We start from the raw sequence: 113608 nt of genomic DNA, 5'->3' as shown, positions 1-113608 counted from the left end.
CCACAAAGCCGCTGTTTCCGGTGATGGCCATCTCCCCCAGGGCAACGGCTATTCCGCCCCTGCTCACGTCGTGAACCGCTCTGACGAGGCCCTTCTTTATCGCCGTCAGGATTCCCTCGGCGTTGGCCTTCTCGGCCTCAAGGTCTACACGCGGGGCAAAGCCACCCTCGATGCCGAGCCTCGCGAACAGCTCCGAGCCGCCGAGTTCGGCCTTCGTTACCCCAACGACGCCTATGAGCAGTCCGCTGCTGAGCCCCATCTCAGGAATTTCCTCAAGCTTGACCTTTCCGAGGCCGGCAACGACAGGGGTCGGCTTTATCGGCCTGTCAACGACCTCGTTGTAGAAGCTGACGTTGCCGCTGACGTAGGCCAAGCCAAAGGCTTTAGCCGCATCCGCCAGACCCCTGACGGTCTCGGCGAAGCTCCAGTACACTTCGGGCCTCTCGGGCGAGGCGAAGTTGAGGTTGTCCACCAAGGCGAGAGGTTTAGCTCCAACACTCACCAGGTTTCTGACGACCTCTGCAACAGCGCCCATCGCCCCTTGGTAGGGGTTGAGGTAGCTGTGGCCGGGGTTTCCGTCGGCAACGAAGGCCAGGCCATACTCGTCGTTGAGCTTCAGAACGGCGGCATCTCTTCCGGGCTTAAGGACGGTCCTCCCCTGAACCTCGTGGTCGTACTGCTGCCAAATCCAGCGCTTGCTCATCACGTTGGGGCTCCCCCAGACGAGGTCGAAGGCCTTCTCAAAGGAAACGTCAGGGGTTTCGACATCCATTTCCAAGCTGTAGGGCCTCATCTCCCACTCTATTGTCGGAACGTCCGTGAGGAGTTCGATGGGTAGATCTGCAGCCTTCTCACCCATCCAGTATATCACAAAGCGCGGCTCCTCGATGACCTCCCCCACCACTGTCCATTCGAGGCCGTACTTCTCGAAGACCTTTCCGAGGGCATCAACGTCGGCTTCGCTAACCGCGAAGAGCATCCTCTCCTGGCTCTCGGAGATCATGACCTCGGCAACGCTCATCCCCGGCTCGCGGAGAGGAACGCGGTCAGCGTGGATTACCGTGCCGAGGTCCTTCTTGCCAGCCATCTCCGAGGCGGCGCAGGTGAGACCGCCGCCCCCGAGGTCTTTTAGAGCTTTAACTTTGCCGGTGTATACAGCTTCAAGAGTTGCCTCTATGAGGAGCTTTTCCGTGAAAGGGTCGGGAATCTGAACGGCAGAGCGGTCTTCCTCGGTGTCCTCACCAAGCTCCTCGCTCGCAAAGGTGACACCGTGAATGCCATCCCTTCCGGTTCTGTTGCCGACTAGGACGAGCTTCAGACCGGCTTCAGTTACGTAGCTGTGGACGAGATGTTCCGGCCTCATTATCCCGATGCAGGCGACGTTGACGAGGGTGTATTTATCGAGGCTCTCGTCAAACTCTGTCTCTCCACCAACGGTCGGGACGCCTATCCTGTTGCCGTAGTCGGCTATGCCCTTGACGACGTACTCGAAGAGGTAGCGGTTCCGCTCCTTCTCCAATGGCCCGAAGCGTATCGGGTCGAGGAGTGCTATTGGTCTTGCCCCCATGCAGAGGATGTCCCTCACTATTCCGCCGACACCTGTTGCCGCTCCGCCATAGGGCTCGACCGCGCTCGGATGGTTGTGGCTCTCGATTCCAACGACTACCCAGGTCTCGTCGTCAAACCTGATTATTCCAGCGTCCTCACCGGGGCCCAAAACCACGTGCTCGTTGCTTGTGGGCAAAAGCTTGAGCCACTTTCTGCTGGACTTGTATGAAGCGTGCTCGCTCCACATGACCTCAAGCATCGCCCACTCAAGTTCGTTCGGCTCCCTGCCGAGCCTTTCACGGATGAGCGTCTCCTCGTGCGGGAACATTTCCTCACCTCCTCGCCCACTCTACCATGCTCCTGAAGAGCCTCAGGCCGTCCTCACCGCCAAGAAATCTGTCGCTTGCCCTCTCCGGATGGGGCATCGTTCCGAGGACGTTGCTCCTCTCGTTGGCTATCGCCGCTATGTTGAGAACCGAGCCGTTGGGGTTGGCCTCCCCCGTGATGTTGCCCTTTTCGTCACTGTACTGGAAGACGATTCTGACCTTTGACGGGTCGTCTACGTAGTAGTTGCCCTCCGCGTGGGCTATTGGCATCCTTATGACCTCTCCCGGCTCGTAGAGAGAAGTGAATGGCGTCTCTACATCGGCAATCCTCAGGTGCACCCACCTGCAGAGAAAGCGCGGAATCCTGTTCGGCCTCAGTGCTCCCGGAAGGAGACCCGCCTCCGTCAGAACCTGAAAGCCGTTGCATATCCCGAGGACGGGTCTCCCCTCGCGGGCGAACTCCCTGACTTCCTCCATTATCTCCTGTCCCGCCGCTATCGCTCCAGCGCGAAGATAATCGGCGTAGCTGAAGCCGCCAGGCAAAACCACGCCATCGAAGTCCTTGAGGCTCGTTTTGTACCAGACACGCTCGGCCTCGGCACCGGCCTTTCTTATGGCCCTCTCGGTCTCGAAGTCGCAGTTGGTTCCCGGAAACACCACCACCGCAAAGCGAACCATCTCAGCTCACCGGTTCTACCCTGTACTCCCAGCTGTGGATCAGCGGGTTAGCGAGGAGCTTTTTGCACATCTCCTCCACTTCCCGCTCGGGCTCTTCGCTCTCCAGCTCGAATTCGAAGTACTTGGGAACGCGCAGGTTTTCTACCGCGTAGCCGAGGTTCCTGAGGGCGTTTCCTATGACCCTTCCTTCAGGGTCATTGAGGCCTTCCTTGAGGCGAACGACGACAGTAACCTTCCACCTCATTTCAACCACCTCACGTGACTACCTTCTCAAGCTCGTCGAGCTCTACGGCCCGTTTTATCTCAAGGGCAACTCTCCTTCCGGTGCTCATCGGCTTTCTCCAGAGGGCGTTTCCGTAGGGATGGCCCATCGCCATGTGGATGTTGGTTCCACCGCCGGTTCTCGGGGCGACGTCGTAGATGTAGAAGTTGAGATCCTTGTCAACGGCCGTCTGGAGGGTGAAGGGCCCGATTATTCCCGGCGGATAGTACTCCTGAGTCGCTTTTACATAGCGCTCGGCCATGTCGAAGACCTTCTCCAGAAGTGATTCACGGAGCGTTGAAGCCGCGTGGCCGGTGACGGTGTATTCAGGCTCGAACTGGTGCTCCGGCAAAGTTAACTGCTGGTGAGCGGGAAGCCTCACGTGGCCGTCCAAGCTCGTCTCAAAGCGCCAGTCGATTCCCAAAAGCTCAATCTCCCCATCTATCGGCGAGTAGAAGAAGTCGAAGTTGAAGACCGGGCCGATTATGTAGCGCTCGATTCTGGCCCTGGCGAGGTCTTCCTCGGTGATTACGCCGAGCTTGATGAGCTTCTCAGCCTTCTCGCGGAACTCATTGTAGCTTGCAGCAGTGAAGAAGCCGCGCTCAAGCCTCTTCTTCGCGTGCGGGAGCTTGACGATGACGAGGCCTACCTCATCTATCCCCTCAGGCTCAACAGGCTCAGGATAAGGCAGGCCGGCCCTCTCAAGCAGCCAGTAGTAACTCTTCTCCTCGCTCCTCTCCTCGCTCCGCAGCAGGTTCCTGCTCCCGAAGAGCGGAACTTTGAACTCGTTCTCAACCCTGTCGATGCCGGTGTATACAACAAAGGAGCGGTTCGGGACGAAGATGACGTTCCTCTTCACCAGCTCGTCCTGGATGTCTATTATCCGCCTGAACTTCTCCAGAACAATGACCTCGTCAATGAAGCCCTTGGTTAGGCCGTCGCGCGTTTTTCTCAGCTTGAAGTACTCGGCGTAGGTCCTGTGCCTGCCCATCTGGGCAACGACGAGAACCGGAAGGCCTTCCTCCTTTGCCCCGTCGGCTATGTCCAGGGCTGAATGGCTCCCGATGACTCCGACGGTTATCTTTTCGGGGTCGTATCTTTCAAGTACCCCCAAAATTTCCTCACGGCTTATCATCTCAACCACCTCAACAGGCATTGGGCTCAAACTCCTTCCCAAACCCCTTCATGATGCGTACCCGTTTCTCGACGCTCTCCCTAGTGCCGACGTCCCGCCTGTAGAAGAGCTCGCCCCTCACATGGCCGATGGCATTCTGGGCCATTTTCTCGGCCTCTTCAAGCGTTTCAGAGATTCCAACGACTGCTATGGCACGTGAGCCAAGGAGCGTGAAGCTCTCATCGATCGAGGCATAGTAGAGCCTTGCCCCGGCTTCGGCTATGGCCCCTTCGTTCACTTCGACCTTCACTCCCCTCACGGGGCTGACTGGATAGCCCTTTGGTGCGAGATACTTGACGACGGTGGCTTTGTTTTCGAACTCCGCTCCTTTCAGGTTGCCATCCACGATTCCCTCGGTTATCTCAAGCAGGCTCGTCTTGAGGAGCGGGAGGACGTTCATTGCCTCTGGGTCGCCGAAGCGGGCGTTGTACTCGATTATAACCGGGCCATCTCTGGAGAGCATGAACTGGCCATAGAGGATTCCCTTGTAGGGTGTTCCGTTCTTCCGCATGGCTTCAACGGTCGCCTTGAGTGTTTCAAGGGCCTTCTTGTAGTCCTCACGTGTGACAAAAGGGAGCAGGTGGTTCCCGCATGAGTAAGAGCCCATCCCTCCGGTTATCGGGCCCTTATCGTCCTCGTAGGCGTGGGGATAATCCTGGGCGAGGGGCATTGGAATGACCCTCTTCCCGTCGGTAAAGACCTGGAAGGTGAACTCGACACCGTCGGTTCTTTCCTCAATGAGAACCCTTCCCTCCTTCCTGATAAGCTCCTCGGCGTAGGCCTTGGCCTCGTCGTTGTCCCTCAGCTGGTAGCCGACGACCTTAACTCCCTTACCGCCTGTCAGGCCAAGAGGCTTCACAACGACGGGCTTTCCGAAGTCGTCTATCCACGAGCGCATCTCAGAAACGTCATCAAAGACGTGGAAGAGCTTCCTGCCGGGGATCTCGTACCTCGCCATGAGGGAGCGGGCGAAGGCCTTGTTGGTCTCGAGCTGTGCAGCTTCCCTAGTCGGCCCCACCGCAGGAATACCCTTCTCCTCGAAGACGTTTACGATTCCCTTCTCCAGGGGTGACTCAGGTCCTATGAACGCGATGTCAATTCCCCACTTCTCTGCAAACTCAAGAACTTTGGGAACATCGGTTTCCTTCGCGAGGCCATATTCCTTCGCCAGCCTTGCCAGCCCGGGATTTTTGTGCTTTGAAACGACATAGAGCTCAGCTCCGGCTCTAACGAGAGCTTTTCCTATAGCGTGCTCCCTGCCACCTCCTCCAACTAGCAGAATCCTCATGAGTTTCACCATTTATTTGTCAAAAACTTCAGTTTTTAAGCTTTGTTTTTACATTAAAATGGCAAAATTTATAAAGTGCCGCAGACAATTTCTTTCGGTGAAGCCCATGAAGGTGCTCGTGGTTATGGGAAGCAAGAGCGACTCCCATATTGCGGAGAAGGTGACCTCGGTTCTCGACGAGTTCGGAGTTTCCTATGACGTTGAAGTCGCCTCGGCCCACAGGAACCCGAAGAAGGTCGAGGAGCTTGCAAAGAAGGATTACGATGTGTTTATAGCCATTGCAGGTCTAAGTGCAGCTTTGCCCGGCGTGATAGCGGCCCACACACTTAAGCCCGTTATCGGCGTTCCCGTCTCAGCAAAGCTCGACGGCCTCGACGCCCTCCTCAGCATTGCCCAGCTACCCCCCGGAGTGCCCGTAGCCACAGTGGGCATAGACAACGGAAAGAACGCGGCGCTACTGGCGATCGAGATTTTGGCACTCCAGAACGATGAACTCAGGAAGAAGCTCGCGGAGTACAGAGAAAAGATGCGGGCATGAGCCCGCATCGTTAACGTGGGCTTATTCCACCCGCCCCATTATTTAATGGAAACTACTTATTCTAGCTCACACAATGGAACACTTTAACCGTTTTAAAGGTTTCCTTCTTTCATCGAACTGTTACAAAGTGTTAATCAACAGAATGCATCCTCTTCTCATAATCTTGAGAGTGCCAGCTGGAACTTCTGGTTCTTAGTTCGACAGAGTGTGCCACAATCTCGGCCCTCCTCTTGGCCTCCCCAACACTCCTATCCCACGCCAGCGCAACACCAAGCCTTCTCCCGGGATATGCTTCTGGCTTGCCGAAGAGCCTCACCGTCGCGTTCGGGACGCTCAAGGCCTTCACCAAACCGCGGAACCTTGGCGAGTATCCGGAGACGTTCGCCTTTATGACATGGGTTGCAGCTGGCGTAAGCAGCGGGAAGAGTCTGTAACCATCAGCCCACTTGCCTGGGACGGGAAGTCCAAGAACCGCCCTCAGATGCAGTCCGAACTCTGAAAAGCCGGTCGGGTGGGAGGCAAGCGTTACCATTCCAGTATCATGTGGCCTTGGAGATACCTCGTTGGCCCATACCCTGTCGCCCTTAACGAACATCTCCACACCAAAGAGCCCCAGTCCGCCGAGAACATCAGTGATGCGCTTCGCTATGCGGTAAACTTCGCGCTCGGCCTTCTCGCTTATCTCAGCGGGCTGCCAGCTGGCGTGGTAGTCGCCGTCTATCTGGTAGTGGCCGACCGGTTTGGGGAAGGTGGTAACTATTTCACCGTTCTCGTCAAAGTGCCTCACAGCCAGCTCGGTTATCTCGACGTCAAAGTCTATGTGCTCCTCGACTATGATTTTCTCCGCGCTGCCGCGGGCCTTTTTCTTGGCCTCCTCCCAGGCCTTCGGGACGTCCTCTGGGCCTTTCACAAAGTAGGAGCCCTTTCCAGAGGAGCTCATTATGGCCTTGGTGTGGCAGGGGTAGCCTATCTCCTCGCAGGCATCGTATAGCTCGTCGAGAGTCGTGGCGTAGGCGTAGCGTGACGTCGGAACTTTAGCCTCTTTCGCGAGAGTTTCCCTCGTCCTCTCGCGGTGCATCGCTATCCACGTCGCCTTTGCATTCGGGACAACGAAGTAGCCATCCTTCTCAAGCTCGAAGAGGGCGTCGAGGTTTATGGCCTCTATCTCCGGAATTATCGCGTCAGGCTTCTCCCTCTCCACAACATTCCACAGGAAGTCCGCGTTCTTCATGTCGCCGACGTAGGAGCGGTGAGCGACCTGCATGGCCGGGGCGTTGGCGTAGCGGTCAACGGCGATAACTTCCACACCGAGCCTCTGGGCCTCGATGGCTATCTCCTTCCCGAGCTCGCCGCTCCCGAGGAGGAGTATCTTTTGAGCGGAGTCCGTCATAGCGGTTCCAAGCTCGTCACGGAGCTTAATCATGGGCACCACCTCAAAGTTTGACGTTAAAATGTCAAAATTTGCAAGTATTTAAGCCTTTTTAAGCAAGAAAATGGCAAATCTTTTAAGCTCCTCCACGAACCAGCCAGTGGTGGTACTCATGCTGACCTATGCCCAGGCGGGAGTCGATGATGAAAAGACCTCAAAGGCCCTGAAGGGAATAATCTCGCTTGCAAAGGCGACCTTCGAGTCCAGGCGGGGAAAACTCGGCGAACCGAGCGGGATTGGCCACTACGCGGCGCTGATGGACTTCGGAAGCTTTTACCTGACCATGACCACGGACGGAGTTGGCACAAAGGTGCTCGTTGCTGAGGCCGTTGGAAAGTTCGACACCATAGGAATAGACATGATAGCGATGAACGTGAACGACCTGCTATGCGTCGGTGCAGAGCCCGTTGCACTGGTCGATTACCTGGCCGTTAAGGAGCCGGACGAGGGAGTCTTCAGCGAGATAGCGAAGGGCCTCTATGAGGGGGCAAAGCAAGCGGGAATAGCCATAGTGGGCGGCGAAACGGCTGTAATGCCTGACTTGATAAACGGCTTCGATTTAGCCGGAACCGCCATCGGTGTCGTCGAGAAAGACGGAGTAATAACGGGCGAGAAGATAAAGCCCGGAGACGTGGTCCTTGGAGTTTCCAGCTCAGGGATACATTCAAACGGCCTAACCCTTGCCAGAAAGCTCCTCATCCCGAAGTACGGGCTCGACTACGAGTACGAGGGCAGAAAGCTCTGGGAGTGGCTCCTGGAGCCGACGAGGATTTATGTGAAGCCAATCCTCGAGCTTCTGGAGAGCGTTGAGGTGCACGGTCTGGCCCACATAACAGGCGGAGGGCTTCTCAACTTAAAGCGCCTGACGGATTATGGCTTCTCCCTCGAGATGCCTCCTGTTGACGGTATCTTCAGGCTCATCCACGAGAACGGCGTACCGCTGGAGGAGATGTTCCGTGTATTCAACATGGGCGTTGGGATGGTGGCGGTCGTGCCCCGGGAAGAGAGGGACGAGGCCATTGAAGTCCTCAACCGTTGCTTCGAGAGCTTCGATCTCGGGGTCGTCACGGAGGGGCCCGGCGTAAGGGTGGAGAACTACGGAGTAACGCTTTAAACTCCAGTCCCAACTTTTTCCGGTGATCCAATGGAACTGACCGTCAAAAGAAAGGCCTTTCTTGAGGAACTCCCAGAGGTCGTCGCAGGAGCAGTTGAGGAATATGGGCTAAGACTAAAGAGGATAGAGATAAAAGAGGATAAGAAGGGCTGCTACACGGTTCTCATAACCTATGAGAGCGAACTGCCCGTAAGGCGCTCGTAGAGCTCCTCGTAAGCTTTAACGAGGTCGCCCTTATCAAACCTGAAGACGTCCTTGTCGAGACTCCTCCCGGTTTCGGCGTCCCAGAAGCGGCAGGTGTCAGGGCTTATCTCATCCCCAAGGACTATCTCTCCACGCTCGTTCTTCCCGAACTCAAGCTTGAAGTCTACCAGGATGATGCCTTTCTCTTTGAAGTACTCCCTCAGGATTTCGTTCACCCTCAGGGCTATACGTTCCATCTCCCTTATCTCCTCCTCGCTTATCCCCAGAACCCTCGCGTGGTATCGGTTTATCATCGGGTCGTGGAGGGTGTCGTCCTTGTAGTAAAGCTCCACTATCGGCTCTCGGAGCTCGGTGCCCTCCTCAAGGGGGAGACGCTTTTTCAGGCTTCCGGCAACGACGTTCCTGACGACTACCTCCACCGGGTACATCCTCAGCTTCTCGACTATTAGCCTGTTGTCACCCGCGACTCCGATGAAGTGGGTCTTTATCTCGTTCCTCTCAAGCACTTTGAAGAGGTAGGCGCTTATCTGGGCGTTCAGCCAGCCCTTTCCCCTGAACCGGGCCTTCTTACCCCCGTCGAAGGCGGTAGCATCGTCCTTAAACTCCATAACAACCTTTCCATCGTCGAGGGGGATGATCCTTTTAGCCTTGCCTTCGTATACTTCCATAGGCTTCACCATTTTTCTGTAAAATTTGTAGCCATTTAAAGATTATTTTGACATTTTAATGGCAAAACCTGGGCAAAGTTTTTAAGCAAGCATAATTAAATTCTCACCGCCAAACTACTATCTGATTAACATATTTAAGTTAATCTACGGCGGGATTCGTTATGAGGGAGAAGTGCGGTATCTTCGCGGCGGTGACGGAAAACGCGGCAAAGAAAGCATACTATGCCCTTATTTCCCTCCAGCACCGCGGCCAGGAGAGCGCGGGAATAAGCGCTTGGAGGCACAGGATTAAAACAGTGGCCGGGCGGGGCCTCGTCTCAGAGGTCTTCAGGAACGGCGAGCTGGCAAAGCTGAGGTCGAACCTTGCGATAGCCCACGTCCGCTACTCCACTTCCGGCTCCCTCACAGAGACTCAGCCGCTCGAGGTCTCCTGCTGCGGGAAGAGGCTTGCTTTGGCTCACAACGGTACCCTCACGAATTTTCTTCCCCTGAGGAGGCACTACGAGAGACTTGGTGTTAGGTTCAGTCATTCTATAGATTCCGAGCTCCTTGGCGTTTCCTTCCTCTGGCACCTGCAAGAGACGGGGGATGAGTTTGAGGCCATGCGGGAAGTTTTCAATGAGGTCAAAGGCGCCTATTCAGTCGCGTTCCTCTTTGACGGCAAAATACTCGTCGCAAGAGACCCCGTCGGCTTCAGACCGCTGAGCTACGGCATTGGGGAAGGCCACTACTTTGCCTCCGAAGATTCGGCCCTGAGACTCTTCGTTAACGAGTCCAATGAGGGAAAAATAAGGGACGTGAAGCCCGGGGAAGTTTTTCTGGTAGATGGGGACGGTGTTGAGAGTAGAGTCCTGGCAAAGGAAACACACCGCCACTGCGTCTTCGAGTACATCTACTTCGCCCGGCCGGACAGCACCATAGACGGAGTGAACGTCTATACGGCGAGGGTCAGAATGGGCCATGAACTTGCAAAGGAAAGCCCTGCCGATGGAGACGTCGTCATAGCGGTTCCCGACTCCGGAAGGGCAGCCGCTCTGGGCTTTTCCCAGGAAAGCGGCATCCCATACTCCGAGGGGCTCATAAAGAACCGCTACATCGGAAGGACGTTCATAACCCCGGGCCAGTTCTACCGCGAGCTGAAGGTCAAGCTCAAGCTCTCACCGGTCAGGGACGTTATAGAGGGAAGGAGGGTCGTCCTCGTGGACGACTCGATAGTGAGGGGAACCACGATGAGACGGATTGTCTCGATGCTGAAAAAAGCGGGAGCGGAGGAGGTGCACGTTCGCATAGCTTCCCCGCCGATAAGATACCCCTGCTACATGGGCGTGGACATACCAACGAGGCACGAGCTGATAGCGGCCTTCGGGAGCGTGGACAGGGTCAGGGCGAGCATAGGGGCCGATAGCCTGGCGTACCTCAGCGTCGAGGGGCTGAAGAAAGCAGTTGGGAGGAGAGACCTCTGCACCGCCTGTCTCACGGGTGAGTATCCAGAGTGGGCTTTCCGCTTCTGAGCTTCCTCAACCTCGCGGCGGAAAACTTGAGCTCCGGCGTTCCTGCTTTGTTCAGGGCAGGGCTTGTTATTTTGTTTGCCTTGAAGTGGAAGGAAACCGCAACTACCCCGGAGGGAATCCTGCCGAGCTTAGCTTTCATTCTAATCTTCCCGCGCTTCGTCTCAATCTCGACCCAGTCACCGTCATGGATTCCGAGCCTCTTCGCGTCGTCTTCGTTTATTAGCACCTTAGGTTCTCCCATCAGCCTGACGAGCGAGGGGCTCCTGAGCGTCATCTCACCCGTGTTGTAGTGGCTTATCAACCTCACCGTCGTTAGGACGAAGGGGTAATCCCCGTCCGGCTTCTCCCAGGGCTGCACCTGCTCCACCGCTATGAGCCGGGCCCTACCGTCCGGGGTCGCGAACTCCCAGGTGTGGAGCCTCTTCCTCGGAAGGAATATTCCGTCCGAGTTCTTTAGCTCCTCAACGGTCCTCTCCTCCAGCGAGGGGAAGAGCCGGAAGTACTCCGCGGTTATCTCCTCAACGGCCCTATAATCGAAGCCCGGCAGGCCAAGGGCTTTTCCGAGCATCGTCAGTATCTCCCAGTCGGGCTTTGAGTCCGCATAGGGCTCGCAGACCTTGTGGCTCCACTGGATTCTTCTCTCACTGTTCATGTAACTCCCGCTCTTCTCGCAGAAGGCACTGGCGGGAAGAATGTAATGGGCGTATTTTGCCGTCCTCGTCATGAAGACATCCTGGACGACGAGGAGGTCGAGCTTCCTGAGGGTTTTTCTGACCCTCATGAAGTTAGCCTCGCTCACCGCTGGATTCTCGCCGACGATGTAGAGCGCTTTAACATCGCCCTCCTCTATGGCGTCCCACAGCTCCGTCAGGTAGAGGCCCCTCTCAACTGGCAGGTCATCGACACCCCACAGCGAGGCGACCCTCTTTCTGAACTTTTCGTCCGTCAGCGGGACGTAGCCCGGCAGGAACTCACTGAGAGCGCCCATGTAGGCCGCTCCCTGAACGTTGTTCTGGCCGCGCATTGGATAGAGACCACCCTTCTCGCCGATGTAGCCGAGGAGGAGTGCTATGTCTATGACCGCCAGGACGTTCTCGACCCCCGAGACGTGCTGGGTCAGGCCCATGCCCCACATTATTGCACCGCTTCCGGCCAGGGCGAAGACTCTTGCGACTTCCCTGATGAGCTCCGAGGGGACTCCCGTAACTTTTTCAGCATACTCAGGGGTGTACTTTCTTACGGCCATCCTTACCTCGGAGAAGCCCGTCGTCCGCGTCCTTATGAACTCGTCATCGTAGAGCTCCTCCCTGATTATCACATGCATTATGGCGTTGGCGAGGGCTATATCAGTCCCAGGCCTTATCACGAGCCGGTAATCGGCGAAGGCCATCGTCCTGGTTTCCCTGACGTCAACGACGATAACCTTTGCCCCCTTTCTCTTCGCCCGCAGGATGTAGTCCATAACCACCGGGTGCGTCTCTGCCGGGTTGTAGCCCCAGATGAGTATCGCGTTGAAGCTCTCCAGGTCTTCGTAGGGGTTCGTCTGCGCCCCCGCGCCGACCGTCATCTTGAGGGCGTGGACACTCGCCTCGTGGCAGAGACGGGCGCAGTTGTCTATGTTGTTGGTGCCGAAGAGGCGCGCTATCTTCTGGAGGAGGTAGTTCTCCTCGTTGCTCACCTTGGATGATGCCATAAAGGCAACGGCATCGGCCCCGTACAGCTCACGGATTTCGAGGAGCTTGCCCGCTATCTCCTCGATGGCCTGCCCCCAGCTTATCGGCCTCATCTTAGAGCCCTCACGCTTCAGGGGGCGTTTAAGCCTGTCCCCAGAAAGAACGAACTCCGTCGCATGAAGCCCCTTGGGACAGAGCTTACCCCTGTTCGGCTCGCCTCGGTGGGGTTTAACCCGCATCGTCCTGGGATCAACGAGAAGCTTGCAGCCAAAGCCGCAGTAGGGGCACACGACGGTCTTGGGATCCTCCACACTACCACCTGTAAACATCTAAGCAGCAAAAATAAAAAGCTTTTTGCCAAAAATTGATGAAAAAATGTTCAGATTATATTGCCTTCTCCAGGAAGTACTCGTGAACCCTCGTGTCGTCCGTCAGCTCCGGGTGGAACTCAAGGCCGATGATGTTGTCCTGCTCAACGCCAACTATTCTGTCTCCGAGCCACGCTACCGGCTTCACCCTGTCGCTGAGGAGCTCGACTATCCTCGGGGCGCGGATGAAGACGCCGGGGAAGGGGTCGTCGCTGAAGGCCAACTTTACAGGTGCTTCAAAGCTGTCCACCTGCCTTCCGTATGCGTTCCTGTTGGTTTTCACATCGAGCAGCTCAAGGAACTTCTGCTCGGGCGTGGCACCTATTACCTCCTTTGAGAGCATTATCAGGCCGGCGCATGTACCCATTATGGGCAGGCCTTCCTCACCGAGCTTTTTCAGGGGCTCGAAGAGGCCGTTCCTCACCACGAGCCTTGAGATGGTCGTGCTCTCGCCGCCGGGGATTATTATGGCGGAAATGCCTTCGAGGTGGTTTGGTTTTCTGAGCCAGATTACCTCCCCTGAAACTCCAAGGTTTTCTAGGGCCCTTTTAGCCGCCTCGATGTGTTCGCTCACATCGCCCTGGAGGCCGATGACGCCAACTCTGACCATAGTATCACCCCAAAAGCGAAAAAATGGCTCAGACGCCCCTCTTTTCGAGGCGAACCTCAAGCTCCTCTATGGCCTTCCCGCGCATCGGCTCGCCGATCTCCCTGCTTATCTCAATGAGAACCTCCGGCTCGTCCCAGTGGTTGACGGCTTCAACTATAGCGCGGGCCATCTTCGGTGGGTTGGAGCTCTTGAAGATTCCGGAGCCGACAAATACTCCATCCATACCCATCTGCATCATTAAAGCGGCATCCGCGGGGGTAGCTACGCCTCCAGCCGCGAAGTTCACAACCGGAAGCCTTCCGAGCTTCTTTATTTCCAGGAGAATCTTGTAAAGGCCGTCAACTATCTCGCGGTAGGTGTAGTGGCCGTAGATCGGCTCGTTCTCGAGAACCTGCCTCGGGAGGCCGCTTATCTCCCTCACTTCGAGGGCCAGCCTCAGGTAGGGCTCGGCGAACTTTTCGGCAACGGCATAAACCTGCTCATCGGTCATCCTCTGGAGGAGTCTTATGTTGTCGGCCACGAGGCGGACGTGCCTGACCGCCTCCACGATGTTCCCAGTCCCGGCCTCGCCCTTCGTCCTTATCATGGCCGAGCCCTCCCATATCCTCCTTACAGCTTCGCCGAGGTTCCTCGCACCGCAGACGAAGGGCACATTGAACTCACGCTTGTCTATGTGGAAGAACGGGTCTGAAGGAGTCAGAACCTCGCTTTCGTCTATCATGTCAACGCCCAGGGCCTCGAGAATCCTCGCCTCTGCGACGTGGCCAATCCTGACCTTTGCCATCACCGGAATCGTAACCGCGTCCATTATCTCCCTTATCTTCTCCACCGGGGCCATCCTCGCTACTCCGCCGGCCTTCCTTATGTCCGCAGGAACTTTGTGGAGGGCCATTACCGAGACCGCGCCGGCCTCCTCGGCTATCCTCGCCTGCTCGGCGTTGGTGACATCCATTATGACCCCGCCCTTCACCATCTTGGCAAAGCCCCTCTTCAGCCTCTCGGTTCCCTTTCTTTCAATAACCTCAAGCTTCCCCATGGGCACCACCTTTTCAAGTTTTGACTTGCAATTAATATCAAGAAAAAACTTGAATATAAGCCTTGCCGCGGAAAAGCCGCACCAGCCCCCAAGGAACTTCAGGAAAAATAATGCAGAACAGAAAAGCCTTCGTTCAGGCCTTTCCAATTATCTCTAGGCTCACATCGAAGTTCCTGACCGAGTGCGTGAGGTAACCGAGGCTTATGACGTCTATGTCGAGTTTAGCGTATTCCGTGATGTTCTCGGGCGTTATTCCTCCGCTAACCTCGATCTTCACCCTATCGCGGAGGCCCTCGCGCCTCAGTGCCTCAACTGTCTCAGCTATTTCTCTGGGTGTCATATTGTCGAGCATCACCACGTCCGCCCCGGCCCTGGCGGCTTTGAGTGCATCCTCTAAGGTTTCGACCTCCACCTCGACAACCTTGTAAATGCTGAACTCCTTGGCGCGCCGTATGGCATCCTTCAGCGGAACCAGAGCGAGATGGTTGTCCTTTATGAGTATTGCGTCGCTGAGAGAGAAGCGGTGGGGCTCCCCGCCGCCGATGAGTATCGCCCTCTTGTCCAGCGGCTTGAGGAGGGTCTTTCTGGTTCCGGCAATGCGAACCTTCGGGTTCATGGCTTTGACCCTCTCTGTTAGCCTCTTAACTTCGGTCGCTATGCCGCTCATCCTGCCCATTATATTCAGGGCAGTCCTCTCGACGAGGAGAATCAAGCGGGCGTTACCCTCAAGCTCGAGGATAACGTCTCCTTTTTTGACATCCTCCCCGTCCCTCTTTTTGACTTCTGCCTTAACACCGAAGTGCTCGAAGAGCGCCTTCGCCTCTTCCACGCCGGCTATAATACCGTTTTGCTTAGCTATGATGACGGCCTTGACCTTCATGCCGGCTGGAATGACCGCCTCGCTCGTGACGTCGCCGAAGGGGGCATCCTCGTGGATGAACTTGAGGAGATACTCAATTGGCACCATGCTTTCACCTCCATCCAGAACTGGAAACTGGGCTTTATTTCGCTTTCCATAACCTTTACCAATATATCCCTCGAACCCCACGCAAGGAACATATTATATATTTGTGTGGAAGGATCACTTAATAGGAGGATGTTGCAAGGGAGGTGACGATGGTGGTAGTTCCTGCTTTGGAGCTGTCTGGGGCAATGGACACTGCGGGGGATGCTTCGCTCCGGATGAATCTGCATCCCAGAACTTCGCGTACCGCATGCCCTGAGGGGTGAAAAAATTGAGAAATGCCGTAAAAGTGGTGTTTATCCTGCTCCTGATTTCCTTTTTCATAGGAGGCTCACTTTTGTATCTCTGGAAAGATTCGGATGGAAATTCCAGCAGTTTTACCGGCAGTCTTAACATCACCAGAGTCTGGGATGGCCAGGGCGACCTTGTGGGGATCGGTGACGGTAAGCTCGTGCTCCTGTCCCGCTCAGGCCACCTCGAAATCCTCAGACTTGAAAACTGGGAGCCGGTGTATTCGGCTGAAGACGTCGAGGATGCCGGGTTGTTCTCCGGGGTGCTGGCTTTTAGGAAGGGAGGGAGCCTCTACTACACAGGGCTTGACACCATAGAACCCCACCGCCTTGAAGCCCCCATTGAAAACCCATCTCTCGGATTCAGGCTCGGGAACTTAACGTTCCTCATAACGAGAAATCCCGCCATTATACACTCCGGAGTTCGCGTTCCGGGCAACATAACGATCCACGTCTGCGGCGGAACCTGCGGGGCTTTTCTCTTCGAGGACGGGGAAGGACGGCCGTTCATACTGCGCACTGAGGAGGGATTTGTGATAGGTGTGGCGTCCATGGAACCTTTCTACCATGGTAAGGTTGTCTTTCTCAGCCTCTCCGGGGAGCCGGTGGCCGAGCGCACATTTAGCGTGGGAGTTCGGGCTGTGGGAACAGGGAATGGGACCGTTTTCATGAGTACGGGAGGTGTGGAGAGAAGCGGCACGGCGATATGGAGCGGAAAGATCCATGCACTGGATGAAAGGGGGCGTCTTCTGTGGAACGCTTCCATTGAAAACTACACCACCTGCGGCTACGCGCCCTCCGGGGCGTTTCTGTTAGCCGACGGAAACATCTACACCGTGGATTACAGGGGTTTGGTTCACGTGTTTAACAAAAGGGGAGAACATCTGAGGACAATTGAAACGCCAGCTTCCGAAACCCTGCAATGTGGGGACCTGATCAAGAATGTAGTGTCCGATGGGGACGACTCAATGCTGGCATGGGCGTACTTTGATGTGTCCAGCGCTATGGAGGAGAGGAGTGGGCTGTGCGTCTACACCATCTGGGGAGCGGTGGCGTGCAGGACGCTCACCTTAAGGCCGAACGCAATAGCCGTCCGGGGAAACTATGTGATTCTGTCGCTAAGCTCCGCGGAGGGTAAAGAAAAGGTGGAAGTGTTCCAGGTGGGCGGTATCAGCTGAGCTTCAGCATCCTCTCTATTGCCCTCCTCGCCTTCGCGGCTATCTCCTCTGGAACTTCCACCTCGTACTTCATATCCCTGAGCGACTCGTATATGTGCTGGAGCGTTATCGCCTTCATCCCTATGCAGACGGCGTCCTCTTTGGCCGGGTGGAACTTGATATCGGGGTAGAGCTTCTGGAGGCGGTAGACCATTTCGTGCTCGGTGAAGACGACCCACTCGTTCCACTCCTTTGCCCTTCTTATCATCCCGCCGGTGGAAACTATGATGTCCGCCTTTTCCTGCACCTCGGGCTCGCATTCCGGGTGAACCATCAGCTTGGCGTTGGGGTAGAGCTTCCTGGCGCGCTCGACGTCCTCAAGGGTGAACTGCCTGTGGACGTAGCAGTGACCGTACTCGGGGACGGGGATAACCTTCTTGCCCGTCTGCTTCGCCACGTAGCTGGCGAGGTTCCTGTCCGGGCCGAATATTATGACCTCAGAGTCGAGCTTTGAAACGATTTTGACCGCGTTGGCCGAGGTGACGGTGACGTCGGCGTAGGCCTTAGTCTCGGCCGTTGTGTTGACGTAGAGAACCACCGGGGCGTCGGGGTAGAGCCTCTTGGTCTCGATTATGTGCTCCTGCTTCAGCATGTTGGCCATCGCGCAGGTAGCCCTTTTCGCCGGCAGGAGGACGGTCTTCTCCGGATTGAGTATCTTGGCGGTCTCAGCCATGAAGTCGACGCCGGCAAAGACTATGACGTCCGCCTCAACGTTCACCGCCTTCCTCGCCAGCTCGAGGCTGTCGCCGAGGAAGTCGGCTATATCCTGGATTTCAGGCAGCTGATAGTTGTGGGCCATGATTATAGCGTTGCGCTCCTCCTTCAGGCGGAGTATCTCCTCAACGAGTTCCCCAAAACTTCCCATTTTGAACACCGTAAAGAAGAGACGGGAGGAAGTTAAAAATTTGTCTCAACCCTTAAGGAATCTGTCGAAGGAACCTGAGGTCACCGCAAGGGTAAGGACTTTCCACGTGACCGGACACAGCCTCACGATATCCGCCCACGGCTTGTCCGGAGTTATTTCTACCCCCTTACGGAGGGCGATCAGCTTGCCCCAGGTATTGACTGCAGCTTTCACATGGGTGTTCAGCTCTTCCACATGTATCCCCTGCCCAAGTTTCCCTGAAATCCTGTCCCATAGGTCGAGGAGCTCCGCTTCAACAGGCTCACCCTTTGAAAGCCTGTTAATAAGTTCTCCGAACTCGGGGTCTATTCCAAGGTTTTCAGACAGGTGTATCATCCTTGCCTTTCTCAGTTCTATCGAATCGCGGTCAAAAATTATGTAATCGTCTTTCCCGACGTGATCAATATACATGCACTCCATGCACTCATTGGAGGAATGCGGTACTAGACTTTCGGAGCGTATGGACTCGGCTATCCTGTCAAGGGCTATTAGGACTATGGGGGAGCGAACAAGGTAGCTCCCTGTGGGATCCGGCTCTCCAAAGAGTACGTAGTCGTTATCACTGAGTTTCGCCCAGTAAACGAAGTCTATCTCAATGCCCAGTTCGTATGCATCTATGGAAAAGAAAACATCATGAACACTCTTAACTTCACCGTCGAGTTCTATCTCCACCTCAAAGGGGGGTATCTATGCTGTGCATCTTCACGACGTCCCGCTTATCGTCCACTATAGTGATACCATCCTGTGCCTCGCGGAGCGCCTTGTGGTAGCTTTGAAGCCTTTTGAAGTGGCGGTTTACTTTGATATCCTCATGGAATTCGCCCGACACGCGGATTATCTTTCTGGTAGCCTTTGCACCGGGCTCGGGGGGTTCAGTCAGAATAAGGAACTCTTCCAGGAACTCTCTCAGTGCCATGAGCCTTGGATGCATTCTCTCTTCTGAATCCTGTGAAAGCCCTCCAAAGTGGTTGAGCCCGATAGGAGGGATGTCCCGATATGGAAACGCCACCCACCACTTCCCCCTGAGCCACAGCAGGGGTATAACACCGCCAGCGACCCATCTAAGGGGCCTGTTCCTTAGGCCAAGGCGCAGGTTTCTGGGCTTTTCTTTGGAGGCAACCATATCCATGAACGTCTTGTAGAACTCCCGAATCTCGCGGTAACCCTCAGGATTCCTGTGGAGGAAATAATCCTTGATGAACTGTCTTCCCCTGTTGTTGTATATCCCTATGCCCTGCGGAGGTACCTCGACCTTTAAAGTCCACTCACCGGCACCGGGAGAGGCTATTTCAAGGGAGGTGAAAAGGAGCATCGAGCTAAAGGCCCATTTGGGCCAGAAGTACATGTTGTTGGTGTGGGCAACGTTCGCTACCGCAGGAATAGACGTGTCCAAGAATGAGTCCCGTATTATCCTGAGATATGCCTCCCTGTGGGGAACCCCCCTCATGAAAGCCCACTCAAACCTCCCCGACCTTAGGGCAGAGTAATAAACCCTATAAAAAGCGGGCTGCATGACTCTCCCCACTATACTCGAGCTCTGGAGAAAGCTGGTCATGCTTTCCCCGACCACGTCAACAACTCTGTCCCCAAACCTTTCAAGAACTTTCTCAAACAGAAATCTGGCAACCTCGTACCCCACAAGGGACAGTCCCCCAATCTGGAGCACGTCTACCATCAGGTCACCCCCCAACACCGCAGCTGCCCTCAAAAAACAGTGGCCGTTCAAACTCCTTCCTCATAGCCGGAAAGTCCTCCCTGTAGTGAGCGCCCCTGCTCTCCTCCCTCGCTAAGGCACACTCCATGACGCCCCCGGCGAGGAGTTTGAGCCTCGGGTCTGATTCGATCCCTTCAAGCTTCCTGAGGCCGGCCTTCAGGCTTTTGGAAGTTCTCACTATACCCGCGTGCTCCCAGAGGAGTTCTCTGATAGAACCAACATCGCCAAGCCCCTCGAATGTGCAGGGAACGTCCGGGGCTTCACCAGCCCTCGGCCTCTCCCTCGCTATCGTTCTGGCCACTTCCAGACCCGAAACAATGCACTCAAGGAGCGAGTTGCTGGCCAGTCTGTTCGCCCCGTGGAAGCCGTTGGAGGCGGCCTCACCTACCGCGTAGAGGCCCTTGATGGCCGTTCTGTACCAGAGGTCAACGGCTATCCCGCCTATCGTGTAGTGCGCTATTGGCGAGACGGGAATCAAGTCCTTCGACGGGTCGATGCCGTCCTTGACCAGAAAAGCGTATATCTGGGGGAAGCGCCTCTTGAAGTCCTCTATCGAGGTGGCGTCGAGGTAGACCCTCTTTCCAGCGAGCATCTGCCTGTATATCGCCCTCGCAACGATGTCCCTGGTGGAGAGCTCGTTGACGAAGCGTTCGCCGTCTTCAGTTACTAGCTTTGCCCCCGCACCGCGGACGGCCTCGCTGATGAGTTTAACCCCTGATTTGCCCATGTAGCCGGTCGGGTGGAACTGTATGAACTCCAGGTCTCTGGCCGGGGCGCCCTTCATAACCGCGTCCCCGATGAGAAGGCCAGTGGTTAGAGGGGAGCCCGCAGTGTATTTGAAGAGCCCCGCAAAACCCCCCGTTGCTATCACAGTCGCGTCAAACTTCAGGAGCTCCCCCTCGAGAAAGATGCCGTAGGCTTTCCTCTCCTTCACGGCGAGCTCTTCAGCGAAGCCCTCAACGAAGTTAACCCCCGCCTCTTTAGCAGCTATGTAGAGAACCTCCATCATGTGCTTTCCGGTCTCGTTCCTTATCGTGAAAACGCGGTGGAAGGAGTGACCGCCCTCGGTCTCGTTGGTCTCGAACTCGATGCCGATTGAGGTCAAAAAATCGTAGGCCTCGCTGGCTTTGCTCAGGACGTTCCAGACAACCTCCTCGTCGTTGAGGTATTTACCTGCCCTAACCGTGTCGATGAAGTGGGCTTTGATGGAGTCGCCCTCCAGGATAGGCAGGGCTATCCCCGCCTGGGCGAGGTATGAGTTAGTGTTTTTGAACCCCTCCCCGATGACAGTGACGTCAAAGCCGCGCCTCGCGAGTGCCAGAGCCGCGGTTAAACCTGCCGCACCGTCGCCGATTATTCCAACCGATGTCATCTCACCACCTGAAGAAAAGAGGAGGGAAAGCTTAAACGCTTTTTCATTTCCCAACCGGATAGTTGGGAGCCTCGTTCGTTATCAGGATGTCGTGTGGGTGGCTCTCCCTGACGCCGGCGTTCGTGATTATCACGAACTCACCCTTCTCCTTGAGCTCTTCGATGTTTGCTGCACCGACGTAGCCCATTCCAGAGCGAAGCCCACCGACAAGCTGGTAGAGGACGTCGCTCACGCTCCCCTTGTAGGGGACAACTCCCTCAACTCCCTCCGGTACGAACTTCCTAGTCTTCATGTGCCCCTTCTGGTAGTAGCGCTCCGCTCCGCCTTTCATCATCGCCCCAAGGGAGCCCATGCCGCGGTACTGCTTGTACTTCTTTCCGTTTATGACGACCTCCTTGCCCGGAGCTTCTCTGGTTCCCGCCAAAAGGGAGCCCAGCATTACGGCGTCCGCTCCAGCGGCCAGTGCCTTCACTATGTCCCCGGAGTAGCGTATTCCGCCGTCGGCGATGACGTGAATACCGTACTCCTGGGCCCTGTCTGCGACGAGGGCAACGGCGGTCAGCTGGGGAACGCCGACACCCGCAACTATTCTGGTTGTGCATATGCTCCCCGGGCCGATTCCGACCTTGACCGCGTCCGCAAAGGTGAGGTCGTCAACGGCCTTTGGGTTTGCTATGTTTCCGACTATCATCTCCGCATCGATGGCGTTCCTTATATCCTTCATTGCTTTAATCGCCTTGAGGTTGTGGGCGTGGGCGGTGTCGACCACTATGACGTCCGCTCCGGCCCTGTCGAGGGCCTTGGCACGCTCGATGTCAAAGGGCCCGACAGCGGCGGCGACTATTAGATCTCCGTTCTCATCGCGGACGGCGTTGCGGTACTTCCTCCTCATCATCAGGTCGCTCATAGTTATTATTCCCACAAGCTTGCCCTCTGCGTTCACAACGGGGAGGCGGGCTATTCTGTTGGTTACCATTATGTCGAGGGCCTTCTCAACGGAAATGTCCTCACCCGCTGTTATCACCTCGCCGGTCATCACGTCCCTCACGAGGTTGCCCTCTTTGGCCGCTATGTCCTTCTTGGTGATTATGCCGACTATCCTGCCGTTCTCATCGATGACGGGAAGGCCGTCTATGTTGTTCCTCTCCATGAGGAAGAGGGCGTACTCGAGGGTCTCGTCGGGGCCAATCGTTATGACGTCCTCCACTATGAAGCGCTCCGCGCGCTTGACCTTTCTGACCATCTCGGCCTGCTCCTCAATGCTCATGTTCCTGTGGATGACGCCCAGTCCTCCTTCCCTCGCCATCGCGACGGCCATCTCCCACTCGGTTACCGTGTCCATAGCGGCGCTGAGGATCGGTATGTTGAGCTTTATATTCGGGGTTATCTGGGTGGAGACGTCAACGTCCTTAGGTTCGACCTCGGTTGCCTGCGGTATCAGAAGAACGTCGTCGAAGGTGTATCCCTTAATTGCATTGACAAGTTTATGTTCAAATTTTCCCATTTTTGTCTGACCTCCACGTCCTTTTTAACATGAACTTGGCATGGGTTTTTAAGGGTTTCCCGGAAAGAACCCGGAACTTTTTTCGGAGCGGTCGCAAAAACTTCGAACTTCCGGGTGTGTTCATCCGAATTTTACAAACGTAAAGCTTTTAAAGGAGGGGTGTGTCCCCCCTGCGGTGATGCCCATGAACCTTGCAAAGGCACTCGCCCACCTGGCTCCCATAGCCATAGTGGTGGCACTCCTCATAATCGCCTGACGATAATCCATCATTCGGTTTCATTGTTTGACGCTCATTCAAAATTTTGCCCCCTTCTTTTCTTATCCTAACAAAATGACGGAGAAACGCAAAAAAAATTAAAATAGCCCAACGCACCCCTTAACCGTGGTGATACCCATGGAGGCTGTTGTCAGGTTAGACGTAAGGGGGGAGGGCCAAACCCTCCGCTGAGAAGAAGGTCGGAAAGGGCTTTGGTTTTGATGAGTTGCTGTATGAAATCCTGAAGGAAGGTCTCTTCTGGGCGGCCCTCGGTCGGCCGTCGGAGGTCATGCCGTTTCTGAGGGGCAAGCTCTTGGGCAACGGCGTCAGCATGGAGGATAGGCGCAGGGAGTACATCGAGTACCTGCTCGACGATCTTGAGAGGTTCTATGAACGGGTCTCGTGGAGTGGGGAAATTGAAAAGCGCCACTGGAAGGCACTGAAATCCTTCCACAGGGACATAGTCTCAGTGATTTCCTCTAGGAGGGCTTAGCTTTTTAACCCCCTCTTCCCTACCCCTTCCTGGGATGATGAGGGAAGTTTCGTCCGAGCGGTGAGGAAACTCGCATGGGCTGACCACCCTCAACCTTTTAAACGGCTCTTCTCTTCGCTCATCGGGAGGAAAAATGGAGGAAAAACTGGAGAAGTTCATCTCTCACCTCAAGGTACTCGTGGAGCTTGAGAGGAAGGCAGAGATAGAGGCGATGCGCCTAGAGATGAAAAGACTAAGCGGACGCGAGAGGGAGAAGGTTGGGAGGGCCGTTCTCGGCCTCAACGGGAAGGTCGTCGGAGAGGAGCTGGGCTACTTCCTGGTGAAATACGGCCGCGATAGAGAAATAAAGACCGAGATAAGCGTCGGTGATTTGGTGGTGGTCAGCAGGAGAGACCCGCTGAAGAGCGACCTGGTTGGAACGGTCGTGGAGAAGGGGAAGCGGTTCATAACGGTCGCCCTTGAAACCGTCCCCGAGTGGGCTCTGAAGGGAATCCGCATCGACCTCTACGCCAACGACATCACCTTCAAGCGCTGGCTGGAGAACCTGAACAATCTGAGGGAGAGCGGGAGAAAGGCGCTGGAGCTCTACCTAGGCCTTAGGGAACCCGGGGAGAGTGAACCCGTCGAGTTCGAGCCCTTCGATAGAAGCCTCAACGCGAGCCAGAGGAGGGCGATCGCAAGGGCTCTCGGCAGTCCAGACTTCTTCCTGATTCACGGCCCGTTCGGGACGGGCAAGACGAGAACTTTGGCCGAGCTGATAATGCAGGAAGTTGAACGCGGAAACAGGGTTCTGGCGACGGCAGAGAGCAACGTCGCGGTGGACAACCTGGTTGAGAGGCTTGTGGACTCGGGTTTGAAGGTAGTCCGCGTTGGACATCCAAGCAGGGTCTCAAAGGCCCTCCACGAGACGACCCTGGCTTATCTAATTACACAGCACGAGCTTTACGGCGAGCTGAGGGAGCTGAGGGTCATAGGCCAGAACCTCAAGGAGAAGAGGGATACCTTCACGAAGCCGGCCCCGAAGTACAGGAGAGGTCTGAGCGACCGCGAAATACTCAGGCTCGCCTCAAAGGGCATCGGCGTCAGGGGCGTTCCAGCGAGGCTGATCCGCGAGATGGCCGAGTGGATAAAGATTAACCAGCAGGTCCAGAAGACCTTCGACGATGCCAGGAAGCTCGAGGAGAGGATAGCCAGGGAGATAATCCGCGACGCCGATGTGGTTCTCACCACCAACTCCTCCGCTGGCCTTGATGTCGTTGATTATGGGGACTACGATGTTGCAGTGATAGACGAAGCGACGCAGGCGACCATCCCAAGCGTCCTCATTCCGATAAATCGAGCGGGGCGCTTCGTTTTGGCTGGGGACCACAGGCAGCTCCCGCCGACGATACTGAGCGAGAAGGCTAAGGGACTGTCAAGGACGCTCTTCGAGGGCCTTATCGAGCGTTATCCAGAAAAGAGTGAGATGCTCACCGTCCAGTACAGGATGAACAAAAGGCTGATGGAGTTTCCAAGCGGGGAGTTCTACGGTGGCAGGATAGAGGCCCACGAGAGCGTGAGGAACATAACACTCTCCGACCTCGGAGTTTCGGAGCCGTCTTTTGGGGGGCCCTGGGACGCGGTGCTGAAGCCGGAAAACGTGCTGGTCTTCATAGACACATCAAAGAGAGAAGACCGCTTCGAGAGGCAGCGCTATGGAAGCGAGAGCAGGGAGAACCCATTGGAGGCAGGACTCGTTAAGGAGACGGTTGAGAGGCTCCTCAAGATGGGCGTTAAGCCGGAGTGGATAGGTGTGATAACCCCCTACGACGACCAGCGTGATTTGATAAGCTCCCTCCTTCCCGAGGAGGTCGAGGTCAAGACGGTGGACGGCTACCAGGGCAGGGAGAAGGAGGTAATAGTGCTCTCCTTCGTCCGCTCCAACAGAAGGGGAGAGCTCGGCTTCCTGAAGGATTTGAGGCGTTTGAACGTCTCGCTGACGAGGGCGAAGAGGAAGCTGATTTTGATAGGCGACTCATCGACTCTAAGTGCCCACCCGACCTACAAACGGCTGGTGGAGTTCGTGGGTGAGAAAGGAACAGTGGTTGATACAAGAAAATTAACAGGAATCCCACCGGAGATGACCCCAGAGAGCATAAGAAGAATTCCCGGAATTTCAAGGACTGAGGAATCAACGGACGTTCCGGATGGCGTAGAGGAAGTTAGAAAACGAGACAGAAAGAGGACACGCTCAATTTACAGGGATACACCCAGCAATCATTTTTAAACCGGTGCCCTCGAAACTTGTTGCGGGGGTATGCGGATCAAATTGTTAGCCAGAGGTGATACCATGTTCCTCTACACCAAGAACTTCGACGAGCAGAAGGAGAAAGCCATGGCCGGCCTGAGAAAGGCCTTAGCCGAGGGCAAGGTGGACGGGGACATAATCCCCCTGCTCGATAAAATCAACTCGCTTGAGAACTACTTTACCACCTCCTCATGCTCGGGCAGGATTTCGGTCATGGAGATGCCGGACTTCGGCGACAAGGTCAATTCCGTCTGGCTCGGCAAGTGGCACAGGGAAGTTTCCGTCGAGGAAGTCCTTGAAGCTATCAAAAAGCACTCCAACGGTCAGCTCTGGTTTCTCGTAAGGAGCCCTATCCTGCACGTCGGCGCGAGGACGATGGAGGACGCGGTTAAACTGCTAAACCTCGCGATAGGGCTGGGCTTCAAGTACAGCAACATTAAAAGCGTTAGCCACAAGAAGCTCCTCGTCGAGATTCGCTCCACCGAGAGAATGGACGTCCCCCTTGGCGCAGATGGCGAGTTATGGGTGAGCGAGGACTACATCGAGAGAATAACAGCCATCGCCAACGACCAGCTGAGGAGGTTTAAAGGGAAGCTGAAGAAACTGGAGGAAGAAATGAAAGGCATTTAATTGGAAGCTACGGAATCATATTCAGATACGCCCACCTCAGTAGGAATAATAAAAATATTACTCCCAAGAACTTTACAAGATTCCTGTTGTCTTTTCCAAGTTCACTAGGGGAATCCGCAAACAGATAAGTCATTAGCGTAACTGAGACCAATAACAGGCCAAGTAACAGGTACGAAGTAAGGAGATCTAAGGAGTTAAGCCTCTTTTCAATTAGAGTTAATCCAGAAAATAATAACAAACCCAAAAGTCCCCAAAATGTTTTCATGTTTTTCACCCCCTAGTTTTTCTTCTAATCCATAACCTGAGAGGAAGCGTTAGAAAGCTCACAATTAGAGGAAACATCACCACAGTCACGAGGGGAAAATTTGAGTTTGAGTCCATCCACCACCACCCGTATAAAAAGAACAAAAAGACAAATATTGGGAATGTTCGCAGAAGTTCCTCTTGGAGAATCTTCTCCACTTTTTTCACCCCCTACTAACATAAAAAGTTTTAAAGTTAAAAGCCTAGTGCACACTTAACTGCACATACTGCCGTACCCAAACCTAAACATGCAGCACATGCGGCCACTCTCAACAGCATGGCAACGAGGAAAACCCCGAAAGCAGTCTTCCTCCACTTCATGGCCACCACCTGACCAGTTAGTCGGGAAAAACAGACAATCGTCATATATAAATTTTCCTTTTATAAGTTGGATTTAATAACGTTTTTTTTTCCGCAGGATTTTCAATTTCCAACCGTATCAAAACGACGAGGATGAAAAGAAAGAAGCCAGAGTAAAAGAGCGAACAAAAGAACACAAAAGAGCGCCAATGCCGTTCCCGATCAAAAGCAAAGAAACATCCATAGGAGCATCATACAGGATGGAATCTAAAGTTTGAACAACTCCCAGAGGATGAAGAGCATGGCCACTGCTAGTGAAAGCAGAACAATCGAGAGAATTCTCCTTCCAACTCTGCGCGGAAGATACACTCCCAGAAAGCCAAACAGGGTGTTTATGAGCGAGAGAGCCAGGAACTTTCCGGCGTTTCCAACCACGGCGTTGAACATGTCCAGGATTTCCTTCGGGTAGTTCTGGGTTGCAAAATAACCGGAGACGACCCATATGGCAGGAATCGCGAGAGTTGAGGCAAGGGAGGTTTTACCGATGAACTCAAAGGCATCCTCAGCCCTATCATCTCCAAGGAAGTAAAAGGGGAGAGCCAGAATCCAAACCACCATAGTGGAAGCAATTGGATAAACCATCACTAAAAGAAAAACCATGCCAGCAAACGCCGTGATGACGAGTGAAACATCCTGAAACTCAAGAAGGGCAACGCTGAGAAACCCCCAGAAAACGAGGTGATAGGCTATGCAGTACTGCACATCGTGCTTCAGGTAGCCACTGTACCACGGCTCATCCCAGTGCTCCTCAAGAATCTCGAAAAGCCTTTTGATGTCCCTCTTGCTGTACCCGTGCTTCTCAAGTATTCGGGCGAGAAAGAAGACCGTTGAAACGAACGTGAGGATTGAGAGAAAAACCATCTCAAGAACCCATTCGCGAGTAACTCCACCGTGCTTTATCCAGATGAAGGCGAAGAGTGGAACGCCAAGAACCAGCGGGTAAACAACCATCTCGATGAGGATTTTTCTCCCCACAGCGACCACCGGGACTTTTTTGATAAATCCGAACTACAGTGAGTGCAGTTGGATAAAAACCTTTATCAGTATGAGAACAAGAGCGAGGGCAATCAGCAGGAGCGTTAAGAGGCCAAGCCTTCTCCTCCGAGGAAGGATAAAAATTCCGATAAGGCCGTACAGAGCGTTCAGAGCAGATAGCAACAGGAGGTTCTTATATAGGTCCCTGTTCATGTAAAATTTCAAAAGAGGGCGTATTATTACAATTTCTGAGGCCCCAAGATGCGTGGCTATCAAACTTAAAAAGATCAGAAAGCCTCCAGAAACCAGGGAAACCAGCAGGATTTCCTTGAAGATATACGAAAGCCGTTTCCCGGTTAGAATCTCGTAGAGCAGGAAGGGTACTTCCATAATCGGTATCAGCATGGAGACCATCAACGGAAGGGCGACCACTACAAAGATTACAGCAAAGCTAACGGTAAAAATTATTCCTTTTTTAGGCCCTAATTCAAGAACCCAGGTGCTGAAGGCACCCCAAAGTGCAACAATTGTGAAGATTTCCCTCATTGAACCGCCAATGATTTTTGGATCGGCTTCATCAAGGACTCTGGGCAGCTCTCTAAGCCCAACTTGGGAATAACCAGCTTTTCTCAACAATCTTTTAACAAACAGGATGACGAGGGCCAGCGTGATGAAGAAAGAAACTATCGTCGTGATCAACCAGGAAGCGTTGAAATTCTCCCTCCCAACGTCACCAAATGGACGGATGTAGCCCAAACTCCACATAATCACCCACATCGCCAGAGGAGCAAGGACGGCCTCCACCAACAAACGCCTCGCCGATTTCATTTTAGATCCCCTCTTGCCTCAAAGTCGTAGATTGTAAAAAATTTAACAAAGATTAATTAAAGTACATGGTCCTCGATATATGGCAATATGGCATCACAGAGTTGGGGACAAAATATAGGAGCTAAAACTGCCCCACAAGCATCTGCACAAACGCTTCCCAATATTCCACATCTACTCGCACAAAGTCTCTTTAGTATCACTGAACATCCAGCAGAGCAGCTTCCTCCTTTTGCAATGCTAGACCAGAAGTCCTCACCGCACATAGAGGCACAGAGACCCGAACATATAAAGCTTCCCGCGAAGCATATAATCGAGAGCACTCCTCCACTACTCCCTGCTGCGGCTATACAGGCAAGGGTAAAAAGTCCAGTACATGACAAGTCGCAGAGGTGAACGCACGCTGAGTAATCATCGATGACTATAGTATACCCCAACTTTGCTTTTCCATTGTACTCAGGAAGCTTAAGCCTCACCAAGTGCGATAAGTGCCTTAACTCGTAAGCACTCCTGCCCCAAATCCAGCTCGTCTCGTCACCCCTGCGAAGCTTCATAAGAATCTTGTTCAGAGTCCAGTAGTAATCCGAAAGCGTGAGATTACCAAGTACCAGTACAGTATCCCCAACAGGAACTGCCTTGTTCTTATCATCAAGAGCGATGTTCATTCCAGTAACAAAAGCTGTGTACTTTCCAGTCTTTGGGTCAGTTAAGATTTTAGTGATTAGCGTAAAATTATACTGACTCCTCTCGGCTCTATAAACAAGGTTGTATATGGTGTAGTTAAAGGTGGCATTGTAAGCAGTAACCTTGACGAACAACAACTGTTCATGATCCCTTGTCATGTTGTACAGAGTGGTTATCGAAACATTAACGTGAGCGCTCGTATTAAAAGCACCACAAGAACTGGCGTTCTGGCAAGCGCAGGGAGAATGCGTCAAATTAGTGAAGTTTAATGTTGCATTCACCCACGTGACGTTCATCTGAAGCTTACCATTCTCATCGTACCAAGCAACGACTGCCCTCCTAAAGGTTATGCTGGCGTTGTTAGTGCTCATTGCCATGGCCTGTGGAGCGGCAATCAACTGCATGCTCAGCACCATAAAGACCAGAAACACGCCGAACGTCGCCTTTCTCCAGTTCATGGCCACCACCTGACCAGTTGGTCAAGGAGAGCAGACAATCGCCATATATAAATTTTCCTTTTATAAGTTGGATTAAACAACGTTTTTCTTTTTTGTTATGGTTTACAATTTTCAACTGTATCAAAAAGACGAGAACGAGACGAAAGAAGGGCGAGTAAAAGAGCGAACAAAAGAACACAAGTAATCAATAATGACAACTTTTGAGCTTTTCCAGACAATTTTTGTGATTCGACTCATAAAAAATTAGTACGGCATCTATTACTATCATTTTCTATCCTCCCCAATATACCGTTCTCATAGACGGCCTCAATTTCCTCATCTGTTCCACCACGAAACACTTTGGCGTTTGGTCTACAAAAACTTACCCCCTTAAGTCCCCTAAACCTGACCTGGAAAAGAAGGCCAGCAAAAACTCAAGAAGGCCGTTACGTAAAAACTCTCCCGATCACTGGTTCCTCCTCCCTGCGGAGATGTCCCAAAATAATAAAGCATCAAAGCTGAAGGGGCAGTTTTACGTAGTCCAAAACGCTTCCCCTGGCCTTCCTTATCTCGACATGCTCGACGAGATCCTTGAACTGGCCCCCCGCGAGGCCGTCCGCTATTATCGCGCTCCCCCGGGCGGCTTCCTTAGCCCTGCCCTCAAGACCCCTCTGCTTGACGACGGGAAGTCCAAAGCACTCCTCGAAGAGATCTTCCACGTCCTTTCTGAGCTCGTCTATGCGCATCAGCCTGCCGGAGAGAATTATCTCCTTAGCGTTGCCCACAACGGCCAGCTCGCTCGCAACGGCCTTTAAGAAGCCGTCCTTCATGGCCTCCCAAGCCTTTGCGAACGGTTCTTCGTCGAGCCTCTTGGCAAACTCCTCCGGCGGGAGTATCTCGTTGGCGGCTATTACCGTAGCTCCGCCCCAGAAGAGGTGCCACTTCTTGACCCCTCCCATAAGGTAGGCAACCTCGCCGTCGAGGGCACCGCTGTTCACGTAGGCCGGACCGGGGAAAATGGTTCCGCCGATGCCATCAACGATTTTTCCACCTTTAACCGCTCCGGCGTAGTTGTAGCCGAAACCCACCTCAAGGAGGACGAATGAAACTTCACTGTACTCGATTCCAAGCCTCTTCGCCTGGTCGTAGATACCGAGCACTGTTATCGCCATCTTGTCGGCCGTTCCCATGTCAACCTTGTTGTACTTTCTCCACTCCGGCACCGTCGGGAGGTGGATGACGCCAGGGATGAACCAGACGTTCATGCCCTTCTCAGCCATCTCGCTTACCATCTTCTGTAACCCGATGAGGACGGGGATTTCCTTCATCTCCTCCTCTCTCACGAGCGTCATCTCGAAGCGGTCCCTATCTGTCAGCTCGCTTATGTGCTTCAGCGGGACTCCGTAGCCTGAGGGCCCGATTATAAGATCGGCATTGAAGTCCTCAATGGCCTTGACAATCTTTTCAGGTGCCTCTGCGACCACTTCACTCGGGAAGGTGAGGTCAAGCTTTATCCTCCCGTCTTCAAGCCCTATAACGTCGAAGCTCTTCGTTCCGGGATCGACGCCTATGACCCTCATGGAAAACACCCTTGAGGTTTATCTCCAGTTGAGAATGGAAGGTTCTTTAAAAAGGCTTGCCATCAGGGGAGCCCAGCCAAAAGGGGGAGAACAGAAAAGGTAGGAGAGCTAAAGCTCAAAGCCTTCAGTCGAGGTCGCTGCCGAAGTCGTCGCCACCCTTGTCTCCCTTGTCCTTCTCAAGCTTGCTGGCGGCGATGACGTCGTCGATCCTGAGGATCATTATCGCAGCCTCGCTGGCGCTCTTGATAGCCTGCTTGGTGACTCTGAGCGGTGCGATGACGCCGCGCTCCATCATGTCGGCCGGCTCACCCTCGAAGACGTCGACACCGATGGTGGCGCCCTTCTCCTTGTGCGCTGCTATGACCTTAACGAGGGTCTCGACCGGGTCGAGACCGGCGTTCTCGGCGAGGGTCCTCGGGATGACCTTGAGAGCCTCAGCGAAGGCCTCGATGGCGAGCTGCTCCTTGCCACCGACCTCCTTGGCGAACTCGTCGAGCCTGATGGCGAGCTCGATCTCCGGGGCACCGCCGGCGGCGAGTATCTTGCCGTCCTCGACGATGTCCTTGACGACCTTGACAGCATCTTCGAGCGCCCTCTCGACCTCGTCGACGACGTGCTCGGTACCGCCCCTGATGAGGATGGTGACGGCCTTCGGGTTCCTGCAGCCCTCAACGAATATCATGTTCTCGCCGGCGACCTTCCTCTGCTCGACGAGCTCGGCCTCACCGAGGTCCTCGCTGGTGAGGTCGCGGACGTTGGTGACGATCTTGGCTCCGGTGGCCTTGGCGAGCTTCTCCATGTCGCTCTTCTTGACACGCCTGACTGCCAGAATGCCGTACTTGGCGAGGTAGTGCTGGGCAAGGTCGTCAATACCCTTCTGGACGAAGACGACGTTGGCTCCGACCTCCTTGATCTTCTCGACCATCTCGCGGAGCATCTTCTCCTCCTGCTCAAGGAAGGCCTGGAGCTGCTCCGGGCTGGTGATCCTTATCTCGGCGTCAGTCTCGGTCTCCTTGACCTCGAGGGCCTCGTTGATGAGCGCTATCTTGGCGTTCTCAACCCTCTTCGGCATTCCCGGGTGGACGACTTCCTTGTCAATGACGACGCCCTTGATGAGCTGGGTCTCGTGGACACTCGCGCCCTCCTTCTTCTCGAACTTGATGTTGTCGAGGTCGACCTTGTAGCCATCACCGACCTTCTCGGCGACCTGCTTGACGGCCTCGACTGCTATCTCGGCGAGGTACTCCCTCTCCTCCTCGGCGGCCTTGCCAGTGATGGAGGTGATCGCGGCCTTCTTGAGGGTCTCCTTGTCGTCAACGTCGACGTCCCTGGCTATTTCATCGAGGATCTTCTGGGCCTTCTCGGCGGCGAGGGCGTAACCCTTGATGACTATGCTCGGGTGGATGTTCTGGTCGAGGAGCTCCTCAGCCTTCCTGAGAAGCTCGCCAGCGATAACAACGGCAGTGGTGGTTCCATCACCAGCCTCCTTGTCCTGGGTCTTAGCAACCTCAACCATCATCTTAGCAGCAGGGTGCTGGATGTCCATCTCGTCGAGGATGGTGGCACCGTCGTTGGTGATGACGATGTCGCCGAGGCTGTCGACGAGCATCTTGTCCATACCCTTCGGGCCGAGGGTGGTCCTTATGGTCTCGGCGACGATCCTAGCGGCGAGGATGTTGAGCCTCTGGGCGTCCCTTCCGACGTACCTCTGGGTTCCCTCAGGCAGAATAACGACCGGCTGTCCGGCGAGCTGGGCCATCTCCCCTCACCCCCTCCGTTTTCTTCTTTTAGGGGCGGATGAGTTTTAGTTACAATTGGTGTTTCCGGTTTATCGTTCCTTTGGACTATTTATAAATTTTGCGGTTAAGGATGGCCGGGGATCCGCAGGGTCAGGGCAGCATAGAAAAGGAAAGAAGAGATCAGGCCTCCTGCAGGATTGCAACAACGTCTCCGAGGTCTATTATGCCGTTGCCGTCCATGTCAATGGCCTTCTCAGTGTCATCGTCCACAGTGGCACCGAGGAACAGCCTGAGAACCAGGTAGGCGTCCTTGGCGTCCACCTTGTGGTCTCCGTTCAGGTCGCCCTCAACGGTGCTGGTGCCCGCAAAGGCGACGTTTATGGTGCCGACGCCGTAGACCATCAGTTCGGCGATGAGCCTTCCGGTCTGGGTGTGGTGGTGGAAGCCGACGAACTTGCTGGCGCCTGGGCCGTAGGCGAAAAGGGGCACCGGCTCGCCGGTGTGCTTGTGGGACGCGAACCTGACTCCGAGCCTCTCAGCGAGCACCTCACCGATACCGTTGGAGAGGCCGTACTTCGGATCCTCCTCCGCGCGCTTCTGGATGTAGGCCACCTCGTCGTCGCTCAGCTCGATGCCGGTGTACTTCTTGACGACCTCCTTTATGTCGCCGCCGTTCTTGATCTCGGCCGCCATAGTGCCGGTGCTGGCCTTTATGTTCAGGATTCCCTGGACGTCAACGACTTTTCCGTAGTTGGTGCCCACGGCAAGGCCGCCCGTCTCGTGGTCCGCGGTGACCACAACGAGTGTGTCGCCCCTCTGCCTGGCGTACTCAAGGACGTATCCCACCACGTCGTCGAGCTCATTGGTCTCCGCCAGAGCCGCCGCTATGTCGTTGCCGTGGCTGGCGTGGTCTATCCTTCCGGCCTCTATCATGAGGAAGAAGCCGTTGGGGTTCTTCTCAAGGAGCTCGATTGCCTTCTTAGTCATGTCGAGGAGCCCAACATCATCCTCAGTCCTGTCGAGGACGTACGGTATGTGGCTTGAGGAGAAGAGGCCGAGGACGTGGTCACCGCTGGCGGATTCGAGGCCGGCCCTGTCAAAGACGACCTGGTAGCCGTAGTCCTTTGCGAGGCTCAGCGTCTCATCGTCGAAGTACTTTTTGCCCCCTCCGAAGAGGACGTTGATCCTGTTCTCAATGAGCTGCCGGGCTATCTCGGCCTCCATGTCCCTGTCCTCAACGTGGGCCCCGAATGCGGCGGGGGTGGCGTGGGTTATCCTGGTCGTGGTGACGAGCCCTGTGGACTTACCCAGGGCCTTGGCAAGCTCAAGAACTGTGGTGAGCGTGTAGGTTTTCCCGCCCTCCGTGACCGTTGAGATCATGCCGTTGTATGTCATGATGCCTGTGGCGAGGGCGGTTGCAGAGGCTGCGGAATCGGTAACTTCTCCTGATCTGGAGTACGTCATCTCAACGCCGCTGTACGGCATCTTCTCAATGTTCAGCGGGCCGTAGACGAGCCTCGTGAGCTGGAGCTGGGCGAAGCCCATGCCGTCCCCGATTATGAGGATGACGTTTTTAACGCCGTTGGGCGCTGCGACGCTGCTTCCTGCCGCCGGGGCCATGGCCGTCCCTGCCTGGGAAAATACCAGTACGCTAACAAGCAGTGCCAGACCCAGAATCTTCTTCACGTCCATGGCCACCACCTTCCGCACGGCCCCCCATACGGGGGGTGGGAGTGTGGGCATTATCTCCAAACCTATATTAAAGCATTTCGATTTTCAAACCGCAACGATAGTAAAGATAGCAAGTCCAAACTGCAGTTACTCCAAGGGTTCGGTTAGCGGACGGAAGGCCAGGGGCCACCATACCTTTTTAACCCGTTCAACGAACCGGAATCAGGTGATGAAAAATGGCCGACGTTAAAGCCCAGTGGGAGAAAGCCCTGAGCGAGAAGGACTGCGAGAGGTTACTTGAGCTCTTTGACGATTACATTGAGACCATTGAAGATGAGGAGACGCTGAGGGAGGAGCTGAAGAAGCTTGAGGAAGTCGTCATCGAGTGCGGGGACCCCTACGATTTAGCGCATGAGATAGCTCACGTCTACGCTCACCTCGACGACGCCGAGAGCGGCATTGAGCTCTACAAGAGGATAGCCGAGAGGAAAGAGGAAGATCCGGAGGAGTACGCGACGGCGCTCTACTACCTGGCCGATGCTTACGAGCACTTCGGCATGCCGGAGAAGGCGATAGAGACCTACGAGGAGCTGCTCAAGCTTGAGGAGGAAGTCCTCAAGAACGAGAGGGAGATAGCGCTGACGCTGGCGAACATGGCGGTGAACCTCGACGAGATCGGCGAGACAGAGAAGGCCATAGAGCTCATGGAGCGCGCGAGGGATATATTCGAGAGGCTCAACGACGAGAAGAACCACCTCATAAGCCTCCTCGACCTAGCGCACTTCAGGTACGAGGCTGGGGACTACGATACGGCCGAGGGACTTATAAAGGAGGTTCTCAGGAACCCGAGGGAGAACGAGATAGAGATAAACGCCAAGCTGGTGGAGGCCGAGATCTGGGCTGGCAGAGAGGAGTACGGAAAGGCCTTCAAGGCCCTCCGCGACGCGCTCCTTAAGGCCGTTGACACGGGCGACGAGATTTTTGGCCTCGTCTTTGACACGCTCGTTGACTTCATCGAGGGACTGTTCAACGAGGGCGAGTACGGAACGGTTGCCGAGAACATGGAGGCCTTTGCCGAGGTCTTCGAGGACGACACGGCGGATTTCTTCAGAGCCATAGGCGAGCTCGCCCGCTGGAAGGAGGGCGACGAGGAAGCAAAGAAGAGGTTCGACGAGCTTTACGCCAAGATTCAGAACGAGGATCTGAAAGCAATCCTCGACGAGTGGAAGAAGCCAAAGCTGAGCCTGAGTTTGGGGCTTTAGGCTTCCATTTTTCTATTCAACGCCTTCGTATAGCGCTCTATTTCCAGGAGACTTTTTCTGATAACATTCTCCCCAGCGTTCCATATTTCGATCCCGACGACGTTTCCTTCCTCATCGTACTCGAACCACACGTCTTCGTCAACTTCGTCGGTGTCTGCCACCGGGCCCTCTCTGATCAGAATATAGAGGATATCAGCCTTTGGGTCATACCTAACCTTCATACCTCAACCCACCCCAGAGATGACAATCTTCTTTCAAATTTTATCAAGGATCTTACTTTTTCTCTCCTGGAAGTCTGCCCTTCAGAGTTGAAAGAGGATCAGGATGACAGTATAGAGAAAAGGAACGAGGATTCAGATCCTCGAAACGGTCTCAACTTCCGCGCTCTCGACGTTCTCGACCTGCCTGAAGAGCTCGGTGACCTCGTCGTAGGAGTATCCCTCGGCGTCCTTTCCAAGGACGTAGAACTTGAGGGCGACGAGACCAAAAGCTATAGGCTCGCGCTCGACCTTGGCGAGGCCGAACTTCTCGGGGATAACAGCTTTCAGCTTCTCCTCAAGCTCGTCGAGGTTAACCTCCGGGTCGGTCGGCATGACCTTTATAACACCAACGAGGTTGTAGTCAGCCATTCCTTTCACCTCCTAAACTTCACGGCCCCTCCCAGCCGCACTTGGGGCACTTGTAGGGGACTGAGAGGACCCTGCAGCTTTCACAGCGCCAGATGATCTCCTCGCCACAGTTCGGGCAGACGAAGTGAGTGGCGTGCTCCCTGGGGGTTATCTCCTTTCCGCATGATGTGCATACGGGTATCTCGAACTTGGCTTCCACTGCGAACACCTCCGAGAAAGGTGGTTTTAATCACTGGTGGGCATTGAGGGGGTTGGCTTATAAGCTTTTCCATGGATGTCATGTCTTAAACTCACGGGAGAGCGTCCCGGCCAGTTCCTCGATCCTGAGCTTCAGGCTTTCTATCCCATCCATACGCCCACCGTTCTGGTTAGCCGTGATTTGAGTAAAGTTCGTAAACATCGTTACGGCTAACCTTCCCCACTCCCGTCTTCATCGTGAGGCTTTCGGGGGGAACGGAAACTCCCCACATCTCCAGGGCTCTAAGCGAGATATTCCAGCTCCCAACCACATCACGGTCGGCCTCAAACCCACACTTGGGACACTTCAAGACCCTGTGCCCATTCGGGCTTAGTTCACCCCCACATACCGGGCACAGGGAGGAAGTGAAAGCGGGATTAACGAAAACAACCCTAACACCCTTCAATTTAGCCTTGTATTCGATGATTGACTGGAGCTTCCTAAAACTCCACCTGTGGAGACGACCGTTCATTTCAGCCGAATACCTAATCGAATCCCTGATTTCAGTCAAATCTTCGAGAGCAATTCCGCCATACTTCTCAGCCAGCTCAACGATTTTATTGGCCAGCTTGTGATACAAATCGTTGAGCCTGTTCCTTTCTCGTTGCCCGTACTTTTCGAGAAGTTCCTTCCTCTTCTTTCCGGCCCTCAGCTTTTTCTGAATCTTCCGCCTCTTCACGTAATAACCAGTCCTAACCTCCCGCTCGTGAGTGATTATCTGCACAAACTCCCCATTTGGGAGCGAGAGCGTAACATTGTTCTCGTTTAAATCCACACCGACAAAGGCCTTAGGCTCCCCAACCACAACTTCCTTAGAGAATACAACGTTGAGAAAAACGCCTTTTGGCGTTCTAATCAGCCAAGCCTGTCCGGCCTTCCAGCTCTTAAACCGCTCGTGATACTTGGCAGGATAAAATTCCAACTGAATCCTCCCGCTCGGAGTGGAGAGCTTAACCACTCCAGCATCAAGGCCGAGTTTGAACAAGTGGTCATCAAGCATAATGACTTCCTTCTTAAAAACGGGCTTGCCCTTAGCCTTCCCGTTCCACCTCCGCTTCCTGAAGCTCTTGAATATCGCCGTCGCCATCTGACAGCCCGTGTAAAGGTAATGACTCGGCAGGCTCGAATATTCCTTGCGAAGGCTCTTGTAAGTCTCCTTCTTCAGCCGGTAAAAGCTCGTAACGTTGTTCTCAAAAGCGTATGAAATTAGAAAGTTCACAATCTCCCGATAAGTTTTGAAAAGCTCGTCTAACCCTTCGGGAGCTTCCTTCAGCTTGAATTTTGCTGTGAGTTTAATCGTCTCTGAGGGCATTCTTTACCGCCTCAATGAGACGTTTTTTCTTGTGAGAACGCATGCCGTAAAGCTTTCCAGCGAGGGAAGTTACGATAGCCAAAAGGTCTTCGACCAGTTCTTTTTCTGGTGTTTTATCCTCGTCATCGAAGATTACTTCGATTTCAACGCTGTGCGAGTTGAAGTATTGTTCGAGGTACTTGAAGCCGAAGCGTGTAAGCCTGTCCCTGTAAGTTATGATGACTTTCCCAACTTCTCCACTCTCGATGAGTTTGAAGAGCTGTTTTAAGCCTCTCCGGTTCTCGTTGAGGCCTGAGGAGATGTCGGTGAGGATTTTGGCCACTTGATAACCTTTGGAGGAGCAGTAGTTCTTGAGGTATTCCACCTGCCTCTCAAGGTCTTCCTTCTGGTCTCTGCTTGAGACTCTGGCGTAAATAACGACTTTGTCTAGGGTTTTGCCTTCGAGGAGTCTTTTGATTTCGCTTTCTGGAATGCGGTATTCTCTGCCGACTTTGTATGCTTTAATCTCGCCGGCTTTGATTTTTCTGAGGAGCGTTGGCTTGCTGATGCCCAAGAGTTGTGAGGCTTTTCCAGTCCGATAAAGCCTCATTCAGCATGCACCAAAAGAAGTTATGAAGCGAAAATATTTAAACTTTACGCTTTTAACTATTTATGGAACAGCCCAGTATTTTCTCCAAGGTTGTCTATCACTTTCCACCCCTCAATGCTCCTCCCGCGGGATGGGAGAGTTGGAACGAGCTTCGTCCAGCCCTTAACTCTGCTCCTTAGATGGTTAAGAACCTCCTCTGGGATGTCGACCCCCAACTCGTTTTTGAGGAGCTCCAGGACGTAACCGGTTCTCTGACAGAGGGAGTCGCTGGCGAAGCGTTCGAAGTAGCCCACGAACTCGTCCCAGTCGAGTTTTTCGGCCTCGTAGAGGGCCTTGGTTATCTCGGGGTAGCCCCCGCAGTAAGCAGGTTTGTAGAAGCAGTCGAAGAACGTCTTTGCAAGGGTGGAGGTGTAGACGCCATCCTTAAGCGTCATTCCAGTGGCCTTTTCTCCGAGGGCAACGGCCTTGATCGTGTACTCCCCTATGGCTCTCTCACCGGATTTCCTAGGTGTGGCCACGAATATCGTGAAAGGCTCGTAGTCGAGCAGGTCATAAAGCCTCAGGGCGGAAGAGAATGCTATGTATCCCGGGAACAGGGCGAGGGCTATCCTGTAGGGGTTTTTTATTGAGGGGTTTCCAGGATGTTCATTGACGAGGTAGAGGCCCTTCTTCAGCCTCGTGAGGTAGCCCTTCTTTGAGAGGCTCCAAAGGACCTTTTTAACCATCCCCCTGCTGAGACCCGGGAAGAGTTCTCTGATCTCGTCAGCACTCACTATATCAGTCCCTCGTATCGCCCTCATTATGTCCTGTTCAGTTTTTGTAAGGTAGTAATTTTTCTGCATATAGTGACCAATGTGGTAACTTCCTTAATAAAATTTTCGAGATGGGGTTCAGGGTGGGACTTATGATAACACACTCGCTCATCTTGATGTGGTGGAACGCAGGGGCTTCTCCCCTGCAAGAAACTCTGCGCAAGCAAAGTTTCATCAAAGTTCGTGTGTCCTCATCGGCGGCATTCTCCGAGGGTTTATCTGTGCAACATTGCTCTCACAGGGTTTCACCCCAACAGCGCCCTCCGGGCGCTAAACAATTAGAGGGAAACCAAAACAAAAACGGCTTATTGAAATGAAACCCAGTTAAAACCCTCAAACTTATAGAGAGGACACACAAACATACTTCAGCAGATTATGCGGGTAAGGCTTTTGGTCAACCTTTGCCAAGCAAAGGTTGCTGGGGGGCTCCGCCCCCACGCCCCCGGAGGTTTAGCCTAACAGAGTTGTTTCAGAACCTCGTGATAGAACTCAAGAGGTCGGAGGATTTTAAGGGCATGGTCCTCCAAGCACACAACCTTGTTCTCGTCCCTCAAAGCTATCAAATCATCGTCCCAGGTTAAGATGTACTCAACTTTTCCTTCGTAGGCAATTTCCAGCCATTTATTATCCTCGGGATCCCTGGATATGTTAAACTCCCTCGAAGGCAAGACTGTTATGGAGCCCCTCAAATACCTGGCCAGAATCCGCTTCCATTCACTGGAGAGCCTCCCCTTCTCAGCCAAGAGGCCAATCTTTAAGCTGAGCTCATGGAGCGCTTCTTCGCTTGTATAATTCATAAGAAAATCCCCGTCTAGGGCTTTGATGAGAAGTGCCGCCAGTCCGCTTGGCTTAATCATGGCCGCCAGGACAACGTTGGTATCCATGACCACCTTCATCTCCTGGCACCCGTGAGTCTCCTGTACTCCCCATCAACTTCCTCGAGGACGTCCTTGACTTCAGGCCACTCGTCCTCAAAGTCTCCAGCGGCCAACATTCTCCGGGCCGCCTCGGTCTCCGCCCGAATATCCCGGAGCGTTAGCTCTTTGGCAAGTTCCTTGGCTTCTTCCATCATCATCTGTCCAAGCGCCAGCGTAACGGCGAACTTGATGAAGTCCGAACGGCTCCTGAACTCCTTCTTTTTCACCAGCTCGTCTATTTTCTTGATAACGTACCCTGGTAACCTCACGGAAACTGGGTAATCTACCGTCCCCGCCATGGCAATCACCAATTACATATAGACTACAATAGTATTTAAAGATGACTTCCCACCTTTTATCAGCCCACAAACATCCAACTTTAACGACCATTTTCGCCCCACTTAAGACGAAGTCAGCCCCTTCATTCTGGGCCTTATACTGACCTCCTTCCCGCCCTGAAGGGCGAGGGTTCCAACGAATTAACCCCTCGCCATTGACGGGGAGGTTTGAGGGGCCTCATTCAAACCCGCTAAAAAGCGGGTCTTCGACCCCTCCGGCCGGGCCTTCGGCCAATTACCCCTCCCTTGAGCATACAAGCCACCCAAGTTCGGGGTTATCGTTCTCACAACTTTCTTCAAAATGTTAAAAGCTCCAACAAGGTCGGCATTGAAGACAATCCCCGTTGCGGGACACTTAAACAACCCCCGAACAAATCTCGCCCCTTCGTGGGGCTTCCCGCAGACGGGGCAGGTTTTTGAAGTGAAAGCCTCATCAACAACCTCAACCAGAATACCATACTCTTCAGCCACTTCCTTTAAGCGTTTAATGACATAATTAAACCGCCAAACGTGAGAGAGGAGAAAATTCTGCCTTCTACCCTTATCAGAGTTCCTGCTAATGCCCTTCGGATAACCAACAACTATTCCCGAAACTCCCAACTGATACAGTTTTTCAACTGTTTGCCTTACCGCCGTGTTGATGTAGTGCCTCGCCTGGAGTTTGGCTTTCTGGTGCATTCTGGAGAGCTTTCTACCCTTCTTAGCTCCGCTCTTGTTGATTTTTGACTGGTAGTCCGCTATTTTCTTCTGATAGTAAAAATCAATGCTTTTTAGCGGTCTTCCATTGACTAAGAAGCTCTCTCCGTTTTCAAGATAGACAGCCATCAGGTTGTTCACTCCCAAGTCAATGCCTGCTGAGAGGTTTCCCAAGGGTTGTCTCGGAATTTTCACCCACTCATCTCCAATTAGTCTCTCTTCCACCGTGTATGAAATGTGAGCATACCATTTCCGCCTTACTGGGTCGTAAGTTATTTCTAAGCGACCCTGCTTTCCCTTCAAGTGTATCCTGCCTTTAAACTGGACTTCAAGACGTTTGAACTTTCCGAGGCCCTTGAGGATTAACTTGTTACCCTCAATCTTATACTGGTCGTTCCTGAGGATGATTAATTGCCTCCTTTTCCCATCGTCCTTCAAGTAGTTTGGTGGTTTCGGTTTGAGCCATTCGGGGAGTTCACCGTTCCTCCAGCTTCTCAAAAGTGAGAAGAAGCTCCTCCAGCTTTCAGCGTTCTTCCTGCAAACTTGCTGGACTGTTGCGGAGCCAATTTCCTTCTTAAACTCTTCATAAACAATCTTTTCAGTCCTGTTGAAGTCCACTGGTTTACCCTCAAAGAATTCTTGCCTGCGAAGGTAGTTCACTCGATTCCAGACTTTAGCTCCAGTATCGGCTAACTTGAAGAGGATTTTCTCTTGCTCCTTGCTCGGCTGGAGTTTGATTGTTACTGAGCGTTTCATCCCAAAGTATGGTATTGCCCTTAGGCTTTAAAATAGTTTGCTTTCCCGCTTAAGGGCCCGTTGGGTAATGGTAAGCTTCTAACTTTTAGTCTGTCCAGACAGAACAAAATCCCCATGTTTTAGTCGACTTGAGCAGACTAGAATCCAACTTCCAGCAAAGATTGACCAAGAGTTCTCGCGGATACGTACAATAAAGAGAAGTTGTCTCTTAGAAATTGACGTCTTTGGCTGGGCATCAAACAACATGTCTGGACACACCCCATTATGGGGGATGTCCAGAGGGATACATAGAGTTGAGGGGCTTTAGCTGTCAATGAACCAGCTTCAGCGCTGTTCTGCTGCCATTAGAACGTCCACAGGCAGTTGATTTTGCTAGCACCTCCTATCCAGAGGAGGGTTTAATTCAAAGCCGGGAAGGCTTCTGTAGTTAGGGGGAAGCAGATGGAAAAGTTAGGGATAGTGATGCACATACTATAAAAGGGCAGTGGAGTTCTCCAAAAAATTTTGCAAAAATGACAGACCATTATTAATGTTTTCCTCGGTTATGGTACCCCTGCGAACTTTGGTCTTTTTTGATTGGAGATCTTTGAGGGGATAAATCTCAAAGCCCAGCCTGTCTCTAAAGTCCGTATCAAACGTAAGTATCTTATCTATTCCCATTTTGATCATGAAATATGTAACCCACGCATCAAAAAGATCAAATTCATTGCTAAATACAATGTTCCTGCCACTGTTTCCGTATTTTTGAGTTATACTTCTTTTAGTTTCTATTTTAGTTGCCAGGAATTCAAACTCAAAAAGGGAAACACTCAGAGCTATTAAGTAATCCGGATCTGTTTTGTTCTCCAGAAAATTAAATATCTCCCGCTTATCTTTTAGGTCATCTTTTCTACTGATGAGGGCCTCTACCTGCAGTGGGTTAAGCAACAGTACAAAATTTTTTGGAAACTTTAGACCTAGCTCCAGTATCCTCTCAAAAAAAGTTTTTGCGACTCTCTTTCCGTGTTTCTTTATTAGTTCATTTGTCGTTTCCCAAAGGGTCGGCCAGCCAATAAAAAAGACAACATTATGGGAAGAGACAGGATTATTAAGAAACTCCCTGGATCTTTCATGATACTGATCTTTTGGATCACAGAGGGAAATTAGAAAACTCGTGTCCACGTAATACCAATTATTCCTCTGGGCGTGATTAGATCCCATTAAATCCCCTCACCTTTAGGAACAATGCTAAAATAGACTAATCCCGTTGTCTTCAAGGTACTTTCTAAACTGTATGCTGCTTATTCTTTGAACTTCTTTTGCTTCTCTGTATATACTGGTGTCCCTGAACATCCCCTTTGCTATTGCCTTTCGAAGGGTCGTATCTTTTTTGCGCATTCTCCCCACCAAAGTTAGTTGGGGTCGGGAATATTTAAGCATTTCTTTCCTGTGCACATGGATAAAAATCGAAACAGCATGTCCGAGTTCCCAAAGCATAATGTGGTAGAACCCCCTGCCGTGAACGGCGAGGCTTGCAAAAGAAAATGTAAACCACCTGAAAAACAAGCAGTTTCACATATTTTATCGGCGCCCGAAGGGCGCCTTTGGAGAACGAAACACTCACCAAGCAAGCTTTGCGCAAGCAAAGCTTGACCAAAAATGTTTTTACTGGTTAAAGGCCTGAAAAAACTTCGTGCACTTTAAAACGGGCGATTCTGTTGGGGTTTGTTCCTCTAATTGCACTCTTGCGAGTGTTTCACTCTTCAAACGGCGTCCGAAGGACGCCAATAACAAGGTTGAAACCGCTCGAAGGGGATTATTCGAGAGTCAAACCCACAATTGAGACTGGAGTTAAAATATCGCACAACCTCAAGGGCACGGCACCAAACACCATCAGAACTTTTTGATGAAACTTTTCCGGCGAAAAGTTTCTTATGGTGGGCCCGCGGGGCTTCGAACCCCGGACCTCCCGCTTATCAGGCGGGCGCTCTGACCAGGCTGAGCCACGGGCCCGCGAGAAAGGTTCTGGTGCCCCGGCCGGGATTTGAACCCGGGTCGCGGGATCGAGAGTCCCGCATGATTGACCGGGCTACACCACCGGGGCGTGTCCGAGATTAAGGGCGAGGGAGGATTTAAAAAGTTTTCGGTCGGCTATCTCCGACAACTTCTCAGTAGACGGGAAGGGAAACGAGAACAACTGACATACCAATGTCAAAAAATTGCCCCCACAGCCAGGTTTGAAGGACACGGTGCTAACAAATGTCCCAATGAATACGGCGAGGATTCATATCTAGCACCTAACAGGGGCGATTTTCTTACAAGTAACGTTTAAGTTGCAAACTTTAGTATCAACAGGAGTTAGAAAAGCTTAAAAGGTAGGTACCAACAAACCATACCCGGTTCAAATATGACTCATGTTTTGAGCAATAAGCAGTATTCAAATCAGATATGGAAAATCTGGGCGTATTCCAACGATGTCACCGGTGGGGTTTATGGGCAGTGGAACCCTTGTGGTTGTCCCCGCTTACAATGGGAAAAGATATTTCAAAACAAAATGGAGGGTATGTTGCTATGGCAGACTTTTTTGTCCACCCTTCTGCGGTTGTTGAAGATGGAGTCAAAATCGGTGAAGGAACCCGTATCTGGCACTTCGCTCACATCAGAAAGGGGGCCAAAATAGGAAAGAATTGCAACATTGGAAAAGATGTCTACATCGACGTTGACGTTGAGATTGGGAACAATGTAAAAATACAAAACGGAGTGAGTGTCTACCATGGTGTTAAGGTTGAAGACGATGTTTTTCTCGGCCCGCACATGACCTTTACCAACGACCTATACCCCAGGGCATTCAACCAAGACTGGGAGGTCGTGACGACCCTTGTCAAGAAGGGGGCCTCCATCGGCGCTCATGCTACCATCGTTTGCGGCGTCACAATAGGAGAGTATGCTATGGTAGGAGCCGGGGCCGTTGTCACCAAGGACGTTCCCCCCTTCGGCCTCGTCTACGGAAACCCTGCAAGGCTTAAGGGATTCGTCTGCTATTGCGGGAGAAAACTAAGGGAAAAAATTGGAGAGGACGAAGAGCATGTCATCTTCAAGTGCTCCCACTGCGGACGGGAAGTTAAAATAAGGAAGCAAGATTATGGGCGTTATTTAAAGGAAAACGACTTATAAGGTGATTCAAATGAGAAACATTCCAATTGCCAAGCCCCTGATCGGGGATGAGGAGATAAACGCCGTCGTTGAAGTTTTGAAGAGCGGGATGCTCGCCCACGGAAAAGAAGTGGAAGCCTTCGAGAGAGAATTCGCCAACTACCTTGGTGCCAGGCATGGTATTGCCGTCGCCAATGGGACTGCCGCGTTGGACGTGGCGTTAAAGGCCCTCAAAATAAGACCTGGCGAGGAAGCGATAACAACCCCCTTCACGTTCATAGCCTCGGCAACTTCAATCCTTTTCCAGGGTGCAAAGCCCGTCTTTGCCGACATTGACCCGGATACGTACAATCTCGACCCGGATGACGTTCTGGAGAAGATAACTGAGAAGACAAAGGCCATTCTCGTCGTTCACCTTTACGGTCAGCCGGCGGATATGAAGGTCTTTACCGAAATTGCCGAGGATTACAATCTATATCTTATAGAAGACTGCGCCCAAGCTCACGGTGCCAAGTTCGAGGGGAAAAAGGTCGGGACTTTTGGACACATAGCAGCGTTCAGCTTCTACCCGACAAAGAACATGACTACCGGAGAAGGAGGAATGGTTGTAACTAACGATGATGAACTCGCAAGGAGGGCTAAACTTATCAGGAGCCACGGACAAGCCGAAAAGTATCTCCACGTAGAACTCGGATATAACCTCAGAACCACCAATATAGCAGGCGCTATTGGTCGCATCCAGCTAAGAAAACTGGACGAATGGAACAGGATAAGAAATGAAAACGCAGAGAGATTGAGCGAAGGTATTAGGAAGATTCAGGGACTTGTTCCCCCGTACGTTGATCCTAGAGTTTACCATGTCTTCCATCAGTACGTTATCCGCATTGAGGACGACTTCCCGATGAGCAGAGATGAATTGATGACCAAACTCCGCGAGCGGGGTATTGGAACTGCTGTTCACTATCCAATGCCTGTCCACCACCAGCCTCTCTTCCAGAAGCTTGGCTATGAAAAGGACTGCTGTCCAAACGCAATAGAGGCTAGCAAAAAAGTCCTGAGCCTGCCGGTGCACCCAGCGGTGAGCGATGAAGACATTGCGTACATACTGGAAACCCTCAATGAGCTCGCCTCTTAACTCCCTTATTTCGGTGATGAAAATGCTCAGGGTTGGAGTTGTTGGTGTCGGAAACATGGGGTATCATCATGCTAGGGCCTATTCTGAACTGGCAAGAGACGGGAAGGTGGAACTTGTAGGCGTTGCAGATGCAAACTTTGAGAGGGCTAAAGAAGTTGCCAAAAAATTCGATACAATCCCTTATGCTGATTATAAAAAGCTAGCCAAGGAAAAACTAGACGCAGTAACAATAGCAGTCCCCACTTCCATCCACAAACAAGTGGCTCTGGAGTTTATTGAAGCCGGGACGAGCGTTCTTGTTGAGAAACCAATAGCCGACACTATCGAGAACGCAGAAGCCATACTCAGGGCTGCTGAGGAAAAAGACGTTACGCTAATGGTTGGCCACATTGAGCGTTTTAATCCCGCTGTTCTAAAGCTCAAGGAAAAAATAGATGAGGGCCTTCTCGGGAAAATCGTCACGATAAGTGCCAAGCGCGTTGGCCCAATGGCTGCCCGTATTCGTGATGTGGGGATAATCATAGACCTTGGTGTTCACGATATTGACGTTATAAGCTTCCTCTTTGGAGAACCTGTGAGAACTGTCTACGCCAAAGCGGGAAACGTTGTTCATCCCGCGGGAGTTGAGGATCACGCACTCATAACATTGGGCTTTGATGACGGGAGCGGAATCGTGGAGACTAACTGGCTCACCCCACATAAGACGAGAACCCTAACGGTAGTGGGCACCGCGGGCATAGCGTACGTTGATTATATTGATCAAACTCTGAAGATATACAACCACGAATGGATTCGCGAAGCCAAAATTGAAAAGAGAGAGCCCCTCAAAAACGAAATCGAACACTTCATCGAATGTGTAGAACACAAAAAGAGGCCCATAACCGACGGAAAAGCCGGTCTTCACGCACTTAAAGTGGCAATTAAGGCGCTGGAGAGTGCAAGAAGCGGCCAAGTTGTGGGGGTGGAATGATGAAGCTCATCGGATTAAATAGAGAGGAAGTTAAAGCCGCCCTCAAAAACGAGAAGGTTACAATAGCCGTCTATGGGATGGGCAAAATGGGCCTGCCTCTGGCAGCAGTCTTTGCAGAGCATGGAGCCAAGGTCATAGGAGTTGACATCAACGAGAAAGTCGTTGAGATGATCAACCGCGGAGAGAACCACGTAAAGGAAGAGCCCGGCTTAGACGAACTCGTAAGAAGAAACGTTGAGGCGGGAAGATTAAAAGCCACCACTGATGGCGTCTGGGCGGCGAAGCAGGCCGATGTAATGGTGATTCTAGTGCCTACCCTAACCGACGAGAGGGGCAATCTCAAGCTCGACCCGGTTTATGACGTCGCTGAGAAGATTTCCCGGGGGCTCGAAAAGGGGGACATAGTCATCACCGAAGCCACCATGCCACCAGGCACTACTGAGAGCCTTATCCCAATTCTCGAAAAGTCAGGACTCAAGCTCGGTGAGTTTGGTCTGGCCCATGCTCCAGAAAGAACCATGACCGGCACGGCCATCAGAGACATAACCGGCCAGTACCCCAAGATCGTGGGAGCGAGTGACAAGAAAACACTGGAAGCAGTTATCGGCATCTACGAGACCATAAACAGAAAGGGTGTTCTCCCCATGAGCTCGATAAAGGCAGCTGAGGCCGTTAAGGTCTTCGAGGGCGTTTATAGAGACGTGAACATTGCCCTAGCCAACGAGTTAGCTGTGTGGTGCGAGGAGCACGGCCTAGACGCTCTCGAGGTGTTCCAGGCGGCGAATACACAGCCCTACTGCCACCTGCACATGCCAGGAGCGGGCGTGGGGGGCCACTGCATTCCAGTATACCCATGGTTCGTGATAAATCTCGCCAAGAAAACCAACCCGAGACTCACAAAGACGGCCAGAGAGATAAACGATTCAATGCCGCACCATGTCGTTGAACTCACCGTTAAGGCTCTGAACGAGGCTGGAAAACCTGTGAAAGGGAGCAACATCCTCGTACTCGGTCTAACATTCAGAGGAGGTGTCAGGGAGTTCATGAAGGCGGCGGCAAAGCCGATAATTCAAGAACTCAAAGAGTGGGGTGCCAACGTTTACGCTTACGATCCACTGTGCACTCCTGAGGACGCGAAACGCTTTGGCGCCGAGTGGAAGGAAGACTTCAATGACATCGACGCTATAATCATTACCGCCGACCACAGGGAGTTTAAGGAGCTCGATTTTGAGAGGCTGGTCAAGGAAATGAGGAGCAAAGTAATCGTGGACGGAAGAAATGTGCTGGAACCTTTGAAAGTAGAGAATGCAAGGTTTATATACAAGAGGGTTGGTCTTGATCCACAAATACCAAGGTGATGTAGTAAATGTCACAATCAACTGGAAAAATAATAACTCATAATGACATTACAATACTAATCCCCACAAAAAATGAGGAGGACGGTATCGGGTGGGTTATTGACGAGTTCAAAAGGCTCGGCTATAATAACATCCTTGTTATTGACGGCCACAGCACGGACAGAACGAGAGAAATCGCCAAAAAGAAAGGTGCAAAAGTCGTGCTACAGAGCGGAAAGGGTAAGGGGCAGGCGGTTGCCGAGGCGTTTAAGCTCATCGACACGGACGTCGTCGTCATGATAGACGGCGATGGAACCTACGACCCGAACGATATTGAGATGGTGCTTGAGCCAATACGGAGAGGGATCGCAGACCACGTGATAGGCAACAGGCTGCTCAACTTTGAAAAAGGGGCTTTTACCCGGTTGAACTTGATAGGCAACAAGATCTTCAACGCTCTCTTCCGCTTCATGTACGGCGTTGAGGTTCACGACCTCTTAACGGGTTACCGGGCACTGACGAAGGAGTTATATAAAAGCGTGGAGCTGGAGAAGCATGGCTTTGAGGTGGAGACCGAATTAACGGTTGAGACGATAGCCAAAGGTTTCAGGATAGCTGAGGTGCCGATAAGCTACAGAAAGAGAAGGGGCAGAGCAAACCTCCACCCGATAAGGGACGGGTTCCACATCGGGAAGACGATAATTGAGCTGTTGGTAAGGTACAATCCTGGGAGATACCTCTACCTGCTCGGCTTCCTGTCGCTCCTTATTGGCCTTGTCATGGGGACCTATGTCGTCCTAGAGTGGCGGAGGGGAGTGAGCCACTACCTCATGGCGCCGCTGACCTCGATGTTTATAATCACAGGTGTTAACATGGTGATCTTCGGGTTCATCATGGGATACATCTTCAAGAACTTCGCCGAGCTGAAGAGGATGGTCAGAGAGATTAAAGAGTGAGGTGCTCCCAATGAACGTTGCAGTCTTTGTAAGTACCCCAGCCCAATTTCATTTCTATAAAAATATAGTGAGAACTTTGAATAATTCCGGGGTAAAGGTATACATACTTGCAAGGGACTATGGTGAAACCTTGGACCTTTTGAATGAGACAGGATTTGAATACTTTGTTTTCTCTAGGCCCCCTAAAGGAGCCAAGCGCATCTTATCTCTCCCCTCAGATATCCACCGAGCAGTGTCTTGGCTGAGAAATAAAAACATCGATATAGTAACTGGTTTTGAGATATACGGAGCATATACTTCTAAATTGCTTAAAGTTCCATATGTCCAGTTTTACGACTCTGAACCGAGCATCCATAAACTCCTTTCCATTCAATTTAAGCTCATGATGCCAGCTACAGATGTTGTATTAACCCCCGAATCATTTAGGGATAACCTCGGCAGGAAACATCTGAGAATAGCCAGCTATAAGGAGCTTGCGTATCTCCACCCCAACTACTATAAGCCCAATGATGACATTCTCGATATGCTTGGGATATCCACAGGCGAGGAGTATGCAGTTCTAAGGTTCAACGCCTTCGATGCTGCTCACGATGAGGGTATAGCAGGTTTCTCCAGCGGAGACAAAATAAAGCTTGTTAAGGAGCTGGAAAAACATGTCAGGGTTTTCATTTCTCCGGAGGGAAAGATACCGAAGGAGCTCGAAAAGTACGTTCTGAAGGTTCCAAAGAGCAGGATCCATGATGTGCTGTACTATGCGAAGCTCCTTGTCACGGATACCCAAACAATGGCCACAGAGGCGGCTTTGCTTGGGACTCCAGTTGTTAGGAGCAACAAGTTTGTGGGGCCAAATGACATGAGCAACTTTATAGAGCTTGAGGAGAGATTTGGGTTGATGTACAACATCACTGACAGAAATAGGGCAATAGAAAAAGCCGTTGAAATAGCGCAAACAGAAGGCATCAAAAAGGAGTGGAGGGGAAAGAGGGAAAAGCTTCTTGAGAAGAAGATAGACATGACATCCTTTATGGTCTGGTTCCTTGAGAATTATCCTGAAAGCTTGGAAGAGTTTAAACAAAATCCGAATATTCAATACCGTTTTAGGTGATGCTCTATGAAAATCGCTACAATCGTCGGTGCTCGGCCGCAGTTCATCAAGATGGCCCCAGTTTCAAGAGAGTTAAGAAAGCACTTTGATGAGATTGTAATTCATACTGGCCAACATTATGATTATGAAATGAATAAAATCTTCTTTGAACAGTTAAATATTCCTGAGCCTGATTATTATCTTGGCGTCGGCTCCGGAAGCCATGGATACCAAACAGGAGAGATGCTGAAGAGGATTGAGGAGGTTTTAATGAAGGAGAAACCAGATTTGGTTTTAGTTTATGGTGACACTAATTCAACCCTTGCTGGTGCTTTAGCTGCAGTAAAGCTTCACATTAAAGTTGCCCACGTTGAGGCAGGACTAAGGAGCCTCGACAAGAGAATGCCCGAGGAAGTTAATCGAGTTTTGACTGACCATGTTAGTGATTACCTCTTTGCCCCAACTGAGACAGCAGTGAAAAACCTGTACAATGAGGGGATTAAAGACAGAGTTTATCTAACGGGAGATGTGATGTATGACGCCTTACTGTACAACATCAAAATTGCGAGGAAACACTCGAAGATTCTAGATAAGTTGGGGTTAAAACCTAGGAAGTATTTATTGGCCACTGTCCACAGGGCAGAAAACACGGACAATCGAAAGAACCTGGAGAACATCATTGAGGCATTCATCGATAGCAACGAGTCGATAGTTTTTCCAGCCCATCCAAGGACTCAAAAGTATCTGAAAGCCTACGGACTAATTAAACAGATTGAGAAAGCTGAAAACATTATCATCACTCCACCAATAGGTTACCTCGACATGCTCATTTTGGAGGAAAATGCTAAGAAGATTCTAACGGACTCGGGTGGAGTGCAGAAAGAGGCCTACTTCCTGAAAGTCCCGTGCATCACTCTGCGAGAAAAAACGGAGTGGGTTGAGACCGTGGAAGATGGATGGAACATTCTTGTTGGAGCGGACAAGGAGAAACTAATAAAGGCAATAATGGAGTTTGAACCCAACGGAGAGACGTACACATACAAGTTTGGAGACGGAAGAGCAAGTGGGAAGATCGCAGAGGCATTAAATAATGCTCTCTGGTGAATTATATGAAAGTCCTCACGATAGCTCCTCACTATCATACATTTGTCAAAGGCTCGGTAGAATCCATTTCAAAACACTTAGATGTGGTGACAGTAATTGCCCACCATAATTATCTCTCAGAACTTGCTAGGTATTTGCCCTTTCCATATTTCAGGCACGTTGAGAAGTTTTCAAAGAGCAGATTGGTCGATTTAACAGGGAGACCTAAAAATGTGAAGGTTCATATTGTTTCGATGCTCTACCTAATTCCAGATGGTAGAAACCCCAATTTGGGAGGTAAGCTGGCCAGAAAGCTTGAAAAGTTCATCCAAGAAAACAAAATCGAGTTCGATTTGATTCACGCCCATTTTACTTGGCCATCGGGATATGCTGCAGCGAGGCTTTCAAAGGAGTTCAATGTCCCTCTGGTGATTACAGCACATGGCTACGATGTGTATGACCTCCCATTCAGGAGCAGAGAATGGTTTAGGAAAGTTAAATTTGCTCTTGATTCTGCGGACCATGTAATCACAGTGAGCAAAAGTAACTTTGTGATACTTGTTGAGAAGCTTGGTATCGCAGAGAATAAAATCTCCATAATCCCGAACGGCTTTGATTCTAACCTCTTCAGGCCGATGGATAAAGCTCTCGCCAGAAAACAGCTTAATCTTCCACAGGATAAAAAGGTTGTCCTGAATGTCGCCAATTTAGTTCCAATAAAAGGCCACAAGTACCTGATTGAAGCAATAAAAAATGTTGTAAAAGGCAGAGAAGACATTATGCTTATCATCGTCGGGGATGGACCACTAAGAAAAGACTTAGAAAAACAAATTAATAAGTTAAACTTGGAAAGCTATGTGAAACTTGTTGGCGCAAAACCGCACCATGAAATCCCTCTATGGATAAATGCTGCCGACCTCTTCGTATTGCCAAGCTTAAGTGAAGGCAACCCGACGGTGATGTTCGAGGCTCTTGGTGTTGGTTTGCCATTTGTTGGAGCTACTGTTGGTGGAATTCCTGAGATAATAACTTCTGAGGACTACGGACTGCTATGTCCACCAAAAGATCCCCACTGCCTTGCAGAAAAGATTTTAATAGCTCTCGACAAGGAGTGGGATAGGGATAAGATACGGAAGTACGCAGAGCAGTTCACTTGGGAGAACATTGCCAGACAAACGTTTAAAGTTTATAAGCAGATACTCAAGAGGAGGAATCTCCATGAAAGGTAGGAAGGTCGTTATTATTGGCCTTGATGGAGCAAATAAAACAACTGCAAGTTTAGTTGGAATAAATACTGAACTTCACGACTTTATATCAACAATACCTCCTTATACTCCTCCTTCATGGACATCTATTCTTACTGGTGTAAACCCCGCTAAACATGGGATAATTGGATGGCAGAAGGTAGATTTAGAAGATAACAAAGTTGGATTAGCGACCTCGAAAGACGTAAAATACCCTAGACTCTCAGAGCTTCTTGAAAAAGCTAACTTGAAAAGCATCTTAATAAATCTGCCAATGACTTATCCATTCAGTGGAATTAAGAAAAAGGATAACACTATCATTGTCTCTGACTGGGCATCTCCAGAACAGACAATTTTCCCAAAAAAACTTGAAGCAGAATACAAGGAATATTTAGTTAACCCCCCACACGAATGGGCTAGATATGGAAAAAAGGAATATCCAAAAAAGGTCAAGGAATATACAGAGACCAGAATAAATCTCTATTATGACCTACTCGAAAAAGAGGATTGGAACTTGTATTTTGTCGTTTTCAGTGAAACTGACTGGTTTTCGCATATATTTCCACAGATATTGGAGAAGAAAGATACGAATATTGTAACCCCAACATTTAGAATTATAAACGAGTTCATAGAAACGGCAAAATCGCTGGCAGATATACTTTTTATAGTTAGTGATCATGGATTCGAGGTCAAAAGTAAAATATTTTACGTAAATGAAGCATTAGCTGAGAATGGGCTTATAGAATATAGCAGAATTAAATCAAAGTTAGTTAATGTTGCTAAGAAAACAATACCTAAAAAAATTTTAGACAAGATAATAGCAAAAACAAATGCATCAGCGAGTGCTATAAGTCACGTAGCACAAACTGCTGATGCGTTTATGGTAGAGCCTGGTAACTGGGGCATTTATCTAAAGAACAAAAATAAAATTAAAGATGTAAAGGAAGCTCTTAAAACCTATAATGAAGTCTCTGATGTTGTTGAATTTAGCAAAATCCACAATGGATTTTATCTAGAAAGAATGCCCGATCTTTTTGTAATTCCTGAGAGAGGAATTGAAGTCTCTCATGAACTAAAAGGAAAAATAACCGAAAAAACTTATAGAGGAGACCATGAAATTCATGGAGTGTTCTCTGCATATGGGTATAATATAAGTGAGAATATTGAATTTAAACAACTTCCACGTGTTTATGATATTGTTCCTACTGTGCTCCATATACTTGGACTACCAATTCCAAAGGATACTGACGGAAGGGTTTTAATGGAAATTTTTGAAGAAAATTCAGAGTTTGCTCAAAGAAAACCAAGATACGTTGATTTGAGCTATTATGAGATAATGAAGGAGAGTGAAAAGCTTAAAAAAGCGATTAGAGACTTAAAGAAAAAGCTTTAAATAAGAATCCAGAGAGGAGGGAAAATGAACGATTTAAAAGATGTAACGATTGGACTTAAGACATTTTATCGAACAGAAAAATTAAGAAATACTTTGAGATCATTAGTTGGATTGAATGTTAAAGAAGTTATAGTGGCAGACGACGGCCCAGAAGACCCAGAAAAAGAAAAACTGTATCAAGAGATGTCTGAATACCTTCCCCTAAAAGTCATTAGACTACCATATAATTCCGGGTTAGCATATGGAAGGAACAGGATAGTGGAGAATACCAAGACTCCGTATCTCCTGATAATGGACGATGATATGGAAGTCCTAGGTGAACAAAGTATAAGCATTCTTAAAAATATACTAGAGAGCAATAAGGCCTTAGGTGGAGTTGGAGCACTCCTATTTGAAAAAGGGAGGATTAGAAGTGGTGCTCACAATTTAATATACAAAAGGGGATATATAGTCCGAGATGTTCCTTTAGACCTTCAAATTGAAGTTGCTGATGGGATTCCGTATATACGTTTTGATCAGATATTAAATGCAGCACTTTTTAGAGTGAAATGTCTAAGGGATTACCCTTGGGATGACTACTACAAAATAAATTTCGAGCACCTGGACTTTTATTGGGGACACAAACAACTTGGCAAATGGAAATTTGCAGTAACTCCGGCGGTAGTTTTCAAACATTATCCTGGCGGCAACAAAACATACAAAAAGTTCCGATTCAGTAGAGAAAGATACAGGCGTTCGAAAGAGTACTTCCTGAAGAAATGGAATATCAAAGGAATAATCAACATTCAAATGGACTTCCTCCTCCAAAACCTGTCCTTAAAAAGCACTTTGTGGCTCTGGACAAAGAAGCACGCTCCGTTTACTTTATTACCCTACATGATGAAAATTGAAGAACGTTGGGCACGCTAACTGGGGGTCCGGCAACATGAAAAAAGTCCATTTGGTATTGTTTTCGTTGTTAATGTACATAATTATCCTAATCTACATAGTTAACCGGCCTCTCTTCTCGTACGCTAAAGGAGATAATGTTCTGAGCGCGATTCCATTGATGCATTGGGTCCTCCTCATGGTCAATTCAGTTATTCTTGTAGGAATAATATATTACATAAACACCAGCAAATACATTGTAAGCCTCTCAGGGCTGTTGTATGGCCTTTTGTTTTATATAACGAACCTGTACTTTGTAATCCCTTATGAACAAACTGATATATGGCCTTCAGCTACACTAGAATTCATGCTCTTCTCTGGAAAAATAACCCATGAAGCCCTCGCCACCCATTCACTTTCCTATCTCTCATATCCCATCTCGTTTATCTTTGAAACCGTGCTCATGCTAGTTGGTGGAATAGGAAAAATCAGTATCTACACCGTGGGATTGTTTATTTTTATGGGTGCTTTATATATTGGCCTTATATACTATTACAGCAACCTCGGAAAAGACATCAAGTTCGCAGTGATCTCTCTCATGACTTACATAATACTGTCATTCTACGTCATCAACGATCAGGTAGCTCCCCAAACCTTTGCCCTCATCTTTTTACCCTACCTGTACAAGGTTACCTTCGACTTCATTGAGAAAGGGCAGAAGTTGAAGAAGTTTCTGATTCTAACGATATTCTGGTTTGCTCTTGTGTTTACCCACCCATTTATGTTCCTGTTTTATATCCTTCCAGTTGGTGGCATCGTTTTGTACTACCAATTCTTCTCCCACGAGAAAAGGCTCAGAACATCCACTCTTGGCCTGCTCGTATCCATCTGGGGCCTTGGATTTATATGGTCATTTTACAACCTCCTGTCTATTCCGTTGAGGGTGTTTATCAAGAGATGGGGTGAAGTGGAAGGAGAGACATGGTGGATATTTGCAAGGTTCTTTAGAAAAAGTGCCACATTTGGGCCAATAAAATATACCCCTCATCCACATTATGAATTAATACCCAGATGGATTGTTGAAACTCAAGCATGGGTTCTGAGAGTGCTCTTAATTTTGCTACTAATCATGGCAACATATGGTTTTCTGTCTCAGCTTAGGAAAGACTTTAACACCCACACGTTTCCTGTCCAACGAGTTTTTGACATCTCGATTTTGGTTTTTAGTGGTGTTTTGTTCATTATTGGTCTTTTAACGACCTTTTTAGGACAGAGAACATTTCAGGTCGCATTTATACCCTTTTCAAAATATGCCATTAAGGAGAGGGCTAGAAAAGTAGTTGTATATACCATCATGGGAATTATGATGATTGCTCCAACGTTATTTACCATCAATATACTAATAAATTCTACAGTTGATTCTCCAATGAATATAAGAGAGCTTCACACATTAAACACAGGAGCATTTCTGGATTACTCTATTCCCGATGAGCACAGTTACGTGTTTCTTGGTACAAATGAACTGTTTCCTATAAAAGGAAGAAAATATACTGCAATTACTTGGATTAGAGTAGGAAAGTTTTCAGTATCTAAATTCGAGTTTATTTTATGGAGCAAAAAAGTAGAGCTAACTGTTGAGTATTATGGGGTTGAAGAATTATTTTCGAACGAGATAAAGAAAAGAAATGCAATTTATAATGATAGGTTTATTAGAGTGTATTGGAGGTGAAACGAATGAAGATATGCCTAGTAATATTTTCAGGTGGGTGGGGAGGAGCAGAAAATGTTGTGTATCATTTAGCAAGATATCTAGATAAGCTTGGTCATGAAGTACACGTAGTTTTAAACGATGAGCTTTACCCATTCTTCAAGAACTTGTCTGGACCAATAGTACATAATGTGGGGCCAGTATTTAATTACTCAAATATTCTAAAAATAAATTATGGACTAAAATTCTTACCCAGTATCAATATTCCAGATAATATCTTAAGAATACTCAAGTTCACATTTGAACCGTTACTTAGACATATAAACTATGAGATACTGATTAAAAAAAGGTTCCTTAAAATCATGAACGAAATTAACCCAGACATAATTCATTTTCATAATCCAATTATTTTGGAGTTTTATTTTCATATACATAAACAGTTGTTAGATTATCCAAGAATATATACTGCTCATGGACTAGATTTAAAAAAAAGACCGCACATTATGGACAGGATATTTGATAATAATCGTAAAACACTACTACACAAGTTTGATGGTGTTATAGTAGTATCTCCCTATTTTCACGAGTATTTTATGCAAAACGATGCACATAATCTAAAAAAGTTCTTTATTCCAAATGGCATTAATGTAAGTAGCCCAAAAAACTCCAGAATAATTAAATCTCAGAGTAGAGAAGAGGGACGCTTTAAGATACTCTTTCCTGGAGGAGACAAGCCACGAAAAGGAGGCAAGTTTGTTATTGATGGATTTGCTCGTATAAGTCAAAAAATCCCAAATTTGTACCTTTATATTGCTGGAGCTACCGCTAAAAACAGTGAGTTAAAAAAACTGGTTAAAGAAAAGAAGTTAGAGAAAAGAATATTCTTTTTGGGCTTGCTACCTAAAGAGAAATATCTGAGGCTTCTAATGCATATGGATGCACTTGTACTTCCTGATGAAGACAATTGGCCTGGACTAGTAGCTTTAGAAGCATTGTTTTTTGGGGTACCTCTCCTAACAACTAAACTCAAGTATACACATGGCCTATTTAAAGAATACCATAATTATATCCCCATACAAAGAAAGCCAGAAGATATAGCAAATAAATTAGAACTGATATACCTCAATCCAAAAGTGAGGAAAAAATTAGCAACGACTGTAAAAAATATTAAAGAAAAACTAAAATCACTTGAATGGGAACACATTGCAGAACAGCATGTAAAAGTGTATTATAATTTAGTATCCTTGATTAAGCACAAATAATAAAATTGACTGAACCAATATCGCTTATAAATACTCGAAAGTTTACTAAATTAGAATAACATAAGTAAATATTTATGGCAATTCGAGCATTTGTTTAATCAACTTTAAATCATCTCCATTAATAACTCCAAGAACCATTAAGAAAAAGAGGTATAATAACATGAAACCAATTGAACTCTCTAGAATATTTAAAAGGAGATTTTCCTGACTTCCCAATACCTTCCATTTTAATAAAGCAAACAAAATTAGACCACTTGAGAAATTCGTTGTTATAATTACAAGCAACTCCTTAATAGTCATCAATATACTCTTTTTGGCCTTCCTAATAAAAAGACCCATCATTATTGTTGTAATAAACTCCGTGGCTAATGTGGCTATACTTGCACCTAAAAAACTATACTTAGATATTAAAAACAGATTCAGGATTAGATTAACAAATGTGCCCACGCTAGAAATCTCGCTGATAATTTTTTGCTGATTCATAGATGCAATAATATGATAAAACGTAGAATTTACAAAAGCATATACAATCGTCCATATTAAGACTTTCAATGCTAATGAGGAGGGCAAATATTCTTTACCATAAATTAGTAAAATTATATCATCAGCTAAAACTGTCACTAAAACTGCAATTGGAACTGATAAAATAATCATATATCTCAGAGAGTTATAGGAAAGACTTCTAAAAGTAAGTTCACTGGTATTATAATACTTAGATAGGTTTGGAAAAATCGATGCAAAGTAGATTTGAGGAACAATTAAAGTTAGCAAAACTACTCTGTAGGCTGCATTATACCATCCCACAACTTCATCTCCCTTCATATAAGAAAGCATAACAGAATCCATCCAATAATACATTGAAACTAACACGGAAGTGAGAGCAAACGGCCACGCTTCTATTACAACACTTCTCCAAAAGCTTAAATCAACCTCTATCCTAGGCTTCGAAAACTTCCAAGTTGCCATAACAACATGATAAACCAAAACAATCGAATTCACAATAAGATAAATCATCGCAAAATACACCACGTTCAAGCCGAGCTTTATTGCAGTTATTGCAAAAATCAGAGAAAGCACACTCTGCAGAATCTGCCCGGTGGACATAAACTCCATTCTCTCAAACGCTTGATAGATGTCATTGAACAGATTATTTAGTCCTGCAATGATAGTAGACAGGGTTATTATGTATACAACCTTTCTCGTGATTTCTGGATAGCCTAAGAGATTCACAACTACAAAGACAATCAAAAATGTTAGTGTTCCGAATAACAGCTTCAATACAAGTCCATTTGCAAGATATTTCCTCGCCAGGGTCTTATCTCTCGCAACCTCCCTGACGGTCAAAGGATCAAGGCCAAAGTTGGCAATAACCCCGAATATTCCGTTCAAAGCTAATGCAAATGATAGGATGCCATAATTCGTCGGTCCGAGATACCTTGCGGTATACATCACGTAGAAAAAACCAAATAACATGCTCGTTATTCTAGCAACAAAGAGCACTGCCATGTTCTTCGCTATTCTCTGAACAGTATTCACGGTTGGCCCTCCACCTAGGATTGTAATGGCACGCCTGCTTTTTAAGAATTTTCGTGTCATACTAACTGCGAGACAACATCTTTAAAGTATAAACAATGTAGTAGCTATCATGGGACAAGTCACAAGGAGGATAAGAGAACACGAAACAATAATGTCTTATGTTTTGGTGCTGGTAATAAGCGTGGAAGTGCTCTTCATCTTTTTAGGATCAGGATTTTTCCAAAATATCTCCCCGGAGGATACCAGATACTTCCTGAGCGCATTGGCTCAGGTGGAAGGAGCAATTATAGCCATATACATAACCATGATGCTTGTGGGAGTTCAGCTCACAATAAAGGATTATTCTGAAGTCGTTAACGAGGTATATCTCGGAAATCCAGAGTTCTGGCTGGTCTTTATATCCTATATAACTTCCATTGTTTTCACCCTGATATTGCTGCAAAATGTAGAAAACCTAGACACCCTCTGGCTATACCCGGTTTATTTATGGGGCACGTTTAATCTCCTAATTGTCCCTCTTTTTATACGGAATTCTTTCAGAATATTCAATTCAAAAGTGCTTATTGATAAGCTTATGCGTATACATAAGATCACATATAGGGAGAAAAACACGCTCCAAAAACTTTTCAGAATAGCTTCAAAAAGTATTCAGTCCCAAAACGTAGAAGTCGCCACGTATATTCTTCAGAAAATCTGGGGATATGCTCGAATTGAGTTTTCAAAGAAGCTGAATACCCTAGCAAAAAGAGCAGAAAAAAGAAAGGGACATGATTTGAATGAACTCAAATTAATGTTAGCATTTATTGAAGAATTAACTTTCAGATTACGTTATCTTGCGCTATACACTATTGATCAGTTTAACGCGGGCAGAATAAGCCAAGATGAAGCGACGTGGATATTAAACATGATAGAGCCAATCTTTAGGATAATTTTTGCGGATCTTGTTATATCCTTATATCCGCTCTACTTTGTCCCTGAAATTAAGGAAAACCTCGAACATGCTCTGAGCCAATGCTTATTGGAACTGGAGTTAATAATAGAAAGACTGCAAGAAGCCCCTCCAGAAATAAAGAGGGAAGAACTCAAGAGATTTTCGAATGTTTTACCCTACAACACTGTTCAATTATTAGAATGTATGGGTTATGCCCACTTGGCTGAAAGAGCCAAAAGGCTCCAAGAATTGGCAAAGGATGACGAAAAATATGATGACTTCATTGAGATTTAACGTCCCAAAACTGAAGTTTAAAATATAGTTTTAGTTTACAATATTGGAACCAGCTCTCTAACTCTTGAAGCTTCCCTCTCCCGGTAAAACGCCACCTCCCTCGGCAGGGCGTTCTGGAAGCCCAGCGTAGCCACTACAAGGGCGATGTTCAGCACCGTCAGGACCAAATTAAAAACACCATACTCCCCGGTGGAAAAGTACCTCGCTATCACCGCCCTGCTCAGAAACCCGAAGAGCATCGAAATTACCGTCCCGGCGAAGACGATGCCCGTTCCCCTTGCGATCTTCTGGAGTGCTTGGCTCGCCTCGCTCATGAGCTTCACCTTTTTGACTCCTTTGAATCCACGTAGTTTATTACTATTTTGCTCTACCACAAAGTATTATATCATGAAAACCGGGAGCAGGATTCTCTTCACTCCCATCTAAACACTGATAGAAGTGACTGCAGTGGGAAGGCCGACGTTTGCCATTTCCAGTATCCTTGAGCGCTCGCGTTCCCTTTTTCTCTGGACTACAACTATCGAAATAATCATTTCAACGCGGTCTTCGCTGATCTTAATCTCCGCATGGAGCCTCTTAATTCTCCTGAGCAGGTGTTTGTCTAACCCAAACTTTCTGGAGGCCCCAAGTATCTCAAATCCGATGACGTCCAGCTTATCCCCCTCCGAAAGCCGGCCAAAGTCTAGAATAACATCATCCCCGAGCATGACGGAGTGCTCATACTCCCCCCCCGGCGCCACCACAAAGAGTGAATCGACAAGGGGGTCATAATCCACAGGCCTGAACTCACTCTTCCCCCCCATATTCTTTCACCTTCGTTCTCCTTTTGGACGGCTGTGGAAATACCGTTACCACAGTTAATTTTAGTTTGCTCTTAACATGCCTCGCATCTACTATTATTATCAGGTCCTTATCCTCGGTATATTCATAATACAGCTTAAACCTTTCCTCGGGCGCTTGCTGGATCACGCCTCTGAGTCTCTGGGGGTTATAAAGCAGCTCTTTCACCAAACCTTTTGGTATTCCCCTAACCTGGAGGCGATATCCACAGTGGGGTGTAACTGTGACATCTGAGATGCTTTTGGACCTCAACATGGCCACGAACTTGGTGAAATCCATGTTCCTTCGGATATTATACTCAGACCAGGCATTTAAATATTACGTTTCTGGAATTCTCGGCATGAATGGGACATTTACTGACCTCCTCCCCGCCCTGAAGGGGAGGATTTCAAAAGAAAAAGATAATCTCCTCAAGCTCTCTAAGTCTTCTCTCAAAGAGCTTCTCTTCGAAGGCCCTGAAGCCAACGTAATCCGCCAGCATTACCTTAATGTCTTCCCTGTACTGACTTTCGTTTAAAACTTCATAAATTGAAGCTGGCTTGTAGTTTTTGACCCTGTAAAGTTCTCTTAGAACATCTCTCCTGAGATAAAAGTCCTCCTCACGCCATGCATCTCTTCTCTTGTAGAACCCCATTACAAGGGAGTAAACATCAATCACGTCCTTCCAGTGCTTGTCCCTCTTGTCGTCTGGATAATCTCCCGTATTGGTGTAGATGTCGAACTTTAAAGCCAAGACCGCCTCAGGAAAAGCCACGTCAACATCCCCTTCATCGATTATATTCCTGCCGAAGTCACGAACTTCAAAGTGAACCTTCGAATAATATCTATTTCTGAAAATTGACGAAGCGAACGGAGTGTCAAAGCTGAGCTGAGAAGGCTTTCTGTCAAATAGAAAATCAACCTTCACCTCTTCCCTGATGATTAAGGTTTCGAGGGGCTTTGCAAACCTGAAGCCCGCGCTCTGAAAGCCAAGGTTTTTCATGACCTCCTTTATTTCCTCAAAGCTTTCAGCCTTTGCGAGGAAGTCAATGTCAATTGAGGGAACACCGTTGTATCCCAAAACGTTATCCACCCAGTAATACACGCTCCAGCCGCCAACAAGGAGAACCTTCCCTTTTAACTCCTCGGCAATCCTGAACATTGCGTTTATTGACTCCCTGATAACATTATTGTTGTAGCTCCTCAGATCATAAACCTCAAGGGATATATCCTCGGAGAGCTCAACCCCCTTCATTCTTTCCACCTTCGATTGTGGAAACAACGGTTTCAAAGACATCGTCAAAGAGCCTCGTGTACATCCCCTGGACAAGCATATCAGCGAGAATCATTCCCCAGCTTGGGATGTAATAGCCGTTGAGTTCCTTCCGGATTTTGAAGTAGAAGTCATCGTAGATGTAGACCTTGAAGGGGTAGCCGTCAGGATCCCTGAACTTCATGAGCTCTTTGAAGGTTTTTTCACTTGCATAGAGAATCCCGCCTGCGGGGCTGATTACCCGGCCGAGCAGCCAGAGGGCAGAATTTCCGGAGAAGAGAACCAGATCCCTCAGGTCGTAATCCGGGATAAGCCTCATGGTTACCGGGCTCAGAGAGTTCAGGATTATCTCCTTATCCTTCGCCCACCTGAATATCAGCCCCTTCCTGTCAAGGATCATCAGCTTTCCGCCCGGCACCACCGTCAGATAATTTTCCTTTCTCAGAGTCCTGACAACCTGAAAGACGTACTTGTAGTTCATCCCGGTGATTCTTGAGATTTCGGGGACTGAAATTGGGGCGTGATCAAAAAGCAGAGTGTAAACCTTCTCCCTCGAAGTTGGGGGTTTCACTCTCTCCACCAAATCTATAATATCAACAAATATTTAAAAGTCTTTTGTTGATATTGATGATAAAAACTGGAGTGCCCAGCTCGCCTCGCTCATGGGCTGTTTCATAAATGGTTAAAATTGTAAAGTTTTGGTGTTTTTGTCTTGTCGTAATTTTTAAATAGTTTTGAAGTGGATTTTGTAGTGGTGTGGCAGTCTCTGGAATGTGGGGTTTTAAGCCCGAATGGAGACTGCTGAAAAGCCTGAAGATGTGGGGAGTCACCGTTCCCCCCGAAAGCCAGCCGATGAAGACGGGAGGCTGGAAGGTTAGCCGTAACGAGGTTTACAAACTTTACGCAAGTTACGGCTAACCAGAACGGTTCACCTTCCAATCATGATGGCTTTGTGATGGCATTATGATGGCTTTGAGGGCTTTAATTTGTAATAAGTGCCCTTTCCAGTAACTCCAATTTTTTCAAATATATCCCTTTTGACCAGTTCGTTTAAATCCCTAGTAGCAGTAGCCTCCGACACCCCAAACAACCCCTGATACTCCTTATTCCTTATCCTCCCCTTCTCCCTCACGTAGAGCACTGCTTTAATCTGCCTTTCATTTAAATCCAGCTTTCTCAGGTAATCCTCCGTATAGATGTCTTTCCCCAAAAGAACCACAAAGCCTCCAGCCTCTTCCTTAAACTCGGGCTCTGGCAGGCTGTCTTGAACGCCCCGAATATGTTTCTTTGTTTTAAAATCACTAACTCAGTCAAAACGCAGAAAAAGAAGGGCAAAATCTATGATATAAGGCAGGAAGTAGTTTACATCCCATCTAAGATTGAATTAGAGAAAGAGTTTATCCACTCACTCCAAAGGAACTCAAAGATATCATCGCACTAATTCCACAGGAAAAGAAACCCAAGCGGCTGGTGATGGAATGAAAACATTAGTAGTCTCAGTTGATAGAAGCAAAGAAAAAAGGACAATCTATGCCTTGGTTGTGGTTAATTATGGTAATCTGATGGAGCTTAGAGAGAAGGGTAGTTGGCTTAAACATATAGCTGAGCTTAGGAAGCAGGAAAAGAGAAGCTACATTTCAAAATTTCCACAAAGGTTTGCCCTCATCAAACCGCTCTTAGAATACGTATGGGTAACTCCCTATTTTGATGACCTGTACAATCAAATGAGCAAGTTTGAAAATAATGCCAGGCTCTTAATAATTGACGATGTAGTGTTATCAAAGAAACTTCGAGACTATCAAGATAGAAAGAACGTTTTTAAAGAAAGTATTGCCAAGAAAAGGAGGGAATTCCGTCACATTGTTCTTCTAACTGACAACATTGCATATATTAGCCGTGAGATTTACGAGAAAACTCCAAACTTAACAGCTCTCAAAAAGGAGCTCCGCAGAAAGGGAATATTATAAAGGAGACAGCAATCATGAGCCCTTCTCACGGTGCATCCCCGGCTTCATGAGGGTCCGCCGAGGCCACCACTCAAAGGGCCCGAGCCCGATCATTCTCACAGACTCGACAGTATATATGCACCCATCCTTTATAAAGTTTGCACCCACTTTATCTGGATTGTCAGGTTATAACCCTTCCCAGCATGATGGGAAAAACAATCCTCCCCCCTCTTGCAATATTCTACAGCGCCTGGTTGCCCTGTTCATGAGCTTTTCACCTTTTTGCATCTTTTGTATCCCCTTTGCTTCATTTTTGCATCATTTGAATCACGTATTTTATTCCTGTTTGCCCTTTCCAACCTCTCACCAAAAACCCCATCTTAAGAGGCCCGCTTAAATCTCTCGTAGCCGTTATATTTTTCTCTTGGAAACCTTACCCTTCAGGGCGGGGAGGAGGTCAGTCACACTCCTCCCTAAAAACTCACGACGGACAGACCCCCTGCTTAACTAGAGCCACCCCTTCTCCGCCAGATACCCCTTCAGCCCTTCCCTCCAGTCCGGCATCCTCAGGCCAAGCGCATGAAGCCTCGCGTTCTCCAGCGCCGAGAACCCCGGCCTCCTCGCCAGCCTGTTGAGTTCGCCCGACTTTATGTGCCTCACTTCAACGTCCCGGCCCAGGATTTCAAATATCGCTCTGGTGAACTCGTACCACGAGCAGTAGCCCTCGTTGACCATGTGGTATATCCCAAACTCCGGCTTCAGCTTCAGGAACTCCTTCAGAGTCCTCGCAACGTCCACCGTGTAGGTGGGGCTCATGAACTGGTCGTCCACTATCCTCAGCTCCTCCCCGCGCTTAGCCTTCTCGATAACCCAGTTCACGAAGTTGCCGCCCTTCCCGCTCGCGCCGGCCTTTCCGTACAGGCTCGCCACCCGGATGATGTAGTATTTTTCGGAATAGTTCCTCGTGAAGACCTCACCCATATACTTGCTTGCCCCGTAGACGTTGATGGGATTCGGCATGTCTTCTTCGGTGTAGGGCGCTCCCTTCTCTCCATCAAAGACGTAGTCCGTGCTGATGTAGACGTTGATTGTGCCAATTTCACTGGCAACTCTGGCAACGTTCAATGCCCCTATCGCGTTCACCGCAAAAGCTTTCTCCGGATAAATCTCGGCGTCATCAACCCTCACATACGCAGCTGTGTTGATGATGACGTCAGGCTTCAGCTCTTTCAGCACCTTCAGAGTCTCGGGAACTGTAACGTCTAAGTCTTTGTGGGTCAGCGGGATGACCTCAAAAGACGGGTCTTCCCCAAAGACCTTCACCAGGTCGGTTCCGAGCTGGCCGTGGGCACCGATTATCGCAACCTTCATTGTGAATCACCGATTTTGATGAGTTCTTCCAGCTTTTCTTTGCTATCCACTAGAGTTATTCTCTCCCCGTCACATGCTCTCTTGAAATCAGTGTCGAACGATATCAGATAATCAATTCCGTAGAATTTACATGTTGCGAGGATTATTGCATCGTTTGGCAGGAGGCCGTAGATGTCCATGAGCACTATCGCCTCTTCCCCAATGAGTGCGTTGTCGGAGAGATAGGAAAACCCATCAAGAATCGAATAAAGCGGGCTTTTATCAACTTCCCTGACGAGCTGGGGACTGTGCTTCAAGGTGTAGCTCTTTTTTCCAGTTGAGTCCTTCAGATACCTGATCGAGACTTCGGTTAAAACAATACCGTTTATAAAAACATCACCGAGGCTTTTTGCAGCCTCTATTACCTCCTTTGCACGCTTCTCCCCGTAAAAGTAGTCCAGAATAACATTGCTGCCAATGAAAAACCTAAACCTCCCACTCGTCATAGATATCAGCCTCAATCTCATCGACGCTTCTCCTTTTCCCTTTCAGAACCCCGAAGGTGTCTTTGAAGTCCCTAACGGAGAGTTTCCGTACTATGAGCCGGGCCTCCCTCTCCAAGAGGGACTTAACAAACTCCTCCATGCCGTCTGGAACGTTGAGAGTGATCACCACCTTACCCACCTTATCACCTCCGTGTTGTCTGCTAATTGAAATTATTTTGAGGGGTGAATAAATTAACGTCGCCAACTTGGGGAACCTAAACCGTTGCTTCCTGGAGCCTTATTGAGATTTCGCTGAGGGGATTTGGGCCGACTCTAGTGGATGCGTTTATTATTTCGATTCCTATTATCCTGCCGTCCTTGCCAACGTCTATGAGCACTCCCTCTCCAACCTCGATTGTGTCAACTATTTCTCCCCCACCAAACCTGATGTACATCACGTCGTGATTTGGGTCGTACGTTATCATCATACTTTCTCACCCAGTGTATTTTTCAACCTTGGAGGTTATATATGCTGTGATGACAAGGATTTCATCCTCTGTCTCTTCATAAATCACCCGTATAAGCTTTCCATTTAAAATCTTTTGAGCGATTTTTCGTCCTATGTAACCTGTATCGACGGAGTCTGGCTCGTTAAGGGCCTGAATTACGAGTTCCTTTGAAATTTTTCTGTCCCTTAGCCTTTCGAGTGCATGGGCTATGAAGACGACTCGTTTCATCCAATCACCTCAAAATGCCCATCCCCTCTCAACGGCCTCCCTCAGCGTCGGCCATTTCCTGTCCTTCTCCGAGACTATGGGGTCATCCACAGGCCAGTCGATTCCTATCTCGGGGTCGTTCCAGATTATTCCGCCTTCATGGTCGGGAGCGTAGACGTTGTCAACCTTGTACACCACCTCGGCGGCGTCGCTCAGCACGACGAACCCGTGGGCAAAGCCCCTCGGGATGTAGAGCTGGTATCTGTTGTGCTCCGAGAGAATGACGCCGACCCACTTGCCAAATGTGGGGGAATCCCTCCTCAGATCAACGGCCACGTCGTAGATAACGCCCCTAACAACCCGTACGATCTTGGCCTGGGCGTAGGGCTCTCTCTGGAAGTGCAGGCCCCTTAGAACACCGTACTTAGAGCGGGAGTGGTTGTCCTGGACGAACTCCCCTTTGATTCCTGCCTTTTCAAAGTCCGACTTCTTGTATGTCTCCATGAAGAAGCCCCTCTCGTCCTCAAAAACGCGGGGCTTGATCAGGATGACATCAGGGATTTCCAGCCTTTTAAATTCGAACGGCATAACATCACCTCATCGCCTGAAGTGGCGTAACCCTACCGATATCGGTTGCATCAAAATCCGAATCGTAGCTGACTATGCGGAGGCCGTATTTACGGGCCAAGGTGTACTGGTACGCATCGTCAAAATCGAGGTGGAATTTACGGGACGCCTCAACGAGCGATTCAAAATCAAAGGGGGTGAGTCTCAGCAGGGAGAGTCCACCGCGCAGGAGAACGTCCTCAACGAACTCCCGGAAGACCCCGTGTTTCTTCTGCCTGAAGAGTATTATCCCTATTGAGTAAACCGAGAAATCCGAGACGGCAAGCTCGCTGGGTGGAGTTTCTCTAAGAAACCTCTCCGCGTTATCAGCGTTTTCCTGATCAAGAAGGATTTCAAGGAACACGTTGGTATCAACTAGATACATCAGCCCCACCATTCAAGGGCCTTGTGCTGAAGCTCCACGGAAGTGTACTTCTTCCTGAGCTCCTTCAGCCCCCCGCGCCATCCAAACTTCATGGGGGAGCGTCTCCTGCGCGCGTTCCTCTCCAGAAGGAACTCGATGTAGTCCAGCACCTCCTCCTTAAGGTCATCCGGGAGCTGCTGAAAGAGCCTGTAGGCGTCCTCCATCACTTTCACCATCCTGAACGTTCTCGCAGAACTTAATTACCTTTTTGCTTGCTGCCGGGTGATTAACACCCACCTCATCCAACCAGCTCGAGTCTGAGCTCGGGAGCGACCTTCTTTATGCGTGAGAAATGTCTGTCCTTTGTCACGAGGGTCATCCCTCTGGATATTGCAACAGCTGCCATAACCACGTCTACTGCTGGGGCCGGGGTACCTGCCTTTACCAGCTTCTCAGAGAGCTTAACGGCCAGTGCATATTCCTTGGGAGAGGGTATGAGGACTCCCAGATCCAGAGAGACTCCCTTTGGGTATTCCACAAGGTTCAAAGTTGTTGTGTATCCATCTTCGGGATTTTTGCCTTCTTTAACGAGGCCGATCAGGACGTTCGTGTCGTAGAGCCTCCTTTTGTCCTCTCCCATTCTAAATCCCTCGCTTTTTTGTAATAATCTTCGTAGGCCTCATCCGGAACGGACTCTATATCCCTGATGAGCTTATCCCCGAGGAGTTTCCTGAATTCCTCCATGGACATCTCGATCCGGGAGTTCTCAAGCTCACTGAGGTACTCGGCTATGGCCTTTCTCGCCACTTCGCTCCATTTGATTTCCGGGTGCTTTTTCATGCGCCTGTAGAGGTCTGGCGGTATGGAAAGGGTCATGGTTGGCATATCATCACCATACATAATTATGTGTATGCACATATTTAAGCCTTCTCACCACCCCAGCTTCCACGGCGTCGGATGGAGAACCTTCTCGTTCACCAGCGGCCTCCACCAGTCCTCGTTTTCGAGGTACCATTTGACAGTTCTCTCTATGCCGTCCTCGAAGCTGTACTTGGGACGCCACTTCAAATCCCTCGTTATCTTCCAGGAGTCGAGCGAATACCTCAAATCGTGGCCGGGCCTGTCCTCTACAAACTCTATGAGCGACTCGTCCCTGCCCATTATCCTCAGGACGGTCCTGACGACCTCGATGTTGGTCTTCTCCTCGCCGGCGGAGATGTTGTAGACCTCCCTCGGTTCCCCCTTGAGCAGGACGGCCTCAATTGCCCTCACGTGGTCTTCGACGTAGAGCCAGTCCCTCACGTTCTGGCCGGTGCCGTAGATTGGAACCTTCAGCCCCATGCTGGCCCGTATGATCGTCTTCGGGATGAGCTTCTCCGGGAACTGGTATGGCCCGTAGTTGTTTGTGCAGCGCGTTATGGAGGCGTTGAGCTTGTAAGTCCTCGTCCAGCCGAGGACGAGAACGTCGCTCGCCGCCTTGGTGGCGGAGTACGGCGATGAGGGCATAAGTGCATCCTTTTCGGTGAACGAGCCACTTAGGATGTCCCCGTAGACCTCATCGGTGCTTATGTGGACGAACCTTATTTCGGGGTTTTCCTTCCGTATCGCTTCGAGAATCGTGTAGGTGCCGATGACGTTACTCTTTAGGAAGTGCTCCGGGCTGGAGATGCTCCTGTCCACGTGGCTCTCTGCTGCGAAGTTCACAACAGCATCAACCGTTGTTATAAGCTCCTTTATCAGATCATAATTAGCTATATCCCCCTTAACAAATGTGTATCGCGGGTCGTTCTCCACATCCTTCAGGTTCGCCGGGTTCGAGCCGTAGCCGAGCTTGTCGAGGTTCACCACTTCCCAGTCGGGGTGCTTTTTCAAAACATAGCGGATGAAGTTGCTCCCTATGAAGCCCATTCCGCCGGTAACCAAGAGCCTCATCCTTTCACCTCACAGTATCAACCTTGAGTTGTCGCCGATGACCAGCTTCCTGCCGAACGGGTGAGAGGTGCCGTTTATTATTTTCACTCCCCGTCCGATAAGGCTCTCAACTATCCTCCCAGCGTTCCGTATCTCACTCCCCTCAAGGATTATCGAGTCCTCGATCTCGGTGTTCTCAATGACGACGTTGTCGCCGATGCTCGTGTAGGGGCCTATGTAGGAGTTCATTATCCTGACGTTTTTCCCGATGACCACGGGGCCCTTTATCACAGTGTCCTCGTCTATTACGGTGCCCTCGCCGATGACGACCCTCCCGTGGATGCGCGCGTTGGTGTGTATCCGGACGTCGGTCTTGATATCGTCCAGGATGAGCCTGTTGGCGTCGAGGATGTCCTCCGGCTTCCCCGTGTCCTTCCACCAGTTCTGGACCTTCGTCCATCCCACACGGTAGCCGTGGTCGATGAGCCACTGGATCGCGTCGGTTATCTCAAGCTCGTTCCTCCAGGAGGGCTTTATGTTCCTCACCGCCTCGTGGATGACGGGCTTGAAGAAGTAGATCCCTACCAGCGCCAGGTTGCTCGGAGGCACCCTGGGCTTCTCGACGAGCCGCCTTATGGTCTTTCCGTCCTCGCTCAGCTCCACAACGCCGAACTGCTGGGGGTTCGGAACCTCCTGGAGGAGTATGCTGGCGTCGAAGTTTCCATTCTCGAAGTGTTCCCTGTGCCTCACTATCCCCTCCCTGAGGATGTTGTCACCGAGGTACATAACGAAGTCATCATCGCCAAGGAAGTCTTTAGCCACCAGTATTGCGTGGGCCAGCCCCTTCGGCTCGCCCTGGTAGATGAACTCTATCTCAGCGTCCCAATCGACGCGCTTAACGGTCTCCATCACCTGCTCCTTGTTCGGGCCGACGATGATCCCAATCTCGTGAATGCCGGCCTCGATGACGTCCTCGATGGCGTAGAACAGGACTGGCTTGTTCGCCACAGGGATGAGCTGCTTCTGCTGGGAATATGTAAGGGGCCTCAGCCTCGTGCCGTGACCACCGGAGAGAATAAGGGCCTTCATGATGGTCCACCACAGCCAGTACTATCCAATAAAATAAAAGTTTATCGTCGTTAAGACACGATAGCGGTCATTCTGTTCCATGCCCTCGTCCTAGTAGTTTTCTTCTGACGAACCCCTCCGGGGAAGGGAATCAATGATACCGTCCGGCCAAAATTTAGATTCCCCTGACACGGGAATAAGGGCAAGATAGCCATCATGGGTTAACCATTACATTTTTTCTTCTGAAAGCCTCGCCCTTCACGGCCGGGAGGAGGTCAGATAAACCTCGCGAGAAGTTTAATGACCCGATCCAGGTTCACCCCGAACTTTTTTCCAACGGCCTCCAGCAGCTCAATGTCCTCCATTTCAACGCTTTTCATAACAAGAAGGAGCACCAGGTAGAAGGCAAAGGACAACGACAGGACGACCAGCACCCCCCAGATGCCGGAGGATGGAGTTTCGGCAATAAGGAGCAGTCCCAAAACTGCAGAAGCGGCCATGATCTGCTTAACGTAGCTCACGCTGAAGGGGTGTATGCCCGTCTTCCTGTAGAGCCACCCGGAACGGAACACGTTTGCCACTATGAAGGAGACCGCGGTGGCTGCAGCGGCGCCGTTGATCCCGTACAGCGGAATTAGGACGATGTTGAGGCCGATGTTCGCCACGGCGGCGAAGAAGTTGCCCACAAGGTTGGCGTTGGTCTCCCCGATAACGGTAAGGCTCATTCCGTTGAGGCCGAGGAAGGTATGGAACATAAAGCCCGCCGCCAGTATCCGGAGGGCAGTGGCAGCTCCCACATACTTGGTGCCAAAGAACGTTGCTATCATGACCTCCGGGAACGCGAACATGAAAAGGAACAGGGGGAAGGTGAGCAGGAAGATCCATCTGGTCATTATCTGGTATATCCTTTTCATCTCTTCGAGCTGATTGCGGGCAAAGAACACCGTCGCTATCGGCACGTAAAGGAAACCCGCGGAATTGAGGAATATGGGGAGCAGCCTGGCCACCGGTGCGGCAGCGTTGTAGAGGCCGACGGTGTCCGAGTCGTAATAGTACCCTATCATAAGGGTGTCAGTCCAGTTCATGATGTAGCCCAGGATTCCCGTCAGCATGAGCGGGAACGAAAACAGGAGGAGCTCCTTTGCAAGCCCGCCCCGGAATACGGGCCTTTTTGGTAGGAACTTAAGCCTGAGCGTTTCAAAGGTAAGAATCAGAAAACCCGCGGCCTGGGAGATGACGTAGGCCAGAAGGATCCCCGTCAGCCCCCTATCCGTCAGGACTGCAATCACAGTGAGGATCAGGAAAATTGAGGGAACCACGATGTTCTGGTAATACACGTTTTCCCGAACACGGCCGGCCCCGCGGGAGACGGAGATGAACACCCGGGAAAGCCCTATGAAGGGTATAGAAACCGCGGCCAGCCTGAGTGCAGGCGGGAGGAGTGCTTCATTAAGGATCCCCGAGATGAAGGGGGCGGTGAACACTGTAACTGCTCCGATCATGAAGGATGAAATTGCGACGAGAATAAGGGCCGTTGATACGAGCTCCGGGATCCTTTCGGGCTCCTTCTTGTAGTATCTCGAAAGCTCCCTTGGGAGGCCGTTTGCAAGGCCCAGGAGGGCAAAGGTGAGCCCGATGTTCAGAACCGTCAGCGTCAGGGAAAATACTCCGTAGTGACTCCTGTCGAGCGACCTGGCTATTAGCGCCCTTGTCAAAAAACCGAGCGCCATTGAGATAACCGTCCCGGCAAAGACAATCCCCGTCCCCCTCGCAATCCTCTGAAGTGCACGGTTCACCTCGTCCAAGCCCCTCACCCACCCAGCAGTGTGAAGAGCCCTATCAGCAGGATTATCACGTTTATGGCCATTTTAAGCTTCTCCCTGTCCGCACTCCTGTTGATGTGGGTGCCGAGGTAAACCCCGGGAACTGTCCCAAGGATCAGCGTTCCCGCGAGGCCGTAATCAACCCCACCGATGCCCGCGTAGTTCAGGAAGCTGAACCCAGAGAGCGCCAGTCCGTAGACTATAGTCACGCCGACAACGTCCCTGGGGTCGAGTCTCGCCACGTTCATCAGCGTGAAGCTCACTATCACACCCGCTCCAACGGAGGTGAACTGGACGGTCAATCCCACCACGAAGCCGAGCAGGTAGACGTAGGCCCACCTTGGTTTGATAGGGATGTGAATTTCGCCCTTCAGGAGGCTGAGGACTGCACTCACCACGAGGATGAGCCCGAGGAGGAGGGTCAGGTAATCGTTAAGAACCTCCCTGTCGATCTCACGGAGGAGTATCCCCCCGAGGATTATTGCCGGAACGCTCCCCGCAAAAAGGCGGAGCGCTATGTCGTACCTCATCCTGCCCTTCCTCTGATGGAAAAAGACGCCGAAAACCCTCGTGACCGTTGCGTAGAGAAGGTCGGTTCCCACAGCGGTTAGGGGTTCGACCCCGAGGAACATGAGGGAGGGCGTCATCAGGGCCCCGCCGCCAACACCGGTGAGGCCGACGAGGAAGCCCACTAAAAGGCCCAGTCCAACGAAGGTCAGCAACGCCCTCCCCCCATTTGAGCATCAGGGCAGGTAGCCCATCTCGCGGGCCTTCTGAATCACTGCCTCGACTTCCTCCTCCGGCGTCATCTTCGAGCTGTCCACTTTGACCTCCGGGTTCTCGGGCTCCTCGTAAATTCCATCGTAGCCGGTGAGGCCCTTTATCTCACCGCGTATCGCCTTGGCGTAGAGCCCCTTGGGGTCGCGCTGGATTCTGACCTCTAAAGGAGCGTAGACGTAGACCTCGATGAAGTCCCCTATCTCCTTCCTGGCGTACTCGCGGACTGTTTTGTATGGCGAGATCAGAGAGACTATCGCTATGACCCCGTTCCTGCTGAGGAGCTTGGCCATGTGGATTACAACCCTGTTGTGCATCTCCCTCGCTTCCTTCGAGAAGCCGAGCTCAGGGTACAACGTCTTCCTTATCGTGTCGCCGTCGAGTATCTCGACGCGGTAGCCCATCTCCCTGAGCTTCCTGGCGAGCTTGACTGCAAGGGTCGTTTTTCCGGCCCCGCTCGGCCCCGTGAGCCAGATCGTGAATCCCTTTTCGAGGTTTTGAAGCCCGGTCATTTCAGCTCCCTCCGGTTCTATTGGTCTGATTCGGGTGAAAGGAAAGACGGGAAGTTATAGGATGCTCCTCCCGTGCATCTCTCTCAGCGGCTCCTCTATCCCAAAGAGCCTCAGCATCGTCGGCGCGAAGTCGTAGATTGTCAGCTGAGTTGCTTTGCTCTCATCGAAGCCCGGCAGATACATCGAGAAGACTCCAAACTCGGAGTGGTTGGCGTCATCCGGGCCGGTGTCGTTCTCAGGTAAATAGTTGCTCGGGTGGCCGACGGTTCCAGCGGCGCGCCAGTTGAGGTTGTCGAAGTAGACCATTATGTCCGGCTTGCTTCCCTTCGCCACCGGATAGATATCCTCCGGGTAGAACACCTTCGTGTCCCACCTCTCGCCGTTCGGGCCGCGGATTGACTTTATCTGCTCCGCGACCTCGTCTCTGACTTTCTCGAACTTCGAGAGTGGTATCTTTCCTTCCTTCTCCCTTCCGAGGACGTTGAGGAAGACGCGGGAGTAGTAGCCGCCCCATCCCCATGCGGTGGTCTCCTTCCAGTCTACCTCCAAGCTCTCGAAGCGCTTGATTTTCCCATCGTGGAGAACCTCCGGGTTCCTCACCTTCAGCAGGCCCTCCTCGGCCAGCCACTGGTTAACTGCGAAGTTTCCGTGCATGGCCTTTATCCCGTGGTCAGAGACGATGAAGACAGCGGTCTCGTCGAGGTCGATGAGCTCAAGCGTTTTCCCTATCTCCTTATCGAGGAGCCTGTAGTAGTCCGGGATGACGTTCTCGTATTTGTTGCCTCTGCCCGGGTAGAGGTGGTGGTTTTCATCAAAGTAGCGCCAGAAGGCGTGGTGGAGCCTGTCGAGGCCTATCTCGACGAAGTGGAAGTAGTCCCACTCCTTCTCCTGGAGGAGGTACCTTATCACCTCGAACCTCTTCTCCGTCATCTCCCAGATGCCCTCTTTCACCTCGTCCTTGGCCTCCCTCCTGAAGGGCACGTCGAAGATGTACTCCCCAACCAATCTTTCGATCTCGCCCTTCAGCTCCTTCGGGTAGGTGTAGTCCACGCTGGCATCGGGGGTTATGAAGCAGCTCACGAGGTGGCCGTTGATCGGCTTCGGCGGGTAGGTCGGCGGGACGCCGACGATTATCGACTTTTTGCCCCTCTCCCCGAGGTAGTCCCAGAGGGTCGGCTCCTTGACCTTTTTGCTGTGGGCGATCCAGTAGTCCGTGTAGGAGTATCCTGTCCTGTGTCTGAACCCGTAGAGCCCGAGCTCGCCCGGCGTCTTGCCGGTGACCATCACCATCCACATCGGGATTGTGATGGCCGGGATTCCCGTCTGCATCGGGCCGTAGACAGATTTTTCGAGGAGCTTTTTCACGTTGGGCATGTCGTCGATGAAGCGGTTGAACAGGAGCTCCGGCGGGGCCGAATCTAACCCTATGACGAAGACCTTCCTGGTCTCGGCCATACCTTCCCTGACCTTCTTCTCAAACTCCATAGCTCTCACCTCAGGTGCTCTTCAATGATTGTGAGGACGTCCTCGATTTTATCCCTCTCGCAGACGCAGCCTAGCACTTCCCTCTTGCCGCCGGCGTTGGCTCCAAGGGCTTTAACACGTTCGATGACCCCGGCCATGTCTATCCTTTGGGCTTCCTCCGGGGAGACTCGGAAGTACACCTGCGCCTTCCCGTGGAAGTTCCTGTTTACAACGACCGCGCCGCGGTAGCCCAGCTCCCAGACGAGCTTCCTTGCGACCTTGGAGATTATGTTGAAGGGGCTCTCAAAGCCGGCGAAGGCAAAGCCCTTCCTCTCCTCGGCGCTCGAAAGGGCGCCCTCTATTGCGTCCCTTATCGCTTCCGCCTTCCTGACCCAGGGCCCGTATTCGAGGAGGTTTCTGACGTCGTTTTCGAGGAGAACCCTTACGGCTTCCTCGACGGCTTCCCTCTCCATCGCTATGTAGTTGGAGTCAATCAGTTCAACTAGCCTTAAGGCTTCCCCCCGCGAGAGGTTCGCTTTCCGGAGGAGTTCTCTGACCCTTTCAATCTCAAATGCCCTCTCTCCGATGTCGCCGATTACCCCAAGGGCGCTCCAGGCGTTGAAGAGGCCGAAGTGCTCCGAGACGACGAGTGAGCAGGAAGGATAGTAGTCACCGTCCAGGGAGGGGTTCACCTGCTCCACGAGGGGGTTTTTGATCCTCGGCTGGGTGTGGTGGTCTATGAAGAGCGTCGGAACCTTAACCTTCTCGACTTCATTGGGCACGTTGAAGTCGAGGACGTAGAGCCTCTCCGCCCTTTCAATTGCTTTCCACAGCCGCTCGTCGAAGCGGAACTCACCGATCGGAGCCGTTAAGTTGGTGAACTCCCCCAGAGCGAGCGCCCTAACCAGCAGCGCTGAAGATGCCACCCCGTCGGTGTCCCAGTGGTGGATGATTAGGTTCACCTAACTCACCCCGCAAAAATAATGGAAAGTCACTCAACGAACGGGTTCTCAAAGCTCCTCACGACCTCAAAGACCTCTGGCCTCATCATGTACTCGGGAGGATGTTCTCCGGTCATTATCATCTTCCTGAGCTTGGTGCCGCTTATGTGGACGTGGAACTCTTTGTCATGGGGGCAGATCTTCGCGTTGACCATGCCTCCGCATTTCCTGCAGTAGAAGGATTCGCGGATGAACATTGGGGTTATTCCAAGGTCAGGGAACTCTCCGAAGAGGTCCCATGCCTCGTAGGGCCCGTAGTAGTCGCCGACTCCAGCGTGGTCTCTTCCCACGATGAAGTGCGTCGCACCGAAGTTCTTCCTCATTATCGCGTGGTGTATAGCTTCCCTCGGGCCGGCATAGCGCATCTCGTAGCGGACGGTCGCGAGAGTAGCGGCGTTCTTCGGGTAGTAGTGCTCAAATAGCGTCTCGTAGGCCTTGATTATGACATTGTCCTTGTAGTCGCCCTTCTTTTTCCTTCCAAGGACGGGGTTGATGAAGAGACCGTCGACGAAGGTTAGTGCCGCTTTCTGCACGTACTCGTGGCCGAGGTGCGGCACGTTCCTGGTCTGGAAGGCAACTATCGTCTTCCAGCCGCGCTCCTTGAAGAGAACCCTCGTCTCGACCGGCCTGAGGGTGTACTTGGCGAAGGGGTTCGGGAGCTCGTTGAGGAGCTCTATCTCACCGCCGACGAGGTAGTCCCCCATGTCCATGACCCTGGCGACGCCGGGGTGGTTAACGTCGTCGGTCTTGAAGACCTTGACCGCGAATTCCCTCTTGTCGTAGGTGTAAATCTCCTCGACGTGCATTCTAGCTATTGGCAGGTCGTCGTAATACAGGAGTATCGCATCGCCCTCGTCGAAGGTTCTCTCCCTCACGTCGAGCACTATCGGGATCGTCCAGGGCGTGTCGTCGCTCAGGCGCATGTGGTCGAGGACGCTCTCGAAGTCGTCGCTCGTGAGGAAGCCTTTAAGCGGTGAATAAACGCCGTGTGCGATGTTCTCAAGGTCTATGGCCCTGCCGTGGTCTATATCGACGCGCGGGTACTCCCTCTGCTCGCCCAGAATCCTCTCGCGGGTTCTCTCGGCAACGAGCCTCCTGACGAGTCTGCCTCCGTGCGGCTTTGAGACCATGGTATCACCTCAAAAAGGAAAGACCTCAGTCAAGGTAGCCAAGGGCGCGAAGCCTCTCCTTGACCTTCTCTTCCTCCTCCTCGGTGAAGACTTCCTCCTTCTCCTCCTCTTCGAGGCTTGCCAGAACCTCGCGGAGGACATAGGTGACGTAGTCCGAGACCGAAGTGAACCCGGTGCCCTCTATTCTGGCCTTAATCTTGTCGTAGAGGGGCTTTGGTATGGAAACGGTCGTGTACTTCTTCTCCTCAGCCATTGCAAACACCTCCGGTCTTAATGATATTTAATTACATTTAATTAAGCAACTCGGGGGATATATAAAGATTTCGCATCGGGGGAGGAATCGGGGGCGCCGGGCTTATCAACCTCCCGTCCCGTGAAGGACGTCGTCTATTCTGAACACGCCCCTGTCGAGCACGGTCTTCTTCTGGACGTAGGTGTAGCGGATGACAACGCTTCCATTCAGGTCATCAGGCAGGGGGAACTCGTCCTTTCCTTTAACCCCGTACCACTTCTTGAAGACGAGAGTGCCGTTGTCCAGGTATCCGAAGATTCCGATCCCCGTCCCGGTGGCATTCTCAAACTTCAGTATCACGGAGCCATTCCCGGCGGTCACGACGACGTTGGGGTGGCTGAACCTGAAGATCTTCACCAGGCCGCCGTCGGAGTAGAGGAGCGTGTACCCCTCGGGATAATCACCGGTGAGCATGAGCCTTCCCAAGGGGGTGTTCAGCGTCTTTTCGTTAACGAGGACTGCGTAGCCATAGTCGAGGTTCATATAAACGTAAACGTTGGAGGTCGGCCTGCTGGACAGCTCTACCCTTTTGACCGAGCCCCCGTGCTCCACAAACGCCCCCTCAGGCAGCAGGAACGCGCCCCCGATGTTGACCTTCACGTCCCAGCTGTCCCTGCCCGGGGCCGCCATTACGGAGTATCCTCCCGAAGAGAACACCAGCATGTTGCCGTAGGTCTGCACCAGCGGCAGAACCGCTAGAGAGTAGCCGGAGGGGCCCCCGGCGGTATCAACGACGGCCCCAAACTTCACCAGAAGGTCGTACGAAACGATGACGTAGTCAACGCCCAGATTCATTAGACCGTTATCTTTCGCCAGTCCCAGGTAATACTTAGCGACCCATCCACTAGGACTCCCCTGGGCCACAGGAGCCCTCCCCGAGAAATACGTTACCCAGTGCCCCTCGTCCCACCACGTCAGGACGACGTCGTTGGGGTTCGAGTGCTCCCCCAGATAGGCAAGGGCCTCCTCCCAATGCTCATTTGCCAGAGGATGGACGGAGAGTGTCGTTTTAACTCCCTGGTACGCCGCCACAGCGGGGACACCGGCCACGAGCAGGATCACCGCGATGGATGCCGCCTTCCTGACTTTTCCGGGGGGCAACCTCCCCCGGAGCCCGCCCGAAAGCTTCCAGAGGGACGTCAGGCCGATGCCGGCCATAAGGGCAACTGCAGGAGATGCGATGAACAGGAAGCGGGTCCAGATGAGCGCCATCGGCAGCAGGACTACGGCCGTCCCGAGGAGGAGAAAGTCCGCCGGCTTCGTCCCCCTGAAAAAGCGCAGGAAGAACAGGGGGAACACGAGGCCGACTATCCCGTAGGCAGTCCACCAGTCATTAAAGGACGTCCTCTGGGTCTCCGCTATCGGGGCCTCACGGAACAGCGTCTCCAGCACCGAATCGAGGGTTCCCAGGTACCTGAGGAACACCCAGAGGAGCAGAACGGCACCTATCAGTACGACCAGGCCCCGCTGCTTCCTGCTTAGAGAGAGCCGGGACAGGAGGAAGAGAACCAGTATGACCGCAAGGGCGGCGGGGACGGCGTACTTAACGTAGGCCGTGAGGAACACGTCCTTCATGAACCCCGCCTGAAGGCCGAACTCCTCGGCCAGTTTTTTGCCGACCCATCTATCGGGACCCACCATACCGTAGCCGAGGTGCCCACCGACCCAGCTCGCCAGGAGGGCCCCCAGGAGGGAGAGGATCACAATCACGGCCGCGTCGGCCAGGTACCTGTTCCTGCGGAGCACGAACCCACCCACGGCCAAAAGGAGGGCGTTGGCGAGGACAATGGCAAATATCGGATAGTACGCCTGCCACGAAGCCGCGGAGAAGGCCAGGGCAGGGGGCAGTGCGAGGTAGAATGCCCACCGCCTGTACCTCCACCCCGGGCCCCGGAGCGACAGCGCAAGGGCGATGCCTGAGAGGGCCAGGGAGTATGAGAACAGCATGTAGTTGTCCCCGCGGTAGTAGCCGGCCATCGAGCGGAAGACGTGGCCGAAGAGAACCGAGAGGAGAAAGGCGGAAAGGAAGGCCTCCTCCCTCCCGTACAACCTCAAAGCCACCAGGTATATGAAGACCACCGTGAGAACACCAAAGATAACCGGGGTCACCCTGAAGGCGTTGTAGAGAGAAACGCCGAACGGTGATAGGAGCTTGTAAACGTAGGCCGGGGTCATCCAGAGGCCCTTGGGGTGGAACGAACTTATTATATATCCCCAAGAACCGGTAGCATAGGGGAAAAAGTTCACCCACGCCCCCTTCTCCAGCGCGTACCGTATGTAGGCGAGGTGGAAGTAGGGGTCGTAGCCCAGGAGGTATTTGAAGCGGAGCGGCAGGAGCCTTATCAGGCCGGCCACAGCAGCCGTCAGCACTAGGGCGAACCTGGGCTCGAGAACCCGCTCCTTCCAGCGAGAAAACCGCTCAAACATGACGGCAGCCAGCATTTAATCCCCCCATTAGGAGTGCTCCAACGATACCAATACCCGCACCGGAGAATAAAAGCATTACGCAGTGCTCATGAAAAAGCCCAGGGACCTGCGGAAATGTGATTGCATATTGTCAAGACAAATTGCCAGATAATTTTTCAAAAAACAAAAGCAAAGCTTTATATAGTTTGAACGCCTAGATGTATATGAGGAACACTGTGCGGGAGGACTGAAGCGAAAGCTTCTCCTCCGAACGGGTCAGACCCGAGAGCGGTTCAAAGCCCGCAAGGGACGAGAGCCGCAAACAAAGGGAAAGGCCTGCAAGGGGTGGGACTTCACTCCGGCCCATTCCGCGCGGTGTTCCTCACTATTCTACAGGCAGAGTATCGGGAACGTCACTCCCCCCTCTGTATCTTTGCGTGTCCGCCAACAAGGCTCTTCCTCAGCTCAAGGTTCCTTATCTCGCACTTCTCGTCTATTATCGAGCGCCATATCGTGGAGTTCCTGATTACGGTCTTTCTGAAGATTATCGAGTCGCTTATGTCGGAGTTCTCTATCACGCAGTCCTCGCCTATGTAGGCGTACGGGCCTATCATTGATCTGCCGAGTATCTTCGCCCCCCTCTTTATGACGACGGGAGGTATGATCTTGGCGTAGGGGCTTATCTGGATCTCTTCCACGTGGCTCTCTCTGAGGAGTGTCTTGAGGGCCTCAAGGTAGCTGTCAGCCGAGCCTATATCGTACCAGTACTCCGAAAACCTGTACGCCCGGACCTCAACCCCCGCCTCCAGAAGCCACTGGAGGAAGTAGCCAGGGGCATCCCTGTGGCCGTTCCTGAGGTACTCGTCTATCATCGCCATGACACCCTTAGGAAAGACGTAGACTCCAGTGCTCACCAGGGTCGACCTCGGCTGGGCGGGCTTCTCCTGGAAGGCTATCACCCTGTCCCCCTCAAGGACGACCACACCGTAGCGCTTTGCCAGCTCAAGGTCGCCGATGTCGTAGACCGCTATGAGCGTCCTCCCGTCGTAGGAGTCCAGAAAGTCCCTGAGAGAGAAAGAGAACAGGTTATCGCCGGCTATCACGAGGTAGTCGTCGAGGCCGAGCTCGTCAACGGCCCGCTTAAGCGCCCCCACGGTGCCGAGCTTCTCCTCCTCGTGCAGGGTGTCTTCAACGATAAGTCCCACCCCGTACTTCTCCGCGTAGGGCCTGAAGTGGGCCTCAAAGAAGCGGTTTGTGGAGATGTACGCCTCCATACCCAGCTCCCCGACCTTTTCAAGGATGTAGTCCAGTATCACCCTGTCCCCGACGGGGAGCAGAGCCTTGGGGTTGTCCTTGGTTATGGGCCACAGCCGAGTCGCGTAGCCGCCGGCCATTATCAGAACCTTCATCCGCACCACCGGGAATGTTTTAATGCCAGCATGTAGGTATAGCAAACATATTTAAATTATTTCGCTTCATCAAACGTGGTGGTACCGGATGAAGGCCCTCGTTACAGGCGGTGCTGGGTTTATTGGCTCTCACTTGGTTGATGCCCTGATGGAATCAGGAAACGAAGTCAGGGTTCTCGATGACCTGAGCGCCGGCAGTTTGGACAACATAAAGCGCTGGTTGAACCATGAACGTTTCGAATTCATAAAGGGGGATATGAGAGACCCGGGGGTCGTTAAAAGGGCCGTCGAGGGTGTTGATGTCGTTTTCCACCTTGCGGCCAACCCGGAGGTAAGGATCGGCTCCCAGAGCCCGGAGCTTCTCTACGAGACGAACGTCCTCATAACCTACAACCTCCTCAACGCGGTGAGGGACTCAAGCGCCGAATACCTCGTCTTCACGAGCTCGTCCACCGTCTACGGCGATGCGGAGGTCATCCCCACGCCGGAGGACTACGCGCCGCTGGAGCCGATAAGCGTCTACGGCGGGGCGAAGCTTGCCGCAGAGGCCCTGATCAGCGGCTACGCCCACACCTTCGGCTTCAAGGCCCTGATATTCCGCCTGGCCAACATCATAGGCGAGCGCTCCAACCACGGGGTGATCTACGACTTCATAAACAAGCTGAGGAGGAACCCGGAGGAGCTTGAGATACTCGGCGACGGGACGCAGAGGAAGAGCTACCTCCACGTGAGCGACACCGTTGAGGGCATGCTCAAAATTTTCAAACACTTCAGGGAAAGCGAGAAAACCGTTGACTTCTACAACCTCGGCAACGACGACTGGATAACGGTGAGGGAGATAGCGGAGATAGTCAGCGAGGAGATGGGGCTCAGGCCAAGGTTCAGGTTCACCGGCGGCGTCGACGGCGGAAGGGGCTGGAAGGGCGACGTGAAGTTCATGCGCCTAAGCATAGAGAAGGCGAAGAAAACAGGCTGGAAACCGGAGCTGGACAGCTATGGGGCCGTGAGGAGGACAGTTAAAGAGCTCCTCCGGACAATCTAACTCATTTTATCACTTCATACACTTTTCTGGCCACTATGAAGGCGAAGGCCAGCAGAAGGAGGTAGACGGAAAGCCTGAGGGAGTCCTTGACCTCCCTGGGCAGGTGGAACTCACCAACCTCCAGTGTTATGAGGATCCCGATGAGCGCAACCGTCAGAAAGACCTCCACGGAGGGGCTGAGGAGCGCCGAGAGGACTATCCAGAGGGCAAGGAACGCCACGAGGTTCTCCCTCATAGCCACTCCTCGACACCCCCGATCTTCCTGAGGGTTATCCTGACGTACTCACCGACCACTTCGGAGGATTCGACCTCTAAGAGCTGGTTCTCCCCCATGGCTATCCCCAGGAGAACCGCCACCACCACAGGGTCAGAGTAGACACTCCCCCCGCACAGCGGCCTCACAAAGACGGAGATCCTCCCTCCCCCCTCATCAAAGGCCTGCGCCGAGCCGAGGCCCAGGGCACTGAGCGTGGACGAGACGGCGGATGAAGCGTAACCGACACCAGTTCCCCTGATGTCCCCGGAGTTCCTCACGGTGTACTCAACCACCTCCCATCCCGGGGCAGGGCTTATCAGGAGGCCGCCCCCACCAGCAAGCACGAAGACGTCCCCCTCATGGAGCATGCCGAGGCTCAAAGAGAACCGTCCAGACTTCGGTATGAAGACCCCCCCTCTTGGGAGGTTGTCGTAGGGGGGTATCACCACGGGGACGCCTTCAAGCTCCAGCCCCCGGACGGACTCTTCCACGAACTCGCACAGAGAGCCCGTGAGGAGGGGGAGAGCGTCCCTCGCCACGTAACCCCTGAATGGAAACGCTGAGAGCACGAGACCGAGAATAATCGCCCCAAGGCCGAGGCTCACCATGGACGTACTGCCAGAACTCCCCCCATAGTACCAAAGGCCGATTCCGAGGATTATCAGCCCGCCGCCGATCAGCTTCCCCATTTAAACACCTTCGATGAATAACCTTAAAAGGTTTTTATGCCTTATGGGTGTGATGGCCATGAAACGGGTGCCCCTTTTAATAACTCTCCTCCTAATCATCTCTCTCTTCCCTCCCGCCTCCCCGAGGGCGGTTGAAAACCCCGTCCAGAGGGACGTCTTCCTCCACGAGTACTTCTCCCGGGTGATAGTAAGTTTTGAGGACTCCCTGAGGTACACCCTTCTGAACGAGAGCACGGGGCTGGACATAGCGAACCAGACCCTCGGCGAACTGGAGCTCCTCCACGAGGAAACGCTGTTCTACAGGGCCAGGGGCGTCAACTCCACCGTGATGAAAGTCCTGCCCCCCTTCTACGAGTTCGCCCGGGAGCTGGTACTCCTCGACACACTCGTCTACGATTTTCTGTCCCACCCCTCCCCAGCCACTGCGGCCGGGATAAACCGGGCCGCTGATACCATGGAAGCACTGCTCGACTCTATAGACTCGATACGGCTCGCGGACGGGACAAGGAACCTGACGTTCAAAACCGGGAAGCTCAGGGGATACCTGAAGGAGGTGAGATCACTCATATCCCAGGTGCCCCCCACGGGGGAGTTCACAATCGGGGTCTCCAGCGACAGGCCCATACTGTACCAGACCGTCACGATATTCGGCTCGTGTCCTGGGAACGGCACCGTCACCGTCGTCATAGCCGGCGAGAACTTCACGGCGATCAAACTCGTCAGCCCGGAGCACGGCATGTTCTCAACAACGTACCGCTTTGAAAGAATGGGGGACTTCAGGATATACGCGGTTCAGAACGGCAGCAGGTCAAACACCGTCAGCGTCACCGTCGTGAAGATACCCACCCTGTTCGTCACCGAACCAGTCTATTCTGGCCTCATAAACAGCGAACTGAACGTCACTGGAAAGCTCGTTGACTACTACGGGAGCGCCCTCAGCGGAAAGGAGGTCACAGTCGGGAACAGAACCGCCATCACCGGGCCGTCGGGGGACTTCTCCGTGGCCTTCTTCTCAAGGAAGGAGGCCACCTTCAACGTCTCCCTCGTCTTCCGTGGGGACAGAACCCACGCGGGAACCTCAAAGGTGGTAATGGTATCCTTCCTCAGGTACCCCGTCAGGATAACGCTCTCAGGGCCCGGAGAAGTGGGCGTCCACCAGGATGCCCGGTTCCATGGCTCCATAGACCCTCCCCTGGACACTCCCCTGACGGTGTACGTCAACGGCACGCCCTACCTGGACGTCCTCCCCGCCAACGGCTCGTTCTCCTTCACGATCACCCCCAACTCGACCGGAGAGCTCGCAGTCTACGTGAAGTTCCCGGGCAATGAGGTTTACCGGCCCGCGGTCTCAAACACCGTGGTTCTGAAAGTGACGCCCCTGGGAGCCTCCGTCCTCAGGTACTGGGCCGTGGTCTTCATACTCCTGGTGGTTGCGGCGGGAATGGTCAAGCGCAGAAGGCTCGAAGGGCAAACCCCCTCCGGAAGGGCACCTGAAGAGCCCAGCATCGGGCCCGGGAAGCCTGAAGCGGCCACAGAGTTCCACCTGCCGGAGGACGTTGGCGACGCCTACAGGCTCCTGAGGGAGGCCCTGAGCAGGACGCTGGGCATCGGGATGAACCTAACACCCAGGGAAGCCCTGAAGGAGCTGGAAGGGTGGGAGATGTACGACCTGCTCAGAGAGGTCACCCTCCTCCACGAGAAGTCCGTGTACGGCGGGGTGCCCCTGAGCCGGGCCGAGGCTGCGAGGTTCATGGAGGGGGTCAGGGCAATCCTCCGGGGGGTTGGGACGTGAACAAAGCCATAAAGTACATGATACTGATACTGTTGATGTTCGCACTCATAACAATGCCCCTAACGCTCCCCCTCTTCAAGAGCTCCACACAGTACAGCATGTTCAACACAGGATGGGACGGAGTCTCGAAATTCATCAAGCTGGCCTACAGCGGGGGCAGGAACGTGGTTCCCGTCCTCGCGCCCTTTGACGCGTTCAACCTCGACGGCGCAGACGGGGCCCTCCTCATAATCGGGCCCAACACGACCTTCACAGGCCCGGAGATAGAGGAGATCAGGGGCTTCCTCAGGCGGGGAAACACCCTGGTAATAGCGGACGACTTCGGAACCGGGAACGAGATACTGAAGGGGCTGGGCGTCCCCGCGAGGCTGTCATCCCACCCCCTCAGGGACTTCTTCTACGAAAAGGACGACAGGCTCATAGTCTCCGTCAGGGTTGATGATCCTCTCCTCTCCAGAAATGTCACGAGGATACTCACGAACGAACCCTCTGCCATAATAAAGACCGGTGAGGGCTACGTCTACTCCAGCAGGGTTGCGGTGATAGACGGAAAGAGGGACATGTTCCCGCTGGTGGCCGAGGTCGAGTACGGTGGAGGCAGGATAGTACTCCTGGCCGATCCAGACGTTTTGACAAACCAGCTGTACGACGTGAACCTGCCCTTCCTGGAAAACCTCCTGGAATACATAGGGGCCGACACACTGTACATCGACGAGGCCCACCACCCGGACTTCAACCTGTACACTGTGGGCACCGTGACCGTGACCCGCTTCCTCCCGCGGGACGTGTTTATAAAGATCATAATAACCCTCGCCGCCGTGGTTCTCGCCCTTGAGCTCGGGGCGTCGGCACTCGTATGGAGGCTCGTTTCAATGCTCCTGGCGAGGTTCGCCCCGGGAAAGGAGACACCGGAAGAACTCGCCAAGGCCGTCGCACGGAAAAACGGGTGGGATCCGAAGGAAGTTGTAGAGATGCTCGAAAGGATGGGTGGTTGATATGATTCTGGAGAAGATCCGGAGGGAAGTTGAGAAGGCAATAGTGGGAATGAACGACGTCGTGGAGCTCATGACCATAGCCCTTATCGCCAACGGACACGTGCTCCTTGAGGGCGTCCCGGGACTGGCGAAGACAACACTCAGCAAGAACTTCGCCCAGACCCTGGGCCTGAAGTTTTCGAGGATACAGATGACCCCGGACCTGCTCCCAGCGGACATAATCGGCCACACCTTCTACGACATGCGCAGCGGGGAGTTCAAAATCCGCAAAGGGCCCATATTCGCCAACGTCGTCCTGGTCGATGAGATCAACAGGGCATCACCCAAAACCCAGGCCGCACTCCTTGAAGCAATGGAAGAGAGGCAGGTGACCATAGAAGGCCTCCCACTCAAACTGCCCGAACCCTTCATAGTGCTGGCAACTAGGAACCCCATCGAGCTCGAAGGCGTCTACGAACTGCCCACGGCACAGGTGGACAGGTTCATGATGAAGATAGACCTCACTTACCTGCCGGAAGAGAGCGAAAAAACAATGCTCCGGAGAAAGAACACCGGCCAGTTCGCCGAGGCAAGACAGGTTGTCACGGGCAGGGAGCTACTCGTGGCGATGAAAGAGGCCAGAAACGTCCACGTGAGCGACGCGATAATAGACTACATCTACTCAATAATAAAGGAGACCAGACTCGATGAAAGGGTCATCCTGGGCGCCTCCCCAAGAGCTGGAGAACACATGCTGTACGCGGCGAAGGTAAAGGCCTACATCGAAGGCAGGAACTACGTCATACCCGACGACGTCAAATGGCTCGCCATCCCCGTCATGGCCCATAGGATAGTCGTCAAACCGGAGTACGAAGTTGAGGGAATAAACGGAAAGGACATAATACGGGACGTTCTCGATAGTGTAGAGGTGCCAACAGAATGAAAAGGGCCGATATCCTGCTGTCCCTGTCGGCCGTCATCGGCGCCGCATCGTACATATCGGGAAACCCCGCAGCGGCCCTAATAGCCTCGGCAGTGCTCGTCCACTACTCCCTGTCAAGACTGACCTTCAAACCAAAGGTGGAGATAGAGAGAACCGTCCCGGAGAGGGCGGTGGAGAGAGAGCCAGTAAAAGCGGTGATAAAAATAAGGAACCTCTCCAGCACCCCCGGCATCATCTCGATAAAGGAATCATCAAAAAACGCCTTCGCCAGGGCCATCAAAACCCGCCTAGGCCCACGGGAAGAAAAAACCCTCGAACAGACCATCGTCCCCCTGGCCAAAGGGAGGATAGCACTCAAAGCGGAAGCCGTCTTCGAGGACGACCTGGGGCTCTTCAGGGCCACCCAGAGCGTCCGGGAAAGGAGGGAACTCACCGTTTTCCCGTCACCCAGGAGAATAAGAGAAGCCCTCGTGGAGAAGCGGCAGATCGAAGCGCTGGCAGAGGCAGAAAAGGCCCTGGGAATAGGAATGGAAACAATGGAGTTCGAGGAGCTCAGGGAGTTCCTCCCCGGCGACGATATAACCAGGGTGGACTGGAAAGCAACGTCCAGGCTCCAGTCCCTTATAGTCAGGGTCTTCCGGAGAGAAACACTCGGTGACGTATACATACTGGTCAACGTGGACAGGAAGTTCCGCAGGGAACTGAAAACCGGGAAGATAGACTACCTCGTCGTCATAATAACCCAGCTCATGTTCTACTTCAAGAGGTTCGGCCACGGCATAGAGATAATAGCCTACAACGACCACAGCGTAGTTGACTCCATCAGCGGCTCCCAGGATCCCCTGCTGGCACTCCACAGGCTGGGCCTTAAAGGCGAGAAAGGAATTCCCCCCCTGAAGCCATCAGCAACACAAGCACACTCGCCCATGGAGAAGATCCTCCTAAAGCTGAAAGGAGGCACCCCAGCATCAGGCCTCTTCAAAGCATCCCTCAAAGTTCCCCCGGGGTCATACGTCATAATAGTCGACGACATAGGCCTCCACCCCGGGGAGATAGCAAAATCAGGAAAGATCCTCAACAGAAAAGGGGCAAAAACAGCGGTCATATACCCCAACCCTATACTGTTCGCAGACAGGGAAAGCCTCGACGAGAAAAAAATAGAGGCATTCTACAGGGCCTACGCGGAAAGGAAAAAAACCATGAAAAAACTCCAAGGGCCCGTCAAAATAATAGAAGTCGGCCCGAAAGACCTCCTCCCGAAGGTGGTGAGAAAGCTATGATAGGACTCGTCACCGCAGTGCTGACCGGCATCATAACCGGCCAGTACGCATTCGCCGCCGCCGCTGTCCCGTACATCCTCAGGCTCCACAGCAGAAACCTCGCGCTCATAGGCTTCTACGCATACGCCCTCGCCCTGGCCACAACACTCCCCGGAACCACCATCTACGGGAAGGAAGGCCTCGTCCTCGCAGTAGGAACGTTCACAACAACCTTCCTCGTCCTCGACGAGATACTCAGGTCAAAAAACCCCCTCCCGGACACGGAGGAGCTCATCACACTGGGAGCACTCGCCCTATCGGCCACCACAAACTACACCTTCATCGCAGGGCTCCTGGGAGTCCTCGGGTACCGCATCTACCGGAACTACGGTGAGGCCGCAAGACACGCCGCCCTATGGGGCATAGTGTACGCCGCGGTAATATACACAGCGAAAGAAAAGCTCAGCGACACCGCCGCACAGGTGTTCATGATCCTCGGCCTCTCGGTACTGCCCCTCCTGATAGCGGAAGCAAAAGACGTCGAGCACGCCGAAACGCCCCTCCTCGAAAAGGACTGAACGCCCGAAAGTGGGCATCTGACACAACACGCCAAGAAACGGTTTTAAACCCTCCACATGACCCCCCACAGGTGATAGAATGAACCCCCACCAGCGGCTCAAGACCCACTGGGATCTAATAACCATAACCGCCCTCTCACTGATACTCGATATCCTCATAGTCTACGCCCCCGACAGCCTGCTCAGAAAAATCCTCGGCCTAGCCTTCATACTCTTCTTCCCGGGCTACACTTTCATAACCGCCCTCTTCCCCAACAGAAAAGAACTCGACAACCTCGAAAGGCTGGCCCTGAGCTTCGGCCTCAGCATAGCCATAGTGCCCCTCATAGGGCTCGGCCTCAACTACACCCCCTGGGGGATACGCCTCACACCCATCCTCGTCAGTCTGACCCTCTTCAACATCACCTTAGCCGCAGCGGCCATCTACCGCAGGGAAAAGGCCTTCGACCCCTGGGTTCCGTGGATAACCCTCGAAAGGATCAAAAAAGAACTCGAATGGGACGAGTCAAGCAGACTCGACAAAGCCCTTACAATCATCCTGATAGTCGCGATCCTCACATCTATAGGAACCCTCGCTTACGTGATAACCCACCCAAAACCCGGCGAGGCCTTCACCGAGTTCTACATACTCGGCCCCGAAGGAAAGGCCGCGGACTACCCAACAGAACTCAAAGCCGGACAGGACGGTACAGTGATCATAGGCATAGTGAACCACGAACACAGAAACGTGACCTACTACGTCCAGATATGGCTGGTCAACCTGACCTGGGACAACACCACAAACACAACTACAATCCACAAGATGTACCCCATGCCCGGCTGGTTCAACGTGACGCTGCCGAACGTCCCCGTGAACATAGAAGGCAACTGGACGCCGCAGTTCGAGACCAACTACACCTTCAGCATAGAGGAACCCGGCAAATGGCAGGTGTGGTTCCTCCTCTTCAAAGACACCCAGCCAGAACTTCCCCCGGCTCCATCTGACGGGAACTACGCAGAAACGGACGCTAAAAACCTCATCCTAGAGGCAATAAACGGCACAGTACAGAGCCTCAAGCTCAACGTGAACGTCAGACCATGAGCCACTTCTTACTATTTTGGGAGAAAATTTTATAAGCTTTCCATGCGTAACCTTTTTGATCTACTACTGCAGGTGGTGCCATATGAAACACGGAGTAGTTGTAGCAGTTGGCATTCTCGCTGCCCTGCTGGTACTTGCAGGTTCAGCACGCTCCATATTTACAGACATCGCCCACTCAGAGAACAACGAGATAAGCTCCGGGAAGTTCGATATAGCCATCAGCAAAGACAACTCACGCTTCTACAACGACCTCAAACTCTTCGAGTTCTCAAACCTGAAGCCAGGCGACAGCAGAGAGGTAGTGCTCTACGTTAAAAACCGCGGCGACGTTCCCGTATCAAAGCTCACCATGACGCTCCACGTCAATGACTACGAAGACGGCCCCCTCTCACCATCCGAAGCCGCCGTGGACAGCACACCCGACAGGGGAGAGCTCAGCGGCAACCTCATAATAACCTCAATTACAGTCGAAGCGGGAGGAAAAACCACCAGCGTGGAAAACATCACCGGCAAGAGCCTGGCCGAGCTGAACGGAAACCTAATCACTCTCGCCCTGGACGAAAAAATTGCCCCAGGAAACACCGCCAAAATAACCCTGAAAATAGCGTTCTCAGAAAACGCGGGCAACGAGTGCCAAACCGACAGAACCAGCGTTGACATTGAACTGACCGCGGAACAGTGAACTTTTAAACCCCCCACCATTTCTTCTTTCATGCCCAAAAAAATAGGCATCATATTCGACATGGACGGCGTTATCTACCGCGGGAGCAAACCAATTGAAGGGGCAAAAGAGCTGATAAAATTCCTGAAGGAGAGAAACATCCCCTTCGCCTTCCTGACCAACAACTCAACCAGAGACCCCGCCATGTACCGCGAGAAGCTTCTCTCAATGGGTATTGAGGTACCAGAAGAGAGGATAATCACCTCCGGCCTCGCCACGAGACTATACATGGCCAGACACTTCGAGCCAGGGAAAACCTTCGTCATCGGAGGTGATGGGCTCCACAGAGAGATGGAGCGCCTCCGCTGGGGAGTCGTTGGCGTTGATGAAGCCAGAAACGGCCTGTGGAAAGAAGTCAAATACGTCGTCGTCGGCCTCGATCCCGACCTGACCTACGAGAAGCTCAAGTACGCCACGCTGGCCATAAGAAACGGGGCGCGCTTCATAGGCACCAACCCCGACACGACGTACCCTGCGGAGGAGGGCCTCTATCCCGGGGCAGGCTCAATAATAGCAGCGCTGAAGGCGTCAACCGGGGTTGAGCCCATCATCATAGGAAAGCCGAACGAACCGGCCTACGAAGTCGCCAGGGAGAAGCTCGACGGCGTGGACGAGATCTGGATGGTCGGCGACAGGCTGGACACGGATATAGCATTCGCCAAACACTTTGGCATGAAGGCCGTAATGGTTTTGACCGGGGTCAGCAGCCTCGAAGACGTTGAAAAGAGCGACGTGAGGCCAGATCTGATACTGCCAAGCGTTAAAGAGCTGGTCGAGTACGTCAGAGTTAAACTGGAGGAGGGGTCATGAACCTTCGAGAGCTCCTGGAGAAGCTAATCTGGCAGGAGAACGAGCTCTACAACCTCCACAAGCTAGGCGAAACCTTCGCCACATTTGAGAGGCCAGAACTGGCCGAGACATTCAGAATAATAGCGGAAGAAGAGCTCAGACACAGGAAGACTGTTGAGGGCATGCTCTCCAGAGACAGCCTAGAGAAAACGGCGGTCATAGACTACCTCGACTCACTCTCCCTCGAGCCCATGCTGAAGGACGAAAGGGCCGAACCCAAAACCCTCGAAGACCTCGTTCTGGAAGCCCTGATAAGGGAAAAACACGCCTACGAACTGTACACGAAGCTTGCCGAAATTCTGGACGGCTCTCTGTCTCACATTTTCAGAATGATGGCCGGGGAAGAGCTTAAACACGCCTACAGGCTCAAACTGGTCTACGAAAGCCTTTGACATTTGGATAAATTATCCGACATCTTCCTTTTCTATCCCTTTACCCCCCAGGCAAAGTAAAAGACAGAAATTCGTCACCCCGGCAAACACAACCGGAGTAAGGTATATGTAGGGGTGGAGTCCATAGAGTGCCGCTGATGCTTCTACTAAAGGGGGCAACGATAAACAGCTGTATGTCAGGGGTGTTTATATGCCGGTTGAAAAAGTGATGAAAAGGGACGGCAGAATCGTCCCGTTCGATAAAGAACGTATAAAATGGGCTATACAGAGGGCAATGCTCGAAGTCGGAATCCGCGACGAGAAACTCCTCAACAGGGTCGTTAGAAGAGTCGTGAAAAGGGTCAACGAACTCTACGACGGACAGGTCCCACACATAGAGAACATCCAGGACATAGTCGAACTCGAACTCATGCGCGCCGGCTTATTCGACGTGGCCAAAGCCTACATCCTCTACCGCAAAAAGAAGGCCGAAATCCGCGAGGAAAAGAAAAAGATACTCAACAAGGACAAGCTGGACGAGATAGACAAGCGCTTCTCTATCAACGCCCTCCGCGTTCTGGCTTCCCGCTACCTGATAAAGAACGAGAAGGGGGAGATAATTGAGAGCCCCAGGGAGCTCTTCGAGCGCGTCGCGGTTCTCTCAGTCATCCCAGACCTGCTCTACGATGAAAGGATTTTTGATAAGGAAGGAAACCACGAGCAGGACTTAAGCCGGGTAGAGCACTATCTAAAAGCCCTCGACGAGTACGACGGAAAGCTCTCCATTGGAAGGTTCAAGCTCAACAAGTACCACTTTGAGAGGCTCCTCAACCTCTACCGCGAGCTGGCGGAGAAGGGCCAGATGAAGGTGCCGATCGACGATGTAATAAAAATGCTTGAAAACGGCGCCTTTGACGACTACGAGTCAGAGGTGGAGGAGTACTTCAGGCTGATGACGAGCCAGATATTCATGCCGAACACTCCGGCACTCATCAACTCAGGCAGGCCGCTCGGAATGCTCTCAGCGTGCTTTGTCGTGCCGATAGAGGACGACATGGAGAGCATCATGAAAGCAGCACACGACGTGGCGATGATACAGAAGATGGGCGGCGGATGTATAGACGGAAATGCCAAAATAGTGTTCGAGAACGAGGGTGAGGAGCACCTCACAACAATGGCCGAGATGTACGAGCGCTATAAAGACCTCGGCGAGTTCTACGACCCAGAATACAACCGCTGGGGGATAGACGTCAGGAACCTCCCAATATACGTGAAATCCTTCGACCCCGAAGCGAAGAAGGTCACCAGAGGCAGGGTCAAAGTTCTATGGAGATACGAGCTTGGGGAAGAGGTAACTAAATACGAGATAAAAACCAACAAGGGCACGAGGATCTTGACGTCTCCTTGGCACCCGTTCTTTGTCCTCACACCCGACTTCAAGGTAAAAGAAAAGAGGGCGGACGAGCTTAAGGAAGGGGACATCCTAGTGGGTGGAATGCCGGAAGGGAACAACTACCGGTTCATCTTTGACTACTGGCTCGCAGGGTTTATAGCGGGGGACGGGAGTTTTGACAAGTACCACTCCCGCATTAAGGGGCACGAATACACATACGACAGGCTGAGGATCTACGATTACAGGACTGAAACCTTCGAGGTCATAAACAAATACCTTGAAAAAACCTTCGGAAAGAAATATAGCCTTCAGAGAGACAGGAACGTCTACTACATCGACATAAAGGCGAGGGAGATAACCTCACACTACCTGAAACTTCTGGAAGGCATTGAGAGGGGAATCCCGCAGGAGATACTCAAAGGCGGTGCCGATGCCGTTCTGTCGTTCATAGCTGGCCTCTTTGATGCCGAGGGGCACATTAACGCCAAGCCGGGCGTTGAACTCGGCATGGTAAACAAAAAGCTGATCGAGGATGTCACATACTACCTAAATTCCCTCGGGATAAAGGCCAGAATGAGGGAAAAGCCAAGAAAGGACGGCGTTGATTACGTGGTTCACGTTGAAGAGTACTCATCGCTCCTTAGGTTCCACGAACTCATAGGAAAGAACCTCCAGAACTCCGAGAAGAGAGAGAAACTTGAAGAACTCCTAAGCGGCCACAAGGGGGGAAGCTTTGGCCTCCCACTGGATTTCAATGCCTTCAAGGAGTGGGCCTCTGAACAGGGCGTAGAGTTCAAGACGAACGGCAGTCAGACCCTGGCGATTATAGGAGACGAAAGGATTTCATTGGGTCAGTGGCACACTAGGGGCAGGGTCTCAAAGGCAGTACTCGTGAAGATGCTCAGAAAGCTCTACGAGGCCACGAAATCCGAGGAAGTTGGCAGAATGCTCCACCTCATAGAGGGTCTTGAGGTTGTTCGCGAGATAACCACAACCAACGAACCCAAAACCTTCTACGACCTGACCGTTGAGGGTTACCAGAACTATCTGGCTGGAGAAAACGGAATGATCTTCGTTCACAACACGGGTTTGAATTTCTCAAAACTCCGTCCAGAGGGTGATTTTGTCGGTTCCACGGCAGGGGCGGCCTCCGGCCCCGTCAGCTTCATGCACCTCATCGACGCCGTCAGCGACGTCATCAAGCAGGGCGGTGTAAGGCGTGGGGCCAACATGGGCATCCTTGAGGTCTGGCACCCCGACATAGAGAAGTTCATCCACGCCAAGGAGAAGAACGTCGGAACCAACGTGCTCAGCAACTTCAACATCAGCGTCGGCCTCTGGGCCGACTTCTGGGAGGCTCTCAAAGAGGGCAAACGCTACCCGCTCATCAACCCGCGCACCGGCGAAAAGGTCAAGGAAATTGACCCCAAGAGCCTGTTTGAAGAACTCGCCTTCATGGCTTGGGCCAAGGCCGATCCGGGAGTGGTGTTCTTCGACGTTATCAACAAGAGGAACGTTCTGGAGCCCGCAAAGGGCGAAAAAATCCGCGCAACCAACCCATGCGGGGAAGAACCGCTCTACGACTACGAATCGTGCAATCTGGCCTCAATTAACCTCGCAAAGTTCGTGAAGTACGACGATGAGGGCAGGCCCTACTTCGACTGGGACGAGTACGCTTATGTCATCCAGAAGGTCGCCAAGTACCTCGACAACGCCATTGATGTCAACAAGTTCCCGCTACCGGAGATAGACTACAACACCAAGCTCACCAGGAGGATAGGCGTCGGAATGATGGGGCTGGCGGACACACTCTTCAAACTGGGCATAGCCTACAACAGCAAAGAGGGCTACGACTTCATGAGGAAAGTCACAGAGTATTTGACCTTCTACGCCTACAAGTACTCCGTCGAGGCGGCCAAGAAGCGCGGGACCTTCCCGCTCTACGAGGAGAGCAAATACAAGGACGGCGAGCTACCGGTTGAGGGCTTCTACCACCGCGAGATATGGAACCTGCCCTGGGACGAGCTGGCCGAGGAGATCAAGCGCTATGGCGTGAGGAACGGAATGGTAACAACGTGCCCGCCGACCGGTTCAGTCTCGATGATAGCCGACACCTCCAGCGGAATCGAGCCGATATTCGCGCTCGTTTACAAGAAGAGCGTCACCGTCGGCGAGTTCTACTACGTCGATCCAGTATTCGAGTCCGAACTCAAGAAGCGCGGCCTGTGGAGCGACGAGATACTCAGGAAGATAAGCGACAACTACGGAAGCGTCCAGGGCCTCGAGGAGATTCCAGAGGACATGCAGCGCGTTTTCGTCACCTCAATGGACATTCACTGGCTCGACCACATTCTTGCTCAGGCGAACATTCAGCTCTGGCTCACCGACAGCGCGAGTAAAACCATAAACATGCCTAACGATGCCACCGTCGAGGACGTTAAGGCTGCCTATCTCCTCGCCTACAAGCTCGGCTGTAAGGGAATAACAGTCTACCGCGACGGCTCGCTCTCGGTGCAGGTCTACAGCGTTGAGGGCGAGAAGAAGCAGCGCGTCAAGGCCAAGCCGAGCGCCTACGCGGTGGAGAAGCTGAAGGCTGTGGTAGAAGCCGAGCCCTGGCTGGCCAAGTTCATCAACGTCGAGGCCATACTCAACGGCACCAACGGGAAGGAGAAAACCGAGAGCGCAGGCATAACTTTCTCGATAAGCAGACCCGTTGCGGCAAAGCCGAAGCACGAACACCCGCACCACGCCGAGAAGCCAGACATCCCCGAGGAGAAGATACAGGAACTCCTTGGAGTGGCATACTGCCCTGTCTGCTACGAGAGCGATGGGGAACTCGTCGAGCTTAAGATGGAGAGCGGTTGCGCCACCTGCCCGCGCTGCGGCTGGAGCAAGTGTGTGATAAGCTAATCCCCTCCACCTTTTCTTGATTTTGACATTTTCCTGCCAACGGAGGCTTTTTAAGCGGGGGACTTTAACTTCTATCCATCACCCGAAAGCCTTAAGTTGCGGGGGTCAAAACTCACGCTATTCGGAGGTGTTGACATGGACAAGGTTTACCTCACATGGTGGCAGGTGGACAGGGCGATATTCGCGCTCGCCGACAGGCTCAGGGAGTATAAACCCGATGTCATAGTCGGCATAGCGAGAGGCGGGCTTATTCCGGCCGTGAGGCTCAGCCACATCCTCGGCGACTTAGAGGTCAAGGTCATCGACGTCAAGTTCTACAAGGACATCGAGGAGAGGCTGGAGAAGCCGCTCATAACCATTCCCCTCCACGGCTCGCTAGAGGGCAAGAAGGTCGTTATCGTCGACGACGTCAGCGATACCGGGAAGACCCTCGAAGTCGTCATCGAAGAGGTCAAGAAGGCCGGGGCCAGCGAGGTCAAGGTCGCCTGCCTCAGCACGAAGCCCTGGACCAAGGTCGTTCCCGACTTCTACGTCTTCAGGACAGACAAGTGGATAGTCTTCCCCTGGGAGGAGTTCCCTGTTGTTGTGAGGGAGTGAGGTTTTCTTTTACACTTATCGCACTCCCTGTTGCACGTCTATACAACTCTTTTACATAGGCTTCTTTTGAACGGTTCTAAAAGGGAAATATAAATTAGAATAAATTCATACTTGAAAAAAAAGAAAAGATAATTACAATTAGTAAAAGGAAAAGCTTATAAGGGATAAACCATCCAAATAGTAATGCAAAAACTATAAGGAGGTGAACCACTTGCGGTGGAAGCCACTGTTGGCAGTCCTGTTGGGACTGCTGATGGTCGGGTTAACTGTAGGAAGCGCGGCAGCGATGTCAAGTTCCGCCCAAGATCCTCACGCAAAGGTAGTAGTTATGAAAGAGCTCCCAACTAGACTCTTAGTGAATACCCCTACAAGACAGGTCTTTATTTTTGGAGACATACTGATTGACTACAAAACCAATGGCAATGAAGCAACGATACTAATCAAGAACACAACTACAGATAAGATGGTAGACGTTGTTTATATGACCTCCACCAAGATTGATAACTCATACCTATTGACAGTCAGAGATTCCTCAGGAGCCAATTACTCCATAAGGACTCCCATAAATATAATAGCCCCCGGATTGAGAACAAAACAGTTGATATCAAAGCCATTAATAAATAAAGAGCCTTCCACTACCATAGCTTATAATACACAGCAACACTACTGGTGGGATGGAGTATACTTTGTCAAAGGCTACATGATACGGTACCCACATCCAGATTACGAGTACTATGGGATAGAACCATGGGACACTGTTTCAATCAAAGGCAATAAGCTTACACACCTGCACTTCTCCAATGCAAAATCAGCGTTCATCCTTCAGGTTGGGCCTACTGCATTAGGAGCCGCCATAGGTGCTTACTTCGCCAATGTGCCGGGAGCTATTGTTGGAGCTATAGTAGGCTTGGCAGGGGGGATAGCATTCGGACACTACCTTTTAGATGAATATGGTTGCTTATGGATATGGTTCGCTTGGAAATGGGAATATCACTGGCGCTGGGTACCCCCAGGATATGTGTACGAACCCGTTCTAAAATACCTCAGAATAGCCAGCTACACACTTAAAAATGACTACCATTTACCGAATCCTTGAGGTGAAAAGCATGAAGCGCTGGACTTTCGTGCTTCCATTCATTTACTTCCTCTTCCTTTTTGCACTGGCATTCATGGACTTCCCACGACAAATCAACCGCCAATGGATGTGGGTTCAAATTGGTGGACTAATTTTCATGATCGTGCTTGGGGGATACCTCGATGGGAGCATTCCAGAGGGGGAACTGACAGCAATCGGGGCATTCACGCTCTTGTGGCTTGCCTTAGCCTTCATCATCAACATCAGGAGGGAGTATTTCACGCTCCTCGGCCTCATCATAGAGCTGGCTTTGGTGGTTCTCATCGAAAAAATCCTTTTGACGTCATGAAGAAACGTTGACTCGAAACCTCTTTAACCCCTCTTTCAAACTTTTCTCGGTGGTAGCGGTGAGGGCGTTCATAGCGATAGATGTCAGCGATGAAGTTAGGGACAACCTGATGAAAGCCCAGGAAAGGATAGGGAGCAAGTCGGCAAAGATAAAGTTCGTCGAAAGGGAGAACTTCCACGTCACGCTGAAGTTCCTTGGGGAGATTGACGAAGCTTTAGCGGAGGAGGTAAAGAAGGCCCTCGCCGAGATAGCGAAGAGGCACAGGAAGCATAGGGTTAAGGTGAAGGGGATAGGCGTCTTCCCGAACCCGAATTACGTCCGCGTCATCTGGGCAGGCATCGAGAACGATGAGGGGATTAAGGCTATAGCGAGCGACGTCGAGCGCGAGATGAGGAGGCTCGGCTTCAAGAAGGAGAAGGACTTCGTCGCACACGTAACCATCGGCAGGGTGAAGTTCGTTAGGGACAAGCTGGAGCTGGCGATGGCTCTGAAAGACCTCGCCAACGAGGACTTCGGCGAGTTTGATGTTGAGGCAATAGAGCTGAAGAAGAGCACGCTGACTCCAAAGGGACCGATTTACGAGACCGTTGCGAGGTTCGAGCTCGCGGAGTGAGGGCGATGGACGTCGAGGAAGTCATTGGGGAGGTTCTGGCCAAAATCCGGCCAAGCGAAGAGGAGAGGGCCTTCGTCGAGAGACTGATGGTCGAGCTGAGGGAGATAGCGAAAGGAACAATAGAAAGCCTCGGCCTCGACGTTACTCCCTACTTCGTCGGCTCGCTCGCGAAGGACACCTACTTGGCTGGAGACCACGACGTTGACCTTTTCTTGGCTTTCCCTCCAGACATCCCCCTCAAAGAGCTCCGGGAAAAAGGCCTAGAATTGGGGAAGGCCATAGCGGAGAAGCTTGACTCCTATGAAATAGCTTATGCGGAACATCCGTACGTGAGGGCGCGCTATAAGGGGGTTAAGGTTGACCTAGTTCCGTGCTACGACGTGGAAAGCTGGAGGGACGTGAAGACTGCCGTAGACCGCTCGATACTCCATACGGAGTGGGTTCTCGAAAACCTCAGGGGGAGAAACGATGAGGTCAGACTCCTCAAGAGGTTTCTCAAGGGCATCGGCGCCTACGGTAGCGAGATCTACGTGCGCGGATTCTCAGGTTATCTGGCGGAGATTTTGGTCATCAAATACGGGTCGTTCACGGGCGTCCTTGAAAATGCCGACTTCATGCTGAGGCAGAAGATAATCGACCCCGGAAACTGGCTAAAACGCGAGTACAAGATCGCCATGAAGACCATAAAGCGGGAAGCGGAAGAAGACCGCCCCATCATAGTCATAGACCCCGTTGACCCGAGGCGGAACGTTGCCGCCAATCTGGGCTGGGAGAAGTACGGGAGGTTTTACTTCAAGGCAAGCCAGTTCATGGAGAAACCTTCCGCCGGATTTTTCTTCCCGGGGAGACCGAAAGCGGGCAGCTACCTCGCCGAGCTCAGGAGGAAGGGAACCCACCTCGTAACCCTGTTGTTTGAGAAACCAGAACTAGTTGACGACCTCCTCCTTCCCCAGCTGGAGAGGAGCGCGAGGGGATTCGAGAAGGCACTCGAGAGGGAAGGCTTCAGAGTCCTCGGCTGGGATATTGGGTACTCCGGAAAAAAGGCAGTCATTATGCTCGAAGTTGACAGGATCGAGCGCGAGAGGGTACGGATAAAGCCCGGCCCGGAGTTCTTCACCGAGATGGGTCGAGACTTCTACAGGAAGAACGAGAGGGTCTGGCTGATAGGCAAGAGGCTCTACGCTGAGAAGAGGGTGAGCGAGCACGTCGTGGATGTTCTCTGGGAGATGCTCGGAAAGAACCAGGTCTCCCTCGGCAAGGGCATAAGGGAGGGGATAAAACGGGCTAGCGTCCTAGTAGACTATGTCCCCAAGGAGCTGAAGGAGGAGGCTTACCTCTTCCTGAGCAGAGAGAAGTGGGGCCTGAGAGACCAAAAGGAGGATTTTAAGGCCTGAATCTGTTTTATTGACCTCTTCCAGGATGCGTTTTATCTCAATGTAGCCCTTACCCCCCAGCTTTGACAGCAGATGCTCCAGGAGAGGCCTTTCATCAGCGGACTTCGATCCACCCAATTCCATCCCTCCACAGTACTTATGGACTGCAAGCGCCACCACGCAATGCGTCCCGGCTTTAAATGTTAGGCACACCAAAATTATAAAGTTTCGAAAGTATCACCCCCTATGCTCGCACCACTCTCGGTTCTCCCAGTGCCCGTGAACCTCTCCCGGTATGTGGCCCGTGTCCGCTACGGCCCAGTCGAGGTTGTAGGGTTCGATTAGACTCCTGAGTTCGCCCTTCAGGTCTCTCTTTCCAACGTATAGGGCCGCCCTCGTGACGACGTTGTAAGCACTGTTGGGTACCTCCGGACTGAGTGCATCTTTCCAGGCCTTTTCACTTGCCTCCCATCCCTCAATGGACGGCATCACGCCGAGGTTCCAGAGGCAGTACAGCTTATCGAAGTTGAGGAGCCTCAGGTAGGCCTCGGTGAAGAGACCCTGGAGCTCGTTCCCATCGAAGTACTCCATTAGCTCGATAAGGGCCTTTGACATTACCGAGACGTTGCCGAAGGCGACGCGCGTGTCGAGGTTCTCCCAGAAGCGCGGGCAGGAGTGGTTGGAGAGCAGCATGAGGTAGTAGGCCCTTCCGAGCTTAAGGGCTTCTCTATCACCGTTTGCCGGCTCAAGCACGTAATCCAGAGACGTTTCCATGTCAAAGTAGTCGTAGTAGTCCCTGAAAAAGAGCCTCGCGTAGCGGACGAGGAACTCCTCAGCATTTGAGGGCCCCACGCCGAGGTCTTCAAGCCCCCTCAGAACGCCGAACCTCACCGTCCTGTTCAGCTCCTCAAAGAGCCTCGTGAACGCCACCTTCCAGAGCTGGGAAATCTTCCTGCCGTTTACTTCCCTCGCGAAGACTTTTCCGTCGGCCCTGCGGTAACCGAGCCATCTGGAGTCGCTCGTCTTGCCGTCGGTGCTCAGGTCAAAGTAGTCGCTCCAGGCGGAGTAGTCTTTAACCCCAATCTCAAAGGAGCACTCGCCGTCGAGGCGCTTGAACTCGCCGGAGAGCTTTCTGGCCACGAACTCCATCGCGGAGACGCGCTTAACGCCGTTCGCCTCAAGCCCATCCATCCAGGCGGTGAAGCGGTCGAGCTGTTCTGGATTCCCGAGGAGGCTCTCAAGGTCACTGGCCGTGAAGACCAGGTAGGGGACGCCGAGGTTCTCCTTGTAGTCGTCGCGGTAGGAAAGGGTCGCCGAGACCAAACCCGGAACGTCGAGCGTGTTGAAGGCGAAGGCGTCGCTTATGTGCCACTCCCTGCCGAAGACGAAAGATTTGCCGTAGCGGTTGCAGGAGTGCTTCGCCTGGGGGAAGTCATAGAGGAGCTGCCTCTCGTCGAGGAGGAAGACCAGCTTTTTGTCCGTTGAGGACTCGACCCTTGAGGCGCTACTCCGGGTTATCACCGCCTCTGGGAACCAGTAGCCGACAACGGACTTTTTCCCGATGAAAGGTCGGTAGAAGTCAAAGGAAACCCTGGCCAGAACCCTCTGCTCGAATTCATCAAGATGGGGTACTATGGGGTGGAAAGGCGTTGTTGGGACGGCGTCGAACCTCTGGAGAAGCCCAACAGCGTCCTCAAAAGCGCTTTTGTGGTAGCGGAGGAGCATGAGGAAGGTGAAGGGCTCGATATCTATGCTTATTCCCTTCATGCGCGAGAGAGTGTCGGCGATATGCTCGTAGGAGTAGAGCATCGCCTGTGTCCAGTTCTCACCCTTAACTTCTTCACCGCGAATTTTAACTGCAACGGGGCTCTTCCTTTCCTCGTACTCTATCGGCCTGGAACCGTCACCATCGAGAACGTAAACGATATCGCCGGGCTGGTAGGCGTGGAAGTGGTGGGCGTACTTCATCAGCATGGTCTCACCGTGAGTGATACATCATTTCACCTTATTTTCCTTTCGGACAAATTAAAGTGACACTCTTACCCAGATATGCCCGATAGGTTAATAAAGGTGTGCATCGAGCTTTAAGCGGTGGGAGAATGGAGAGAGAATTCAGGCGAATTCTCGGGGAGGATCTGGCAAACTACCTCGAACTCATGAGGGCCAAGCTGGCCTTTGCCGAGGAGCTCTACGGGATAAAGATGAACTACGTGCCTCTCATAACCGATGGAGAGATAGTCGTCCTCGACAAGAACGACGGGAAGATCAAGTGGCTCAAAATGAAGAGGCCGCTCACATTGGACGAGTTCAAATCGCTGGCAGACAAGATAAAGGAAAACCTAGAAAGCGGTTTCGTCGAGATGCTCCTCGCAATGAATATGGAGTGCGTCAACGGGCCCGGGGAGTGATCAGCCTCCATAGACCACGGGGAGGACTTTAAGGACGTCGCCGTCTTTTAGGACGTAGCTTTCATCGACCTTTATCTCATTCACGAGTATGTGGTGCTCACTCGTGCTTATCCCGAGCTCCCTGAGCAGTTCCCCAACGGTTCTGCTCTCCCCGACTTCGAGCTCAAGTTTAGAGCCGTGCCTTAAGGCGTGCTCGCCGTAGAGGATCAGCCTCACCTTCATAGCCACCACCAAAAAGGAAATCAAAGGCCGAGGCGCTTCCTTATGCGCCTGACTTCGCGCTTTGCTTCCCCAAGGCCGAGCTCTTCCAGGACTTCTTCCCTCGGGATTCCATGCTCGTCGTAGCCAACCTCCTCGTAGTACTGCCTCACCTTCGCCCTTATCTCCTCCCTGCTCGGCGCTTTGCCCTTGACCGGGCCGCTCGGCAGAGGCTCGTAGAACCTCGGAGGGTTGTCGTCGTCCTCGGGCTTCCAGTAAACATCCGGCCCGCCGAGGAGAAGGAGTATCCTCTGGAGGTGGATTATCCTCAGGCCGATCTCGTTGAACCACTTCTCAGGGGTCAAATCAAAGCCCGTAACCGTGTTTCCGAACTCTATGATTCTCTCAAAGCCTGGCCTCGTCGTGAACATGCATATCACCGCAGAGTCGTAGAAGGCATTCACCAGCTCACCCTCGTAGCTCCTCGCCGGCAGGCCTGCCGTTGCCGTGTGGTCGCCGCCCTGAACTGAGACAGCGTAGCTTATATCCTTCGTGTAGTCGAGGTCGCTCCTTATTCCATGGGCACCGACGCCGATGCCCTTGACGTGGACGGCGTACTTGAGGGCATCTACACCTTTCATTTCGGAAATCCTGAGAGCGGCCCTGTAGGTTCCCTCCGCAAGAACCTCCCCAATACCCTTTCTCTCGATTATCAGCTCAAGTAACCTCGCGAAGGCCTTCTCATCGCCCCATTCGAGCTTAAAGCCGATGTCTTCCTCCGTGAGGATCCCACGCTGGTAGAGCTCCGCCACAAAGCCGAGGACGTTTCCCGCGTTGATACCGTCGAGGCCGAACTCGTCAACCAGGTAGGAGAGGTAAACGACCTTCTCAGGCTCGAAGATGCCCAGGTTCGTGCCCATGTAGGCCATAAGCTCGTAGTCAGGAGCATCCGTTATGGCCCCCTTGTACTCGCCGTAGCGGAGGTAGGAGATCTTCATGCAGTTGACCGGGCAGCCGTAGTCGGCCCAGTACTTCTTGACCCAGGCCTTCAGCTCGAAGTTCACCACGCTTATCCTCTCGTCGTCGTGGTACTCCTCCTGCCAGTTCCTGACCGGCTGGCTTGAGCGGTCTTTCCCTACGCTGTAGCCGCCGGCACCAGTCCCCCACTGGCGGAAGGTGGTGAGCGTCAGAAGCTCCCTCTGGAACTCACGGAGCATGGACTTAAACTTCTCCGGGTCGTGGACTTTTGGCAGAGCTTTATTGCCCTTAACCAGAACCGCCTTGAGGTTCTTGCTCCCCATGACGGCACCAAAGCCGCCGTAGCCGGCAGCGTGCATGAGCTTGCTCATTATAGCAGCAAAGCGAATCCTGTTCTCGCCGCCCCTTCCGATGTACATCATGGCAGGTTCCTTGGGAACGCCCCTCAGCTTGGCCTTCTTCCTGAGCTCGTCGTGGACTTCCTTGAGGAGGGTCTTGTGGAGCTCGAGGCCGCCCATTCCCCAGTACTTTGAGGCGTCGCGTATCTCTATCTCGTCGTCGTTTATGAAGAGGTAAACAGGCTCCTTCGCCCTCCCGCGGATTATTATCCCGTCGTAGCCGCTCGCTTTGAGCTCTATCCCCACCTCGCTGCTCAGGACACTGCCAACGATCCCGTTGCTCTCCGGTGATTTGGCGACGACCGCCGTTTTTATGCCCGGGTAGTAGCCCGTCAGCGGGCCGGTGAGTATTAGGAGGAGGTTCTCTTCGCCGAGGGGGTCTACCTTTTCCCACCTCTCCCCAAGCTCCCTCCACAGGAGGTATGTGCCGAGCCCTCTGCCGCCGTAGAAGCGGAGCATATCCTCGTCCAGCTCGACGGTTTTCACGTTTCCAGTGCTCAGGTCAACGTCTATGAGTTTGCCAGCGTAGCCGTACATGTCATCACCCCACAAACTCCTCACCGTAGAGCTTTCTCGCCAGTTCGACGCTTTTCTCAACCGGATCCTTCGCGAAGGTTCTGTAGACGGAGCGGTAGTTGCCCTTAACGAGGGTCAGTGCATCGTGCCCGGCCTCGTGGCAGACCTCGACGCACTTCGGCTTCCCACCGCAGAGGTCACAGATTACGACGCTTCCCTTGCCGGCAGGGATCCTCGGGACGTTTCCGGGACAGGCAAGGTAGCACGCGCCGCACTCGGTGCAGTTGTCTTCGTTGACGAGAACGGCACCCGTTACCTCGTCCACGCTCAGGGCATCAAAGTTGCACGCGCTGACACAGGGATAATCCGGGCACTGGACGCAGGTGTGCGGGACGTTGACTCCCGGAAGGAGCTCGTATATCCTTATGCGCGATGCTTCCGGCCAGATTATGCCCTCGTGCTCCAGCGAACAGGCAACTTCGCACAGCCTGCAGCCGCTGCACTTGTCAGGAGTTATCAGAATCCATATCCTCTCGGCATCGTCTCCCATGGGGAACACCTGATTCCATGGTTGAAACTTCATCTATATAACTCTTATGAAACCAACGTGAAAACGTGAAGATGCTTATTTATGCGGGGGAAAGGGCTTATAAACGGGGGCACACTACAGACGGCGATGAACCGTTCCGAGGCAATACTCCTTGGGATTACTGCCATATGGGGCTTTACATTCCCGGCCATGAAGGTTAGCCTCGACTATTTGCCCCCGATACTCTTTTTGGCTTACCGTTTCGGCATAGCGTCCCTCCTGATGCTCCTCATATTCCGTTCGAAGGCACTAAGAATGGAGACATTCAAGGAGGGCTTCATCCTCGGGCTGACACTCTTCTTCGGCCACGGCTTCCAGATAGTCGGGCTGAAGTACACGACCGCCTCCAACTCGGCCTTCATAACGTCCCTCTACGTAGTCTTCACGCCCTTCATAGCGTACTTCCTGCTCGGGGACAGGCTGAATCTCAGGGATGGGGCTTCCCTTGGGATAGCGCTCGCCGGCCTGTACCTGATCTCAGGAGCCAGCCTAAACTTCAACTATGGTGACCTGCTGACGGTGCTCTGCGCCCTCAGCTTTGCCTTTCAGATAGTCCTCGTTCAGCGCTTTGGCGAGAAGGATTACCTCAGTCTAGCCTTCTGGCAGATAACCTGGAACTTTGTCTTTTCGCTGGCCTTCGCCCTCCTGTTTGAGCCCTTCGTCGTTCCCACAGACCCGCTGCCCTGGACGGGGGTGCTGTACACGTCAATCTTCGCCACTGTGATAGCCTTTACCCTCCAGGTGAAACACCAGAGGAACACGAAGGCCCACAAGGCGGCGCTGATATACTCTTCCGAGCCGATATTCGGCCACATAGCGGCTTTCCTGACCTTGGGAGAGGTTCTTAGCCCGAAGGGCTACCTTGGAGCGCTCCTAATAATGGCGGGCATCTGGAACGAGGTCCGGAGCAGGGAGTAACTACTGCCTTCGAGGAATATTTAGAAACAAAAAGTTAATAAATTCTTTTTTCGTAAGTTACTCTAGAGGTGGTGGCCATGGTGCACGTATACATCAAGGAGAAAGCCAAGGAGTTTTCGAGGGATGAGAAGGAGAGGCGCTACAAGTACCTCGGAAAGGAGGTCATAGACGTTGGAGACCCTGGACTCGACAGCATCCCGGAGTTCTACGGGATAGCGAACGCCATCTGGCACGACTGGAAGGAGGGAGAGATAAGCACCAGGACGGCACTCGGGAGGCTTGCACTTCTAAAGCTACTCACGTACAAGACCAAGAACAGGAAGATAGCCGACATCCCGGAAGAAGACCTTGAAGAGGTCAGGAAGTTCATAGACTACGTGAGACAGGTCATAAAGAACGAGAGCAGGAGGAAGGGCGAGCCCGAGGAAGAGCGTCAGGTTTAAATCATCCTCACCTTAAATTCAACCGGGCCCTCCCCCTCACGCCCCTGGGAGAAGTGACCTGGGGTCGGTCGGGGAGGGCACAATTCCATATCCCGCGGGTTTTCTATCCAAAAACCTTATAAGGGAAGTTCCCAATTTTGCCCCGATGCCCATGAGGGGGGAGTGTTTTATCCTTCGCTTCGCCCGTTTCGCGGCTTGAGTCCCCCTGTTCTAGGGTAGTCCATCCTAAAGATCATTTCTGGAGGGTTTTGACATGATAAAGGAACCGGAGTTTAGGGAGTATAACCCAGGGAAGTTTGAGGAAAAGGTCGAGCGCTTTTGGAAGGAGAACAACACCTATGAGAAGGTGAAGGAAAGCAGAGCAAAGGGCCCGAAGTACTACTTCCTCGACGGGCCCCCGTACGTCAGCGGTGCAATACACCTCGGTACCGCCTGGAACAAGATAATCAAGGACATGGTGATAAGGTTCAGAACCATGCAGGGCTACAACGTCCGCAGGCAGCCGGGCTTCGACATGCACGGCCTCCCGATAGAGGTCAAGGTTGAGCAGGCGCTTGGACTTAAGACCAAGAAGGACATCGAAACTGAGATAGGCGTTGAGAACTTCATAAGGAAGTGCAAGGAGTTCGCCCTCAACAACCTCAGGGTCATGACCGAGCAGTTCAAGCAGCTCGGCGTTTGGATGGACTGGGACAACCCTTACATGACGATAAAGAACGAGTACATCGAATCGGGCTGGTTCACGCTCAAGAGGGCCTGGGAAAAGGGCCTCTTGGAGAAGGACAAGCGCGTCCTCCACTGGTGTCCGCGCTGTGAGACGGCCTTAGCCGAGCACGAGGTTCGCGGCGAGTACAAGATAAGGGAGGACCCGAGCATATACGTCAAGTTCCCGATAGAGGGCATGGAGAATGAGTACCTCCTCATCTGGACGACCACGCCCTGGACGCTCCCGGCGAACTTAGCGGTTGCCGTTCACCCGGAGTATGACTACGCCAAAGTTAAGGTCGAAACCGAGGGCAGGGAAGAGTACTGGATAATAGCGAAGGCCCTCGTTGAGAGGGTTTTGAGTGAGGTCGGCGTCAGGGGTGAAATCGTCGAGGAGTTCAAGGGTGAGGAACTCGAAGGGCTCCGCTACGTGCACATACTCATGGACGAGTATCCAGCTCAAAAGGAGTTCCGCGAGAAGTACGAGTGGGCCCACCGCGTGATCCTCGGCGAGCACGTCACCCTCGGGGACGGTACCGGCTTAGTCCACACCGCACCGGGCCACGGTGAGGAGGACTACGAGGTCGGAAGAGCGTACGGGCTTCCGGTTTACAGCCCGGTTGACGATGAGGGACGCTACATCGAGGGCTACTGGAAGGGAACATACGTCAAGGACGCCGATCCGGAGATAATAGAGCACCTCCGCGAGAAGGGCTACCTCGTGAAGGCCGGAACGATAGAGCACAAGTACCCGCACTGCTGGCGCTGTAAGACCCCGCTCATATTCAGGGCCACCGACCAGTGGTTCCTCAAGGTCAGCAAAGTTAAGGACCTCATAATCAAGGAGAACGATGAGAAGGTGACCTGGTACCCGGACTGGGTGAAAGTCAGATACGACAACGGTGTCCTCAACTCGGGCGACTGGGTCATAAGCAGGCAGAGGTACTGGGGCATACCCCTCCCGATATGGCAGAGCGAGGACGGCGAGATACACGTCGTTGGAAGCTTCAAGGAACTCGTCGAGCTCAGCGTTGCGATAGAGGTTAACGGCGAGAGGATAGACCTCCCGGAGGACTACAATGAGAAGCTCAAAGTCATAGAGGAGAAGCTCGGCCCGGAGGACCTGCACAGGCCTTACGTGGATGCCTTCATCATAAAGGTCAACGGTAAAGAGATGCGCCGCGTCAAGGACGTCGTTGACGTCTGGTTCGACAGTGGAATAGCCAGCTGGGCTTCCCTCGACTACCCGAGGAACAAGGAGTCCTTTGAAAAGCTCTGGCCAGCGGACTTCATAGTCGAGGGCGAAGACCAGGTCACCAAGTGGTTCTACTCCCAGCAGGCAGCCAGCGTTATAGCCTTCGACACAGTCCCCTACAGGCACGTGGCGATGCATGGATATGTTCTCGATGAGAAGGGCGACAAGATGAGCAAGAGCCTCGGCAACATCATAAGGCCGGAGGAGGTCGTCCAGAAGGAGGGCAGGGATCCCTTCAGGTTCTACATGCTCTGGGCGACGAACCCGTGGGAGAACCTGCGCTTCAGCTGGAAGGGGCTTGAGCAGGTCAAGAGGATGCTCAACATACTCTGGAACGTCTATGTCCTCAGCGCGACCTACATGAGCCTCGACAGCTTCGACCCGACGAAGCTCAACCCAGAGGAGCTTCCCTTCAGGGAGGAGGACAGGTGGATACTCAGCAGGGCCAACGGCCTCATCGGAGACGTCACTGAGGGTATAGAGACCTTCAGGCTGACGAAGGCGACTAGGGCGATATACCACTTCGTCGTCGAGGATCTGAGCAGGTGGTACGTGAGGCTCATCAGGAAGCGCATGTGGGTCGAGGGGGATGACCCTGACAAGCTCGCCGCCTACTACACTGTCTGGAAGGTCTTTGACGTCCTGCTGAGGCTTATGGCCCCGTTCACGCCCTACATAGCCGAGGAGATATATCAGAACATGCTGAGGCCGTTCCTCGGTGTCGAGAGCGTCCACATGCTCGACTGGCCAAGGGCCGAGGAGAAGGTCAGGGACGAGGAGCTTGAGGGGGAGATGGAGGCCGTCAGGAGGATAGTCGAGGCCGGCTCAAGCGCCAGGCAGAGGGCTAAGATAAAGCTCCGCTACCCGGTCAGGAGGATAATCGTCGAGACGGAGGATGAGACCGTAAAGAAGGCCGTCGAGAGGCTCAACAGAATCCTGCGCGACCAGCTCAACGCCAAGGAAGTTGTTGTAGGAAAGGTGGAGCGCGAGCTCGTCATAAAGCCGAACTTCGCCAAGGTTGGCCCCGAGTTCAAGGGCGACGCGAAGCTCGTAATAGCATGGATAGCCGAGCACGGCAGGGAGCTCTACGAGGCCGGTGAGATGGACGTCGAGCTCGAAGGAAAGACCTTCCACCTCACCAGGGAGCATCTCAGCGTAGAGGAGAAGCTGCCGGACTTCTTCGTCAGCGAAGACTTCGACGGCGGAAGGGTCTTCGTGGACAAGACCCTCACAAGGGAGCTCCTCGCTGAGGGACTCGCGAGGGAGTTCGTCAGGAGGATTCAAGAGATGAGGAAGCGCCTTGACTTGGACGTGAACGACCGCATTAAAGTCACGATAGAGACCACGGACGAGAACCGCGAGCTGCTCAGCGAGAACCTCGACTACGTGATGAAGGAGACGAGGGCCGTCGAAGTAAAGTTCGAGGAGGCCAAGGGCTACGTCGTCGAGTGGCCAGAGGTTCAGGCGAAGATAGGGATCGAGAAGGTGGAGTGAGGCCTTTGACCTCTTTTTTCTTACAAAATCCCAACGAGCAACCGCCACATCACCCACAGCTGGGCCACAACGATGGCCAGCAAGACAGGCACCGCCAGTTTTCCGATCCTTCTCGGCCCGTAGAATCCAGCTATCCCAAAGAGGACGTTGATGGCGGAGAGCTCTAGGAGGGACTCAAAGAGGCGGGTGTTCCTACCGAAGGAGAGGAATTTTTCCAGAGGCTCGCCTGGATTTGGAGGATTGAAGTGGAGGGTCATTAATCTGACTGCGATGAGAATCACGGTAAAGATCAGGTTGTACTTGACGGCAAGGCCCATCAAAAGCCCTTCGTGCGGCTTTTCACCGGAGAGGGTCCCGTGGATGGAGAGAGGGAGTATGATGGCCCAGATGACCATTGAGACGAGGAGGACGAAAAACGAAAGAATTACCGCAAAGACCGATGCGGTGCCGATGACTCCCTCCACCAGGTTTCCCGCCATGATTATAGCGGTCGCGAAGAAACCCCAGAACATGATGTGCCTCCCTATGATCTCCTGAACCTCCCTTGGAAGATAGCTCCTGCCCCACGTTTTCTCAAGAATCTCGGGGAGCCGTTTAACGTCCCCGCGGGAGTAGCCGTAGCCCTCAAGGGCTTTCCCCATGAAGTATCTAGCAGAGAGTAGAAACGGCACGAGCAGTGAGAATGCCGCGATGAGATTGACTGCGTTGAGATTTTTCCGGGTATCCGGAATAAAGAGCCACATGGCCACCCAGAACGCAATCAGAAAGCCCGACTGGAGGGCGAGTTCCAAAATCTTCCGCATGGCGGGTTTAATATCTGTGGGGGTAAATAATCTTTTCGGAACCCTAACAACTTATGCCCCCGTAAGTTACTTACGCCCCCAGAATCAACAACCTGCGGGAGTAAAACAGTAGAGCTCACGGTAAGGGGGTTCTCTCCACCTCAAGCCTGTCGAAGGTCGGGTACTCTTCGACTATGAAGAACCTCACATCGCCCTCTACAGCCTCAGCAAGCTCGACGGCGACCTCCTCCGGCATCTCTATCCTTCCCCTCTCCCTGTTGATGTACAGCCACTCCACCGGGACTTCGGCCTCATTAACGAGAAACTCGTAGAGCTCGTCGAGGTCGTCGTATTCCGCTATACCGAAGCGGAGCGTCCCGTCCTCCGTTATCTCCATGTACGGCTTGGCTACGTTCCTCGCCATTCTCCTCAGTCTGTTCTTGAGCTGGACTGCATCTTTCAGCTTCGCGGTGCACAGATGGTAGCTCAGCGACGTGTTCTCCTCACCCCACTCAAGGAGCTTTAGGCCCAGCTCAAGGGAGCCCTTTATCGCGGCGCTCTCGTCGCTCACCGGCTGATAGCCCATATCGAGCATCGTCTTGAGCGTCGTTTCACTGAACTCCAGCTCGTTGACGTTGAGGAACTTCGCGCCGTGCCTATCCAAAAACTCGGCGTACCACTTCATCCTCTCGAACTGACCCGGGATCGAGGGTATCTCGCCGCCAACGTCCCAGTCAAAGTCAAAGGCGTTCTTTATGTTCTCCATCTCGACTTTGAAGAGCTTCGAGTTCGGATTGAAGAGGTCAGGGTGGAACCTTATCTCATCTAAACCGGCGTCGTAGAGCCTCTCAAGGTTTTTCTTTGTGGCTAGGGCACCGGTTGTATAGAGATGGATGTGAAAGTCATCGCCAAAATTCTCCTTAAGGAGCCGGATGTACTCAACCGTCCTGTCGAGCCTCGCGAGGGGGTCTCCTCCTGTAACCCCTGCCCCTCTGGCCTCCTGTATGAGGGACTCCTCTATGACATCATCCTGCCCTTTAACCTGCCTCTCGTTGGCGTAAACGACGTCGCCTCTCCTCCAGGGACTGAGGGGACAGTAGAAGCAGTCCCTCGGGCAGGCCCCGGTGGTGAAGAGGACGAGCTTCTCGCCCCTAACGCAGAGCTGGCAGCCCTTCGGAAGGTCTCTCACAGCGTATGAAAAGTAAGGCGTCTCCCAGACCAACCAACTCACCTCGCTAACCCTACACGGGGCAAGGGATTTAAAAAGGTTGGCGGGCAAAGTTGAGCAGATGCCTATGAGGGAGAAGCCGAAGTACCTGCCGCCCACCCTGAGGGACAAGCACCGCTACATAGCCTTCCAGGTTATAGGTGAGAGGGCCTTCACCAAGGACGAGATAAAGCGTGCAGTCTGGGACGCGAGCCTCTCGACACTGGGAACCCTCGGCTCGGCGAGGGCAAAGCCCTGGTTCATAAAGTTCGACGAGGAGAGCCAGACGGGCATCGTGCGCGTTGACAGGAAGCACGTGGAGGAACTCCGCCTCGCTTTAACCCTGATCACCCAAATCAACGGTTCAAGGGCGATTTTCAGGACGTT

The 113608-nt window shown here is 52.2% G+C and carries 116 protein-coding genes and 2 tRNA genes (2 of these 118 running past the window's edge); 45 read left to right on the top strand and 73 right to left on the bottom strand.

The window, feature by feature from the left end:
* The 5 genes in view from purL to purD are tightly spaced (at most 10 nt apart) and all read right to left on the bottom strand, a layout consistent with a single transcriptional unit that may run on beyond the window.
* Positions 1-1876, bottom strand: the 5' portion of a protein-coding gene (purL, locus tag E3E36_RS06365) for a phosphoribosylformylglycinamidine synthase subunit PurL (protein ID WP_167894416.1). 263 nt of this gene lie to the left of the window's left edge; 1876 of the gene's 2139 nt are visible here — the first part of the coding sequence; the start codon lies at positions 1874-1876; its stop codon lies beyond the left edge, outside the window.
* A gap of 4 nt (positions 1877-1880) precedes the next feature.
* Positions 1881-2552 carry a phosphoribosylformylglycinamidine synthase I gene (gene purQ, locus E3E36_RS06360; protein ID WP_167894415.1) on the bottom strand — a complete coding sequence of 224 codons (672 nt, stop codon included), beginning with the start codon at positions 2550-2552 and terminating at the stop codon, positions 1881-1883.
* A gap of 1 nt (position 2553) precedes the next feature.
* Positions 2554-2796: a phosphoribosylformylglycinamidine synthase subunit PurS gene (gene purS / locus E3E36_RS06355; protein ID WP_167894414.1), complete on the bottom strand. Its 243-nt coding sequence runs from the start codon at positions 2794-2796 to the stop codon at positions 2554-2556.
* 10 nt (positions 2797-2806) lie between these two features.
* Positions 2807-3949, bottom strand: a complete 1143-nt coding sequence (locus E3E36_RS06350; protein WP_167894413.1) for a formate--phosphoribosylaminoimidazolecarboxamide ligase family protein — start codon at positions 3947-3949, stop codon at positions 2807-2809.
* A 10-nt stretch (positions 3950-3959) separates the two neighbouring features.
* Entirely contained in the window at positions 3960-5276 is a 1317-nt protein-coding gene (purD, locus tag E3E36_RS06345; protein ID WP_167894848.1) for a phosphoribosylamine--glycine ligase, read from the bottom strand.
* Positions 5277-5382: 106 nt separating this feature from the next.
* On the opposite strand from purD, the gene purE reads away from it, so the two are divergent.
* Positions 5383-5814: a 5-(carboxyamino)imidazole ribonucleotide mutase gene (gene purE, locus E3E36_RS06340; protein WP_167894847.1), complete on the top strand. Its 432-nt coding sequence runs from the start codon at positions 5383-5385 to the stop codon at positions 5812-5814.
* Positions 5815-5944: 130 nt separating this feature from the next.
* Here the strand turns inward: purE and purT are convergent, their stop codons facing one another.
* Positions 5945-7237 (bottom strand): phosphoribosylglycinamide formyltransferase 2, encoded by a 1293-nt coding sequence (gene purT / locus E3E36_RS06335; protein WP_167894846.1) that lies wholly within the window; start codon positions 7235-7237, stop codon positions 5945-5947.
* Positions 7238-7355: 118 nt separating this feature from the next.
* On the opposite strand from purT, the gene purM reads away from it, so the two are divergent.
* Both purM and E3E36_RS06325 read left to right on the top strand, forming a co-directional pair.
* A complete protein-coding gene (gene purM, locus E3E36_RS06330; RefSeq protein WP_167894845.1) occupies positions 7356-8357 on the top strand; it encodes a phosphoribosylformylglycinamidine cyclo-ligase in 1002 nt (333 codons plus the stop codon).
* Between the two features lie 30 nt (positions 8358-8387).
* Positions 8388-8561: a hypothetical protein gene (locus E3E36_RS06325; RefSeq protein WP_167894412.1), complete on the top strand. Its 174-nt coding sequence runs from the start codon at positions 8388-8390 to the stop codon at positions 8559-8561.
* Here the strand turns inward: E3E36_RS06325 and purC are convergent.
* Positions 8528-9229, bottom strand: coding sequence for a phosphoribosylaminoimidazolesuccinocarboxamide synthase (purC, locus tag E3E36_RS06320; RefSeq protein WP_304940812.1), 702 nt, complete (start codon positions 9227-9229; stop codon positions 8528-8530). The two genes, E3E36_RS06325 and purC, sit on opposite strands and share 34 nt — an antisense overlap.
* A gap of 161 nt (positions 9230-9390) precedes the next feature.
* Between purC and purF the strand changes: the two genes are divergently transcribed.
* Positions 9391-10740, top strand: a complete 1350-nt coding sequence (purF, locus tag E3E36_RS06315; RefSeq protein ID WP_167894410.1) for an amidophosphoribosyltransferase — start codon at positions 9391-9393, stop codon at positions 10738-10740.
* Here purF and fdhF read toward each other — a convergent pair.
* The 4 genes from fdhF to nadC all read right to left on the bottom strand — a co-directional run bounded on the left by fdhF (position 10703) and on the right by nadC (position 15394).
* The gene (fdhF, locus tag E3E36_RS06310; RefSeq protein ID WP_167894409.1) at positions 10703-12742 is read right to left on the bottom strand and encodes a formate dehydrogenase subunit alpha; all 2040 of its coding nucleotides are present in this window, start codon (positions 12740-12742) and stop codon (positions 10703-10705) included. The two genes, purF and fdhF, sit on opposite strands and share 38 nt — an antisense overlap.
* Positions 12743-12797: 55 nt before the next feature.
* Positions 12798-13391: a pyridoxal 5'-phosphate synthase glutaminase subunit PdxT gene (pdxT, locus tag E3E36_RS06305; RefSeq protein WP_167894408.1), complete on the bottom strand. Its 594-nt coding sequence runs from the start codon at positions 13389-13391 to the stop codon at positions 12798-12800.
* A gap of 28 nt (positions 13392-13419) precedes the next feature.
* A complete protein-coding gene (gene pdxS / locus E3E36_RS06300; protein ID WP_167894407.1) occupies positions 13420-14427 on the bottom strand; it encodes a pyridoxal 5'-phosphate synthase lyase subunit PdxS in 1008 nt (335 codons plus the stop codon).
* A gap of 133 nt (positions 14428-14560) precedes the next feature.
* On the bottom strand, positions 14561-15394 hold the full coding sequence (gene nadC / locus E3E36_RS06295) for a carboxylating nicotinate-nucleotide diphosphorylase (protein WP_167894406.1): 834 nt from the start codon (positions 15392-15394) through the stop codon (positions 14561-14563).
* A 268-nt stretch (positions 15395-15662) separates the two neighbouring features.
* On the opposite strand from nadC, the gene E3E36_RS06290 reads away from it, so the two are divergent.
* A complete protein-coding gene (locus E3E36_RS06290; RefSeq protein ID WP_167894405.1) occupies positions 15663-16859 on the top strand; it encodes a hypothetical protein in 1197 nt (398 codons plus the stop codon).
* On the opposite strand, the gene nadA is transcribed toward E3E36_RS06290, so the two are convergent.
* The 5 genes from nadA to guaB are packed head-to-tail and all read right to left on the bottom strand — an operon-like array spanning position 16852 to position 22392.
* Positions 16852-17763 carry a quinolinate synthase NadA gene (nadA, locus tag E3E36_RS06285; protein ID WP_167894844.1) on the bottom strand — a complete coding sequence of 304 codons (912 nt, stop codon included), beginning with the start codon at positions 17761-17763 and terminating at the stop codon, positions 16852-16854. The two genes, E3E36_RS06290 and nadA, sit on opposite strands and share 8 nt — an antisense overlap.
* Before the next feature lie 45 nt (positions 17764-17808).
* Entirely contained in the window at positions 17809-18474 is a 666-nt protein-coding gene (locus E3E36_RS06280; RefSeq protein ID WP_167894404.1) for a hypothetical protein, read from the bottom strand.
* 1 nt (position 18475) lies between these two features.
* Positions 18476-19477 (bottom strand): hypothetical protein, encoded by a 1002-nt coding sequence (locus tag E3E36_RS06275; RefSeq protein WP_167894403.1) that lies wholly within the window; start codon positions 19475-19477, stop codon positions 18476-18478.
* A gap of 4 nt (positions 19478-19481) precedes the next feature.
* Entirely contained in the window at positions 19482-20888 is a 1407-nt protein-coding gene (locus E3E36_RS06270) for an L-aspartate oxidase (RefSeq protein WP_167894402.1), read from the bottom strand.
* 43 nt (positions 20889-20931) lie between these two features.
* Positions 20932-22392, bottom strand: coding sequence for an IMP dehydrogenase (gene guaB / locus E3E36_RS06265; RefSeq protein WP_167894401.1), 1461 nt, complete (start codon positions 22390-22392; stop codon positions 20932-20934).
* 482 nt (positions 22393-22874) lie between these two features.
* Between guaB and E3E36_RS06260 the strand changes: the two genes are divergently transcribed.
* From E3E36_RS06260 to E3E36_RS06250, 3 genes are all read left to right on the top strand, one after another.
* Positions 22875-23141, top strand: coding sequence for a hypothetical protein (locus tag E3E36_RS06260; protein WP_206203487.1), 267 nt, complete (start codon positions 22875-22877; stop codon positions 23139-23141).
* A gap of 133 nt (positions 23142-23274) precedes the next feature.
* The gene (locus E3E36_RS06255; protein WP_167894400.1) at positions 23275-25407 is read left to right on the top strand and encodes an IGHMBP2 family helicase; all 2133 of its coding nucleotides are present in this window, start codon (positions 23275-23277) and stop codon (positions 25405-25407) included.
* 63 nt (positions 25408-25470) lie between these two features.
* Positions 25471-26058, top strand: a complete 588-nt coding sequence (locus E3E36_RS06250) for a hypothetical protein (RefSeq protein ID WP_167894399.1) — start codon at positions 25471-25473, stop codon at positions 26056-26058.
* A gap of 7 nt (positions 26059-26065) precedes the next feature.
* On the opposite strand, the gene E3E36_RS06245 is transcribed toward E3E36_RS06250, so the two are convergent.
* The 8 genes from E3E36_RS06245 to E3E36_RS06210 form a co-directional block, all read right to left on the bottom strand.
* Positions 26066-26332, bottom strand: a complete 267-nt coding sequence (locus E3E36_RS06245; RefSeq protein WP_167894398.1) for a hypothetical protein — start codon at positions 26330-26332, stop codon at positions 26066-26068.
* Positions 26329-26520: a hypothetical protein gene (locus E3E36_RS06240; protein ID WP_167894397.1), complete on the bottom strand. Its 192-nt coding sequence runs from the start codon at positions 26518-26520 to the stop codon at positions 26329-26331. The genes E3E36_RS06245 and E3E36_RS06240 overlap by 4 nt, the downstream gene beginning before the upstream one ends.
* 408 nt (positions 26521-26928) lie before the next feature.
* On the bottom strand, positions 26929-27696 hold the full coding sequence (locus E3E36_RS06235) for a hypothetical protein (protein ID WP_342764383.1): 768 nt from the start codon (positions 27694-27696) through the stop codon (positions 26929-26931).
* Between the two features lie 33 nt (positions 27697-27729).
* Positions 27730-28524 carry a hypothetical protein gene (locus E3E36_RS06230; RefSeq protein ID WP_167894396.1) on the bottom strand — a complete coding sequence of 265 codons (795 nt, stop codon included), beginning with the start codon at positions 28522-28524 and terminating at the stop codon, positions 27730-27732.
* 56 nt (positions 28525-28580) lie between these two features.
* Positions 28581-29663: a hypothetical protein gene (locus tag E3E36_RS06225; RefSeq protein ID WP_167894395.1), complete on the bottom strand. Its 1083-nt coding sequence runs from the start codon at positions 29661-29663 to the stop codon at positions 28581-28583.
* A gap of 491 nt (positions 29664-30154) precedes the next feature.
* Positions 30155-31222 (bottom strand): DUF1464 family protein, encoded by a 1068-nt coding sequence (locus tag E3E36_RS06220; RefSeq protein ID WP_167894394.1) that lies wholly within the window; start codon positions 31220-31222, stop codon positions 30155-30157.
* A 124-nt stretch (positions 31223-31346) separates the two neighbouring features.
* The gene (thsB, locus tag E3E36_RS06215; protein ID WP_167894393.1) at positions 31347-32981 is read right to left on the bottom strand and encodes a thermosome subunit beta; all 1635 of its coding nucleotides are present in this window, start codon (positions 32979-32981) and stop codon (positions 31347-31349) included.
* A 160-nt stretch (positions 32982-33141) separates the two neighbouring features.
* Complete coding sequence (locus E3E36_RS06210; RefSeq protein ID WP_206203486.1) at positions 33142-34653, bottom strand: alkaline phosphatase; 1512 nt, start codon at positions 34651-34653, stop codon at positions 33142-33144.
* Positions 34654-34868: 215 nt separating this feature from the next.
* On the opposite strand from E3E36_RS06210, the gene E3E36_RS06205 reads away from it, so the two are divergent.
* A complete protein-coding gene (locus E3E36_RS06205) occupies positions 34869-35894 on the top strand; it encodes a lipopolysaccharide assembly protein LapB (protein WP_167894392.1) in 1026 nt (341 codons plus the stop codon).
* Here the strand turns inward: E3E36_RS06205 and E3E36_RS06200 are convergent.
* The 13 genes from E3E36_RS06200 to E3E36_RS06140 form a co-directional block, all read right to left on the bottom strand.
* Positions 35891-36115, bottom strand: coding sequence for a DUF2283 domain-containing protein (locus tag E3E36_RS06200; RefSeq protein WP_167731092.1), 225 nt, complete (start codon positions 36113-36115; stop codon positions 35891-35893). The two genes, E3E36_RS06205 and E3E36_RS06200, sit on opposite strands and share 4 nt — an antisense overlap.
* 132 nt (positions 36116-36247) lie before the next feature.
* Entirely contained in the window at positions 36248-36523 is a 276-nt protein-coding gene (locus E3E36_RS06195) for an elongation factor 1-beta (RefSeq protein WP_167894391.1), read from the bottom strand.
* A 19-nt stretch (positions 36524-36542) separates the two neighbouring features.
* Positions 36543-36722: a zinc finger domain-containing protein gene (locus tag E3E36_RS06190; RefSeq protein WP_012572828.1), complete on the bottom strand. Its 180-nt coding sequence runs from the start codon at positions 36720-36722 to the stop codon at positions 36543-36545.
* 169 nt (positions 36723-36891) lie between these two features.
* Complete coding sequence (locus E3E36_RS06185; protein WP_167894390.1) at positions 36892-38073, bottom strand: RNA-guided endonuclease TnpB family protein; 1182 nt, start codon at positions 38071-38073, stop codon at positions 36892-36894.
* A complete protein-coding gene (locus E3E36_RS06180; protein ID WP_167894389.1) occupies positions 38054-38662 on the bottom strand; it encodes an IS607 family transposase in 609 nt (202 codons plus the stop codon). Before E3E36_RS06180 ends, E3E36_RS06185 begins: the two co-directional genes overlap by 20 nt.
* Positions 38663-38718: 56 nt before the next feature.
* On the bottom strand, positions 38719-39504 hold the full coding sequence (locus E3E36_RS06175) for a hypothetical protein (RefSeq protein ID WP_167894388.1): 786 nt from the start codon (positions 39502-39504) through the stop codon (positions 38719-38721).
* Positions 39505-39929: 425 nt separating this feature from the next.
* Positions 39930-40370, bottom strand: coding sequence for a putative toxin-antitoxin system toxin component, PIN family (locus E3E36_RS06170; RefSeq protein ID WP_167894387.1), 441 nt, complete (start codon positions 40368-40370; stop codon positions 39930-39932).
* Positions 40367-40690: a type II toxin-antitoxin system ParD family antitoxin gene (locus tag E3E36_RS06165; RefSeq protein WP_167894840.1), complete on the bottom strand. Its 324-nt coding sequence runs from the start codon at positions 40688-40690 to the stop codon at positions 40367-40369. Before E3E36_RS06165 ends, E3E36_RS06170 begins: the two co-directional genes overlap by 4 nt.
* Before the next feature lie 180 nt (positions 40691-40870).
* A complete protein-coding gene (locus E3E36_RS06160) occupies positions 40871-42181 on the bottom strand; it encodes an RNA-guided endonuclease TnpB family protein (RefSeq protein ID WP_167894386.1) in 1311 nt (436 codons plus the stop codon).
* Positions 42182-42652: 471 nt separating this feature from the next.
* Positions 42653-43381, bottom strand: coding sequence for a PIN domain-containing protein (locus tag E3E36_RS06155; protein ID WP_167894385.1), 729 nt, complete (start codon positions 43379-43381; stop codon positions 42653-42655).
* A 27-nt stretch (positions 43382-43408) separates the two neighbouring features.
* Positions 43409-43567, bottom strand: coding sequence for a hypothetical protein (locus E3E36_RS06150; RefSeq protein ID WP_167894384.1), 159 nt, complete (start codon positions 43565-43567; stop codon positions 43409-43411).
* A gap of 528 nt (positions 43568-44095) precedes the next feature.
* Positions 44096-44173, bottom strand: a tRNA-Ile gene (locus tag E3E36_RS06145).
* Between the two features lie 13 nt (positions 44174-44186).
* A tRNA-Glu gene (locus E3E36_RS06140) sits at positions 44187-44264 on the bottom strand.
* Between the two features lie 467 nt (positions 44265-44731).
* On the opposite strand from E3E36_RS06140, the gene E3E36_RS06135 reads away from it, so the two are divergent.
* The 12 genes from E3E36_RS06135 (at position 44732) to E3E36_RS06080 (ending at position 58352) form a co-directional block, all read left to right on the top strand.
* Positions 44732-45334, top strand: coding sequence for an acyltransferase (locus E3E36_RS06135; protein ID WP_167894383.1), 603 nt, complete (start codon positions 44732-44734; stop codon positions 45332-45334).
* A 10-nt stretch (positions 45335-45344) separates the two neighbouring features.
* Positions 45345-46448, top strand: a complete 1104-nt coding sequence (locus E3E36_RS06130) for a DegT/DnrJ/EryC1/StrS aminotransferase family protein (RefSeq protein WP_167894382.1) — start codon at positions 45345-45347, stop codon at positions 46446-46448.
* A gap of 22 nt (positions 46449-46470) precedes the next feature.
* Positions 46471-47418, top strand: coding sequence for a UDP-N-acetylglucosamine 3-dehydrogenase (locus tag E3E36_RS06125; RefSeq protein ID WP_167894839.1), 948 nt, complete (start codon positions 46471-46473; stop codon positions 47416-47418).
* On the top strand, positions 47418-48776 hold the full coding sequence (locus tag E3E36_RS06120) for a nucleotide sugar dehydrogenase (protein ID WP_167894838.1): 1359 nt from the start codon (positions 47418-47420) through the stop codon (positions 48774-48776). The genes E3E36_RS06125 and E3E36_RS06120 overlap by 1 nt, the downstream gene beginning before the upstream one ends.
* Positions 48777-48784: 8 nt before the next feature.
* Positions 48785-49711, top strand: a complete 927-nt coding sequence (gene aglJ, locus E3E36_RS06115; RefSeq protein WP_167894381.1) for an S-layer glycoprotein N-glycosyltransferase AglJ — start codon at positions 48785-48787, stop codon at positions 49709-49711.
* 10 nt (positions 49712-49721) lie between these two features.
* Entirely contained in the window at positions 49722-50816 is a 1095-nt protein-coding gene (locus tag E3E36_RS06110) for a DUF354 domain-containing protein (protein ID WP_167894380.1), read from the top strand.
* Between the two features lie 6 nt (positions 50817-50822).
* Positions 50823-51899 (top strand): non-hydrolyzing UDP-N-acetylglucosamine 2-epimerase, encoded by a 1077-nt coding sequence (gene wecB / locus E3E36_RS06105; RefSeq protein ID WP_167894379.1) that lies wholly within the window; start codon positions 50823-50825, stop codon positions 51897-51899.
* Positions 51900-51904: 5 nt separating this feature from the next.
* On the top strand, positions 51905-53107 hold the full coding sequence (locus E3E36_RS06100) for a glycosyltransferase family 4 protein (RefSeq protein WP_167894378.1): 1203 nt from the start codon (positions 51905-51907) through the stop codon (positions 53105-53107).
* Positions 53097-54515: an alkaline phosphatase family protein gene (locus E3E36_RS06095; RefSeq protein WP_167894377.1), complete on the top strand. Its 1419-nt coding sequence runs from the start codon at positions 53097-53099 to the stop codon at positions 54513-54515. Before E3E36_RS06100 ends, E3E36_RS06095 begins: the two co-directional genes overlap by 11 nt.
* Before the next feature lie 24 nt (positions 54516-54539).
* Complete coding sequence (locus E3E36_RS06090) at positions 54540-55424, top strand: glycosyltransferase family 2 protein (protein ID WP_167894376.1); 885 nt, start codon at positions 54540-54542, stop codon at positions 55422-55424.
* Positions 55425-55563: 139 nt separating this feature from the next.
* Complete coding sequence (locus E3E36_RS06085; RefSeq protein WP_167894375.1) at positions 55564-57111, top strand: hypothetical protein; 1548 nt, start codon at positions 55564-55566, stop codon at positions 57109-57111.
* Positions 57112-57116: 5 nt separating this feature from the next.
* On the top strand, positions 57117-58352 hold the full coding sequence (locus E3E36_RS06080) for a glycosyltransferase family 4 protein (RefSeq protein ID WP_167894374.1): 1236 nt from the start codon (positions 57117-57119) through the stop codon (positions 58350-58352).
* Positions 58353-58424: 72 nt separating this feature from the next.
* Here E3E36_RS06080 and E3E36_RS06075 read toward each other — a convergent pair whose 3' ends face one another.
* A complete protein-coding gene (locus E3E36_RS06075) occupies positions 58425-59948 on the bottom strand; it encodes a flippase (protein ID WP_206203485.1) in 1524 nt (507 codons plus the stop codon).
* Between the two features lie 49 nt (positions 59949-59997).
* Here E3E36_RS06075 and E3E36_RS06070 point away from each other — a divergent pair, with 49 nt between their 5' ends.
* Complete coding sequence (locus tag E3E36_RS06070) at positions 59998-61113, top strand: hypothetical protein (protein WP_167894373.1); 1116 nt, start codon at positions 59998-60000, stop codon at positions 61111-61113.
* 35 nt (positions 61114-61148) lie between these two features.
* On the opposite strand, the gene E3E36_RS06065 is transcribed toward E3E36_RS06070, so the two are convergent.
* From E3E36_RS06065 to E3E36_RS06045, 5 genes are all read right to left on the bottom strand, one after another.
* Positions 61149-61427 carry an oligosaccharide flippase family protein gene (locus E3E36_RS06065; protein WP_167894372.1) on the bottom strand — a complete coding sequence of 93 codons (279 nt, stop codon included), beginning with the start codon at positions 61425-61427 and terminating at the stop codon, positions 61149-61151.
* Between the two features lie 108 nt (positions 61428-61535).
* On the bottom strand, positions 61536-61916 hold the full coding sequence (locus tag E3E36_RS06060) for a DUF2283 domain-containing protein (RefSeq protein ID WP_167894371.1): 381 nt from the start codon (positions 61914-61916) through the stop codon (positions 61536-61538).
* Entirely contained in the window at positions 61900-62232 is a 333-nt protein-coding gene (locus E3E36_RS06055) for a hypothetical protein (protein ID WP_167894370.1), read from the bottom strand. The genes E3E36_RS06060 and E3E36_RS06055 overlap by 17 nt, the downstream gene beginning before the upstream one ends.
* 109 nt (positions 62233-62341) lie before the next feature.
* On the bottom strand, positions 62342-63187 hold the full coding sequence (locus E3E36_RS06050; RefSeq protein WP_167894369.1) for a nucleotidyl transferase AbiEii/AbiGii toxin family protein: 846 nt from the start codon (positions 63185-63187) through the stop codon (positions 62342-62344).
* Positions 63174-63785, bottom strand: a complete 612-nt coding sequence (locus tag E3E36_RS06045; protein WP_342764382.1) for a hypothetical protein — start codon at positions 63783-63785, stop codon at positions 63174-63176. The genes E3E36_RS06050 and E3E36_RS06045 overlap by 14 nt, the downstream gene beginning before the upstream one ends.
* 176 nt (positions 63786-63961) lie before the next feature.
* Here E3E36_RS06045 and E3E36_RS06040 point away from each other — a divergent pair, with 176 nt between their 5' ends.
* The gene (locus tag E3E36_RS06040; RefSeq protein ID WP_167893435.1) at positions 63962-64123 is read left to right on the top strand and encodes a hypothetical protein; all 162 of its coding nucleotides are present in this window, start codon (positions 63962-63964) and stop codon (positions 64121-64123) included.
* A 43-nt stretch (positions 64124-64166) separates the two neighbouring features.
* Here the strand turns inward: E3E36_RS06040 and E3E36_RS06035 are convergent, their stop codons facing one another.
* Complete coding sequence (locus E3E36_RS06035) at positions 64167-64424, bottom strand: DeoR family transcriptional regulator (protein ID WP_342764381.1); 258 nt, start codon at positions 64422-64424, stop codon at positions 64167-64169.
* Positions 64425-64683: 259 nt separating this feature from the next.
* Between E3E36_RS06035 and E3E36_RS06030 the strand changes: the two genes are divergently transcribed.
* Positions 64684-65172 (top strand): hypothetical protein, encoded by a 489-nt coding sequence (locus tag E3E36_RS06030; RefSeq protein WP_167894368.1) that lies wholly within the window; start codon positions 64684-64686, stop codon positions 65170-65172.
* Positions 65173-65658: 486 nt separating this feature from the next.
* Here the strand turns inward: E3E36_RS06030 and rfbD are convergent, their stop codons facing one another.
* From rfbD to E3E36_RS05925, 21 genes are all read right to left on the bottom strand, one after another.
* Positions 65659-66522, bottom strand: a complete 864-nt coding sequence (rfbD, locus tag E3E36_RS06025; RefSeq protein WP_167894367.1) for a dTDP-4-dehydrorhamnose reductase — start codon at positions 66520-66522, stop codon at positions 65659-65661.
* The gene (locus E3E36_RS06020) at positions 66519-67007 is read right to left on the bottom strand and encodes a type II toxin-antitoxin system VapC family toxin (RefSeq protein WP_240911778.1); all 489 of its coding nucleotides are present in this window, start codon (positions 67005-67007) and stop codon (positions 66519-66521) included. Before E3E36_RS06020 ends, rfbD begins: the two co-directional genes overlap by 4 nt.
* Positions 66988-67185: a hypothetical protein gene (locus E3E36_RS06015; RefSeq protein WP_167894365.1), complete on the bottom strand. Its 198-nt coding sequence runs from the start codon at positions 67183-67185 to the stop codon at positions 66988-66990. The genes E3E36_RS06020 and E3E36_RS06015 overlap by 20 nt, the downstream gene beginning before the upstream one ends.
* Before the next feature lie 76 nt (positions 67186-67261).
* A complete protein-coding gene (locus E3E36_RS06010; RefSeq protein WP_240911777.1) occupies positions 67262-67471 on the bottom strand; it encodes a DUF2283 domain-containing protein in 210 nt (69 codons plus the stop codon).
* A 9-nt stretch (positions 67472-67480) separates the two neighbouring features.
* Positions 67481-67723 carry a DUF4258 domain-containing protein gene (locus tag E3E36_RS06005; protein ID WP_058938039.1) on the bottom strand — a complete coding sequence of 81 codons (243 nt, stop codon included), beginning with the start codon at positions 67721-67723 and terminating at the stop codon, positions 67481-67483.
* A gap of 9 nt (positions 67724-67732) precedes the next feature.
* A complete protein-coding gene (rfbC, locus tag E3E36_RS06000) occupies positions 67733-68290 on the bottom strand; it encodes a dTDP-4-dehydrorhamnose 3,5-epimerase (protein ID WP_167894363.1) in 558 nt (185 codons plus the stop codon).
* A gap of 4 nt (positions 68291-68294) precedes the next feature.
* On the bottom strand, positions 68295-68693 hold the full coding sequence (locus E3E36_RS05995; protein ID WP_167894362.1) for a PIN domain-containing protein: 399 nt from the start codon (positions 68691-68693) through the stop codon (positions 68295-68297).
* The gene (locus tag E3E36_RS05990) at positions 68693-68896 is read right to left on the bottom strand and encodes a DUF2281 domain-containing protein (RefSeq protein WP_167894834.1); all 204 of its coding nucleotides are present in this window, start codon (positions 68894-68896) and stop codon (positions 68693-68695) included. The genes E3E36_RS05995 and E3E36_RS05990 overlap by 1 nt, the downstream gene beginning before the upstream one ends.
* Positions 68897-68970: 74 nt before the next feature.
* Positions 68971-69312: a type II toxin-antitoxin system VapC family toxin gene (locus E3E36_RS05985; RefSeq protein ID WP_167894361.1), complete on the bottom strand. Its 342-nt coding sequence runs from the start codon at positions 69310-69312 to the stop codon at positions 68971-68973.
* Entirely contained in the window at positions 69270-69557 is a 288-nt protein-coding gene (locus E3E36_RS05980) for a hypothetical protein (RefSeq protein WP_167894360.1), read from the bottom strand. Before E3E36_RS05980 ends, E3E36_RS05985 begins: the two co-directional genes overlap by 43 nt.
* 45 nt (positions 69558-69602) lie before the next feature.
* Entirely contained in the window at positions 69603-70604 is a 1002-nt protein-coding gene (gene rfbB / locus E3E36_RS05975; protein ID WP_167894359.1) for a dTDP-glucose 4,6-dehydratase, read from the bottom strand.
* Between the two features lie 9 nt (positions 70605-70613).
* Positions 70614-71672: a glucose-1-phosphate thymidylyltransferase gene (locus E3E36_RS05970; protein ID WP_167894358.1), complete on the bottom strand. Its 1059-nt coding sequence runs from the start codon at positions 71670-71672 to the stop codon at positions 70614-70616.
* A gap of 254 nt (positions 71673-71926) precedes the next feature.
* Positions 71927-73447, bottom strand: coding sequence for a flippase (locus E3E36_RS05965; RefSeq protein ID WP_342764396.1), 1521 nt, complete (start codon positions 73445-73447; stop codon positions 71927-71929).
* A gap of 14 nt (positions 73448-73461) precedes the next feature.
* Positions 73462-74196: a sulfite exporter TauE/SafE family protein gene (locus E3E36_RS05960; protein ID WP_167894356.1), complete on the bottom strand. Its 735-nt coding sequence runs from the start codon at positions 74194-74196 to the stop codon at positions 73462-73464.
* 21 nt (positions 74197-74217) lie between these two features.
* Complete coding sequence (cysC, locus tag E3E36_RS05955) at positions 74218-74763, bottom strand: adenylyl-sulfate kinase (protein WP_167894355.1); 546 nt, start codon at positions 74761-74763, stop codon at positions 74218-74220.
* Between the two features lie 54 nt (positions 74764-74817).
* Complete coding sequence (locus tag E3E36_RS05950; RefSeq protein ID WP_167894354.1) at positions 74818-76248, bottom strand: alkaline phosphatase family protein; 1431 nt, start codon at positions 76246-76248, stop codon at positions 74818-74820.
* 5 nt (positions 76249-76253) lie between these two features.
* A complete protein-coding gene (locus E3E36_RS05945; protein ID WP_167894353.1) occupies positions 76254-77189 on the bottom strand; it encodes a DHH family phosphoesterase in 936 nt (311 codons plus the stop codon).
* Positions 77190-77218: 29 nt separating this feature from the next.
* On the bottom strand, positions 77219-78358 hold the full coding sequence (gene sat, locus E3E36_RS05940; RefSeq protein WP_167894352.1) for a sulfate adenylyltransferase: 1140 nt from the start codon (positions 78356-78358) through the stop codon (positions 77219-77221).
* A 25-nt stretch (positions 78359-78383) separates the two neighbouring features.
* The gene (locus E3E36_RS05935; protein WP_014788819.1) at positions 78384-78611 is read right to left on the bottom strand and encodes a ribbon-helix-helix domain-containing protein; all 228 of its coding nucleotides are present in this window, start codon (positions 78609-78611) and stop codon (positions 78384-78386) included.
* Positions 78612-78716: 105 nt separating this feature from the next.
* Complete coding sequence (locus tag E3E36_RS05930; RefSeq protein ID WP_240911776.1) at positions 78717-81092, bottom strand: STT3 domain-containing protein; 2376 nt, start codon at positions 81090-81092, stop codon at positions 78717-78719.
* Positions 81093-81469: 377 nt separating this feature from the next.
* A complete protein-coding gene (locus E3E36_RS05925; protein WP_167894832.1) occupies positions 81470-82465 on the bottom strand; it encodes a sugar phosphate nucleotidyltransferase in 996 nt (331 codons plus the stop codon).
* Positions 82466-82553: 88 nt separating this feature from the next.
* On the opposite strand from E3E36_RS05925, the gene E3E36_RS05920 reads away from it, so the two are divergent.
* The gene (locus E3E36_RS05920) at positions 82554-83507 is read left to right on the top strand and encodes an NAD-dependent epimerase/dehydratase family protein (RefSeq protein WP_167894351.1); all 954 of its coding nucleotides are present in this window, start codon (positions 82554-82556) and stop codon (positions 83505-83507) included.
* Between the two features lies 1 nt (position 83508).
* On the opposite strand, the gene E3E36_RS05915 is transcribed toward E3E36_RS05920, so the two are convergent.
* Together E3E36_RS05915 and E3E36_RS05910 are read right to left on the bottom strand one after the other, a co-directional pair.
* On the bottom strand, positions 83509-83748 hold the full coding sequence (locus E3E36_RS05915; protein ID WP_167894350.1) for a hypothetical protein: 240 nt from the start codon (positions 83746-83748) through the stop codon (positions 83509-83511).
* A complete protein-coding gene (locus E3E36_RS05910; protein WP_167894349.1) occupies positions 83739-84452 on the bottom strand; it encodes a hypothetical protein in 714 nt (237 codons plus the stop codon). The genes E3E36_RS05915 and E3E36_RS05910 overlap by 10 nt, the downstream gene beginning before the upstream one ends.
* Before the next feature lie 52 nt (positions 84453-84504).
* Between E3E36_RS05910 and E3E36_RS05905 the strand changes: the two genes are divergently transcribed.
* From E3E36_RS05905 to cca, 15 genes are all read left to right on the top strand, one after another.
* Entirely contained in the window at positions 84505-86244 is a 1740-nt protein-coding gene (locus tag E3E36_RS05905; protein ID WP_240911775.1) for a DUF4129 domain-containing protein, read from the top strand.
* On the top strand, positions 86241-87239 hold the full coding sequence (locus E3E36_RS05900; protein ID WP_167894348.1) for a DUF4350 domain-containing protein: 999 nt from the start codon (positions 86241-86243) through the stop codon (positions 87237-87239). Before E3E36_RS05905 ends, E3E36_RS05900 begins: the two co-directional genes overlap by 4 nt.
* 1 nt (position 87240) lies before the next feature.
* Positions 87241-88161, top strand: coding sequence for a MoxR family ATPase (locus E3E36_RS05895; protein ID WP_167894347.1), 921 nt, complete (start codon positions 87241-87243; stop codon positions 88159-88161).
* Positions 88158-89441, top strand: coding sequence for a DUF58 domain-containing protein (locus E3E36_RS05890; RefSeq protein ID WP_167894346.1), 1284 nt, complete (start codon positions 88158-88160; stop codon positions 89439-89441). The genes E3E36_RS05895 and E3E36_RS05890 overlap by 4 nt, the downstream gene beginning before the upstream one ends.
* A complete protein-coding gene (locus tag E3E36_RS05885; RefSeq protein ID WP_167894345.1) occupies positions 89438-89998 on the top strand; it encodes a hypothetical protein in 561 nt (186 codons plus the stop codon). Before E3E36_RS05890 ends, E3E36_RS05885 begins: the two co-directional genes overlap by 4 nt.
* A 79-nt stretch (positions 89999-90077) precedes the next feature.
* Positions 90078-91079 carry a DUF1616 domain-containing protein gene (locus E3E36_RS05880; protein ID WP_167894344.1) on the top strand — a complete coding sequence of 334 codons (1002 nt, stop codon included), beginning with the start codon at positions 90078-90080 and terminating at the stop codon, positions 91077-91079.
* 82 nt (positions 91080-91161) lie between these two features.
* Positions 91162-91761, top strand: coding sequence for a M1 family metallopeptidase (locus E3E36_RS05875; protein ID WP_167894343.1), 600 nt, complete (start codon positions 91162-91164; stop codon positions 91759-91761).
* A 30-nt stretch (positions 91762-91791) separates the two neighbouring features.
* A complete protein-coding gene (locus E3E36_RS05870; protein WP_167894342.1) occupies positions 91792-92610 on the top strand; it encodes an HAD-IIA family hydrolase in 819 nt (272 codons plus the stop codon).
* Positions 92607-93041, top strand: coding sequence for a ferritin family protein (locus E3E36_RS05865; RefSeq protein WP_167894341.1), 435 nt, complete (start codon positions 92607-92609; stop codon positions 93039-93041). The genes E3E36_RS05870 and E3E36_RS05865 overlap by 4 nt, the downstream gene beginning before the upstream one ends.
* A gap of 190 nt (positions 93042-93231) precedes the next feature.
* Positions 93232-97323, top strand: coding sequence for an adenosylcobalamin-dependent ribonucleoside-diphosphate reductase (locus E3E36_RS05860; RefSeq protein WP_167894340.1), 4092 nt, complete (start codon positions 93232-93234; stop codon positions 97321-97323).
* Between the two features lie 135 nt (positions 97324-97458).
* A complete protein-coding gene (locus tag E3E36_RS05855) occupies positions 97459-97920 on the top strand; it encodes a phosphoribosyltransferase (RefSeq protein WP_167894339.1) in 462 nt (153 codons plus the stop codon).
* A 229-nt stretch (positions 97921-98149) separates the two neighbouring features.
* Entirely contained in the window at positions 98150-99016 is an 867-nt protein-coding gene (locus E3E36_RS05850; protein WP_167894338.1) for a glycine zipper family protein, read from the top strand.
* A gap of 10 nt (positions 99017-99026) precedes the next feature.
* Positions 99027-99344 (top strand): hypothetical protein, encoded by a 318-nt coding sequence (locus E3E36_RS05845; RefSeq protein WP_167894337.1) that lies wholly within the window; start codon positions 99027-99029, stop codon positions 99342-99344.
* A gap of 58 nt (positions 99345-99402) precedes the next feature.
* The gene (thpR, locus tag E3E36_RS05840; RefSeq protein ID WP_167894830.1) at positions 99403-99957 is read left to right on the top strand and encodes an RNA 2',3'-cyclic phosphodiesterase; all 555 of its coding nucleotides are present in this window, start codon (positions 99403-99405) and stop codon (positions 99955-99957) included.
* Positions 99958-99962: 5 nt separating this feature from the next.
* A complete protein-coding gene (gene cca, locus E3E36_RS05835; RefSeq protein ID WP_167894336.1) occupies positions 99963-101351 on the top strand; it encodes a CCA tRNA nucleotidyltransferase in 1389 nt (462 codons plus the stop codon).
* 216 nt (positions 101352-101567) lie between these two features.
* On the opposite strand, the gene E3E36_RS05830 is transcribed toward cca, so the two are convergent.
* The gene (locus E3E36_RS05830) at positions 101568-103304 is read right to left on the bottom strand and encodes a glycoside hydrolase (RefSeq protein ID WP_167894335.1); all 1737 of its coding nucleotides are present in this window, start codon (positions 103302-103304) and stop codon (positions 101568-101570) included.
* A gap of 125 nt (positions 103305-103429) precedes the next feature.
* Between E3E36_RS05830 and E3E36_RS05825 the strand changes: the two genes are divergently transcribed.
* A complete protein-coding gene (locus tag E3E36_RS05825) occupies positions 103430-103738 on the top strand; it encodes a hypothetical protein (RefSeq protein ID WP_167894334.1) in 309 nt (102 codons plus the stop codon).
* On the opposite strand, the gene E3E36_RS05820 is transcribed toward E3E36_RS05825, so the two are convergent.
* From E3E36_RS05820 to E3E36_RS05810, 3 genes are read right to left on the bottom strand one after another with little or no spacing between them, the layout of a single operon-like run.
* Positions 103739-103960 carry a MoaD/ThiS family protein gene (locus E3E36_RS05820; RefSeq protein WP_167894829.1) on the bottom strand — a complete coding sequence of 74 codons (222 nt, stop codon included), beginning with the start codon at positions 103958-103960 and terminating at the stop codon, positions 103739-103741.
* A gap of 20 nt (positions 103961-103980) precedes the next feature.
* Positions 103981-105849: an aldehyde ferredoxin oxidoreductase family protein gene (locus E3E36_RS05815; RefSeq protein WP_167894333.1), complete on the bottom strand. Its 1869-nt coding sequence runs from the start codon at positions 105847-105849 to the stop codon at positions 103981-103983.
* Between the two features lie 4 nt (positions 105850-105853).
* Positions 105854-106378: a 4Fe-4S dicluster domain-containing protein gene (locus tag E3E36_RS05810; protein ID WP_167894332.1), complete on the bottom strand. Its 525-nt coding sequence runs from the start codon at positions 106376-106378 to the stop codon at positions 105854-105856.
* A 126-nt stretch (positions 106379-106504) separates the two neighbouring features.
* On the opposite strand from E3E36_RS05810, the gene E3E36_RS05805 reads away from it, so the two are divergent.
* The 3 genes from E3E36_RS05805 to ileS all read left to right on the top strand — a co-directional run bounded on the left by E3E36_RS05805 (position 106505) and on the right by ileS (position 111232).
* Positions 106505-107335, top strand: coding sequence for a DMT family transporter (locus E3E36_RS05805; protein WP_167894331.1), 831 nt, complete (start codon positions 106505-106507; stop codon positions 107333-107335).
* A gap of 77 nt (positions 107336-107412) precedes the next feature.
* The gene (locus E3E36_RS05800) at positions 107413-107778 is read left to right on the top strand and encodes a hypothetical protein (RefSeq protein ID WP_167894828.1); all 366 of its coding nucleotides are present in this window, start codon (positions 107413-107415) and stop codon (positions 107776-107778) included.
* Between the two features lie 253 nt (positions 107779-108031).
* The gene (ileS, locus tag E3E36_RS05795; protein ID WP_167894330.1) at positions 108032-111232 is read left to right on the top strand and encodes an isoleucine--tRNA ligase; all 3201 of its coding nucleotides are present in this window, start codon (positions 108032-108034) and stop codon (positions 111230-111232) included.
* A 20-nt stretch (positions 111233-111252) separates the two neighbouring features.
* On the opposite strand, the gene E3E36_RS05790 is transcribed toward ileS, so the two are convergent.
* Both E3E36_RS05790 and E3E36_RS05785 read right to left on the bottom strand, forming a co-directional pair.
* Positions 111253-112035, bottom strand: a complete 783-nt coding sequence (locus tag E3E36_RS05790; RefSeq protein ID WP_167894329.1) for a hypothetical protein — start codon at positions 112033-112035, stop codon at positions 111253-111255.
* 115 nt (positions 112036-112150) lie between these two features.
* Complete coding sequence (locus E3E36_RS05785; RefSeq protein ID WP_167894827.1) at positions 112151-113236, bottom strand: radical SAM protein; 1086 nt, start codon at positions 113234-113236, stop codon at positions 112151-112153.
* 73 nt (positions 113237-113309) lie between these two features.
* On the opposite strand from E3E36_RS05785, the gene E3E36_RS05780 reads away from it, so the two are divergent.
* Positions 113310-113608, top strand: partial view of a ribonuclease P protein component 2 gene (locus tag E3E36_RS05780; protein ID WP_167894826.1) — the 5' portion only. It continues 64 nt past the right edge of the window; 299 of the gene's 363 nt are visible here — the first part of the coding sequence; it begins with the start codon at positions 113310-113312; the stop codon falls past the right edge of the window.

The sequence above is a fragment of the Thermococcus sp. M36 genome, from assembly GCF_012027355.1.
In the GTDB taxonomy this organism is placed as follows: domain Archaea; phylum Methanobacteriota_B; class Thermococci; order Thermococcales; family Thermococcaceae; genus Thermococcus.
This window is presented reverse-complemented; position numbering and strand designations above follow the sequence as displayed.

What these genes read in the sequence shown, in the direction of transcription:
- purQ (WP_167894415.1), bottom strand. Translation starts at nt 2,552, where the DNA reads ATGGTTCGCTTTGCGGTGGTGGTGTTTCCGGGAACCAACTGCGACTTC.
- purS (WP_167894414.1), bottom strand. Translation starts at nt 2,796, where the DNA reads ATGAGGTGGAAGGTTACTGTCGTCGTTCGCCTCAAGGAAGGCCTCAAT.
- E3E36_RS06350 (WP_167894413.1), bottom strand. Translation starts at nt 3,949, where the DNA reads ATGATAAGCCGTGAGGAAATTTTGGGGGTACTTGAAAGATACGACCCC.
- purD (WP_167894848.1), bottom strand. Translation starts at nt 5,276, where the DNA reads ATGAGGATTCTGCTAGTTGGAGGAGGTGGCAGGGAGCACGCTATAGGA.
- purE (WP_167894847.1), top strand. Translation starts at nt 5,383, where the DNA reads ATGAAGGTGCTCGTGGTTATGGGAAGCAAGAGCGACTCCCATATTGCG.
- purT (WP_167894846.1), bottom strand. Translation starts at nt 7,237, where the DNA reads ATGATTAAGCTCCGTGACGAGCTTGGAACCGCTATGACGGACTCCGCT.
- purM (WP_167894845.1), top strand. Translation starts at nt 7,356, where the DNA reads ATGCTGACCTATGCCCAGGCGGGAGTCGATGATGAAAAGACCTCAAAG.
- E3E36_RS06325 (WP_167894412.1), top strand. Translation starts at nt 8,388, where the DNA reads ATGGAACTGACCGTCAAAAGAAAGGCCTTTCTTGAGGAACTCCCAGAG.
- purC (WP_304940812.1), bottom strand. Translation starts at nt 9,229, where the DNA reads ATGGAAGTATACGAAGGCAAGGCTAAAAGGATCATCCCCCTCGACGAT.
- purF (WP_167894410.1), top strand. Translation starts at nt 9,391, where the DNA reads ATGAGGGAGAAGTGCGGTATCTTCGCGGCGGTGACGGAAAACGCGGCA.
- fdhF (WP_167894409.1), bottom strand. Translation starts at nt 12,742, where the DNA reads ATGTTTACAGGTGGTAGTGTGGAGGATCCCAAGACCGTCGTGTGCCCC.
- pdxT (WP_167894408.1), bottom strand. Translation starts at nt 13,391, where the DNA reads ATGGTCAGAGTTGGCGTCATCGGCCTCCAGGGCGATGTGAGCGAACAC.
- pdxS (WP_167894407.1), bottom strand. Translation starts at nt 14,427, where the DNA reads ATGGGGAAGCTTGAGGTTATTGAAAGAAAGGGAACCGAGAGGCTGAAG.
- nadC (WP_167894406.1), bottom strand. Translation starts at nt 15,394, where the DNA reads ATGGTGCCAATTGAGTATCTCCTCAAGTTCATCCACGAGGATGCCCCC.
- nadA (WP_167894844.1), bottom strand. Translation starts at nt 17,763, where the DNA reads ATGGGAAGTTTTGGGGAACTCGTTGAGGAGATACTCCGCCTGAAGGAG.
- E3E36_RS06275 (WP_167894403.1), bottom strand. Translation starts at nt 19,477, where the DNA reads ATGGTAGACGTGCTCCAGATTGGGGGACTGTCCCTTGTGGGGTACGAG.
- E3E36_RS06270 (WP_167894402.1), bottom strand. Translation starts at nt 20,888, where the DNA reads ATGACATCGGTTGGAATAATCGGCGACGGTGCGGCAGGTTTAACCGCG.
- guaB (WP_167894401.1), bottom strand. Translation starts at nt 22,392, where the DNA reads ATGGGAAAATTTGAACATAAACTTGTCAATGCAATTAAGGGATACACC.
- E3E36_RS06255 (WP_167894400.1), top strand. Translation starts at nt 23,275, where the DNA reads ATGGAGGAAAAACTGGAGAAGTTCATCTCTCACCTCAAGGTACTCGTG.
- E3E36_RS06250 (WP_167894399.1), top strand. Translation starts at nt 25,471, where the DNA reads ATGTTCCTCTACACCAAGAACTTCGACGAGCAGAAGGAGAAAGCCATG.
- E3E36_RS06230 (WP_167894396.1), bottom strand. Translation starts at nt 28,524, where the DNA reads ATGAAATCGGCGAGGCGTTTGTTGGTGGAGGCCGTCCTTGCTCCTCTG.
- E3E36_RS06225 (WP_167894395.1), bottom strand. Translation starts at nt 29,663, where the DNA reads ATGAACTGGAGAAAGGCGACGTTCGGCGTGTTTCTGGTCTTTATGGTG.
- E3E36_RS06220 (WP_167894394.1), bottom strand. Translation starts at nt 31,222, where the DNA reads ATGAGGGTCATAGGCGTCGATCCCGGAACGAAGAGCTTCGACGTTATA.
- thsB (WP_167894393.1), bottom strand. Translation starts at nt 32,981, where the DNA reads ATGGCCCAGCTCGCCGGACAGCCGGTCGTTATTCTGCCTGAGGGAACC.
- E3E36_RS06210 (WP_206203486.1), bottom strand. Translation starts at nt 34,653, where the DNA reads ATGGACGTGAAGAAGATTCTGGGTCTGGCACTGCTTGTTAGCGTACTG.
- E3E36_RS06205 (WP_167894392.1), top strand. Translation starts at nt 34,869, where the DNA reads ATGGCCGACGTTAAAGCCCAGTGGGAGAAAGCCCTGAGCGAGAAGGAC.
- E3E36_RS06200 (WP_167731092.1), bottom strand. Translation starts at nt 36,115, where the DNA reads ATGAAGGTTAGGTATGACCCAAAGGCTGATATCCTCTATATTCTGATC.
- E3E36_RS06195 (WP_167894391.1), bottom strand. Translation starts at nt 36,523, where the DNA reads ATGGCTGACTACAACCTCGTTGGTGTTATAAAGGTCATGCCGACCGAC.
- E3E36_RS06185 (WP_167894390.1), bottom strand. Translation starts at nt 38,073, where the DNA reads ATGCCCTCAGAGACGATTAAACTCACAGCAAAATTCAAGCTGAAGGAA.
- E3E36_RS06180 (WP_167894389.1), bottom strand. Translation starts at nt 38,662, where the DNA reads ATGAGGCTTTATCGGACTGGAAAAGCCTCACAACTCTTGGGCATCAGC.
- E3E36_RS06175 (WP_167894388.1), bottom strand. Translation starts at nt 39,504, where the DNA reads ATGCAGAAAAATTACTACCTTACAAAAACTGAACAGGACATAATGAGG.
- E3E36_RS06170 (WP_167894387.1), bottom strand. Translation starts at nt 40,370, where the DNA reads ATGAAGGTGGTCATGGATACCAACGTTGTCCTGGCGGCCATGATTAAG.
- E3E36_RS06165 (WP_167894840.1), bottom strand. Translation starts at nt 40,690, where the DNA reads ATGGCGGGGACGGTAGATTACCCAGTTTCCGTGAGGTTACCAGGGTAC.
- E3E36_RS06160 (WP_167894386.1), bottom strand. Translation starts at nt 42,181, where the DNA reads ATGAAACGCTCAGTAACAATCAAACTCCAGCCGAGCAAGGAGCAAGAG.
- E3E36_RS06155 (WP_167894385.1), bottom strand. Translation starts at nt 43,381, where the DNA reads ATGGGATCTAATCACGCCCAGAGGAATAATTGGTATTACGTGGACACG.
- E3E36_RS06135 (WP_167894383.1), top strand. Translation starts at nt 44,732, where the DNA reads ATGGCAGACTTTTTTGTCCACCCTTCTGCGGTTGTTGAAGATGGAGTC.
- E3E36_RS06130 (WP_167894382.1), top strand. Translation starts at nt 45,345, where the DNA reads ATGAGAAACATTCCAATTGCCAAGCCCCTGATCGGGGATGAGGAGATA.
- E3E36_RS06125 (WP_167894839.1), top strand. Translation starts at nt 46,471, where the DNA reads ATGCTCAGGGTTGGAGTTGTTGGTGTCGGAAACATGGGGTATCATCAT.
- E3E36_RS06120 (WP_167894838.1), top strand. Translation starts at nt 47,418, where the DNA reads ATGAAGCTCATCGGATTAAATAGAGAGGAAGTTAAAGCCGCCCTCAAA.
- aglJ (WP_167894381.1), top strand. Translation starts at nt 48,785, where the DNA reads ATGTCACAATCAACTGGAAAAATAATAACTCATAATGACATTACAATA.
- E3E36_RS06110 (WP_167894380.1), top strand. Translation starts at nt 49,722, where the DNA reads ATGAACGTTGCAGTCTTTGTAAGTACCCCAGCCCAATTTCATTTCTAT.
- wecB (WP_167894379.1), top strand. Translation starts at nt 50,823, where the DNA reads ATGAAAATCGCTACAATCGTCGGTGCTCGGCCGCAGTTCATCAAGATG.
- E3E36_RS06100 (WP_167894378.1), top strand. Translation starts at nt 51,905, where the DNA reads ATGAAAGTCCTCACGATAGCTCCTCACTATCATACATTTGTCAAAGGC.
- E3E36_RS06095 (WP_167894377.1), top strand. Translation starts at nt 53,097, where the DNA reads ATGAAAGGTAGGAAGGTCGTTATTATTGGCCTTGATGGAGCAAATAAA.
- E3E36_RS06090 (WP_167894376.1), top strand. Translation starts at nt 54,540, where the DNA reads ATGAACGATTTAAAAGATGTAACGATTGGACTTAAGACATTTTATCGA.
- E3E36_RS06085 (WP_167894375.1), top strand. Translation starts at nt 55,564, where the DNA reads ATGCATTGGGTCCTCCTCATGGTCAATTCAGTTATTCTTGTAGGAATA.
- E3E36_RS06080 (WP_167894374.1), top strand. Translation starts at nt 57,117, where the DNA reads ATGAAGATATGCCTAGTAATATTTTCAGGTGGGTGGGGAGGAGCAGAA.
- E3E36_RS06075 (WP_206203485.1), bottom strand. Translation starts at nt 59,948, where the DNA reads ATGACACGAAAATTCTTAAAAAGCAGGCGTGCCATTACAATCCTAGGT.
- E3E36_RS06070 (WP_167894373.1), top strand. Translation starts at nt 59,998, where the DNA reads ATGGGACAAGTCACAAGGAGGATAAGAGAACACGAAACAATAATGTCT.
- E3E36_RS06065 (WP_167894372.1), bottom strand. Translation starts at nt 61,427, where the DNA reads ATGAGCGAGGCGAGCCAAGCACTCCAGAAGATCGCAAGGGGAACGGGC.
- E3E36_RS06060 (WP_167894371.1), bottom strand. Translation starts at nt 61,916, where the DNA reads ATGGGGGGGAAGAGTGAGTTCAGGCCTGTGGATTATGACCCCCTTGTC.
- E3E36_RS06055 (WP_167894370.1), bottom strand. Translation starts at nt 62,232, where the DNA reads ATGGATTTCACCAAGTTCGTGGCCATGTTGAGGTCCAAAAGCATCTCA.
- E3E36_RS06050 (WP_167894369.1), bottom strand. Translation starts at nt 63,187, where the DNA reads ATGAAGGGGGTTGAGCTCTCCGAGGATATATCCCTTGAGGTTTATGAT.
- E3E36_RS06030 (WP_167894368.1), top strand. Translation starts at nt 64,684, where the DNA reads ATGAAAACATTAGTAGTCTCAGTTGATAGAAGCAAAGAAAAAAGGACA.
- rfbD (WP_167894367.1), bottom strand. Translation starts at nt 66,522, where the DNA reads ATGAAGGTTGCGATAATCGGTGCCCACGGCCAGCTCGGAACCGACCTG.
- E3E36_RS06020 (WP_240911778.1), bottom strand. Translation starts at nt 67,007, where the DNA reads ATGACGAGTGGGAGGTTTAGGTTTTTCATTGGCAGCAATGTTATTCTG.
- E3E36_RS06010 (WP_240911777.1), bottom strand. Translation starts at nt 67,471, where the DNA reads ATGATAACGTACGACCCAAATCACGACGTGATGTACATCAGGTTTGGT.
- E3E36_RS06005 (WP_058938039.1), bottom strand. Translation starts at nt 67,723, where the DNA reads ATGAAACGAGTCGTCTTCATAGCCCATGCACTCGAAAGGCTAAGGGAC.
- rfbC (WP_167894363.1), bottom strand. Translation starts at nt 68,290, where the DNA reads ATGCCGTTCGAATTTAAAAGGCTGGAAATCCCTGATGTCATCCTGATC.
- E3E36_RS05995 (WP_167894362.1), bottom strand. Translation starts at nt 68,693, where the DNA reads ATGTATCTAGTTGATACCAACGTGTTCCTTGAAATCCTTCTTGATCAG.
- E3E36_RS05990 (WP_167894834.1), bottom strand. Translation starts at nt 68,896, where the DNA reads ATGGAGGACGCCTACAGGCTCTTTCAGCAGCTCCCGGATGACCTTAAG.
- E3E36_RS05985 (WP_167894361.1), bottom strand. Translation starts at nt 69,312, where the DNA reads ATGGGAGAGGACAAAAGGAGGCTCTACGACACGAACGTCCTGATCGGC.
- E3E36_RS05980 (WP_167894360.1), bottom strand. Translation starts at nt 69,557, where the DNA reads ATGCCAACCATGACCCTTTCCATACCGCCAGACCTCTACAGGCGCATG.
- rfbB (WP_167894359.1), bottom strand. Translation starts at nt 70,604, where the DNA reads ATGAGGCTCTTGGTTACCGGCGGAATGGGCTTCATAGGGAGCAACTTC.
- E3E36_RS05970 (WP_167894358.1), bottom strand. Translation starts at nt 71,672, where the DNA reads ATGAAGGCCCTTATTCTCTCCGGTGGTCACGGCACGAGGCTGAGGCCC.
- cysC (WP_167894355.1), bottom strand. Translation starts at nt 74,763, where the DNA reads ATGACCGGGCTTCAAAACCTCGAAAAGGGATTCACGATCTGGCTCACG.
- E3E36_RS05950 (WP_167894354.1), bottom strand. Translation starts at nt 76,248, where the DNA reads ATGGAGTTTGAGAAGAAGGTCAGGGAAGGTATGGCCGAGACCAGGAAG.
- sat (WP_167894352.1), bottom strand. Translation starts at nt 78,358, where the DNA reads ATGGTCTCAAAGCCGCACGGAGGCAGACTCGTCAGGAGGCTCGTTGCC.
- E3E36_RS05935 (WP_014788819.1), bottom strand. Translation starts at nt 78,611, where the DNA reads ATGGCTGAGGAGAAGAAGTACACGACCGTTTCCATACCAAAGCCCCTC.
- E3E36_RS05930 (WP_240911776.1), bottom strand. Translation starts at nt 81,092, where the DNA reads ATGCTGGCTGCCGTCATGTTTGAGCGGTTTTCTCGCTGGAAGGAGCGG.
- E3E36_RS05925 (WP_167894832.1), bottom strand. Translation starts at nt 82,465, where the DNA reads ATGAAGGTTCTGATAATGGCCGGCGGCTACGCGACTCGGCTGTGGCCC.
- E3E36_RS05920 (WP_167894351.1), top strand. Translation starts at nt 82,554, where the DNA reads ATGAAGGCCCTCGTTACAGGCGGTGCTGGGTTTATTGGCTCTCACTTG.
- E3E36_RS05910 (WP_167894349.1), bottom strand. Translation starts at nt 84,452, where the DNA reads ATGGGGAAGCTGATCGGCGGCGGGCTGATAATCCTCGGAATCGGCCTT.
- E3E36_RS05905 (WP_240911775.1), top strand. Translation starts at nt 84,505, where the DNA reads ATGGCCATGAAACGGGTGCCCCTTTTAATAACTCTCCTCCTAATCATC.
- E3E36_RS05895 (WP_167894347.1), top strand. Translation starts at nt 87,241, where the DNA reads ATGATTCTGGAGAAGATCCGGAGGGAAGTTGAGAAGGCAATAGTGGGA.
- E3E36_RS05890 (WP_167894346.1), top strand. Translation starts at nt 88,158, where the DNA reads ATGAAAAGGGCCGATATCCTGCTGTCCCTGTCGGCCGTCATCGGCGCC.
- E3E36_RS05885 (WP_167894345.1), top strand. Translation starts at nt 89,438, where the DNA reads ATGATAGGACTCGTCACCGCAGTGCTGACCGGCATCATAACCGGCCAG.
- E3E36_RS05880 (WP_167894344.1), top strand. Translation starts at nt 90,078, where the DNA reads ATGAACCCCCACCAGCGGCTCAAGACCCACTGGGATCTAATAACCATA.
- E3E36_RS05875 (WP_167894343.1), top strand. Translation starts at nt 91,162, where the DNA reads ATGAAACACGGAGTAGTTGTAGCAGTTGGCATTCTCGCTGCCCTGCTG.
- E3E36_RS05870 (WP_167894342.1), top strand. Translation starts at nt 91,792, where the DNA reads ATGCCCAAAAAAATAGGCATCATATTCGACATGGACGGCGTTATCTAC.
- E3E36_RS05865 (WP_167894341.1), top strand. Translation starts at nt 92,607, where the DNA reads ATGAACCTTCGAGAGCTCCTGGAGAAGCTAATCTGGCAGGAGAACGAG.
- E3E36_RS05860 (WP_167894340.1), top strand. Translation starts at nt 93,232, where the DNA reads ATGCCGGTTGAAAAAGTGATGAAAAGGGACGGCAGAATCGTCCCGTTC.
- E3E36_RS05855 (WP_167894339.1), top strand. Translation starts at nt 97,459, where the DNA reads ATGGACAAGGTTTACCTCACATGGTGGCAGGTGGACAGGGCGATATTC.
- E3E36_RS05845 (WP_167894337.1), top strand. Translation starts at nt 99,027, where the DNA reads ATGAAGCGCTGGACTTTCGTGCTTCCATTCATTTACTTCCTCTTCCTT.
- cca (WP_167894336.1), top strand. Translation starts at nt 99,963, where the DNA reads ATGGACGTCGAGGAAGTCATTGGGGAGGTTCTGGCCAAAATCCGGCCA.
- E3E36_RS05830 (WP_167894335.1), bottom strand. Translation starts at nt 103,304, where the DNA reads ATGCTGATGAAGTACGCCCACCACTTCCACGCCTACCAGCCCGGCGAT.
- E3E36_RS05825 (WP_167894334.1), top strand. Translation starts at nt 103,430, where the DNA reads ATGGAGAGAGAATTCAGGCGAATTCTCGGGGAGGATCTGGCAAACTAC.
- E3E36_RS05820 (WP_167894829.1), bottom strand. Translation starts at nt 103,960, where the DNA reads ATGAAGGTGAGGCTGATCCTCTACGGCGAGCACGCCTTAAGGCACGGC.
- E3E36_RS05815 (WP_167894333.1), bottom strand. Translation starts at nt 105,849, where the DNA reads ATGTACGGCTACGCTGGCAAACTCATAGACGTTGACCTGAGCACTGGA.
- E3E36_RS05810 (WP_167894332.1), bottom strand. Translation starts at nt 106,378, where the DNA reads ATGGGAGACGATGCCGAGAGGATATGGATTCTGATAACTCCTGACAAG.
- E3E36_RS05805 (WP_167894331.1), top strand. Translation starts at nt 106,505, where the DNA reads ATGAACCGTTCCGAGGCAATACTCCTTGGGATTACTGCCATATGGGGC.
- E3E36_RS05800 (WP_167894828.1), top strand. Translation starts at nt 107,413, where the DNA reads ATGGTGCACGTATACATCAAGGAGAAAGCCAAGGAGTTTTCGAGGGAT.
- ileS (WP_167894330.1), top strand. Translation starts at nt 108,032, where the DNA reads ATGATAAAGGAACCGGAGTTTAGGGAGTATAACCCAGGGAAGTTTGAG.
- E3E36_RS05790 (WP_167894329.1), bottom strand. Translation starts at nt 112,035, where the DNA reads ATGCGGAAGATTTTGGAACTCGCCCTCCAGTCGGGCTTTCTGATTGCG.